Origin of the sequence: Nocardia sp. NPDC051756 (assembly GCF_040681495.1) — a bacterium.
Classification (GTDB): domain Bacteria; phylum Actinomycetota; class Actinomycetes; order Mycobacteriales; family Mycobacteriaceae; genus Nocardia.
In genome coordinates, this window is sequence record NZ_JBFAYV010000001.1 from 395296 (window position 1) to 510638 (window position 115343).

Below are 115343 nucleotides of genomic sequence, written 5' to 3' on the forward strand. Positions count from 1 at the left end.
CCGTCCGGTGCGGCGAGCGCGTCGGCGCCGCCGAGGTCGAGCAGCGACTGCGGCGCGCCCGGGTTGGCGGTGGGGATCCGGCTCACCCCCGGGTTGGCGAATGTCCTACTGACGTACAGGTATTCGTCGTCCTTGCCGAGGACCGCGCCGTTCGCGCTGGGGAACGAGGTCCAGTCGGCCTGGACCACGCCGTTCGGGTAGACGCGGCCGACCAGACTGCCGAAGTCGTTGGTGGCGTAGACGGTTCCGTCCTGCGCGACATCCATGCCGTTCGCGGCGCTGAGTCCGGCGGCGACCGGGCGGACCGCGCCGGTGTCCGGGTCGAGTTCGATAATTCCGGCGTGGCGCAGCGAGTCGCCGGCGAACGAACGGGCGTCCGCGCCGTAGCCGACCAGCAGTTTGTCGTCCGGCGTCCAGGCGAGCGCGCCGCCACCGCCGCTCGGCACGGTCGCGATCGGCACCGGCGCCGCGCCCGGCGCGTCGATCCGATACACCCGGCCGGTCGCCAGGTCCGTTGTATAGGCCCGCCCACGGGCGTCGACGGTGAGCCCTTCCAGCGCGCCCGCCAGCGTCGCGGCCACCAGCGTCGGCTGGCCCGCGCCGCCGCATACCGGTGCGGCGCTCGCCGCGGGCGCGGCAACCGCCGACAACGCGGCGAAGGTCAGTGCCGCTACCGCGACCGTTGCCTTGTCCAAGCTGGTCATTGCACACCTCGGCTGTCTGGGTGCGATTCGCGGCCACAGAGCGCGAATCGCCGAATGGGGGCTGAACCTGTGCAGTATGCGCGCGTAGCGGGGGAGAACGACGCACCATCGGTGAGGCTGGCGTGGCACCCGCTCGTCGAGACGATCAGCGCCGCACCGGGTTTGCGCCCCGGCCGGGCGATACGCTGCACCGGAGGCGACGACGCCCCGGTGCGAAGGGATGATGCGGGATGACTGACGAGCTGGAGACGCCGCCGTTCGCGGAGATCGTCAACGGGGCACTGGAATTCACCATTCCGGTCGCGCACCGGATGGGGGTGACCGCGGTCGACGTGCGACCCGGGTTCGCCGCGACGACGGTGCCGATCGAGGGCAACGGGAACCACTTCGGCGTGATGTACGCGGGCGTGCTGTTCACCGTGGCGGAGATCCTCGGCGGCGCGATCGCGATCGCCACGTTCGACAACTCCGAGTTCTATCCGCTGGTCAAGGATCTGCACGTCTACTTCCGCAAGCCGGCGAAGACCGATGTGCGCGCTGAGGCGAGTCTGTCGGCGGCGGAGATCGCCCGGATCGCCGAAGAAGCCGCGACCAACGGCAAATCGAACTTCACCGTGCACGCGGTTGTCACCGATTCCGACGGCGTAGTGGTCGCGGAGACCGAGGGGCTTTATCAACTGCGGGCGCTCGGTAAGTAGCGGATTGCCGCTTCGTTGATCACGAATGATTGACGCTTGAATCGAGCCGTGCAGGGCGAAGTTCGCATTCCTGTCCCGCTCAGTGGGACGTCGGCGTGTCCGCGTGCGACCGATGACACAATTCGAGAGTGATCTCGGGCACATAACGTAACAATTACTGTTCGCCTTGATGATTCCTTTTGCCTGCTCGAGATGCATAAACGGCATAACCCTCGACTATCGGTTCAGCAATGGATCCGTGATCGCGGCGTGATTCGTAGCGACTTCTTCGCTACCGTCGCCGGAGCCCGATCGATGACGGGCTCGAACTCGAACCGCTGAATGCCGGCGACCCTGTCCCGCGGTTGGAGGATCCCCGACACACCTGGGGGCAGGGACACGGCGAGCACGTGCCGTGCCGGTGGGCGCAGGCAGGAATCCCACATGTCGCATAACCGCAAGTTCAGCACCCGCGTCCTCGGCTTCACCGCCGCACTGGGCGCCCTCGTGGCCGTCCCGTTCGGCCTGTCCACCGCCACCGCGTCGGCCCACGACTGGGACGCCGTCGCGCAGTGCGAGAGCGGTGGCAACTGGGGCATCGAGACCGGCAACGGCTTCTCCGGCGGTCTGCAGTTCACCCAGAGCACCTGGTCCGCCAACGGCGGCACCGGCAGCCCGAGCAACGCCAGCCGCGCCGAGCAGATCCGCGTCGCGGAGAACGTGCTCGCCACCCAGGGTCCCGGCGCCTGGCCGGTCTGCGGCGCGTACCTCTAGCGTGTCGCCGGCGCCTACCGTGAATCACGGTAGGCGCCGGGCTATTTCGGGGCGATCGATCGCCGGGCGTAATCGCTTGATTTCGATATGATCAACTCCCGGTCGAAGTACTTTTCGTAATATCGAATTCGGGTGCGCCCAGCGAGCGCGCAGGAATTTCATCCCACGAATCCGAACTAGAACACGTTTCGGTCTCGTGTCGCGAAATGCCTGCGGGTGGTGAGGCCGATCACTAGCCTGTTGCCACCCGGCTCGTTCGGTCCGGCTCGCTGTTGAGCCGGACGAGATGCCGTGGCTAGAAAGGCATCTCGACCATGAGTTCGACCACGACCGCAGCACCGCCGACTATTCTCACCGGGCTGTGGCAGCGCAAGCTTCCGCACTATCCCGATACCCCCGCCCGATCCTGGTATCTGACCGTTGTCGTCATCGCCTCGATCGCGCTCTACTACCAGTTGTTCGTCACCGGCGCGGTGGGCAATGAGCTGATCGCCTATTTCCACCTGTCGTTCGCCTACTTCGTCTGGATCTTCATCATCGGCGCCGCGTTCGGCGCGGCCGCCTCGGTGCTGGCCGGGGTGCTCGACCGGTGGGGCCGGGCGAACATCGTCGCCTACGGCGTGGTGATCTGTTCGCTGCTGACCCTGTTCGCGGTGCCGGCGACCACGACGAAGGAGCAGTATCTCTTCGTCTACGTGGTGGTGAGCATCGTCGAGGGCGCGGTGCTGGTGGCCACGCCCGCGCTGATCCGCGACTTCTCCCCGCAGCTAGGCCGGGCCTCCGCGATGGGCTTTTGGACCCTCGGCCCGGTGATCGGCGCGCTGGTCACCACCGGGATCTCCACCCGGACGCTGGACACGCACCCGGACTGGCAGTACCACTACCGGCTGTGCGGGGTGATCTGCCTGGTCATCGCGGTGATCGCGGTGGTCGGCCTGCGTGAACTCAGCCCGCGGCTGCGCGACCAGATCATGGTGTCGCTGCGCGATCGCGCGTTGATCGAGGCGCGGGCCCGCGGACTGAACGTCGGCGAGCTGGAAAAAGGGCAGTGGCGGCAGATGCTGCGGCTCAACATCGTCGGCTCGGCGCTGGCGATCAGCCTGTTCCTGGCCTTCTTCTACACGATCGTGTCCTTCCTGCCCGTCTACATGGCCACGAACTTCGGCTTCAGCCCGGCCAAGGCCAACGCGCTGGGCAACTGGTACTGGACCGCCAACGCGATCGCGCTGGTGACGGCCGGGATCGCCTCGGACTACCTGAAGGTGCGCAAGCCGTTCATGATCGCCGGCGCGCTGATCAGCATCGTCGGCATGTACCTGTTCATCGGGTACACCGATGAGCCGGGGACCGACTACTACACCTTCGCCTGGGTGTTCGTCATCATCGCCGTCGGCACGGGCATCGCCTACTCGACCTGGATGGCCAGCTTCACCGAGACGGTGGAGGAGCGCAATCCGGCGGCGACCGCGGTGGGGCTCGCGGTGTGGGGCGGCACGTTGCGCAGCGTCGTGACCGTCGTGCTGTTCGGCCTGCTGGTGGTCGTGAACGCGGCCGGTCCGCTGGTCAACTTCGGGCCGCGACTGCAAGAGATCCAGGCGAAGTACGGGCCGCAGCTGGCGACGATTCAGCAGGTCGGGCCGGAAACCCTTGCGGCACTGAGCAAGAACCCCAACGATCCGGTCGCTCAGGTGACCGCGCTGAACAAGCTGACCGGCGCGTCACCCGCCGAGATCCAGACGGCGTTCGGGCTCACCACCCGCTACCGCGAGGAACTCGCGACATTGCAGGCGATCGAACCGGCCACCCAGGCCGCGCTCGCCGCGAACCCCAGCGACGGGAACGCCGGGCTGGCCGCCGTCGGGCAGGTCGCGAAGAAGTTCGGTATCCCGGTGGATCAGGCGATCGCCCGGTTGACCGCCGTGCAGCAGATCCCGCCCGCCGACCTCGCGATCCTCGGCACCGTCGGACCGAAGCTCGCGCAGGCGGGTGCGCAGCTCCAGTCGGTCGGCACCATCCCGGCCGAGGACCAGGCTTACCTGGCCGAACACGGGAAAGAGGTGCAGCAGGCCAAGGCCGATTCGCCGCAGCAGTGGGAGCGCTGGTGGTGGATCTGCCTGCTCGGTCAGGTCGCGTTCCTGCCGTTCGTCTTCCTGATGGCCGGGCACTGGAACCCGAAGAAGGCGGCCGCCGAGGCCGCGGCGCACGACCGGCTGGTGCAGCAGGAGCTGGCCGAACTGACGCCGCAGCCGGTCGAGCGGTAACCGTCCGGCTACTCGACGCCGAGGGTGACCTCGGTCGACTTGATCAGCACCTGCACCCGCACGCCGTCGGCGAGCTCGAGGTCGTCGACGGCGTCGCGGGTGATCGAGGAGGTGATCTCGTCGCCGCCCGCGAGGCGGACACGGACCACGGCCATGGCCTCGCCACGGGTGACCGAGATGACGGTGCCGTCCATTTGGTTGCGGGTGCTCAGTCGCATGTTGGCGAGCATACGCAGGGCAACCTTGGCTCGGCGGGATATGCGCGCGGTGTCTACCGGGGAATGGCGGAGGGCAGCGGGTGGTCCGGTTCGAGCGCGGGCAGGCCGTCGAGGCTGGCCGAGTTGTCGCCCGTGATGCGGCGGGCGAAGTCGTCGTCGGTGCGTCGTCGGTGCAGCGCGTCGAGCACCGGGCGTTCGTCGACGAGTTCGAGATAGGGGACCGAGTAGCCGCAGGAATCGGCGATGCGGTCGATGTCGACCACGATCGCGGCCCGGATGCCGGGGTGTTGCAGGCCGAAATGCGGTCGCAGCGGCTCGAATTCGGCGGAGTCGGGGCGGATCACGCGGCCGGTGCCGAACAGGCGCAGGATCTTCGAGGTGCGGGTGAACGAGCAGAACATGATCGTGATGCGCCCGTTTTCGCGCAGGTGGGCGATGGTTTCCGCGCCGCTGCCGTAGAGGTCGAGGTAGGCGATGGTGTGGTCGTCGATAATCGCGAAGGTGTCGCGATAACCCTTGGGGGACAGGTTGACCCGTCCGCCTTCGACGGGTGCGGTGGCTACGAAGAACATCGACTGCTCTTCGATGAACTTGCGTAGCGCGTCATCGAGGTATGGGAAAACCTTCGCCATCAGGGCCCCTTTCTCGGTCGTCCCATGACAGGACTCCCGACTGAGCGTAACTCCCTGGCGGGGTCCCGATGGGCGGCTGAGGCTCAGATCACGCGCGCCAGAGTTGGTCGCCCGCGCGGGAGATCACGATGTTCGGCACCACCGCGTTGCGGGACAGCCGGGTGATGGCGAGGACGAGTTCGGCGATGTCGCCGGTGCTCAGCATGGCCGACTGGTCGAGGACGTCGCGTTTCCAGGCGGTCATGTCGGTGTCGACGTAGCCGGGCGAGATGGCGGTCGCGCTGACGCCGTTGGCCGACTCCTCCAGCGAGACGGTTTCGCAGAGCGAGATCAAGGCGGCCTTGGTCGCGCCGTAGGCGGCTAGGCCCGCCTCGCCGGCGACACCGGTGATGGAGGCGAGGGCGACGATCTTCGCGCCGCGGCGCGGGTCGTCCTGAGCGCTCTTGCGTAGCAGGGGAAGTGCGGCCTGGATGAGGGTGATGGGGGCGCGGAAGTTGACGTCGAGCATGCGCTCATAGGTCTGCACCGGCATGTCGGCGACGGCGCCCGCGGTGCCGGTGCCCGCGCTGAGCACGAGGGCGTGCAGGCCGTCGAAGCGGTCGGCGTGGGCCTGGACGAGGGCGCGGACCTGGTCGAGGTCGTTCATCTGGGCGACAACGGGATTCACCTCGACGCCGGTCGCCGCGCGCAGGCGGGTCGCGGTTTCGGTGAGCACGTCCTGGTTACGCGCGGCGATGGTGAGCTGGAAACCCTCCTCCGCCAGGCGGCGGGCCACCTCGGCCCCGATGCCGCGGGAGCCGCCGGTGACGAGGGCGCTGCGAATCGTCATGCGAGAGTTTCCAACCCGGCATCCAGCAGCAGCGGGACCGCCGCGCCGATCGTGGCGAATCCGTCGCCCACCGTCTTCCCGGCGAGGAACCGCTGGTGGATACCCTCCGCGATGACCGCCAGCTTGAAGTAGCCGAGTGCGCGGTAGAACGGCAGGTGATCCAGGGGATAACCCGTTGCGGCGGCGTAGCGTTCGGCGATCGCATCGACGGACAGGAAGCCCGGGTTCGCGCTCGGTGCGTGCCGGACGCCGAGCACCGGCTCGCAGCGGTCGTCCCAATAGACCTGGAGCAGGCCGAGATCGGCGAGCGGGTCGCCGAGGGTGGCCATCTCCCAGTCGACCACCGCGGCGATCGTGCCGAAGTCGTGGCGGTCGACGATCGTATTGTCCAGGCGGTAGTCGCCGTGCACGATGGTCTCGGCCACCTGGTCCGGCAGCGCGGCGCGCAGTGCGTCGGTGAGCTGGTCGAGGGCGGCGAGTTCGCGGGTGGCGACGCGGTCCCACTGGCCGCGCCAGCGTTTGACCTGGCGGGCGAGATAACCGGCGGGACGGCCGAATTCGGCGAGGCCGACGGCTGTGTAGTCGACCGCGTGCAGTGCGGCCAGGGTGTCGATGAGCGCTTCCGAGCAGGCGCGGGCCTGGTCGGTGGTCAGTGCGGCGGTCTGGTCGCCGTCCTGGAGGACGTGGCCGTCGACGAAGGCGACGACGGCGAACGGAACGCCGATCACCTCGGTGTCCTCGCACAGCGCGATGGCCTGTGCGACAGGGACATTCGTGTCCTGCAACGCGGCGACGATGCGATATTCGCGGGCCATGTCGTGCGCGGTGGGGGTGAGCGGGCCGAGCGGTGGGCGGCGCAGCACCCAGTCGTTCGTGCCGTCGTTCAACCGGTAGGTGAGGTTGGATTTGCCGCCTTTGAGCAGCGCGGCGGTCAGCGGGCCCGCGGTCTGCGGGACGTGTGCCTCGAAATACCGTTGCAGCGCGGGCAGATCGAGGCCGGCCAGGGCCGCCGTCATCCGAGGCGCTCGATGATGGTCGCGTTGGCCAATCCGCCTGCCTCACACATGGTTTGCAGGCCGTAGCGGCCACCGGTCTGCTCGAGATGATTGACCATGGTGGCCAGGATACGGGTGCCGGAGGCGCCGAGGGGGTGACCGAGGGCGATTGCGCCGCCGCGCGGATTCAGCTTGGCGAGATCCGCGCCGAGCTCGTGCTGCCACACCAGCGGCACCGGGGCGAAGGCCTCGTTCACCTCGTAGGCGTCGATGTCGTCGATGCTCAGACCCGCGCGTTCGAGGACCTTGCGGGTCGCCGGGATGACCGCGGTGAGCATGAGCAGCGGATCGTCGCCGACCACCGAGAACGAGTGGAACCGGGCGCGGGGGCGCAGGCCCAGCTTGTTCGCCGCCTCCTCGCTCATGATCAAAGCGGCCGACGCGCCGTCGGTGAGCGGGGACGAGTTGCCCGGCGTGATCGACCATTCGATCTCCGGGAACCGCCGGGTGTACTGCTCGTCCACGAATGCGGGCTTCAGCCCCGCCAGTCCTTCTGCGGTCGTCGTGGGGCGGATGGTCTCGTCCGCGGTCAAGGTACCGGCCGCGACCAGTTCGTTCGAGAAACCTCCTGCCGCAGCGGTTTCCGCGGCCAGCCGATGCGAACGCGCGGCGAACTCGTCGAGCGCGACCCGGTCGAACTTCCACCGCGCGCTGATCACCTCCGCCGCGATCCCTTGCTGCACAAGCCCTTCCGGATACCGATGCGCGAGCGGCCCCTGATTCGGGTCCTTGCCCTGCGCGTTCGAGAACATCGGCGCCCGGCTCATCGACTCCACACCGCAGGCGATCGCGATGTCGTAGGCCCCCGAAATCACGCCCTGCGCCGCGAAATGCGCCGCCTGCTGACTCGACCCGCACTGCCGATCCACCGTCGTCGCCGGCACCGACTCCGGAAACCCCGCCGCCAGCGCGGCCGTCCGGCTGATGTTGAACGCCTGCTCCCCGGCCTGCGTCACACACCCGCCGACCACGTCGTCGACCAGCGCCGGATCCAGCTCGCTGCGCGCCACCAACTCCGACAACACCCCGGCCAGCAGGGTGGCCGGATGGACCCCCGACAACCCACCCCCGACCTTCCCCTTGCCCGACGGGGTACGAACGACATCGACGATGACGGCGGACCTCATAGCCCTCTCCGATCAGCTAAGTTAGTTGCGATTCTCGTCTAAGTTAACACGGATTCGCCTCCGGGCCGCACGGGAATGCGCGCTCCACCCCGAGACTATCCATTCGCGCTGAACCCGGGGCGGGAGTCAGGCCGGATAGGTATGGGTTTCCGTGGCCTTGACGGCGGCCCACAGTCGCAGACCGGGGCGCAGGCGGAGGTCGGCGACGGTGGCGGGGGTGACGTCAGCCAGGACGGGTGGGGTGCCGTCGAGGCGGAGACGGATGGTGTGGGCGTGTTGTTCGATGCCGGCGATGGTGACCGGCCAGGTGTTGCGCGGGCTGCCCGTGGGGTGGTCGGGGTGCAGGCTGACGGCCGTGGGGGAGAAGGCGATGTGCACGGGGCCCTCGCCGGGTTCGGCGGCGGTGAGGGTGCCGCCGGTGTCGAGTTCGACGGTGGTGCCGTGGGCGGTGCCGCGATAGAGGTTGAGGCCCACCAGGTTTGCCACGTAGTCCGAGCGCGGGCGGTGGGCGACCTCGCTCGGGGAACCCTCCTGGACCACGACGCCGTTTTCGAGGATGACGAGACGGTCGGCCAGCACCATGGCATCGAGTGGGTCGTGGGTGACCAGCACGGTGTGGCCGGGGTAGTCGGCGAGGTGGTGGGCGAGGTCGGAGCGCACGCGCAGGCGGGTGCTGGCGTCGAGCGCGGCCAGCGGCTCGTCCAGGAGCAGCAGGGCGGGGTCGGTGGCGAGGGCGCGGGCCAGGGCGACGCGCTGGGCCTGGCCGCCGGACAGGGCTCGCGGTTTGGCCTGTGCGTGCTCGGCGAGACCGACACGATCCAGCCATTCGCTGGCGCGTGCTCGGGCAGCGGTACGGCGCTGGCCGCGGGCGCGGAGGCCGAACGCGACGTTGTCTAGTGCGCTCAGATGACCGAACAGCAGGTAGTCCTGGAAGACGACGCCGACCTCGCGCTGTTCGGCGGGCACGAACACCTTCGGCGGTGCGTCCCAGGTCTTTTCGCCGATCCGCAAGGTGCCGCCGGTCAGTGGCGTCAGCCCGGCCAACGTCCGCAGCGCCGTGGTCTTGCCTGCGCCATTCGGTCCGAGCAAAGCGACGACTTCACCCGCCGCCACGGACAATTGGATATCGAGTTCGAATTGACCTCGGGTAACTCGCAATTCGGCTTCCAGGGTCATACCGCGCCCCGAATCCACCGCTCACGCAACGCGACCAGAACCGCGACCGACACCGTGAGCAACACCAGGCTGAGCACGATCGCATCCTCCGGATCGGCTTCGAGCGCCAGGTAGACCGCCAGCGGCATGGTGGTCGTCTTGCCGGGAAAGTTGCCCGCGAACGTGATCGTGGCGCCGAATTCGCCGAGCGCCCGCGCCCAGCACAGCACCCCGCCCGCCACCACGCCCGGCAGGACGGAGGGCAGCGTCACCCGCCGGAAGGTCAGCCAGCGCGACGCCCCCAGCGTCGCCGCCGCCTCCTCGAACCGCGGATCCGCCGCCCGCAGCGCGCCTTCCACCGAGATCACCAGGAACGGCATCGCCACAAAGGCTTCCGCGACCACCACGCCGGCCGTCGTGAAAGGCAGTGAGACGCCGAACCATTCGTACAGATACCGCCCGAACAACCCGCGCCGGCCGAGCACCAGCAACAGCGCCACGCCGCCGACCACCGGCGGCAGCACCAGCGGCACGGTGACCAGCGCGCGCAGCACCCCGCGCCCCGGCACCTCGCCGCGCGCCAGCAACCACGCCAACGGCACCCCGAATACCAGGCAGATCACCGTCGCGAGACTCGCGCACTCCAGCGAAAGCCGAAGCGCCTGACCGACTTCGGCGTTCAGCAGCCGATCCGGCAGGCCGCGCCAGGGCGCCCGCCACAGCAGTCCGATCAGCGGAACGAGCAGGAACGCCAGCGCGCACAGCGCGGGCAGCACCAGAACGAGCGGTCGCCGTCCCTGTGCTGCCCGTCGCCGCGGCACCCGGGTCACGGTGCGTCGAATCCCGCCTTGGCGAACACCGTCTTCGCCTGATCGGACTTCACGAAGTCGGCGAACGCCGCGGCCGCGGCCGCGTTCGGCGCGTGCGCCAGCGGCGCGACCGGGTAGTCGTTGATCGCCTTGGCCGCCTCGGCGAAGTCGATGCCCTCCACCTGGGCGCCCGCGGACAGCACGTCGGTCCGGTACACCAGCGCGGCGTCGACCTCGCCGAGCTTGACCTTCGTCAGCACGGCCTTCACGTCGGCCTCACGGGTATCGGGCTGCGGGTTGACGCCCGCGGCCTCGAACACTGTCTTGGCGGCGGCGCCACACGGGACCTGTTCGGCGCACAGCGCGATCTTCGGCTCGGTCTTGCCGAAGTCGGTCAGGCCGGTGATGTGGCCGGGGTTGCCCTTGGGCACCGCGATCTCCAGCCGATTGCGCACGAAGGTGAACGGCGCACCGGTCACCTCGCCTTTGTCCTGCACCTGCTGCATGTTCTTCGGCGCGGCGGAGGCGAACACGTCGGCCGGGGCGCCCTGGTTGATCTGCTCGGCCAGCGCCGAGCTGGCGTCGAAGCTGTAGACCACCTTGACGCCGGGGTGCGCGGCCTCGAACTGCTTGCCGAGCTCGGTGAAGGTCTCGGTCAGCGAGGCCGCGGCGAACACCGTGACGGTGCCGCCGACCTTGCTCGTATCCGCGGGCGCCGCTTTGTCGTCGGAGCCGCAACCGACCAGGGTCAGCGCGGCCACGCCGGCCATGGCGGCGACACTCAGCGAACGAATCATCTTCGACCTCATCAACTTTCCGGAATCTCGACTACGACATGTGTCGACTTGACCGACGCCACCGCGACGCTGCCGACCTCGAGCCCGAGCTCGTCGACCGACTCCCGGCTCAGCAGCGAGACCAGCCGGAACGGTCCGGCCTGCATCTCGACCTGCGCCATCACGGTGTCCTTGAGCACCCGCGTCACGATGCCGCGCATTCGATTGCGGGCGGACGCGGCCACGGTGACGCCCGGTTCCGGGGTCTCCGCGGTGGCTTGCAGGAATTCGGCCAGTTCCCGGCCGCGCACGCCCTTGCGCCCGTTGCCGAGCTGGATCGCGGTGAGCTTGCCCTGATCGATCCATCGACGCACGGTGTCGTCGCTGACTCCCGCCAGCACCGCCACCTCACTGATCCGCAAATCCGACACGATTGGCAGTTTATTGCCGTATCTGCGGAAAGCAAGGGGCAATCATCGCGCGGCGCGGCGGGCGGAGCGTGCGGTGGTCGCGTGGCGGCGACCCTCGGATGCGGTGAGCGCCGGAGGCCGCGACCGATTTTTCCGGTCTGTGCCTGCTGTGATTGCTGTGGCGAAATTTCCGGTGAACTCTCTCACAACGAGTGCACGCCGAACTATCGGCAAAGTTCCATCGGGAAGCACATAAAAGCCTGCTGGGCATAACATTTCGCGCCACATCGGCGAATCGGGTCGTGCCGCATATCACCGCTCGAACAGCTGAGCACGCTCCGCGATCATTACATTGGAGGGGATTTCGCAGTCCCATCTGATGGAGGAATTTCGGTGCCGATTATCGATCTGGGTTCGTCAGCGTTGAATCTCGCGAACGTCGTGACGTCCATTGCCGCCAACATCACCTACCTGTTGCAGGCCTGGCACGTTATCTAGTCGACCCCGTGACCCGGCGGCGCCGCGGCCTTCGCGTCGGCCGCCGGGCACAGGCGATGAATCGTCAATGCCGCGGCGAGCAGCCGGGAATCATGCGGCTCGGTGGGATCGATACCGGTGAGCTCCGCGATGCGGCGCAGGCGATAGCTGAATGTATTGGGGTGGACGTGGATCTCGGCGGCGGCCGCTTTCCGATCGGATCCGTGGCGTAAGTGCGCGTCGAGCGCTTCGATCAGATGGGGGCTCGGCAGGATCGGCGCGATCCGTTCGACCAGCCTTCCCCGCGCGGGTCCCGGCCTGGTGAGCTGGTGTTCCAGCAGTAAGTCATCGAGTCGGTAGCAGCCCGGCGGTTTGCCGAGCAGGCGGGCCAGTTCGGCCAGATCGGTCGCCTCGCGCGCGGTCTGTGGCACGGATTCCCTGGTGACCGAACGATATTCGGCGATGAACACCGCTACCCCGAACTGCTCGGCGAGTTCCGCGGCCAGATGTTCGTAGCCCGGCTCAGTCGGGTCCGCGTCGGAGACGTTGGGTAGCAACGCGATTCCGGTCGAGCCGTCGAAGGTGGCCAGCGCGGTGGTGCCGACGAGGCCGTCCAGGGCTCGTTGCAGGATTCGTATCCGCCGCCTGCTGATGAGCGTGGCCACGGTGCTCGGCTGCTCGTCGTGGCGAATGTGGATGGCCAGCACGGTGTATCGCTCGGCCAGCGCCGTATCGGCCCGCGCGGCAAGCTCTTCGGCGGGTAACCCGCCGAGCAGCGCGGCGCACAGCGCGCGCCGGGCCTCGCGTTCGGCGTGGTAGATCGACTGCTCGACCTCGGTGTAGGTCTCGACCACGGTGATGTTGATGTGCATCAGCAGGTCGAGCAGCCGGCCGCCGACGACCGTCAGGTCGTGCATCTCCGCCGTCGTGGCCAGCGCCACCGCCTCTTGCAGCACCGATTGCGCGGAGCCGTGGATGGCCTCGATCAACAGCGGCAACGGAATCCGGTCCTCCGCGTGCCGCTGCGCCACCGGGACGACGAAGGCCGCGACCTCCGCCCTGGTGAACTCGCGCTGCTCGCCGATGGCCTGCAAGACCGCCCGGCCGCACGCGTAGATAGCGGGCAGCACCTCGGCGGTGAAGTGACCCTCGGGCAGATCGGCGGCGGGCCGGGTGGCGCCGAGCCCCGCGGCCAGCATGCGTTCGGAGATCTGCGGCCAGCGGGTGAGCAGCCGCGTGACCAATGGTGCGTTGCCGGTCGGCGGGGAAAGTGCGAGGGACATGCGCCGATTGTTTCCAACGACAGGTTTTGCGGCAAGGTAACCGGCGCATCGGCCGGAACTTTGTCGCGGACAACAACTTCGCGCGCGCATTCTTCTCCCCGGCGTGCAGTGACAATGGCGCGGCGGCGGCCCTAGATTCGAGCAGAGTCCCGATATGGTGCGCAGCACATTCGAACGGTGGTGTGGCGCGGGAAACAAGGTGTGGCGGTTGGCAATTCCGGTCCCGGACGCGCACATCGCTCGAATGGGAAGTGAACTGAATGTTTGCAATGACGCAACACGCCAAACGGGCCGTCTGTGGTGTCGCGGTGATCGCCGGGTTGACCGTGGCGACCGTCCTGGGTTCCGGTGGGGCGAACGGTGATCCGCGCATCGAGCCGGCGGAGCAGGCGCTCGCCGATGCCATCAGCGCCGGATTGACACCGGCGGCCGATGGCAGGCAACCAAGAGCGGTAACGGATTCCGGCAGCAGCTCGGGTCTCAGCCACGCCTCCGATGTGCTCGGTGAGGGACCGGAGATGTCGGCGTATCTGGCGGCCTTCGCCTACGGCCTGGCGCACCCCGACGCGGCGCCGCCCGGCGCGAACCGCTGGGACTGCGTCCCGAGCGCCGACCATCCCCGTCCGGTGGTGCTGTTGCACGGCACCTGGCTGAACGCCTACGACAGCTTCGCCTACCTCTCGCCGCGCCTGGCGCGCGCCGGATTCTGTGTGTTCGCGGTCAATTTCGGCCGTTCCGGTCTGCTCGACGGCGGCGGTCTCGGCCCGATCCTGCCCGGTCGTTACGGCGTCGGGCGGATGGAGGAGTCCGCGCGGCAGGTGGGCGAGTTCGTCGATCGCGTGCGGGCGGCGACGGGCGCCGAGGCGGTGGACATCGTCGCGCATTCGCAGGGCGGGACGGTGGCCGATCAGTACCTGAAGTTCGACGGCGGCGCGGGCAAGGTGCGCAAGCTGATCTCCTTCGGGGCGACCTTTCACGGCACCTCGCTCATGGGCATCGCGACGCTGGGTCGCACGATCAACAATCTCGGCGTCGACATTCTCGGCTTCTATCAGCCGATCGTCGGGTACGCCAATATCCAGCAGGCGGTGGGCTCGTCGTTCTACGCGGCGCTGAATGCCCAGGGGGACACCGTTTCCGGCGTCGACTACACCTCCGTCGGGTCCCGCCTCGACCAGGTGATGAATCCCTACGACTGGTCGTTCCTGCGGGCCGGACCGGGTGCCACCGTCGACAACATCACCCTGCAAGCGGGTTGCGAGCAGGATCTGTCCGACCACCTGACGATCATGTACTCGCCGCGCGCGGCCTCTATTGCGCTGCACGCGCTCGATCCGGTGGCGTATCCGAACCTGGAGTGCGCGTTCAATCCGTGGCTGATCGGCGGTGGTGGCGGCCTCTGAGCGCGGCCGAAGAACTTTCGGCGCACGAATTGTCTTCCACGACAATTCTTTTCCTGCCGATGAGTTCGATATTTTGAAGGTGGGCATGCTGCGGCACCGACGGCGCGACGATCCCGGACATCAGTGGAGAGGATGAACAGCATGATTGCCGACCCCGCGCCGGGTGTCATCGGTCCCCTCGTCGAACCACGCTCCACCTATCCGCTGTTGCCCGAGGCGGACCCGTTCTACGCGCCACCACCCGCGCTCAGGCAGCTACCGCCCGGTGCGATCGTCCGCACCAGGGAGGTCGAGATCGCGTTGTTCGGCGCTGTGCCGCAGCGGATCTCGGCCTGGCAGCTGCTCTACCGGACCTGTGACCTCGACAACGTCCCCGAGGTCGCGGTCACCACCGTGCTGTTGCCGTCGGGGGCCGACCCGGCGGAGCCGCGCCCGCTCGTCTCGTTCCAGTGCGCGATCGACGCCGTTGCCTCGAAATGCCTTCCTTCCTATGCGCTTCGGCGCGGCGCGCGAGCGGCCGGGTCGATTCCGCAACTGGAGCTGCCCCTCATCGTCAGCGCGCTGGCTCGCGGCTGGGCGGTGTCGGTGCCCGATCACGGGGGGACCGCGGGACGGTTCGGGGTGGCGCGCGAACCCGGCTACCGTGCGCTGGATGCGATCCGGGCGAGTTCGGCGTTCGCGCCGCTCGGCCTCGACGCGGCCACACCCGTTGCGCTGTGGGGTTATTCAGGCGGCGGCCTAGCTACCGCATGGGCCGCGGAGCTGGCCGCCGAGTACGCGCCGGAGCTGAACATCGTCGGCGCGGTCGCCGCCTCGCCGGTCGGCGATCCCGCCGCCGCGTTCGTCCGCCTCAACGGCTCGCTGTTCGCCGGCTTCGCCGCGGTCTTCACCGCCGGGCTGCGCCGCGCGTATCCCGACCTCGACCTGCTCCTGCGCACCCACCTGGACGCCCGCTATCTCGGCTGGCTCGCCCACACCGAGGCGACCGCGACGCTCCCGCTGCTGTACCGCTTCGCCCGCCGCGACATCGACCGGCACTGCCGCGGCGGCCTCACCGCACTCCTGGAGTCACCGGAACTCCAACGGGTTCTGGGCGATATCCAGCCCGGCCGCCGCACCCCGGTCATGCCGATGCTCGTCCTCCAGGGCGTCTACGACGAGGTCATCGCCGTCGCCGACGTGGATGCCCACGTCGCCCGCTACGCCGCGGCGGGCGCCCACGTGCGCTACCTCCGCGACCGCCTCAGCACCCACCTGCTCCTGCAATACATCGCCCTCCCGGTGATGATCGACTGGCTCGCCGACCGCTTCGCCGACCGCGAACCGGCCCCTGCCACCACCGAAACCGTCTGGTCACTCGCCTTCTCCCGCAACGCGATTGCCGGTCATCTGGACTTCACTCGCCTCGTTGCCCGCATGCTCTTCGCCCGGCCGATTCGGCTGATGCACCGACCGAGGTCGAGTTCGACACCACCGAGCCGAGCACCCTGCCGCAGACCGCGAAACGGGTGTGCTCGTTGACTGCGTACCCGGGAACCGGACGTGGACCTGGAGGATTGGTGCTACGACGGGGTGACCACCGTCGGCACCGCGATGCGCGATGGATCCGAGACCTCTCCGGTGTGACCGAGCCCGGTGCGTCCATCCCGGACTGCCCGCGCTGAAGTTTGTGTGTCCGATCACAAATGCCCGGCTTTTGCTCTAGCGTGGGCACGGTTGGTGCCGAGAGGGGCTGTGGATGCGTAGCGGGATGTTGAGTCTGGCGCGGTTGCGGGAGCTGGTCGCGGTCGGGGAGATCGACACGGTGTTGGTCGCGATGACCGACATGCAGGGTCGATTGCAGGGAAAGCGTTGCGCGGCACAGTATTTCCTGGACGAGGTGGTGCGGCACGCGACCGAGGCGTGCAACTATCTGCTCGCCGTCGACGTGGACATGGCTACGGTCGACGGGTACGCGATCTCGTCCTGGGACACCGGTTACGGGGACTTCGTGCTGCGCCCGGACCTGGATACGCTGCGGCTGGTGCCGTGGTGGCCGGGCACCGCGCTGGTGCTGTGCGATGTGGAGAAGGTGGCGCCCGAGGGGGAGCCCGTCGGGGTGTCGCCGCGGCAGGTGCTGCGCGCGCAACTGGACCGGCTGGCCGAGCGCGGGCTGCGCGCGTTCGTCGGGACCGAACTCGAATTCCTGGTGTTCGACGACAGTTACGAGGCGGCCTGGTCCGCGGGCTATCGCGATCTGCGGCCGGCCAATCAGTACAACGTCGACTACTCGCTGCTCGGCACCGGGCGCATCGAGCCGCTGCTGCGCCGCATCCGCACCGAAATGGACGGCGCGGGAATGTATGTCGAGTCGGCCAAGGGGGAGTGCAACCCCGGTCAGCACGAGATCACCTTCCGCTTCGACGAGGCGCTGAAGACCTGCGACAACCACAGCATCTACAAGACCGGCGCGAAGGAAATCGCCGCCCAGGAGGGGCGCAGTCTGTCCTTCATGGCGAAATACAATGAGCGCGAGGGGAACTCGTGCCACATCCACATCAGCCTGCGCGGGGAATCCGGCGAGGCCGTGCTGGCCGGCGACGAGGCCAACGGATTCTCGCCGCTCATGCGGCATTTCGTCGCTGGCCAGCTGGACTGCCTGCGCGAGTTCACCTACCTGCTCGCGCCGAACATCAACTCCTACAAGCGATTCGTGCCGGGCAGCTTCGCGCCGACCGCCGTCGCCTGGGGCCGGGACAACCGGACCTGCGCCCTGCGCGTGGTCGGGCACGGGCAGTCGTTGCGGCTGGAGAACCGGGTGCCCGGCGGCGACGTGAACCCGTATCTCGCCGTGGCCGCCGCGATCGCGGCCGGGCTGCACGGCATCGAGCAGCGGCTGCCGCTGGAGCCGGAGTTCAACGGCAATGCCTATCGGTCGGAGCGGCCCCGGGTGCCGCGCACGCTGCGCGAGGCCGCGCAGCTCTTCGGGGACAGCAAGGTGGCGCGGACCGCGTTCGGTGATGATGTAGTGGAGCACTACCGCAATGCGGCGAAGGTCGAGCTGGATGCCTTCGACGCCGCCGTCACCGACTGGGAGCGTATTCGTGGATTCGAACGACTCTGAGGTTCAGCCCACCGGAGTTGTGCACACCGGGCCACGGCCCGTGATCGGCTTGCCGACCTACCTGGAGCCCGCGCGGTTCGGCTCGTGGAACGTCGACAGCGCCGTGCTGCCCGCCAGCTATGTGCAGATGGTGGTGGAGGTCGGCGGTATTCCGGTGCTGCTGCCGCCGGTCGGGGTGGCCAGGGCGGAGCTGATCGCGCGGCTGGACGGGCTGGTGCTGACCGGCGGTGCCGACGTGTCGCCGGCTCGGTACGGCGCGACGGAGCACGCGCTCACTTACACCCGGCCCGATCGGGACGAGTCCGAGTTCGAGCTGTACGCGCTGGCGCGGGCGGTGGAGCTGCCGGTGCTGGCGGTGTGCCGTGGTTTACAAGTGGTGAACGTCGCGCTGGGCGGCACGCTGAGCCAGCATCTGCCCGACCTCGTCGGGCATGCCGAGCATTCGGGCACCGTCGGCGGCTTCACCGTCACCGAGGTGGTGACCGTGTCCGGCAGCAAGGTCGCCGCGATCGCGGGGCCGCAGGTGAAGGTCAACTGCCATCACCATCAGGCGATCGACGTGCTGGCCGCGGAGCTGGTGGCCACCGCGCACGCGGCGGACGGCACCATCGAGGCGGCGGAAACGGCGGACGGCCCGTTTCTGGTCGGCGTGCAATGGCATCCGGAGGTGGATGCGGTCGACCGCCGGTTGATCAGGGCGCTGGTCGCGGCGGCCGAAGACTATCGAAGGGAGCGGAATTCGTGACGACAGCGCAGGTGCTCAACCCGGCGACCGAGCAGGTGGTGGCGCGGGTCGAGTTGCTCGGCGAGGCCGAGACGGACGCCGCGATCGAGCGGGCGCAGTGGGCCGCGGTCACCTGGCGCGAGGTGGCGCCGGGGGATCGGGCCAGGATGCTGCGCCGGTTCGGGGACGTCGTCGACGCGCATCTGGAGGAGCTGGCCCAGCTGGAGGTCGCCAACTCCGGGCATACCATCGGCAACGCGCGCTGGGAGGCAGGCAATGTCCGCGACCTGCTGCACTATGCGGCCGGCATCCCGGAACGGTTGCTGGGCAACCAGATTCCGGTCGCGGGTGGGGTGGACATCACCTTCCACGAGCCGCTCGGCGTCGTCGGGATCATCGTGCCGTGGAACTTCCCGATGCCGATCGCGGCGTGGGGGTTCGCGCCGGCGCTGGCGGCGGGGAACACGGTGGTGCTCAAGCCCGCCGAACTGACGCCGTTGACCGCGATCCGGCTGGGTGAGCTGGCGCTCGAAGCGGGCTTGCCGGAACACGTCTTTCAGGTTCTGCCGGGCAAGGGTTCGGTGGTCGGGCACCGGTTCGTGACCCATCCCGCGGTGCGCAAGGTGGTGTTCACCGGGTCGACCGAGATCGGCACGCAGATCATGGCCGGTTGCGCGCAGCAGGTGAAGCGGGTGACCCTCGAACTCGGCGGCAAGAGCGCGAATATCGTGTTCGCCGACGCCGATCTGGAGCGGGCGGCGGCCACCGCGCCGTACGGCGTGTTCGACAATGCCGGGCAGGATTGCTGCGCGCGGTCGCGAATTCTGGTGCAGCGCAGTGTGTTCGATAAGTTCATGGAGCTGCTGGAGCCCGCGGTGCAAGGGGTGAAGGTCGGAGATCCGACGCAGGAGTCCACCGAGATGGGCCCGCTGATCTCCGCCGCGCACCGCGAGCGGGTAGCGGGGTTCATCGAGGCGTCGACCAAGATCGCGTTCACCGGCGATCGGCCCAACGGGCCCGGATTCTGGTATCCGCCAACGGTGGTGCTGCCGGAATCACCCACCGACCGGATCCTCACCGAGGAGGTGTTCGGCCCGGTGGTCGCGGTGCTCCCGTTCGAGGACGAGGCCGATGCGATCCGGATCGCCAACGACACCGAGTACGGGTTGTCCGGCTCCATCTGGACCAACGACGTCGGCCGGGCGCTGCGGGTCTCCCGCGGCGTCGAGGCCGGGAACCTGTCGGTGAATTCGCATTCCTCCGTGCGGTATTGGACGCCGTTCGGCGGATTCAAGCAGTCCGGGCTCGGGCGTGAGCTCGGTCCCGATGCGGCGTTGGCGTTCACCGAAACCAAGAACGTCTTCATCGCCACTCAGTGAACAAACCCCATACCTGACAGGAGATGCCTTGCAGCGCTTACAGGATCGAGTCGCCGTCGTCACCGGCGGCGGAAGCGGCATCGGCCTCGCCACGGTCCGCCGCTTCGCCGCCGAGGGAGCGAAGGTCGTCGTCGCCGATATCGACGCCACCTCCGGTGAGGCGGCGGCCGCCGAAGTCGGCGGCTTGTACGTCAAGGTGGACGTGACCGACGAGGCACAGGTCGAAGCCCTGTTCCAGACCGCCGTCGACACCTACGGCGGGCTCGACATCGCCTTCAACAACGCGGGAATCTCGCCGCCGGAAGACGATTCGATCCTCACCACGGGGCTCGACGCGTGGCGGCGGGTGCAGGAGGTCAACCTGACCTCCGTGTATCTGTGCAGCAAGTACGCCATCGGGCACATGCTGGAACGCGGCAAGGGATCGGTCATCAACACCGCCTCGTTCGTCGCGGTGATGGGCGCGGCCACCTCGCAGATCTCCTACACCGCGTCGAAGGGCGGTGTGCTCGCGATGAGTCGTGAGCTCGGAGTTCAGTTTGCACGCAACGGCATCCGGGTCAACGCGCTGTGCCCCGGGCCGGTGAACACGCCACTGTTGCAGGAGCTGTTCGCCAAGGATCCGGAGCGGGCGGCCCGCCGCCTGGTGCATATCCCGACGGGACGCTTCGCCGAGCCCGAGGAAATCGCCGCCGCCGTAGCGTTTCTCGCCAGCGATGATGCGTCGTTCATCACCGCGTCGCAGTTCCTGGTGGACGGTGGTATCTCCGGCGCTTACGTGACGCCGCTGTAAGAAGTAGCCAAAAGCGAACTCCCGCAACACTTCCTGAGGAAGGTTGCGGGAGTTCGCGTGTGGTCGGCCTGCGATTTCGCCGTGGCGCGGGCGGACCGGACGCCGAAGATCTATGGCGTCGCTGCCGGCGGAGCGGCAGGCGCGGCCTCGGGCGGAGGCGTCGGGCCGCCCTGCGGCTTCAGCAGGTTGTTCAGTTCGGTCAGGCTTCGCGTCAGATTTTCCACGTTGGCTGCGAGGCCGGGGTCGGTCGGGCTGCCTGCGCCGCCCGATTTCAACGGGTCGCTTTGCGGGGTCTGGCCGCCTGCCCCGCCACCCGGCGCGGCTTGCGGCGTGCCACCGCCTGCTCCTGCACCGCCTTGCGGGGCCGCTCCGTCGCCTGCGCCGCCTTGGGGAGCGGCGGCTTGGGGGGCCGCGCCACCTTGCGGAGCAGCGCCTTGCGGGGCCGCGCCGCCCTGGGGAGCCGCGCCTTGGGGGGCCGCGCCACCTTGCGGAGCAGCGCCCTGGGGAGCTGCGCCACCCTGCGGCGTCGCGCCGGGCGCGGCCGGTGCCGGTGCCGGTGCGGCCTGGCCGCCTGCCGCGGGCGGGGATGGTTGGAAGGCATTGGCCTCGGCAACGCCGCCGAACAAGAGTGTCGCGGTGACGCCTGCGGCGGCCGCGGTTCCTAGCAGGATCTTCATGTGTAGCCCCTTCTCGTCTCGAAGTGGTACATGAGTGCAGGTTTATTCAAACGCTCAACCGCCGGTGGTTCGGCACAATGCGAAAAACCGCCCGCCTTGCTGGGGATATGCCGTCGACGGATTCGGGCACTGTCCCCGGGGCATTGGTTCACTATCGATCGGCAGGTCGTCGCCGAGTAACCAACTCGGCGACGACACTGACCAATTCGGCTTTGCTTCGACGCGCAATCCTCACGGCTCGACTGCCTCGCAGCTGCCGCGACGGCGGCAGCGCGGACTGTCGATGAATTCGTCGAGCGGACCGATCGCCAGTTCAGACGTCGAATTGCACCAGGGTGCGTTCCGGCGATGGGCTGGTTTGCCAGCCCGGCTGCGCTGGCTGCGTTGCCTCAATGCGTTCAGCCGCCGAAGCCGAACATGTTGCTCAGGTTCGGCAGGGCGGGCGCGCCGGCTGCTGGTGCGCTTGGTGCGGCGCCGGGATTGCCGGGAGCGGCACCAGGTGCGCTTGGCGCGGGGCCGGACCCCGGCAGGACACCCGGAGGCAGGAGGTTCGCGCCCGGCAGGCTGTTCAAGTCCGGCATGGCCGGAGCTTGCACGCCGCCTTGTGCGCCGCCGCCCTTCGGGTCGACCTGTGCGCCGCCTTGTGCGCCGCCGCCAGGGGTGTTGACGCCGCCCTGTGCACCACCGCCATTCGGGCCGGCTTGAGCGCCGCCTTGTGCGCCACCGCCGGGGGTCTCGACGCCACCCTGTGCGCCACCGCCATTCGGGCCGGCTTGAGCGCCGCCCTGTGCGTTGCCGCCGGGTGTCTGGGCGCCGCCGTTTGCGCCGCCGCCGTTCGGGCCGAGCTGCCCACCGCCCTGCGCGCCGCCCGACGGGGGTGCGGGTTGGCCGGCGGCGGCGAATCCGCCGGTCTGCGGGGTTTCCGCGCCGGCGACGCCGGCGAATACGAGAGACGCGGTCAGTGCTGCTGCGGCCGCGGTTCCTAGCATGATTTTCATGTGGAGCCCCTTCTCTAATCGAAGTGGTACATCCGTACATGCTGATCAAACGTTCAACACGTTAGTGGCTCACATCACAATGAGCAAAACTGGTCGGTATGAAATGAGCCCGGCGTGGCGGAATCTACTCGGGGCGCCGAGTGCTCACTGTGTCCACTTTTGGCGTGGCTACCAGGGGTAATGGGTGAAAATCGGAGAATCTGAAGAATTCGGCCGACTTGATGCGGCGGAGGGCGGAGCTGAAACCGGTGCGCGTCGTCGCCGAGCATGAGGCACGGCGACGACGCCGAACAGTTCCGGTTTCGCTTCGACGCCTGACCCTTTACCGCGTGGGAGGGCGGCTGCCGCCGGGGTTGCGGTGGCGCGGGTAGTTGGTGAATACGTCGGGCGGGTCGATCGGCTGTTCAGTTGCGGGACTGCACCAGGGGGAGTCTCAGTGTGTTGTGCGAGCGGTGGGGGCGGCAGGCGCTTGCCCCGCCGGGGGTTCTGTCTCCCCGCCGGCGCTCGGTGGTGCTGCCTCGGCTCCGCCGCTCGGTTCGGTTTCGGCACCCTTGCTCTTGTCGGCGCCCTTGCCTTTATCGGCGCCGTCGGTCTTGCATTCCTTCTTCTGCGGGGCCGTCTGTTCCGTTTGGTCGCCGGGCTCGCGGGTGGTCTTTCCGGTCGCGCTGCCGGTGCTCGGCAGGATGCCGGCGGCCGGCTCAGGTGCCGGTGGATTCGACTGCGGCTCCGCGCCGGACGGCTCGGATCCGGACTGGTCGCTACCGGCCGCTCCGGGGTCACTCGGGGCGGCGCCGCCGGGGGCGGGATCGGTCTTCTTCTTGCCGTCTTCTTTGCACTTCTCCGGGTCTTGCTTGCTGACCGCGGTGAATCCGCCGATCGATTGATCGGTCTGGAAGGTATTCGCTCCGGCACCGCCGGCTAGCAATAGTGTCGCGGTCAGCCCTGCGGCGGCCGCGGCTCCGATCTTGCCAATCATATGTGTAGCCCCTTCTCGTTTCGAAGTGGTACATGCTGATCAAACGCTCAACACGTTAGTGCCGATCCTTCGAAATGAGCAGGACGCCGGTAGTGCAGGCAAGTCACCCCGATCGCGGCCCGTCCGCCTACACCGCCGAATTCGAATAGATTCGATCCGGCCATTTACCGGAGCGCGCCGCTTTTCCCGATCGAACGAAAATTAAACCTTGAAATCGAAACAAGTCGAGAGTGAACGGGACATGGCCGCCGCGAACGTCGAGAAGTCGCTCAATCATGTCCCATTCGGTGCCGCTTAAGGGGCTACAGCGGCCTTGCCGGGCAGTATCGAGTCCAGGGAGAGGTCGTCGCCCGCATCGGGGACCTCGGTGCCGCGCAGCGATGTTCCGGCGGTCTCGCGCAGGAAGCACCAGGCGACCAGGCCGACGATGCTCGCGCCGACCATGTAGGCGGCCGGGAACAGCGACCAGCCGGTCCACTCGATCGCCGCCTCATTGACCAGCGGTGCGGTACCGCCGAACGCCGCGGTGGAGACGTTGTAGGCCAGCGCGAAGCCGGCGTAGCGGACCTGGGTCGGGAAGATCGCCGGGAAGGTGGAGCTGATCGTGGACAGCTGCGGGACGTACAGCAGGCCGAGCACGACGAAGCCGGTGATCGCCCACGCGGTGCCCTGGCCCATCAGCCAATACAGCGGAATCGCCAGCACGCCCAGCCCGACCAGCGAGAACAACCACATCGGCCGACGGCCGACCCGGTCGGACAGCATGCCGAAGAACGGCAGCACCACCATCATCACGGTCTGACCGATCAGCATCATCGTGGTCGCGCCGGACTCGCTCATGCCGATGGTCTTCTGCAAGTAGGTCGGCTGATAGGTGAGCAGCGTGTAGTTCACGACATTGAGGGCGACGACCAGCCCGGCCATGGTGAGTAGCTCGCGCCGGTAGGTGGTGACCAGTTCGCGCAGGCCACGCAGGCCGCCGGGCGGATGCTTCGTGTCCTCCTCGGCGACCTCGCTGAACACCGGGCTCTCGTCGAGTTTCGAGCGCAGGTACCAGCCGACCAGGCCGAGCGGGACGGCGAGCAGGAACGGGATGCGCCAGCCCCAGCTGTGCATCGCGTCCGAGCCGAACGCGAGCTGGCAGACGAGCACCGTCGCCGAACCGCCGACAAAGCCTGCCAGCGTGCCGAATTCGAGGAAGCTGCCGAGGAATCCGCGTCGCTTGTCGCTTGCGCATTCGGCCAGATAGGTTGCGGCGCCGCCATATTCACCGCCGGTGGAGAAGCCCTGGACGACCCGCAGCGCGATGAGCAGGATCGGCGCGAAAACGCCGATCTCGGTATGCGTCGGCAGCAGGCCGATGGCGCCGGTGGCCGCGGCCATCAGCAGAATCGTGGTGGCCAGCACGGCCTTTCGGCCGATCCGGTCGCCGAGCGGCCCCCACACCATGCCGCCGAGCGGGCGCAGCAGGAACGAGACGGCGAAGCCGAGCATGGTGCCGAGCGTGCCGAGGTCGCCGGGGAAAAAGGCGTCGGTCAGGTAGGTGGCCGTCGCGGCGTAGACGCCGTAGTCGAACCATTCGGTGGCGTTGCCCATCGCGGAAGCGGCGACCGATCGCCGTAGTGGAAAACTCTCGGGGTCCCCGTCAGTCACGTGCGCGTCCTCTCCAGCCCGCCGAACGGACTCGTTTCGGCCCGCCTCCGGGTTCTGACACCAGAGACCGGGCACGAATTAGACCGATACCCACGTTTCAATCCGCGCAAACAGCGACCCTCCGGTGCGTACGCACCGGACGAACATCGCTACCTGCGGTGAAGTGCGTGAATGTCAGAATGGTAACGAATTGATAACAGTGCCGCAACTGGGCGGCACTTGTTCGTCGCCGAGGTAGCGGGCCGACGGGGGCCGAACGCCGTTCGTCAGGGAGACCGCTTGCGCCACGCCGCCCCGCCGAGCGTGACGCCGAACAGTGCCACGCAGGTCCAGCCGAACCAATTCCCGAACCGCGCATACACCGTGCCGCCCGAGGTGAGTGGGATGTCGGCGACTATGGCCCGCGTCACTGTGACATCCGTTGGCGCGGAGGCGAGTACGTGCCCGCGGGAATCGCTGGCCACGAGTTCGCCGAGTTGCGGGGCGCGCGCGACACCCATTCCGGACTCGACGCCACGCTGCACGGCCATCCGGCTGTGCAGCCAGTAGTCGTCGGTGAAATCCAGTGCGGGAACCAGCAGTAATGTCGCGCCGCGCCGTTGGTTCGCCAGGACGAGATCCGGGTGGTCCAGGTCGTAGCAGACCGCCAAGGCCCATGGCCGGCCGGGAACGTTCTGCCACTGCGTTCCCGGTGTGTGCTCGTCCTCCAGTCCGCGAATCAGGTAGTGCTTCGCGTATTGCACGCCGGAGGGATAGTCGATCGCGGCGTTGTAGCTGATCTCGCCGGAGGTCAGGATCAGCCCGGCGATCACCTGAATGTTGCGTCGGGCCGCCACCTCCGTCAGTGGTCCGGACAGTACCGCGAGCGTGGAATCATCGGCACGCCAGGACTTTTCCGGCAGCACCACCGCTTGTGCGCCCTGGTCGGCCAATCGTTCGATCTCGACGACGACCCGTGCCACCATGTCCCGCCCATCGGCCGAATCGACCGGCACGTAGTCCGGCGGCTGCGCCACCGCGACCAGTCCCACCCGCGCCGAATCGTGTTCCTGCGGAACGGCCAACCGCCAGAATCCGAACGCGCCGACCGCAATCAGCACAACCGCCGTCCCGCCGACCGCTCGAAGGCGTTGTGCCGGAGTGACTTCCGGAGCGACGAACACCGAGATTGCCGACGGCACCAGCAGAATCGCAAAGGTGACACCCCACACCCCGGTAAGCGAGGTCGTCTGGATCAGGGGCAACACGTCGGCCTGGGTGTAGGCGATGCTCCACCACGCACCGAACGGACCCGCCACTGCGAGTAGGAATTCCACCGTCACCCAACCGGCGGGCAGCGCCACGACTGCCAAACCGGGCCGTCCGCGTAGCAACAGCGCTCGCGTCACCGTGACGATGCCGCCGTACAGCAACGCAGTTCCGCCGAGCAGCAGAACCGTCACCGGCACAGGCTGTTCGAGCGTTTCGGTGAAGTAGGACCACATCGTCAATTCGCCACCGAGCCAGGACAAATATCCCGCGAGGAAGGCCGTCACCGCCGACGCCCTCGGCACCAGCAACAACACCGGCAGCGGAGCAAGAAAAGCCAACCCGGGCAACGGACGCAAGCCGGTACCGAAATGCCAGAGCAGCGCGGAGGTCACGATCGCCAGCGCGGCGAACAGAAAGCGTTTCACCACCTAGATGTTCGGCACCCGAACTGTCCCGCACATCGCCGAAACGACCGAACCAGGCCTCGCTCGTGCGACGGATCAGCCGGCTACCGCCCCCGGCTTCACCAGCCCCGCCTCGTACGCGAACACCACCGCCTGCACCCGATCTCGCAGCCCGAGCTTCGCCAGCACCGAGCTGACATGCGTCTTCACCGTGTGCTCGCTGACCGTCAGCGCCGCGGCGACTTCGGCATTGGAGAGTCCACGGGCCAACTGCCGCAATGTATCCCGCTCCCGCTCGGTCAGCTCGTCGAGCCGCCGGGCAAGCTCGGGTCGCGGATGTCCGCGCCCGGTCAGCTCGGCGATCAGCCGCCGGGTCACGGTCGGTGCCAATAGAGCCTCGCCGGCGGCGACGACGCGGACCGCGTCGACCAGCTCGTCGCGGCGGACATCCTTGAGCAGGAATCCGCTTGCCCCCGCCCGCAGGGCATCGAAGACATACTCGTCGAGGTCGAACATGGTGAGCACCAACACTTTCGCTGAGGTCTCGGCACAGATCCGGTGGGTAGCGGCCACGCCGTCCAGGCGCGGCATCCTGACGTCCATGACCACCACATCGGGCGTCAGCAGGCGGGCCTTCTCGATCGCCTCCAGTCCGTCGGCGGCCTCGCCGACCACGGTGATATCCGGTTGGGCCTCCAGGATCAGGCCGAAACCTGCTCGGAACAGGTCCTGGTCGTCGACTACGAGCACCCGCATGCTCAACTCCTTTGTCCGAGAGGCAGTTCGGCGGCTACGTCGAATCCGTTGTCCGAGGGGCCATGCCGCAACGTGCCGCCGGTGCCGGTGACTCGTTCACGCATCCCGAGCAGTCCGTACCCGCCGGGCTTCGCCAGCCCCTGACCTGCGCCGTCATCGGAAACCCGCACCGTGAGAAGCTGATCCGACCACCGCAGCGACACCTGCACAGCGGTCGCACGCGCGTGCTTCATGGTGTTGGCCAACGCTTCCTGCACCACCCGGTACGCGGTGACCGCGACGTCGTCGGACACCGTGCGCCGCGCTCCGTCCTCGTCCAGCGACGCGGCCAGCCCGCCGCGCCGCGACAGCTCGACCAGATCGGCGATCGCCTCGATGCCGGGTTGGTGTCGCGGATCGGCGGATTCGCCGCGCAACGTATCCAGACTGCGCCGAAGCTGCTGCACCGCAACCCGGCCGGTGTCCGCAATGCTCGCGAACGTGGCATCCGCCTGCGCCAGATCGGTGAACAGCGGACCGGTCTCGGCCTGGACGATCATCGCGCCGACCGAGTGGGTGACGATGTCGTGCATATCCCTGGCGATCCGCAGGCGCTCCCGGTCCAAGGCCGCGAAGCGTTCCTCGTCGAGCCGCCGGGCGCGTTCCTCGAGCATCTCGATCTGCGTCCGCCGCGCCCGGACACCCGTGCCGAGCGTCCACGCGGTGAGGAAGGACATCGCCGCGTAGGCGTAGGAATCGGGGCTCTCGTCCGGGATGACCAGGGAGATCAGGATGCCTACCACCCCGGCGACGAACGCGCCGCGCCGCCGCACCGGCGGGCTGTACGCGGCGATGGTGTACGCGCATACCACGGTGCCGTAGGGCAGTTCGGGCATCGCGTGCAGGCAGGCGAGCACGGTCATCGCCGGACCGACCACCAGGAAAACCGTGAGCGGTGCGCGCCGCCGCCACAGCACCGGCACGGACGCGACCGCCGACAGCGCGAGCACCCACCAGGGCCGGCCAGCGAAGATCGCGGGCCCGACGGTGGCGAGGGTGACCACGACGGTCAATACGACATCGACCGTGCCGGGCGGGAAGTGCTCGACCCGTTCGATCAGCCGCCGTGTCGCGTCGTCCGCGGCCCGGGTCGCCGCACTGAAAAGCCTCACAAACAATCAGTCTGAACCGTTCGTCCGCCTGATCGCCTCACTCTCCGGACTGATACCAACCTCACCCCCGCGGATGAGGTTGCGGCAGCGCGCCTTCGAGCGGTCTCAGCCGACCTGCTCGGCAAGGAACTCTTCCCAGGTCCGCCGCCCGAGCTGGGTGCCGTCGAAGGTCAGGTTCGCGCCGGCCCGATACACCTTGCCCGCCTTACCCGGCATCCGCACCGGCAGCAGCGGCCGCCGCTTTCCGCTCGCGTGCAGGTAGACGCGCACCAGCTCGGCCAGCTCATACACCCGCGGCCCGGCCAGATCCGGCACCAGCCCGGCCGGTTCGTCCAGCACCAGTTCCACCAGCCGCGCCGCGACGTCGCGCGCGTCGACCGGCTGCAACCGCACCCCGCCCGGAATCGGCACCACCGGCAGCTTCGCCAGCGTGCGCACCGCGTTCAACACCAGATCGTGGAACTGCGCGGCCCGCAACGTCGTCCACGGCACCCCTGACCCGGCGATGATCTGCTCCGCTTCCGCCTTGGCCCGGAAGTAGCCCAGCGGAATCGCGTCCGCCGCGATGACCGAGATGTACACGATGTGTCCCACGGCCGCGCGTGCCGCAGCGTCGACCAGATTCGCGGTGGCCACGTCGTCGCCCTTCGGCCCGCCCGCGAGGTGCAGCACGGTCTCGACCCCGTCGACCGCGGCCGCCACGCCCTCGCCCTTCAGTAGGTCACCGGTCACGTACTCGATGCCGTCCGCAGGCTCGTGCGGGTTGCGGCTCAACAGCCGCACCTTCGCGCCCGCGGCCACCAGCAGCGGAACCACATGCTGCCCCAACGTGCCGGTCCCGCCGGTAACCAGAATCGTCCCAGTCATGATCGTTCCCTTTCGTCCCGGCCGGGAGTCGCCTCCCAGCCACCGCAGCAGCTCTTTACCGATATGACGACGCAGCCGACGCGGATGTGACAATCCGGGATCAGGCCTTCCAATTGCTTGCGTGCAGCCAGGATTCGAGCGTGTGCAGTCCCGGGTGGTCCTTGCGCAGGGTCGCGGTGTCGATGGGCTCGTCGGGGCGGTCGTTGAAGTAGGCGAACATCTTCGCCACCTGCTCGTCGAACGCGCGAACCTGTTCGATCGGGACCTGGTTGCTGCGGGCGGGCAGGCCGGCGACGCGGCCGAAGGTTTCGGCGATCTCCGGTGGGGTGAGGCGGTCGCCGGCCAGGGGGACGGCGCGGTGGAGATAGTCGTCGGGGTGGTCGAAGGCGATGGCGGCGAAGGCGCCGATGTCGTGCACCGAGACGAGCGAGACCGGGATGTCGGCGCGGACCGCGAGATTCAGCACCAGTTCGCCGTTTTCGTCGACTATAGGTCGATTGAAGGCGTTGAAATTGTCCATGAAGAAGACCGGACGCAGCACCGTGGCGGGCAACTCGAGCGACTCGATATGCGCCTCGATGGCGGTCTTCGCCGCGTAATACTCGATACCCGAGTTCTCGTTCGCGCCCTTGAGCGAGCTGTACACCAGATGCTCGATTCCGGACGCCTTCGCGAGGTCGGCCATCGCTTTGCCGCGTCGTTGCTCCGCTTCGATGCCCGCCGGGGTGATGTGGACGCCGGTCATCATGGTCAACATCATGAAGACGCCGTACGCGCCGTCCATCGCTGCCCGCACGGAATCCGGATCATCCAGGTCACCCTCGATCAGATTGGCGCCGGAGTCGCGCAGTGCGCCGGCGGCGGGCGCCGCCAGATCGCGGACGAAAGCGTGTACCTCCCAATCACGTTCGAGCAGTTGCGCAGTGGTCGCCCGGCCCTGCTGCCCGGTGGCGCCGATGACCAGAACCGGTCCTTTGTTGCTGTTCATGTCAAACTCCCTTGGTGTGGTGATCGTGTGTCGATCTCCCGTTGAGTAAGACGTTAGAGACGGGCAGCGGCTTGGTCCTGTTACCAATACTGCTACCTACAAAGGGAATTCGATGAGCGAAAATCAGCGTGCCGAACTGGCGGCATTCCTGCGTGCGCAGCGGTCCCGCGTCCAGCCCGCCGATGTCGGCTTGCCGCCCGATCTGGAACCGGGCCGGCGGCGCACGCCGGGTCTGCGTCGTGAGGAAGTCGCGGAGCTGGCCGGAGTAAGCCTCACCTGGTACACCTGGCTCGAGCAAGGACGCAAGATCGCGGCGAGCCCGCAGGTGGTCGACGCGCTCGCTCGCGCGCTGCGGCTCGACGCCGGTCAGCACCGGCATCTGCGCAGGCTGGCGGGGTTGGCCGATCCGGTGGCCGCGCCGCAGCCGGGGGAGGAGCAGGCGCGGCTACAGCGACTGGTCGATTCGATGACGCCGAGTCCGGCCGTAATCCATGACGGCCGTTTCGATTTCGTGGTCTGGAACGACGCGTACGCGCGGATCCGGATCGATCCGGTCGCGCTCGATCCGGACCGCCGCAACCTGGTGTGGATGATGTTCACCGACGAGGGCAATCGAAAAGCCATGCGCCGCTGGGAACCTGCCGCCCGCGCGGTGCTCAGTCAGTTCCGTGCGGTGGTCGGCCGTCGCCCCGACGACGAGCGGCTGGCCGCCCTCGTCGCCGCCCTGACCGAGGCGAGCCGCGAATTCCGCACCTGGTGGTCGGAATACCCGGTCCGCGACTTCCGCGCCGCCACCATCGGCATCGATCACCCGGCGGCCGGTGCGCTCGATCTCGAACTCTTCCAACTCAGGCTGGTCGAGAACCCGGACCTGCTGCTCGTCCTCCAACTGCCCGCGGGCGACGGCGACCGTCATCGCATCAGCGCCGCGTTGGCGTGATCAGCTGGTCGCAGGCCAGGTTTCCTCGATGATCAGCCGGTCCGTGCGCACCGCCGCGGCGTGGTGTTCGGCGACCAGGTCGGGCGGGTAGGTCGGCCACAGGGTGATGGCGCCGCTGGCCTTGTCGATGGTGCTCACCGTGCCGCCGATGGGCAGCGGGCTTGGCGGAGTGCGGGTTTCGGTGGGTGGCGGCGGGGTGAAGATGGCGACGACGACGAAGCAGCTGTCGAATTCGGTGATCCGATTGGTGATCCCGCGTCCGGCGTCGTCGTCGAAGGACAGGTAGCGCTCGGTGAGGCGTTCGGCTTCGGCGAGGGTCACCGGGGTGGTGCACTCGGTCGGGTAAGCATGGATGTCCATGGTGTCGACGGCGGCCACCGGTGGTGGCGCCAACTCCTTTCCGCAATCCTGGTGCCCCACTGTGCCGTACGCGCGCGCGGGTTGTTCGCGTTGTCCGGGATTTGCTGCCGGACGGCGGAGTTTGCCGGTCAGTCGAAGCGCACGGTGGCGAGCATACGGCGCGCCAGGGTTTCGGGGTCGGTGTCGCCGGCCAGGCTCGAATTGTCCAGCGCCCCTTCGCGCCACAGCGCGGCGAAACCGTGCACCAGCGACCAGGCAGCCAACTGCGTGGCCTGCTGTTGCTCGACGTCGCCGGGGCGGATGACGGACACGCCGTTGCGCAACGCGGCCGCCGAACGCAGGCGCGCCTCGTCCAGGCGCGGATCGTCGGCGCGTAACAGGCTGTGCCGGAACATCACGTCGAAATGCCCGGGATGCTCGCGCGCGAACCGGATGTAGGCGACGGCGACCTCGCGGAAGTCGCCGGCCGCCTGCGCGAGCTCGGCGGCCAGCAGTTCGAATCCCTCGATCGCGAGCGCGGTCAGCACGCCGGCCCGGTCGCCGAAGTGATGTGCGGGCGCCGCGTGCGAGACGCCCGCCCGGCGGGCCAGTTCGCGCAGGGAGACCGCGTCGACGCCGTCGCTCGCGATCTGGTCGGCCGCTGCCGCCAGGATGGTGGCCCGCAGATCGCCGTGGTGATAGCCGCTCTTCGCCATGTCTCGATGGTGCCCGAGAATCTAGTCATTGACAAGTTTGCGGCACGGTTCTAATCTTTCCAGTGTCAAGATTGATCGTTGGAACGTAGGAGACCCTGATGGCACCGCTGGTTGTACTCGCCGTCGTCACCGCACTGGCTCGGCTCATCGGCCGGCTGGCCGGGCCCGAATGGCTGGATTCCTGGCCGCACGCCGTCGCACTCGGCCTGGCGGCCATGTTCGCACTGACCGCCAGCGCGCACTTCCTGTCCCCGCGGCGGGAGGCCCTGGTCGCGATGGTGCCGCCGAAGCTGCCGAACCCGGCCGCACTGGTCGCCCTCACCGGCGTCCTCGAACTGGCGGGCGGGGCCGGGCTGCTCATCCCGGCCACCGCGAAACTCGCCGCCGGCGCGCTGATCGTGCTGCTGATCTTCCTGTTCCCGGCCAACATTCGCGCCGCGAAGGCCGATCTGGGCATCAAGACCATGCCGCTCCCGCTGCGCACCGCCGTCCAGGTCGTCTTCATCGCGGCCCTGGGTGTGGTCCTGTTCGGCTGAAACCGGGAAAGCCCGCCCCGGCAACGAGAACCGTTGCCAGGGCGGGCTTTGTCGTGTTCCGTGTAGTCCATGACGAGTCGAAGCCCACGTGCGGTAACGGGCTCCGGAGACCGGCCTTGACCGCGTGGCTGACCTCCGGAACGGTTGCCTGGTCCGTGATCGGCTACGTCTCGATCATCACCGCCGGGCGGTTGTTCCTCGTCCGGGAAACCCTGCTCGATCAGGTGATCAATCGCCTGTTTCTGTGGAGCCTCGGCACTCTGCTGCTGTACCGATGCACGCTGACCCCGTTTCTCACGGGCCTGGCGAATCAGCTTGCGCTGGGCGGCATCCTGCTGACCACAACGCATCTGGCCACGATCGCCGGCTCGGCCGAGGCGGATGCCGATCCGGCGATCGTGTGGCGCCGCCACCGCCTGGACAGCTTGATCGCCGTGCTCGCGACGGTCGTGATCATCGTCGCCGGCACCTCCGCCCGCAACGATGGACGGCTGGTCCCGATGAATCCCGACTGGGAAGGCATCCTCACCGGCATCGCCTTCGGCATTCCGTTGCTGTGGCACACGGTGGCCTTCAGCGGCATGGGCATCCGTGAACTGCGGTCCGGCGATCTGCCCGCCCGGGAGCGGATCGTGCTGTTCATCATGACCGGATCCACGGTGTACATCTGGGTCTGCGTAGGACTTTCGGTCGCGCAGACCTTCCTCGGCTGGCCCGTGCTGGGCCCGCAATTGCCACGGATCGCCGCGGCATTCACGCTCTGCATCCTGCTCAACGTCACCATTGTCGCCGTGCCGCTGGTCCGGGTCTTGATCACGAAGGCTGGCCTGGACAGTGCGGCGCGCTCGTGCCGCAGGCTGCTGCCGCTGTGGCGCGACCTGACGGCCGCGGTGCCCGAGATCGTGCTCGCCCCGGCGGTTCCGGCGCGCATCGATGCCACTGCGCGGTTGCTTCGGATGACCGTGGAGATCCGGGACGCGCTGCTGCATCTCGGGCCGTATCTGCCTGCGGCGCCTGCCGTTCCGGTGCCGGCTGCCGCTCGTCGGCGGGAATCGGACTGGGCGACAACCACCTACGCGCAGCGCTTGGCCGAGGCCACGCACGCCAGGAAGCACGGGCTCAGGCCGGCTGGGTCAGGTACCGCGGGGCAGCTACCGTTGCTCGCCAACGATTTCGACACCGAACTGCGGCAACTTCTGGACCTGGCTCGGGTGTGGTCGGCGACGCGCCCGTCTACAGCACGGCTTGGGTCTGGGTTACCTTTCCGACCAGTTTGCCCGCGTCATCGCGGATTTCGGTCTCCACCACGATGAAGGTGCGGCCGGCGTGCAGTGCGGTCGAGGAGGCGGTGGCGTAGCCGGAGCGGACCGCGCGGACGAAGTTGGTCTTCGATTCGACGGTGGTGGTGCCCGCCTTGCCCTCGGGCAGGTTCAGGTAGGCGCAGACCGCGCCGGTCGCGTCGGCCAGCGACATGAGCACCCCGCCGTGCAGGACGCCGCCGAGGGTGCACAGGGATTCGTCCCAGGCGATCCGGCTGCGCACCAGGTCGGGGCCGTGTTCGAGCACCTCGATACCGAGCCGCTCGGTGAACGGCATGGTCTGGTGGAACAGCTTGGTGCCCGGCTCATCGATCATGGTCGCGATCCTGCCCGATCCGCCGCCGCTGGTCGATTACCCGCGAGGTAAGGGCTGCGGATCAGGCCAGGTGCGATGCTGCGCGGCGTGCGTGGCCACCGCGATGATCGTCAGTGTGGCGACGAATCCGCCGAGGAACATCACGGTGGTGGGTGAGCCGCGGTCCACCACCAGTCCGCCGGCCAACGCTCCCAGCGAGAACGTGGCCTGGAACGACGCGGTGAACAGCACCGAGGCCGCTTCCGGCGCGTGCGGCACCGCCTTGGTGAACCAGGTCTGCGTGGACACCGGGATCGCGCCGTAGCCGATGCCCCAAATGATCAGCAGGACAAGCGCTCCCGCCTCCCCTCGGCTGAAGACCGGCAGCAGCAACATGGCGCCTGCCATCAGCGCCGCGGCGCAGCCGAAGGTGGCGTGCGGTCGCCGCACGATCGCGGCACCGCCGAGGAAGTTACCGAGAATGCCTGCGGTGCCGTAGATCAGCAGCAGCAACGTGATCATGCCCGGTCCGAGCTGCGGCACCTGTTCGAGGAACGGTGTCACGTAGGTATAGGCGCCGAAATGCGCCAGCACGACGAGAAACGTTGTCAGCAAGGCGAATCGAACATTGATGCCGCGCAGCGACTCGCGCAGCACGGCCGCTCGGGTGACCGTGCGGGCCGGCAGCGGCGGCAGGAACGCCATCAGCATGCCGAGCACTACCGCCGAGAGCACCCCGACGACCACGAATGTCATTCGCCACCCGGCGATCTCGCCGAGCAGCGTCCCCGCGGGCACGCCGAGCACGGAACCGAGCGGCACCGACGAGAAGATCACCGCAGTGGCCCGGCCCACCGACGGCTCGGGCACCAGCCGCTGGGCCAGCCCGGCCGCGATGGACCAGAACCCGCCGATGGTCACGCCGACCAGCACCCTCGACGCCAACACCACCCAGTACGCGGGTGCGGCGGCCACCAGCGCATTGGCCAGTACGAGCAGGAACATGAACAGGCACAACATGATTCGCCGGTCGATGCGTCCGGTGGCTACGGTGGCCACCGGCGCGGTGACCGCGGCGATCAGCCCGGGCATGGTCATCATCAGCCCGGCCATGCCGTCGGAGATGGTGAAGTCGGCGCCGATCGAGGTGAGCAGGCCGATCGGCAGGATCTCGGTGGTGACGATGGCGAAGATCGCGATCATCACCGAGACGACGGCGAGCCAGCCGGTCAGGCGGCCGCGGGTAGGGGCGGGGTCGGCGAGAAGTGTGGACACGCAGCCCAGTTCAGCAGCGGCGCGACGGGGAATCCGGCGGGTTTACGCCACCACCGTATCCAGGGCGAAAACCCGCTCAGCCGCGTCCGGCGCGCATCGGGGCGAGGAATTCGGCGTTCGTCTCGGACTTGCGCAGTCCTTCGAGCAACAGGTCGAGGGCCTGTTGATTGTCCAGTGTGGCAAGGGTTTTGCGCAGGGTGTGGGTCGCGGCCAGCTCGTCGGGGCCGAGCAGCAGCTCGTCCTTGCGGGTGCTGGACTGGCCGATGTCGACGGCCGGGAAGACCCGGCGGTTGGCGGCGACGCGGTCCAATTTGAGCTCGGCGTTGCCGGTGCCCTTGTACTCCTCGAAGATCACCGTGTCGGCCAGCGAGCCGGTCTCCACCAGCGTGGTGGCGATGATGGTGAGCGAGCCGCCGTTCTCGATATTGCGGGCGGCGCCGAGGAAGCGCTTGGGCGGGGCGAGCGCGGAGGCCTCCACGCCGCCGGACAAGACTCGGCCGGAACCAGGGCTGGCCAGGTTGTAGGCGCGGGCGAGGCGGGTGAGCGAATCGAGCAGGACGACGACGTCGCGACCCATTTCGACGAGTCGTTTGGCGTGTTCGATGGCCAGTTCGGCGACCGCGATGTGTTCGCGGGCGGGCTGGTCGAAGGTGGCCGCGGCGACGTCGGCGGGCACGGCCCTGGTGAGGTCGGTGACCTCCTCGGGGCGCTCGCCGACCAGCACGAGCATGAGTTCGCATTCGGGGTGGTTCTTCGCGATGCCGTGCGAGATGGCTTGCAGTACAGAGGTTTTGCCCGCTTTGGGCGGTGCGACGATCAATGCGCGCTGACCCTTGCCGATGGGCATGACGAGGTCGGTGACGCGGGTGGTCATGGCGTGCTGTTCGGTTTCCAGGCGCAGGCGTTCGTTGGGGTAGATGGGCACCAGGTCGGCGAAGGCGGGGCGGTTGCGGATCTTGTCCGGGTGCTGCCCGTTGATGGTGCCGACCGTGCGCAGTGGCGCGGGTTTGCCGTTGCTTCCTGCGGATTGCGTTGTGCCGGTGAGGAAGTCGCCTCGGCGCAGGCGGTGTTCGCGAATCAGTCGCTGCGGTACGGCGATATCGTCCGGGCCGGGCAGGTAGCCGTCCAGGCGTAGGGTGCCGCGGTTGTCGGTGAGGTCGAGGATGCCGGTGACGGTGCGGGTCTGCGGCGCTTCGGTCACTCTGTCCTCGGTGTCCGTGTCGTTGATTGTGTTGGTGTTCATGGGATTTCCTTCTGGGGAGTGAGTTTTCGGGTACGGCGAACGGCCGTGAATGCGACGGCATGGTGCACGTCGCGGAGTGGGGATCCTCGGGGTATTCCGGAACGGCTCTGTCGACCGGGTCGGAAGGGGGATCTCGAAAAAATCTTGTGGGAGAACTACCTACATCCACAAGGAGAAGACGTGGCCGAGAGTACAGGCTCGATCATCGGCGCGCAATGGTCTCGATCTGCTCAACGACGGTCGCCGCGGAAGTATTCCCTGGACGGCGGGCGGGGTCGGGCAACGACGACAAGGCCCGGCAGGCGACGAAGAGTCACCTGCCGGGCCTCGGCGGTTATCGGTGTTGCTTACCCGTAGACGGAGCTGAAGAACTGCACCGCGCTGGCGATGCCGACCGGTACGCCGAGCAGGATCATGCCCGCCGCGGCGCCGAGCGCGATGCCGACTCCGGCGCCCGCGATGCACAGGCCGATCGGGCCGGCGAAGAACGTCGGCACCACGAGCGGCGCGCCGATGATCGCACCCGCGACACAGCCGAGGGCGCCGCCGACGATCGTGCCGACCAGCGTGCCGATGGCGGTGGCCAGGCCGAACTGGGTGGCCGCCGTACTCAGCGCGGTGTTGAAGTCGGCGCCCGCGACATCCTTGGCCGCGACCGGCTGCAACATCGTGGCGGGATGGGCGTCCGCCGCATCTGTGCTCGGCGTGAAAGTGGCGGTGTTGCCGTCGATCTGGGCCGCAATCGGCCATTCCATGCCGTCTTTGAGATAGGTCAGCGGCATGCCAGCAACCAAGTTGCCCTGATTATCCAGAACCTGGAATTGCGTGCCCTGTGTCGTCAGCGACCCGGCGTCGGTCTTCAGTACGACCGATTTGTCGACCACATTCGCGGTGTAGTGGATGCCGGGCAGAATATCGGTCTGCACGGTCGACCCCGGTACGGGGGCCGGCGCGGCAGGCTCTGCGTAGGCGGTGCCGCTTGTGATCCCGACAGCCGCGATAACCAGCGTGGACGCGGCAGCGAACTTCTTGACCCTCATACTTTTCAAACACTTTCCTCAGCAGGAGCACCGTCGGCACTTCGGGGAGCACGAGCCGGCGCGGCCCATCAATACGAACCTGTGCAAAGGCTCGTCGCACTTTATTACGGAGATGTAACAAGCGGCGCAAGGGAAACGTCAAATAGAAGTGGAATATGTTAAAGAAACATAAATTCGGACATTTGGCTAACTTTTAGCATCCGATAATGTGGCGCGCGACACGTTATTTCGTAATTCACGAGCGGCGCGCAACCGCGACTCAGCTGATGCGCGCGACGATCGCGCCCGGCAATATCGGCAGCACCCGATCCAGCACGCGCCACGGCCACGCGGGTACGCATGCGCGCCGCTGTTCCTTCTCGATCGCGCCGACCATCGCCGCCACGCCCTTGTCCAGCGGCGCGACCAACCGCGTATCGCCGGACTTGGCGGCCATGTCGGTGGCGATGAACCCCGGCAGCAGCGTGGTGACCGCGATCGGCGACTTCGCCAGTTCGGTGCTCAGCGCCTGCCCGAGCGCGGCCAGCCCCGCCTTGCTCGCCGAGTAGGCGGCCTTCTTACCCGGCAGCCCGCGCACCGCGCTCATCGAGGACACCAGCACCAGATGCCCGGCGTTCTGCTCGCGGAAGATCTCCAGCGCCGCCTCGGCCTGTGCCAGCGCGCTGACGAAATTCGTGGTTGCCGTGGCGATATTGGCGCGCGCCCGGCCGGTGCCGAGGACCGCGCCCTTGCCCAGGCCGGCATTGACGATCACGCGGTCCAATCCGCCGAGCTCGTCGCGCAGCTCGCCGAAGACCCGCGGCACCGCCGCGTGCTCGTCCACATCGAGCGCGCGCACCGCGACGGTGATGCCGGGATGTGCCGCCACGAGTTCGTCGCGCAGCTCTTCGAGCGCGGTCAGCCGTCGCGCGCACAGCGCGAGGTCGCGGCCCTTACCCGCGAAGTCGCGGGCCATCGCGGCGCCGAGGCCCGCGCTCGCGCCGGTGATCAGAATCTTGGTCCTCGTCATGGGCCTGACCCTAGCGAGGCGGCGGCATCAGCCGCCGAACGATCCCGTGCGCGGCGGCGGGGGCAGCAGCCGCCACGCGCCGCAGTTGGTGGTCTTGAAGCCCACGTCGGTCGGCTTGATCTCCACCCGGATCGGGCCGTGCCGGGTGAAGTTGTTGCCGATGATGTATTCCATCTCGGTGTTGTCGCCCTCGACCTTCCAGAGCCTGCGCCAATCGCAGCCGTACGCCGGGTCGGGCGTGCCGGGGGCCTCCCAGACGCCGGGGAAGATGTCGACGCCTACCAGGTAGACGCCGTCCCCTGGCATGGCATTCGCGGGTTCGGCGGCCGCGGTCCCGGCTCCGAGCAGGGCGGTCGCGGACGTCAGAGCGCCGGCGATGAGCAGCGTGCTTGCGCGCATGGCGATGTTCTCCTCGAATCGTGCGGCAACCGCCGCGCAGCGGCTGACCTGGGAGATCCCCGAAATCTCCGGGCCAAGATCTACCAGAGGACCGGGCCGGATGTGCCGCATTCCACATTTCTTGTGTGGATGCATTACCAAATCGCGCACGATGTTGTCATCGGCCGAGTCGGCCGCGATATCCGAGGTATGACATGTGCTCGGTTGGAGTCCGTCCGGACGGATCGACGTTCCCCGTCGTGCGGCGCGCGGTGCGCGGGACTGTGCAGCGATTCCGGGCTAGCCGCGGTGCTGGCGACCGATCGAGCCCTATTGCATTGGCGGGCAATGCGTGCGCTGGGCGATAGCGGACTCGCCGAGCAAGCCGTGCAGGAGTCGTTGCTGCGCGCGTGGCGTTCCTGCGGGTTCTTCGACGCGACCAAGGGTAGCGTCCGGACCTGGCTGCTGGCGATCCTGCGCAACGTCATCATCGACATGGTCCGCGCGCGGGCCGCCCGGCCGGGGGACACCGGCTGGGACGAGGTCGGCGAGCTCAGTGACGCCCGCTACGCGCATCCCGATTTCGCCGACGGCCTGATCGACGGGCTGCTGGTCGCGGAGCTGCTGGCGCTGCTGCCCGGTCCGCAGCGGGAAGCCGTGACCGAGGTGATCCTGCGCGATCGCGCCTATCAGGAGGTGGCCGACGACATCGGCGTCCCGGTCGGCACGGTGAAGACGCGGGTGCACTATGCGCTGCGTTCGCTGCGCCGGCTGCCGCGCGGCGCGTAATTGCCGGTGAACACACCGCAGCAGCGGTAACGGTTGGATAACTGGGGTTGCTATGCTGGTGCTCGCGTTGCGAGAGTGAACCACTGGGTTTGGTGTTACTAATGGGAAGGGAGGGGTGCCCTGTCCCGGGGCACCGACCGAACATGAAGCAGCCAAGCATCATCAGGGCCGGAATCTGTTCCGCCGTCACGGCCGCGGTCACGGTGACGCTGTCCGGGTTCGTGCCGGTCACCGCTACGGCCGAGCCGGCCCAGCCGGACCTGGCGAACAAGCTCGCGGGCAAGATCGTCTTCCTGGACCCCGGCCATCAGGGGCCCGGCCACAGCGAGAACGTGGCCAAACAGGTCAGCGACGGTCGCGGCGGTATGAAGGACTGCCAGACCACCGGCATGGTCACGGTCAACGGCGTCCCCGAACACACCATCAACTGGAACGTGGCGCAGCTGGTGAAGACCGCGCTGGAGCAGTTCGGCGCGCAGGTGAAATTGAGTCGCCAGGACGATCAGGGCTGGGGCGGTTGCGTCGACGATCGCGCCAGGGCCGCCAACGAGTCCGGTGCTGCCGTCGCGGTGAGCATTCACGCCGACAGTGCGCCCGCCGACCAGCGCGGCTTCCACCTGATCGTGCCCGAGCTGCCGATCCCCGACGAGACGGTCAACGCGATCCAGTCGAATGCCGGATTGGCCGCGTCGACCGCGATGCGCGACGCCTACTTGCAGGCCGGGTTCGTTCCGGCGAAGTACGCGAGCGCGAACGGTCTGATGCCGCGCAAGGACATCGCCGGGCCCGCGCTGACCGCGGTGCCGGATGTGTTCGTCGAGATGGGCAACGGGGCCAACGCCGAGGACGCGGCGATGCTGGAGAGCAAGGAAGGCCAGCTCAAGCACGCGGTCACCATCACAACGGGGCTGGTGGGTTATCTGCTCGGCCCGCAATCGGTGACGCCGAACGTGACCGGCGAGCAGCCTGCCGCGGCACCGGTGCCACAGCAACATCCGGCGGCGGCGGATCCCGCCGCGACGGTCCCACAGGCGCAGGCAGCGCCGCAGGTCCAGCCGAATTCGGCGCCGTTGCCGCAGCATCCGGCCTCGACCGAGCCGCCGGTAGGCGCTGCGGCACCGCAGGCGTTGACCGAGCCGCAGGTGCCGGCCGCACCGCAGGCGCAGCCGAATTCGGCGCCGTTGCAGCCGTATCCCGCGTCGACCGAACCTCCGGTCGGCGCGTCGGCACCGCAAGCCGCGCCGCAGGTTCAGTCGAATACGCCGCAGTTCCAGCCTTACCCGGCGTCCACCGAGCCGCCGGCGGGCGCCACGGCTCCCCAGGCTCAAACCGCACCTCAGGTCCAGGCCGCGCCGCCGGGGCAGTCCTCACCCTTCACCCAGCAGGGTCAGACCGCTCCGGACACCTCGGGCTGGCCGGGCACCCAGCAATCACCCGGTGCGCAGCAGAGCCTGCCGGGCAGCAAGACGGTGCCGGGCGAGTCGAGTGACATGCAGTCCGTCCGCGAGATCATGGACATGGTCCTGACCCTGCTCATGCCGCTGGCCAAGTCGCTCGGCGTGGACAACAACATGGTCACCGCCGAGCTGATCAACCTCGCGTACGCGTTGGCGGCCAAGTTCATCGCCCCGGCCAAGTAGCACCCATCGCCCGGCCGAACGTCACCCTCGTCGAGGGTGACGTTCGGCGTTTCCGGGGCCCTTGCGCGGCCCAGTATGGTGGTCGGCGTGGCTGACCGGATTCCTGTTGTGATCGTCGCGGGGTTTCTCGGTTCCGGGAAAACAACGCTGCTCAACCACCTGTTACGCAACAGCCGAGGCACCCGGATCGGCGTGGTGGTCAACGACTTCGGCGCGATCAATATCGACTCGATGCTGGTGGCCGGCCAGGTCGACGCGATGGTCTCGCTCGGCAACGGCTGCGTCTGCTGCGCGGTGGACGTCAGCGAATTGGACGACCTGTTCACCCGGCTCGCGCAGCCGCGGGCCAAGATCGACGTGATCGTGGTGGAGGCCAGCGGCCTGGCCGAGCCGCGCAACCTGATCCGGATGGTGGTCGGCAGCGACAACCCGCGCATCCGCTACGGCGGCCTGGTCGAGGTGGTCGACGCCGAGCAGTTCCCGGCGAGCAGCGCGCGCCACCCCGAACTGACCACACACCTGCGGCTAGCCGATCTGGTCGTGGTCAACAAGGCCGATCGGGTGCCGGACGCACAGCTGAGCGCTTTGCGGCAGGACATCGCGGAGCTGATCGGGCAGGTGCCGGTGTACGCGACCACGCACGGCCGGCTCGAGCCCGGCCTGCTGTTCGACGAACCGTTGCACGAAACCCCGCGGGTCGCCGAGCAATTGAGCTTCGACGAACTGCTCGACCACCACGATCACGACCACGCCGAGCACCGCCACCTGCACGACGACTACCTCAGCGTCTCCTTCACCAGCGAACAGCCGCTGGACCCGCGCGGGCTGATCGGTTTCCTGGAGGACCCGCCGCCGGGCCTGTTCCGCGCCAAGGGTTTCGCCGCCTTCGCGGTCGCGGACGAGCGCCGCAAGTTCGTGCTGCACCTGGTCGGCCGGCACCTCGTGTTCGAGCCGGCGAACTGGGCGCGCGGCGAATCCCGCACCACCCAGCTGGTGCTCATCGGCGCGGGCATGGACGCCGAGGTGGCGACGAAACGGTTGCAGGACACCGTGCACCTCGACGAGGAGCCCTTGGACCCGCAATCCTTGCTCGGGGTGTGGCGCTACACGCCACACTGAACTCACCCACCCGTCGGCTCCACGCGTGGTCATTGCGACGAATTTGGCGCGTTCGGCCTCAAACTGGCGCGTTCGGTGCTAGCGGCGGCGACGGGCGGACATGAGACTGTCCTGGTGCCCGCCGCGTCGGCACGTGCGCAATGCTGCGAACAAGCCGCGCGCGGTGTCGGGTCGGCGCACCGATTCATGATCGAGACGATTCGTTTTGCGACCGATGGGAGTTTTCCAATGTCAGATTCGCTGGAGAGCGCCACCGAGTACGTGATCGAAGTGCTGGAGGCCAAGGGCACCGCCACGCGCGACGACTTCGACGTGCCCGGCATCGTGGCGGAGTCCCATGCCATCGCCAACGGCTGGGATTTCCGCGCGATCGAGGACGCCACGTTCTGGGGGATCGTGGCGCGTTTCCTCAAACTGTGAGGCCTCAGTCGAAGCGGGCGGCTTGCTGGCCGCGGGGCGCCACCATCCACCGCCGGGCCGCGCGGCGCATCGAGCCCGCGTCGGAGTAACCGAGCAACTCGGCCTGCCGGGACCGGCTGAGCGGACCACCCGAGCTGGCTTCGGTGAGCCGGGCCGTGCGCGCCCGATCCAATTCCCGCCGCCACGTGGTGCCCGCCTCCATCAACCGGCGTTGCAGCGTGCGCGGGCTGGTGGCCAGCCTCCGCGCCACCTGATCAAGCGAGACATCACCGGTCTTCATCGCCTCGGCCAAAGCCGCCGCTACCCGCTCCGGCCAGGCCGTGGCCAGCGGCGGCGGTGGCGGCAACGCTTCGGCGAGCGGCTGCAAGATCGCGGCCAGCACCGGATCGCTGGTGGTCAACGGCAGATCCATATCACTGGCGCGGAACACCATCGAGTCCACCGGCGCGTCGAATTCGATTGCCGTGGTGCCGAAAACCTCGACGAACGTGTCCACCTTGACCGGCGCGGACTGGCGCAGCGAGATCCGCAGCGGGATCACCGGCTCGCGCACCACCCGCCGGGCCCGGCTGAGCACGGCGGCCAAGCCCCACAGCTGGGTGAGATCGCGGCCACGGCCCTCGCCGCGGATCATGTCGAGGTACAGCGTCACCTCGCCGTCGCGCTCGGCGACCAGGTCGAAGCGATGGTTGGTGGTGACCGCGGTGACGTACGGCCCGCAGGTCGCCAGGCCCGCGCCGAGGGTGGGCGCGGTGGAGAACAGATAGTCGTAGAGCCCGAGGGTGGGGAGCTGATAGCGCCGGGCCACGTTCAGCGCTACGTCCGGATCGCCGAGCCCGTGCTCGCCGAGTTCCCACAGCCGGGAGAAGGTGTGGCTCGGCAGATGCACGTCGTCACCGGCCATCGTCCACTCGGGCAGCCCGGTCTCGCGGATCAGCCGATCGCGATCGAGACCGGCCGCGCTGAGCTGAGAGATGACGAACCGGTGCAGCAACACCTGATCGGTACCCATCGCGTCCTCCCGTGGCTCCGGCGAACTGCGTGTGCGGACACGCTAACGCCGGCGTGTTGATTCGTCATGGGGTTCTTGTCACGCTTCGGTTAACCGCAGGAATTGACCCATTCGGACAATCCGTCGGCGAACAGCTGTCTCTTCCAGATCGGCACCTCGTGCTTGATCCGGTCCACCAGCTCGGCGCAGGCGGTGAACGCCTCGGCCCGGTGCGCGGCGGCGACCGCGACGACGATCGCATCGTCGCCGATGGTCAACGCGCCGACCCGGTGCACGGCGGCGACCGGCAGGCCGGCCGATTCGGCCAGCTCGGCGCAGACCTTGTGTAGGAAGCGCTCGGCCTCGGGATGCGCCGAGTACTCCAGCGCGGTCACGGCCTGTCCGCCGTCGTGGTCACGGACCTTGCCGGTGAACACGACGACGGCACCGTAGTGCGGCCCGGTCACGGCGGCCTCGACCGCGGCGGCGTCGAGCGGCTGGTCGCTGACCCGGGCCAGCCGGACGGTGGGTTCAGTGGTGGTCATGGTTTCCGCCTCCGGCTACTTGCGCGAGCAGATGGTCGAGCAGCGGTTCGAGCACCGCGATGCCGTCCTTGACCCCGCCGGGGGAGCCGGGCAGGTTCACGATCACCGACCGGCCGGCCAACCCGGCCACGCCGCGACTCAGGGCGGCTAGCGGGAACTTTGCCGTGCCGCGCTGCCGGATCGCCTCGGCGACGCCGGGCAGCTCGCGGGTCAGCACGGCGAGGGTGGCCTCCGGGGTGGCATCGGTGGGGGAGGCGCCGGTGCCGCCGGTGCTGATCACCAGCGACGGTTCCAGGCGCAACGCGTCGGCCAGGCCGACCGTGATGTCGGCGTCCGCGTACACCAGCGGGCCGCGCACCGAAAAGCCGAGTCCGGCAAGCCATTCGGTGAGGACGGGGCCCGTGGTGTCGACTCGGGTGCCCGCGGCGGCGCCGGTCGAGGCGACCAAGACGACGGCGGTCGCGCCGGGAAGATGTTCCTGCGGTGCGTGCTTCGCCTCGACTGCGGATTCGCTTGCCGACGAGTGCGTTCCGGCGGTGGTCTCGTTGTCCGCGGCAGACTCGGGCCGCACCCAATGTCCGTGCTTCCCACCCTCTTTGGTGATCAGCCGCACCCCGTTGAGCGTCGCCGCCGGATCGACCGCCTTCACCATGTCGTGCAGCGTCAATCCCGCGATCGCCACCGCGGTCAGCGCTTCCATCTCGACCCCGGTGGGCCCCTTGGTCTTCGCGGTGGCCTCGATGGTGATGGAGTCCTCGGTGAACCCGAATTCGACCTTCACCGAAGACAGCGCGAGCTGATGGCACAGCGGAATCAGTTCCGAGGTCTTCTTCGCCCCGGCGATGCCCGCGATCCGCGCGGTGGACAGCACGTCGGCCTTCGGCATGTCGTCGGCCCGCACCAGCGCGACCACCTCGGCGGTGGTCAGCAATTCGCCCGCGGCCACCGCGATCCGGGTGGTGTCGGACTTGGCGCTGACATCGACCATGCGGGCGCGGCCCTCGCCGTCCACATGGGACAACTCACTCATCGAATACTCCTGAGACGGAACGGATCACAGCGACCACACTCGCACGACGGCCCCGGCGGGCAGCGAGGTGATCTCGGCCGGAATATCGATCAGCACGTCCGCCCAGGCCATCCCGGCGACCAGATGCGAGCCGGGCCCGGACACCACCTCGACGGCCTCCGGATGCCGGTGCAGCGCAGGCAGATCGCCGTGCGTCGCGCGAATCAGCTTGCCGCGCAGGAACTGCCGCTTGCCGTGCGGCGAGCGGGCCACCTCGTTGCGCAACGGCAGCTCGTAGCTGTCGACGTGCGGCAGCCCGGCCAGCGCGCGCAGCATCGGCCGCGCGAACACCTCGAACGACACCATCGTGCTGACCGGATTACCCGGGAAACTGAGCACCGGAACCCCGTCGACGACGGTCAGCCCCTGCGGCCCGCCCGGCTGCATGGCGACCGACCCGAACACCCCGCCGAGCGGCCCGAGCACGTCCTTGACCACCTCGAAGTCGCCCTTGGACACCCCGCCGGAGGTGAACACCACATCGGCGGATCCGGTCGCGTCGGCCAGCAACTCGCGGAACTCGGCCGGATCGTCGGTGCTGTGCGCGACCGAGACGACATCCACCCCGTTCGCGGCGAGCGCGGCGGCCAGTGCGATGCCGTTGGAGTTGTAGATCTGCCCCGGTCGCAGCGTGCTGCCCGCCGGAACGAGTTCGTCGCCCGTAGTGATAACCGCGGCCCGGACCCGGTGGAACACCGGCACACTCGGCAACCCGACCGCCGCGAGCGCCGCGATGTGCCGCGGCTCCAGCGTGGTGCCCGCGTGCGCGAGCAGGTCGCCTGCCCGCACGTCGGTGCCCGCCTCCCGCACGAATTCGCCTGCGCTGCGGCCACGTTCGATGGTGACGGTGCCGTTGTCGGCGCGCACGTCCTCCACCGGAACCACGCAGTCCGCGCCGGGCGGGATCGGCGCGCCGGTCATCACCTTGATCGCGGCGCCGGGCGGCAGCGGCGTCTGCCCGGCGTTGCCCGCCGCGACGACCCCGGCCACGCGCAGTGTCACCGGCGCGACCACCACGGACGCGGCGCGCACCGCGTAACCGTCCATCGCCGAGTTGCGGAACACCGGCAGATCGACCGGGGAGCGCAGATCCTCGGCGAGCTGCCGGCCGAGGGCCGCGGGCACCGTGACGTGTTCGACCGGGCGCGCGGCGAGCGGGCGCAACAGCTGTTCGATGCTGTCTCGGTAGTCGTCGACGGGCCGGGCCGAGACGCTGGCGGGCCGAGGGTTCATGGCAGCCAGCCTAACCTCAGCCGATCGAGGTCAATCGCCCGTCCGGCTTGTGTGAACCTCACAATCTCGCGGGGCGCGCGGGGCGCTATTCCGTACCTTCTGCGACTGACCAACGACGGACGGAGGTCATAATGGACAGGTGACTCTGGTCGAGATGGGGATACCTGCCGTGCGTTCCGGGCGTCCCTCGCTCGACGGCCGCCCCGATACGCCGTTCCTGCTGGACCGATTCGGGCGGGTGGCCCGCGATCTGCGCGTCTCCATCACCGAGAAATGCTCGCTGCGCTGCACGTATTGCATGCCCGAGGAGGGCCTGCCCGCGATTCCGCAGCACGAGCTGCTGACCGTCGAGGAGATCGTCCGCCTGGTCGGCCTGGCGGTGCGCGAGCTCGGCATCGAGGAGGTCCGGTTCACCGGCGGTGAGCCGTTGATGCGCCGCGATCTCGAGCAGATCATCGCGGGATGTCACGAACAGGTACCGAACACGCCGCTGGCGATGACCACAAACGGCGTCGGGCTGGAGCACCGCGCCCGCGGGCTCGCCGCCGCCGGGTTGCACCGGGTGAACGTCTCGCTGGACACCGTCGACCGGGCCGGTTTCGCCAAGCTGACCCGCCGCGATCGGCTCGACTCGGCGCTGGCCGGTATCCGGGCGGCCCGCGCGGCCGGGCTCGCGCCGGTCAAGGTGAACGCCGTGCTCATGCGCGAAACCCTTTCCGGCGCAGGGGATCTGCTCCAGTGGTGTCTCGACGAGGATTGCGCGCTGCGGTTCATCGAGGAGATGCCGCTCGACGCCGACCACGAATGGGCCCGCACCAATATGGTCACCGCCGCCGAACTCCTGGACGTGCTCGGCACTCGCTTCGAGCTGACCGCGGCCGGCCGCGACGATCCCGCCGCCCCGGCCGAAACCTGGCTGGTCGACGGCGGACCCGCGACCGTCGGCATCATCGCGTCGGTCACCCGCAAGTTCTGCGACACCTGCGACCGCACCCGCCTCACCGCCGACGGCATGCTGCGCTCCTGCCTGTTCAGCGACCAGGAGTACGACCTGCGCCAGGTGCTGCGCTCCGGCGCAGGCGACGCCGAGGTGGCCACCCTGTGGCGCGGCGCGATGTGGAACAAATGGGCCGGTCACGGCATCGATGTGGAGGGGTTCGTCCCGCCGGAACGCACGATGGGAGCCATCGGTGGTTGAGATCCGCTACTTCGCCGCCATCGCCGACGCCGTCGGCAAGGACCGCGAGACCCTCGACCTGCCGGCCGGTGCGACCGTCGCCGACCTGCGCTCGTCGCTGTCCGCGTCCTACGGGCCGGGCCTGGAAAAGATGCTCTCGGTCTGTGCCTACCTGGTCGGCGACGAGTTGACCCGCGACCCGCACGCCGCGCTGACCCCCCGCGTGGACGTGCTGCCACCCTTCGCCGGCGGCTGACCGCAAAACAATTCACCGAGCGCGTAGATAACCGGACGCGCTGTTCGTCGTCCAGGTAGCGAGGGGTATCGGACTCCTCGGTTTCCGGGAAGGATGACGACCATGCACTACCTGGCGACATTGGTAGGACGTGCGGACGAGCCGGACCTGCCGCCCGACTCACCGGAGTTCGCGGCCGAGGTCGAGAAGTACGCGGTATTCGAGGCGAACGCGGGCGCGGCGATCGCGGGCGGCGCGGTGCTGTATCCGGCCGAGACCGCGGTCGACATCCGGCACGCCGACGGCCGCCCACTCGTCACCGACGGGCCGTTCACCGAGCAGGCCGAGGTGGTCGGCGGCTTCCTCGTCTTCGACACCAAGGACATGGACGAGGCGATCGAACTGGCCCGCCGGATTCCCGCGGCCGAGCAGGGCGCGGTCGAGCTGCGGCCGATGGTTCAGTGGCAAGCGCACGGCACGCCGGGCGCGGACTGGTGGCTCGCGCTGCTCTGGGCGGCGCCCGAGCAGGTGATCGCGCCGGGCAGTCCCGAATGGGATACGGCCGTGGGTCTGCATCAAGAGTTCGGTGCGAAGTCGGCCGACGCGTTGCGCGGCGGGGGAGCGGTGCAGCCGCCCGCCACCGCGACCACGGTCCGGGTGCGCGACGGTCAGGTGCGGCTCACTGCCGGGCCGTTCGCCGAGTCGGCCGACGTGATCGACGGTGTGTATCTGTTCGTCGCGGGCGACCGGGCCGAGGCGACCGAGATCGCGGCCAGGATTCCGTGCGGTCCGGCCGGGCGGGTGGAACTGCGGCAGATCGTCGATCTCGGCGAGTGATCAGGTAGAGAAACCGTTGTCGTGTTCGTCGTTTGGGTAGGGAAGGGTATCGAGCTCTTCCATTCGAGGAAGGTTGGCGGCCATGCACTACTTGGCGACGATCGTGGGAAACGGGCAGACAGCCGAGCCGGGGACACCGGAGTTCAGCGAGGGAGTGGCGAAATACGCGGCCTTCCAGGAGGCGGCGGGCGCGGCGATCGCCGGTGGCGCGGCGTTGTTCCCGCCGGCCACGGCGATCAACGTCCGGCGCGGCGGTGATCAGACCCTGGTCACCGACGGGCCGTTCACCGAGCAGGCCGAGGTGGTCACCGGTTTCTACGTGTTCGACGCGCAGGATCTGGACGAGGCCATCCAGCTCGCGCGCCGGATCCCGGCGGCCGCGCGCGGCGCGATCGAGGTGCGGCCGATGGCGATGTGGTCGCCGCACGGAGTCCCGGCCGCCGATTGGTGGATCGCGCTGCTGTGGGAGCCGCAGTCGGACGTGATCGCGCCGGACACGCGGGACTGGGAGCGGATGGCCGCCGAGCACGGGCAGTTCGCGGAAAAGGTCGGCGAGGCGATCCGGGCCGGCGGGGCCTTGCAGCCGCCGGACACCGCGACCACCGTCCGGGTGCGGGACGGGAAGTTGCTGCTCACCGATGGGCCGTTCACCGAGGGCGCCGAGGTGGTGGACGGACTGTACGTGTTCACCGCGGCAGGTCCGGCCGAGGCCACCGAGATCGCGGCCCAGATCCCGCGCGGGCCACAGGGCCGCTCGGAGCTGCGCCGCATCGTCGACGTCGGTTTCTGACCGTGCCGGGCCCGGCCGTCGACGCCGTCTATCGCGCCGAATTCGGCCGGGCCCTGGCCACGGTCGCCCGGCTGGTCGGCGACATCGGGCTGGCCGAGGACGCGGTGCAGGAGGCGTTCGCCGACGCGTTGCGCACCTGGCCGGACCGCGGGGTACCGGACAATCCCGGGGCCTGGATCACCACCGCGGCCCGCAACCGCGCACTGGACCGGCTGCGGCGCGAGTCGGCCAGGACCGGCAAGGAGCAGGACGCCGTTCTGCTGACCGGGCCGAGCGAGGAGATCGACATGTCGCCGGTAGCGGACGACCAACTGCGGATGATCTTCACCTGCTGTCATCCGGCGCTGTCGCCGGAATCTCAGGTGGCGCTGACGCTGCGACTGGTGTGCGGGTTGCGGACCGCGGAGATCGCCAGGGCCTTCCTGCAACCGGAACACACAGTGGCCCAACGGCTTACCCGCGCGAAGGCGAAGATCCGCCAGGCCGGCATTCCGCTGCGGGTGCCGCCCGCGCCGCTGCTGCCGGAGCGGCTGCCTGCTGTGCTGGCGTGTATCTATTTGGTCTTCACCGAAGGCTACTTCGCCACCTCGGGCCCGACCGCGGTCCGGGATGAGCTGTGCGACGAGGCAATTCGGCTCGGCAAGCTGCTGTGCGCGCTGCTGCCCGACGAGCCGGAGGCACGATCGCTGCTGGCGCTGATGTTGCTCAACGACAGCCGGCGCGCCCAACGACGCAGCGCGGAAGGCGAATTGGTGCCGATCGAGGACCAGGATCGGTCCGCGTGGAATCGGGCGCAGATCGAATCCGGGCTGCGCTGCCTGATCTCCGCCGCCGCGGACGGCAGTGGCCCGTACCTCGCACAGGCGCGGATCGCCGGCGCCCACACCATCGCCGCCACCTGGGAGCAAACAGACTGGGCCGCAATCGTTTCCGCCTACGACGAACTACGCGCCTACGCCGACTCGCCGGTCATCCTGGTGAATCGCGCCATCGCCGTAGGGTTCCTGCGCGGCTTCGACAGCGGCCTGGCCGCCCTCGACGAAATCGCCGACCACCCCCGCCTGGCCACCTCACACCTCGTCGCCGCCACCCGCGCCGACCTACTCCGCCGCGCCGGCCGCCACCCGGAATCCGCCACGCACTACCGAATCGCCCTCGACCGCACCACCAACGACCAGGTCCGCCGCTTCCTGTCCCGCCGCCTCGCCGAGGTCACGGCCAGGTAATCGAGGTGCGTGGTTCGGCGCGGGCAGCGGGTTAGCATCGGCGCGCCATCGCGTTTCGCCGCCCCAGGAGGACGATCGACCATGCCGCAGCCGCAACTCATTCAGCATCCCGCCGTCCTGAAACAGCAGGCCATCCGGGCGTCCAGCATGCAGCTGCGCGTCGCCGACCTCATCACCAAGTTCGCGGGCTCGATGCAGTTCGTCTACATCCACGCCGTCCTCTTCGCGGTCTGGATGCTGTGGTTCGAGGAAACCCCTTGGCCCACACTGACTCTCGTTGTTTCGCTGGAGGCGATCTTCCTGTCCACCTTCGTGATGATCGGCCAGAACCGCCAGGCCCAGTTCCAGCAGATCAAGGCCGATCACGACTTCACCCAGCAGGAACTGGAACTCAAGACCAACACCGAACTCACCAGGGCGATTCACGCGATGACCACCGAACTCCTGCGTCGCGACCAAGCGCAGGGCCATCGGCACTAGCTGGGGTGTGCGGGCGGATTGCCCGGCATGGCAACGCGTTTCCCCACTACAACTGGGGTTTCATCGAGGTGACACCCCGCTTTAACCTCCGAGCCATCGGGATTCATCCGTCCCTTTGGAGGAGCTGACTATGCCCCGAATCTTCCGCAGTGCCACCGCCGGTCGCGTGATCGCCACCGCCGCCGCGCTGCCCCTCGCGTTATCCCTCGCCGTTGCGGGGTCCGCGTTTGCCGACCCCAGTCCGCCGCCAGGGCGACTGGCCGACTCGATCAAGGCGCCCGCCGTCAAGCAGCATCTGGAGAAGTTCCAGTCGATCGCGAATGCCAACGGCCGCACCCGGGCCGCGGGCACCGCGGGCTACGATGCCTCCCGCGACTACGTGGCCGGCGAACTGCGCCGCGTGGGTTACCAGGTGACGTTGCAGCCGTTCACTTTCCAGTCCTTCCGGGAACGGTCGACGGCGGTCCTGGAGCAGGTCTCGTCCGCCCGGACGGCGTACAAGCCGTCCGCGCCGGACCGCAGCCAGCTCGGTGACTTCGCCACCCTGACCTATTCCGGTTCGGGCGAGGCGAAGGCTACGGTGCAGGGCGTCGACCTCGCCCTGTCGCCGCGTGCGGAGGCGAACGGCTCGACCTCCGGCTGCGAGGCCGCGGACTTCGCCAAGTTCACCCGCGGCAACATCGCGCTGCTGCAACGCGGTACCTGCACGTCCGCCGACAAGGCCCGAAACGCCCAGGCCGCAGGCGCTTCCGGCGTGATCATCTTCAACGAGGGCCAGCCAGGCCGCACCGACACCTTCGCCGAGCCGCTCGACGAGACCGGCGTCACCGTGCCGGTGGTCGCCACCAGCTTCGCCGTCGGCAAGGATCTGGCCAAGGCGGACACGGTGGTCCGGCTCAAGACCGACACCGAGTCCCTCCCCGCCACCACGCACAACGTGATCGCGGATTCCCCGCAGGGCAACCCGGACAAGGTCGTCATGGCCGGGGCACACCTCGACTCGGTCCGCGCCGGGGCGGGCATCAACGACAACGGCTCCGGCAGCGCCGGTCTGCTCGAGGTCGCCTTGCAGATGGCCGCGACCCCGCCGAAGAACAAGGTCCGCTTCGCCTGGTGGGGCGCCGAGGAACTCGGCCTGGTCGGCTCCAAGTACTACGTGGCGAACCTGTCCGCGGCCAACCGCGACAAGCTCGAGCTCTACCTCAACTTCGACATGATCGGCTCGCCGAACTACGCCTACAAGATCTACAACGGCAGCCAGGGCCCGACCGGCTCCGCCCAGATCGAGCAGGACTTCAACCGCTACTTCGACTCGAAGGGCCTGCGGCACAACCGCGCGGCGCTCGACGGCCGTTCGGACTACGGCGCGTTCATGCGGGCCGGGATCGCGGTCGGCGGCTTGTTCACCGGCGCCGAGGGCATCAAGACCAGCCAGGAAGCGCAGTGGTTCGGCGGCCAGGCCGGCCGTCCCTACGACCCCTGCTACCACCGGTCCTGCGACACGACCACCAACATCAGTGACAAGGCGTTGACCGACAACACCGGCGCGATCGCCAATGCGATGCAGACCTACGCCGCCAGCGACGACCCGCCGGGAGTAGCGGCCGGCTAGTCGCGCCACCAAGTGTCGAGTGGGGTTACCGGAACCGCCCGCTTGTGCCGGGTGTTCAGGTAGATCGACTCGATGCGCTCGGCGACCTCGGGGGTGACATCCTTGCCCTCGAGGTAGTCGTCGATTTCGCGGTAGGTCAGCCCGAGCGCTTCCTCGTCCGGCAGCGCGGGGCGGTCGTCCTCCAGGTCGGCGGTCGGCACCTTCGACCAAATGCTTTCCGGCGCACCCAATTCCTGCAGCAGCGCCGCCCCCTGATGCTTGGTGAGACCGGTCAGCGGGGTGAGGTCGACGCCGCCGTCGCCGTACTTGGTGAAGAACCCGGTAACCGCCTCTGCCGCGTGATCGGTGCCGACGACCAGCATGTTCTCCTGACCCGCGAGCGCGTACTGGATCACCATCCGCTCACGCGCCTTGATATTGCCGCGGACGAAATCGCGGAGCTTGTCGATCTTCAGCGCGGAGGCCACCTCGCCCGCGGTCGCGTTCGCGCTCGGGCGCACGTTGACCGACACCGTCTTGTCCGGCTGGATGAAGCGCAGCGCGGCCCGCGCGTCCGCCTCGTCGGATTGCACGCCGTAGGGCAGGCGAACCGCGACGAACGTCGCGTCCACCCCGTCCGCCCGTAGTTCCTCCACCGCGAGCTGGCACAACCGCCCGGTCAGCGAGCTGTCCTGGCCGCCGCTGATGCCGAGCACGAAACCCTTTGCGGGAGTGGCGTTCAGATAGTCCTTGAGGAAATCGATCCGGCGCCGTACCTCGTCCTTCGGCTCGATGCTCGGTTGGACGCCCAACTCGGTGATGATCTGTTCGCGCAGGTTCCGCATGGCAGCCCACTTTACTGTCCATTCACGGCGTGACAACGCGTCGAACGACCGCTTCCCAGTTGTCCCCGATCTGCTCGCGGCTATATCCCTGCGCGCGCATCTGATGCATGACCAGCGCGGCGCTGAGCGCGCCGAGCAGGCTGTCCGCGATCAACGGGATATCGCCGGGCATGCCCGCCTGCCGCAGCAGCATCGACACGTGCGCCTTGAGCAACATGTACGGCGCGCCCGAATATCGATCGGCCGCCTCGCCGACCTCCGCCGCGCGATACAGCTCGCCCTCCACATCGATGTCGAGCAGCCGCGCCCGGCCGAACGCGACCAGCCGTTCCACCGGCGCCGCGCCGGGCCCCAGCGGCGGCGGCCCGAACATGAACGCCTCCTGCGCCTTGCGCTCGGAGTGATCGAGCAGCGCCATCAGCAATCCCGACCGGCTGCCGAACCGCCGGAACACCGTGCCCTTGCCGACCCCGGCCCGCTTGGCCAGCGCGTCCATGGTGAGGCCGTCCACGCCCTGCTCGCGCACCAGCTGCTGCGCGGCGTCCAGCAGCAACTGCCGGTTGCGCGCGGCGTCGGCGCGTTCGGTGGGCTCGGACGTGCCGGGCAGGGGCGCGCCGATGCCGAGCAGTGGGCGCTGCCCGGGCAGCGGGAGATCCGATGTGGGGTAGCTCACAGCAGACACACAATCTCCGCGGGAAGTAATCGGACCGCGGTCCGGTTAGTCATCAGTGAAAGTTCGGACATCACACACTCAGTACACCAGGAGTTGTCATGGGACAGACCCGCATCCTCGCTCTCGTCGGCAGCCTCCGTGCGGCTTCGATCAACCGGCAGCTTGCCGAGACCGCCGTACAGACCGCTCCGGAGGGCGTCGAGATCACCCTCTATGAAGGTCTCGCCGACATCCCGTTCTACAACGAAGACCTCGATGTCGAGGGTGCCGTGCCCGCCGCGGCGCAGGCGTTGCGCGACGCGGTCGCCGCGTCCGACGGCCTGCTCGTCGTGACCCCCGAGTACAACGGCACGCTGCCGGGCGTGTTGAAGAACGCCATCGACTGGGCCTCCCGCCCGTACGGTGCCGGCGCGATCAAGGGCAAGCCGACCGCCGTGGTCAGCGCGTCGATCAGCCCGAACGCGGCGCAGTGGGCGCATGGCGACGCGGTCAAGTCGCTCGGCGTGGCCGGCGCGCGGGTGGTCGAATCGGCCCACCTGCACTTCGCCACGATCGGCGAGCGGTTCGGCGCGACACACCCGCGCGAGGATGCCGAAGCGCTGACCGAGCTGGCGGCCACCGTGCACGAGCTGGTCCAGGCCACTCAGGGGGAATTCGCCGCCGTGTAAGCTTCCGCTCCGGTCTTCTCGAGGGTCATCTCCACGCGGTGGAGGTGGCCCTCTTCGTCTGACCGGAGGGTTTGCTGGAAATCAGCTACGGTACGAAATTGTGATCTGCACCACGGCCGTGTCGGGTTGCGAATTGAGCGGCCAGGTACTTACCGCATGCGAATTTCATCAATGTGACTCGCAACATGTCGTGTTGGATGAATCTGTCGGCCACTAGGTGTAGTGTCTTCGGTACTGGAAGACGGCAAGGCACCCCGCTCTGCGAAATTCAGCCCGAAGGGGCTGAGCAGGGGATTCGAGTCCAGATCCAGGAGTTTGCGCAGCAAGGTCGGAACGTGCATCGCTAGGTCGCTCGAACGATCGGCATACGGATCACAGGCTGTGGATCAGGCACAAGGAGAAGAGGGATACCAATGACCGTCACCGTGTACACCAAGCCCGCTTGCGTCCAGTGCAATGCCACCTACAAGGCCCTCGACAAGGTCGGGGTGGACTACGAGGTGATCGACATCTCCGAGAACGACGAGGCGCGTGACTACGTCATGGCGCTCGGTTACCTGCAGGCGCCGGTCGTGGTGGCCGGTGAGGACCACTGGTCCGGTTTCCGGCCCGACCGGATCAAGTCGCTCGCCACTGTGGCGGCCTGACCGCTTCCGCTTTCCGTTCCTCCGAGAGGAGAGGGTGACCGTGTCCGAGTCGGCCGCGCTTGTCTACTTCTCCAGTGCCTCGGAGAACACGCATCGCTTCGTCGAGAAGCTGGGTCTCCCGGCGACTCGCATTCCACTGCACACCGCCGATTCGCTGCGCGTCGACGAACCCTTCGTGCTGATCGTCCCCACCTACGGGGGCGGTCGGCACGTCCTGGGTGGGAACAGATCCGACAAGGATTTCGTGCCGCGGCAGGTCGCCAAGTTCCTCAACGATCCGCACAACCGCGCTCTGCTGCGCGGGGTGGTCGCGGCGGGAAACACGAACTTCGGCGATACCTACTGCTATGCGGGAGACGTGATCTCGCGTAAATGCGGGGTGCCGTACCTGTATCGCTTCGAACTCATGGGAACCGCCGAGGACGTCGAGCGCGTCCGAGAGGGATTGGGATTGTTTTGGCAACAACAACGACAGCACCGGCCGGAAAAACGGCTCGCTTAGAGCAGTCATCGGGCCGCAGTGCGGAGGCCGGCGAGGTCATGGATTACCACGCCCTCAACGCGATGCTGAACCTGTACGGCCCGAACGGCGAGATCCAGTTCGACAAGGACCGCGAGGCGGCGCACCAGTACTTCCTGCAGCACGTCAACCAGAACACCGTCTTCTTCCACAACCTGGACGAGAAGCTGGACTACCTGGTCGACGAGAAGTACTACGAGCCCGAGGTGCTCGACCAGTACAGCCGCCCGTTCATCAAGCAGCTGTTCCAGCAGGCCTACGCCAAGAAGTTCCGGTTCCCCACCTTCCTCGGCGCGTTCAAGTACTACACCTCGTACACGCTGAAGACCTTCGACGGCAAGCGCTACCTGGAGCGGTTCGAGGACCGGGTCTGCATGGTCGCGCTCACCCTCGCCGCCGGTGACGAGGTGCTCGCGGGCAAGCTGGTCGACGAGATCATCGACGGCCGCTTCCAGCCCGCCACCCCGACCTTCCTCAACTCGGGCAAGAAGCAGCGCGGCGAGCCGGTGTCCTGCTTCCTGCTGCGCATCGAGGACAACATGGAGTCCATCGGGCGCTCCATCAACTCCGCGCTGCAGCTGTCCAAGCGCGGCGGCGGGGTCGCCTTGCTGCTGACCAACATTCGCGAGCACGGCGCGCCGATCAAGCAGATCGAGAACCAGAGCTCGGGCGTCATCCCGATCATGAAGCTGCTGGAGGACTCGTTCTCCTACGCCAACCAGCTCGGCGCGCGCCAGGGCGCGGGCGCGGTGTACCTGCACGCGCACCACCCGGACATCTACCGGTTCCTCGACACCAAGCGGGAGAACGCGGACGAGAAGATCCGGATCAAGACCCTCTCGCTGGGCGTGGTGATCCCGGACATCACCTTCGAGCTGGCGAAGAAGAACGAGGACATGTACCTGTTCTCGCCGTACGACGTGGAACGCATCTACGGCAAGCCGTTCGCCGACATCGACGTCACCGAGAAGTACTACGAGATGGTCGACGACAAGCGGATCCGCAAGTCGAAGATCAAGGCGCGCGAGTTCTTCCAGACCATCGCCGAGCTGCAGTTCGAATCCGGTTACCCGTACATCATGTTCGAGGACACGGTGAACCGGGCCAACCCGATCGCCGGCAAGATCACCCACTCGAACCTGTGCTCGGAGATCCTGCAGGTGTCGACGCCGTCGGTGTTCAACGACGACCTGTCCTACGCCAAGGTGGGCAAGGACATCTCGTGCAACCTCGGCTCGCTCAACATCGCCAAGGCGATGGACTCACCCGACTTCGCGCAGACCATCGAGACGTCCATCCGGGCGCTCACCGCGGTCTCCGATCAGACGCACATCTACTCGGTGCCCTCGATCGAGCAGGGCAACAACGAGTCGCACGCAATCGGCCTCGGCCAGATGAACCTGCACGGATACCTGGCCCGCGAGCGGGTGCACTACGGGTCCGACGAGGGCATCGACTTCACCAACATGTACTTCTACACCGTGGTCTACCACGCGATCCGGGCGTCGAACCTGATCGCCAAGGAGCGCGGCAGCTACTTCGGCGGCTTCCCCGAATCCAAGTACGCCAGCGGTGAGTACTTCGACAAGTACACCGAGCAGGTGTGGGAGCCGAAAACCGAACGGGTGGCGCAGATCTTCGCCGACGCCGAGGTGCGGATCCCGACCCAGGACGACTGGCGCGAGCTCAAGGCCTCGGTCATGGAGCACGGCATCTACAACCAGAACCTGCAGGCGGTCCCGCCGACCGGTTCGATCTCCTACATCAACCACTCCACCAGCTCCATCCACCCGGTGGCGTCGAAGATCGAGATCCGCAAGGAAGGCAAGATCGGCCGCGTCTACTACCCGGCCCCTTACCTGGACAACGACAACCTCGAGTACTACGACGACGCTTACGAAATCGGCTACGAAAAGATCATCGACACCTACGCCGCCGCCACCCAGCACGTAGACCAGGGCCTGTCGCTGACGTTGTTCTTCAAGGACACCGCCTCCACCCGCGACCTCAACCGCGCCCAGATCTACGCCTGGCGCAAGGGCATCAAAACCCTCTACTACATCCGCCTGCGCCAAATGGCCCTGGAGGGAACCGAAGTCGAGGGCTGCGTCTCCTGCATGCTGTAGGAACCGCTTGCGCGAAAAACCTCGGTGTCCTTGTGGCACTGAGGTTTTTCGCGTCTGTGCGATGTCGAGCAGTCGGCTAGCCCTGCTCGACGATCTTGGCGTACAAGGCGTTCTTCGTGTTGTCGAGCGCGCGCAGACCGCTCTCCTGCTTACAGTTCTCCTTCGCCAACCGCTGGACCTCGTCGTTGTAGGCAGCGAGCCGGTCGATCGCGGCCTTGTCCAGTGCGCTGGCCTTCGGCTGGAAACAGGGGTTCTTGAGCGTCCCTTGTCCTTTCACGATGTAATCGCCGACGACGCCGCTGAATCGTTTCCGCTCGGCGTCGCTGCCACACATCTTCGAATGAGCGTAATCGTCCAAACCTGGTTTGCCGTAGAGCTGATCCCTGGCCATCGCCTGCGGACTGCGCTTCAACGACCACTCGTAAGGCAGCAGGTTCTCCACGCCTTCCCACGCCGTATAGAAGGCGGTGCCCGGTGACTTCTTGGCGCAGAAGGCATCCTTGGTTTTCTGGACGCCACCGCTCGGCTCGTCCGCGCTCGCCTGCCCGCCCTGCACCACGACCATGAGCGACAGCAGTGCCGCCGCGCCGAATCGCCATCGTTTCGGAATCGTCAACGTCATCCTCTCGGGGTAGTGCCGCGCGCTCTGCGCTTCCCCGGAGTATTCGATCCCGCGACCGGCTCGGATGGCCTCGATCGATAGGCGGCACCGGGCGCACTACTGCGGCACCCGCCGGTGCGTCACCAGCCGCCGTCGAAGAAGGCGGCGAATGCGGGTGCGGGATTCGCCGCGGTGCCTGTGTTCGCCACTGCGACAACGAGTATGGCGAGCAGCAGCACTGCCGCGAGCACGCCGAACGACGCGAACAGACGCCGGGTCCGTCGGTCGGCCGACCCGGTTCCGGCGAACCTTCGCCAGCACACCACGCTCAGGCCGAGGAGAGTGATCGCGACGATCGCGGCAATCACCGCCATGGCCGCGTGGTATCGAGCGAAGTCGCTGATCATCAGGTCGAGGATGGGTGAGGTACGGCCGCCCGCGTTCAGAGAGTCGGTCAGTTGCTGCCGGATCTGTTCGAGCGCGGGGGAGAGTGCGCTGTCGGCGGCACCGGAGGTAAGCATCGGCAGCAGCGAGGCGAATGGCGCTACCGCCCCCTGAATGTTTGCCATTACCAACACTATTGAGCCCAGCGCCGCCATCGTGACAAGCCCGCCCGTCACTCCGAGCGCAGCCCGCCTGCCCACTCCGAGCCGCTCGGCGCGTAGGAAGGCCTGCCACAGCCGAACACCGAGCGCGACAAGCACGATCAGCAGGACCGCCGCGATCACCGCCTTGGCCACGTGATAGCGAAACCAGTAGTCGACGACCCGCGCCAAGCTCGGCGGGAAATCCCGTGTGCCCGCACTCCAATACTCGACGAACGCCACGCGAAGCGCGTCCCGGAGAGCGCCCTCGTCGGCGAAACCTCCGCCCGGCCCGCGCGCCGCCAGCGTCCGCGGAGCAAGGACGAAGGCGGTGGCGAGCACGGCCGCGAGGACACCGAGTGCCGCGGACACGCGACCGACGCTGTCTGCGGATCGGATTGTGGACCAGCGCACTCGGTACTCCTCGGTTCACTGCCTACTTGCGTTTCAGGCCAGCGCGGGTGCGACTTCCTTCTCGAAGAGTTCGATGCCGGAGGTGTCGTAGGCCGCTTCGGGGAAGTTGAAAATGGCGTAGCCGAGGCCGAGGTCGCGGATGGGGGTGAGGCGCTCGACGATCTGCTCGGGGGTGCCGACGGCGAAGGACGGGCGGAACATGTTGTCCACGTAGGTCTTTGCCTCGTCGTCGCCGATCACCGAGGCCAGTTTCGCCTGGATCTCGGAAAGCCGTTCCTGCACTTCGCCTTCGGTGGACGCGATCACCACGTTGAAGTTCGACGAGCGCACGATGGCGTCGAAATCGGTGCCGACGTCGGCGCAGTGCGCGCGCAGGATCTCGGACTTGGCCGCGAATTCGTCCGGCGCGCCGCTGAAGTTGGTGTACTGGGCGTACTTCGCCGCGATCTTCAGCGTCTTCTTCTCGCCGCCGCCGGCGATCCACAGCGGAATCCCGCCGTCCTGCAACGGAAGTGGTCGCACGATGGCACCGTCGACCTGGTAGTGCTTGCCGTCCAGGGTGGCCTTGCCCTCGGTCCAGGCCTGCCGGAAGATCTGCACGCCCTCGTCCAGGCGGGCCAGCCGCTCGCCCGCGCCCGGGAAGCCGTAACCGTAGGCGCGCCATTCGTGTTCGTACCAGCCGCCGCCGATGCCCATCTCGACCCGGCCGCCGGAGATCAGGTCGACGGTCGCCGCGACCTTCGCCAGGTACGCCGGATTGCGGTAGCTCATCGCGGTGCACATCTGCCCGAGCCGGACCCGCGAGGTGGACGCCGCGAACGCGGACATCAGGGTCCACGCCTCGTGCGTCGCCTCCTCGGTGGGTACCGGGACGGTGTGGAAGTGGTCGTACACCCACAGGGATTCCCAGGTGTCGTTGGCATCCGCGCGTTGCGCGAGATCCCGCATCACCCGCCACTGGTCCGCCGGGTCGATGCCGACCAGGTCGAGCCGCCAGCCCTGCGGAATGAAGATGCCGAAGCGCACAGATCTCTCCTTCGTTGTTTGCCCCAAACCTAGTCAATCATCCCGTGATGGGCTGATCGAGGCGTGGCGGCAGCGCAGTACCCGGCCGAGCGCCGCCCGGCCGGGCACCTACCTGTCTACTCTCAGTTGCCGGTGAAGTGCGCTCCGGCGATGGACGTGGACGGCGCACCGTCCACCCCGACCGGGATGTCCCCCTCCAGCGTCGTGCGGTACAGCACCCGGGTGACGTCGAGATGATCGAGATCGCTCGGCGCGAGATGCGCCGTCACCCGGTTGTCCCAGAACGCGATGCTGCCCTTCGCCCAGCGGAAGCGGACGGTGTAGGCCGGGTTGGCCACCTCGTCGAACAGCAGTTTCAGCAGCGCGTCGCTCTGGTTGGGGCTCAACCCGATGATCCGGGTGGTGAAGCCCGGGTTGACGAACAGCGCCCGCTCGCCGGTCACCGGATGCACCCGGACCACCGGATGCTCGGTGACCAGCGGCGCGGCGGCCACCTTCTTGGCGTAGTCGCTGTCCTCGTTCCAGACCGGCCTGCGCCCGCCGAACCGGTGCTCGGCGCGCAACCCCTCGACGAACCGCTGCAACGACTCCGGCAGGTTCTCGTAGGCGGCGACCAGGTTCGTCCACCCGGTGTCGCCACCCTGCTCCGGCGCGATCTCGGCGCGCAGGATCGAGGCGGCGGGCGGGTTGATCAGCGGCGATACATCGGTGTGCCAGAAGTTGGTGTAGCTGAACTTCCGGACGCCGAACCGCTTTTCGTACAGCCGGCTGTCCACCGCGAGGATCTCCGGGAACTCGGTCGGCGCGTCGGTGTCGTACGGATGCGACGGGGTGACCGCGCCGAAGCGCCGGGAGAAGGCGATCTGCTCGGCGTGCCCGATGTGCTGGTCGCGGAAGAACAACACCTTGTACCGGTGCAGCGCGGCGGTGATCTGTGCGACCTGCTCGTCGGTCAGCGTCTCGCGCAGATCGACACCGGAGATGTCCGCGCCGATGTATCCGGCGACCGGAGTGACCTGGAGGGTGATCGTGGATGGTTCTTGCACCGTGGTCATGGGGACCTCGCTAGGGAAAAGTAGATGGGGGACAGGCGGGTTCGATCGCCGCGGCGACAGGCGCTGCGGCACGTGCGCATGAAGTCGACGACCCGTCGTTTCGTCAACGGCGTCATGGCAATTCGGGTCCGATCGCGTAGCGCGCGCCCAACGGGCCGCCGCCCCAGCCGAGCGACCTGCGGTAGCTACCCAGCAGGCCGTGCTCGATCAGGTAGGCCTCGTCGCGTTGCACATCGTCCGCGGCAAGGGGTTCCGTGCGCGCGGCGACGAACAGCGCGTCGACGGGGCAGTACGCCTCGCACATGAAGCACGTCTGGCAGTCGGATTGCCGTGTGAGCAAGGGGATTCCGTCCGCGCCCCGATCGAACACGTGGGTGGGGCAGACCTCGACGCATTTGTCGCATTCGATGCATCGCTCGGCCGAGACCAGTTCGATCATGCCGACACCAGCCGCGACCGATCGAGGAACGCCGGTTCCGGTGCGGTCCAGACCTCGTCGAGTCCGCCGGTGATCAGCCGGTGATGCTGCGCCGGATCGGCCTCGGGGAACTCCTGCCGACGCGCCATGCCGCGCGACTCGGTGCGCGCGAGCGCCGCCGTGTACATCCAGCGCGCGTGCGCGGTCATCGCGGCCGCCGAGCGCACCTTGGACGGATCCGACTGTGCGAGCGTGAGACTCGTCCGCGCCTGCTGCCACATCTCGTCCAGGGTCGCCAACGCGGGCCGCAGCCGGTCACCGTGCCGGAGATAGTTCTTGTCGTACGGCAGCACCTCCCGCTGGACCACCGCGACAATATCGGCGGGCAGCAGCTCGGCGTCCGGCTTGCCGGTGGGCCGCAGACCGACCCCACCGGCGCCGAACCGCTGCCGGTCATCGACCGAATCACCCTGCCGCCGTGCGTATTCGGCCGCTCCCGCGCCCGCCCAGCTGCCCGACGACATCGCCCACGCGGCATTGTGACTGCCGCCGCCGGTGAAGCCGCCGCAGATCAGCTCCCGAGTCGCGACATCGCCCGCGACGTACAACCCGGGCACGCTGGTCGAGCAATCCTGGTCGGCCACCCGGACCCCGCCGGTGCCGCGCACGGTGCCTTCGAGCAGCAGCGTGATCGGGAACCGATCGGTGAACGGATCGATGCCGAGCCGGTCGAAGGTGAGGAAGAAGTTCGGCTGCCCCAGCCGCATCGCCCGGCGTTGCGCCGCGTCGGCCCGATCCAGCGTGCAGTACACCGGCTCGGTCAGCAGCGCCCGGGCGATGGGGGAGCGGCTCTTGCCCGACGCCCCCGCCAGCACCGCACCGTTGCCCAGGTAGAAGGTGGCGAAGGAGTAATAGGCGGTCTTCGTCACCGAGGTGAACTCGGGCGCGATGGCATACGCGTTCGAGAACTCCATGCCGGACAGTTCGGCGCCCGCCTCGACCGCCATCAGCGCGCCGTCGCCGGTATTGACGTTGCAGCCCAGCGTTTTCGAGAGGAACGCGCACCCGCCGGTAGCGAGAACCACTGCGCGAGCGGTGAGGTCGATCAGTTCACCGGTAGCCAGCCGTTGCACGCGCGCACCCGCGACCGAACCCTCGGCGTCGGTGAGCAATTCGATCGCCGGCGCATGGTCGAGGATGGCCACCCCGGCCCGCTGCACCCGAAGCCGCTGGCGCCGCATGTATTCCGGCCCCTGCACCCCGGTGCGCAGCGAACGACCCTCGCGATCGGTCGGGAAGGGATAGCGCCCGACCTCGGCGAGTTCGTTGACCCTGGCGTAGGTCTCGTCGAGCACCCGAGCCATCCACCCGCGATCGGCGAGATAACCGCCGAGCGCCTCCCGGCTCGCCATCGCCTGCTCCCGCAGTTCCGGCTCCGGCCGGACGTACCAGATCCCGGTGCCGGCGGCGGCGGTAGCGCCGCTACTACCGCAGAACCCTTTGTCGGCCAAGACAACCGAAGCACCGGCGGCCGCGGCCTTCAACGCCGCCCAGGTACCGGCCGGGCCGCCGCCGAGTACGAGGACGTCCACGGTCATGCGCTCGCCTCGGCCCGTTCCCGCGTGTGCCGGCTCGGCACCGGCCCGAGCCCGTAATGCCCACGCAGCGTGTCCGCCTCGTAGTCGGTGCGAAACAGGCCGCGCTCCTGCAAGATCGGCACCACCCGATCGACGAAGTCCGCCAGCCCGCCCGGCAGGTACGGCGGCATGATGTTGAACCCGTCGGCGGCGCCGTTGTCGAACCAGCTCTGCAATTCGTCGGCGATCTGGGTCGGCGTGCCCGCGAACGTCCGATGCCCGCGCCCGCCGCCCAGCTTGCCGATCAGCTGCCGGATGGTCAGGTTCTCGTTCGCCGCCAGCTCCTTGACCAGGGTGAATCTGCTCTTGTGCGTTTCGATCTCGTTCTCCGACGGCAATGGCGGCAGCGGCGCGTCCAGTGCGTGTTCGGTGAGGTCGACGCCGAGCATGGTGGACAGCTGGCGCAGCGCGTAATCCGGCGAGATCAGATCGGTGAACTCCTGCTCGAGCGCCTGCGCCTCCTCGGTCGTGTCGGCGATGAACGGCACCAGCCCAGGCAGCACCTTGAGCTCGTCGGCCGCGCGACCGTACTTCGTCAGCCGCGACTTCAGATCGCGATAGAACGCCTGCCCCTCGGCCAGCGTCCGCTGCGCGGTGAACACCGCCTCGGCGTGCCGCGCGGCGAATTCCTTTCCGCTCTCCGATGATCCGGCCTGCACCAGCAGCGGCCTGCCCTGCGGGGTGCGCGGCGAGTTCAGCGGCCCGCGGACCCGGAAGCGCGGCCCGTCGAAGTCGACGGTGTGCACCTTGTCCGGGTCGGCGAAGATGCCCGCCTCGGCGTCGAGCAGGATCGCCTCCTCCTCCCAGCTGTCCCACAGCTGGTTGACCACGTCGACGAACTCCTGCGCCCGCTCGTAGCGCCGCGCGTGCTCGGGGACGCCGTCGTAACCGAAGTTGAATGCCTCGTCCTCGCCCGCCGAGGTGACGATGTTCCAGCCCGCGCGGCCGCCGCTGATGTGGTCGAGCGAGGCGAACTTGCGGGCCAGGTTGAAGGGCTCGTGGTAGGTGGTGGACGCGGTCGCGATGAGCCCGACATGCGTGGTGGCGGCGGCGATCGCGGCCAGCAGCGTGATCGGCTCGAACACCGCCAGGGTGTTGCGCTTGATCCGCGGGCCGACCGCCAGGCCGTCGGCGAAGAACACCGAATCCAGCTTGCCGCGCTCGGCGATCTGCCCCAGCTCCTGGAAGTGCCGGACATCGAGCACGCGGTGCGCCTCGGTGCGCGGATGCCGCCACGCGGCCTCGTGATGCCCGACGCCCATCAGGAAGGCATTGAGGTGGAACTGTTTACCAGACATGGTTCTTCCTTGCGTTACGAGTGGACGGTCAGGCGTTCGGTTCGGTGCGCCAGCGGGAGAACCGGCGTTCCAGGGTGACCAGCAGGCCGTTGAAGGCCAGACCGAGCAGTGAGATGGCGATGATGCCCGCGTACATGTTCGGGATCTGGAAGTTCTGCTGCGCCGCGGTGATCAGATAGCCGAGTCCCGCTCGGGCGCCGAACATTTCGGCGGCCAGCAGCACCAGGATGGAACTCGCCGCGGCCATCCGCAGGCCGGTGAAGATGGACGGCAACGCGGCAGGCAGGATCACCTTCTGGAACAACCGCAGCGGGGAAAGACCCAGCGATACCGCGGATTTGATCAGCAGCGGGTCGACGGTGCGGACACCGCTGATCGTGTTCAGCAGGATCGGGAAGGTACTCGCGTACACCACCAGGGCGATCTTCGAGGTCTCGCCGATGCCGAGGATCAGGATGAACACCGGCAGCAATGCCAGCGCGGCGGTGTTGCGGAACAGCTCCAGGATCGGGTTGAGGAAATCCGCCACCGGCTTGTACCAGGCGATCGAGACGCCGAGCGGGATGGCCACGACCAGCGCGATCGCGTAACCGGCCAGCGAGCGACTCAGGCTGGCCGAGATGTGCGTCCACAGTTCGCCACTCACGACCAGGTCGACGAACGCCTGCGCGACCACCGAGAACGGCGGCAGGAACACCTCGTCCACCAATCCCAGGGTGGGCGCGAGCTGCCACAGCAGCAGGAACAGCGCGATCACGATGCTCGGCTTGAACGCCCGCCAGGCGAGGCGGCCGACCAGCCGGGCCGCGCGTGATCCGGCGTCGAACGACCGTCCCGCGGCCGGTCGCTCGACGACGGTTCGCTCGGGTGGGGTCACGCTCACCGCGATCGAACGCTCGGTGAAGTCCACTGCACTAGACATGGGTCAGCCTCTCGACAGGTGCCTCGGTCGGGTTGTCCGACAGCGACTCTCGTTCCAGGGACGCCGCGCGCTGGACCTCGCTCTGCAGCTGCGTCCAGATCTCGTGCCGGTAGGCCCGGAACCGCTCGGCAGACCGGAGGTCGCCGCCCGCCTCCCGGTCGAGGTCCACCTGCACGACCGCCTTGATCCGTCCGGGCCGTGAGGTCAGCACCGCGACCCGCTGCCCGAGGTACACCGCCTCATCGATGCCGTGCGTGATGAACAGGACCGTTTTGCCGGTGGCCCGCCAGATGCGTAACAGCTCGTCCTGCAACGACTCCCGGGTCTGCGCGTCCAGCGCCGCGAACGGCTCGTCCATCAGCAGCACCTCCGGGTCGAAGGCCAGGCTGCGGGCGATGGCGACGCGCTGCTTCATCCCGCCGGACAGCTCGTGCGGGTAGCGATCGCCGAATCCGGTCAGCCCCACCAACTCCAGGTAGTGCTCGGCGATCTCGCGCCGCGCCTTGCGCCGTAATCCCTTGGCTTCCAGGCCGAATTCGATATTGCCGCGGGCCGTGCGCCACGGCAGCAGCGCGTACTGCTGGAACACGATGCCGCGGTCGAGGCCCGGTCCGGTGATCGGCTTTCCGTCCAGCAGGATCTCACCGGAGGTCGGCTTGCTCAGGCCGCCGAGCAGATCGAGCAAGGTCGACTTGCCGGATCCGCTCGGCCCGACCAGAACGAGGAACTCCCCGTCGCGCAGGTCCAGCGAAATGTCTTGAATGGCCGTGAATTTCTCGTTCGACCCGCGGATGGCGAACTGCTTGTGCACCCCGGTCAGCGAAAGTTTGGCGGTCATTTCGCGGCCACCGCCTCGCCGGTCGGGCCGCTCTGCGGGGTGAAGGTGCCGTTGGCGTAGGGGTTGTCCTTATTGGTGAACAGGTCTGTGGCCTTCAGCTGACCGTCCTTCAGTTCGCCGTTGCGGACCAGCCAGTCGATCCAGATCTGTAGTTCCTTCTCCTCGACCACCGCACCCGGCACCGGAATGCCGGAGCTCTTCCAGTACTTGATCAGCCCGGTGTTCTCGTTGCGCGCCCGCTTCTCGATGATCGAGGTGAACCGCGCGAGCACCTCGTCGCGCGGCGTGACCTGTAGCCAACGGGTGGCGCGGGCGGTGCCCTGCACGAAATCCTTGACCGCGTCCGGGTTCTTGGCGATGAAGTCGTTGCGGAAGACGTAGGTGCCGTAGTCGAAGGTGCCGAACAGCGCCTTGTCGGTGAACAGCGGGTGGATGCCGCCGCGCTCGACCGCGGTCTCGCGGAAGATGCTGCCCAGCGTGCCGACCTCGATCTGCCCCTTGCGCAGCGCGTCCTCGGTGTTCGCCGGCGGCACCACCGTCAGCTCGACCTGTTTGATCTCCTTGTCGGACAGGCCCTGCTGGTGCAGCCACTCGCGGGTGATGAACTCGTGGTGCGCGCCGAGGGTGTTGACGGCGACCTTTTTGCCGATCAGATCGCGGGCGGAATTGATGCCGGAATCGTCGCGGACGAAATACCCGGTGAACGACTGTTCGTCGGAGCCATAGGAACTGAGCACCGCGGTGACCTTCGCCCCGCCGGCGATCAGTTTCACCACCGCGCCGTTGAACGCGCTGCCGAATTCCACCTGATTCGTCGCCGCCGCTTGAATATTGGCCGGGCCGCTGGTGGTATCACCCTCCCAGCGCAGCGAGATTGTGGTGAAATAGCCGAGATCCTGGGCCAATTCATAGGCGGAGACCTGGCCGGTCGCGCCCTGATAGCGGAGCACGGTCTTGCCGTCGGCGGTGCTGCCCGGCTCGGACTTGCCGCAGCCCGCGAGCACGGAGACGCTGGTGAGCAGGGTGAGGGCCGCGGCGGCCGCGCGCAGGGCGCGCCGTGGGGGAGCGGAGGTGGGCATGCTGGAAGTCCTTCGAATAAAAGCGCGTGCGGAAACGAAAACGGCACGGCGACAACAGAAGAGAGATAATCGCGACAAAGGGAATGTCGGAGTGACGACGGCCGGGAACGGCGTCAGTGGCGACAGATCCCGTGCGGCACCCGCATCAGGTCGATCGCGCGGCGGCGGATCAGCGCGGTAGGTATCAACTCTTCGAGACTTCCGTGAACTGTGGCAGGCGCCGGATTCGGTGCCCGTGGCCTTCTATGGTGTTGCCCGGCGCTGCCGCAGACAACGGCCATTCCACATTGTGAAAACCGCGGTGAGTTTAATTACGGCGGGTATATCGCCTGGGCGGAGCCGGTGTGCACCACGCCGCCGATCCGCACCGCGATCTGACGCATCGCGGGCAGGATCTCCCGCATCAGCTCCTCGTTCAGCCGCGCCGACCGCGCCTGCACGCTCAGCGCGCCCCACACCTGCTTGTCCGCGCCGAACACCGGCACCGCGACCGAGCGGATCGGATCGTCCACGCCCTCGAACTCCTCGACCGCGAAACCCTTGCGCCGCACCAGATCCAGGTCGGTGGCCAGATACGGCGCGGCAGGCAGATGGGCGAGCAGCGCCCGCCCCGACGCGCTCGAACCCAGCGGTTGCCGCGACCGCGGCAGCTGATGGGAGCAGAACCGCACCGGCGGCCGCGCCTGCAACACCGTCACCGCGTCCCGCTCGTCCGCGACGCTGAGACTCGTCGTGATCCGGATCCCGGCCGCCAGCGCGTACATGTGCGGTGCGGCCGAATCGATGCCGAGCCTGGTCAGCGCCGGCCGCGCCAACGTCGCCAGCCCCTGCCCGACCCGATACCGATCGGTGGCCGGATCCTGCTCCAGCAGCCGTCCGCGCACCAGCGCCTGCGCCAGCCGATGCGCCGTACTCACCGGCACCCCCGCCAGATGTGCGAGCTCACTGATCGTCAGCTCCGGATCGTCGCCCTCGAAGCAGTTCAGCAAATGCACCGCCCGCTCGACGGCCTGCGACCCCGAACGTGGCTGATCGGCAGTAGCCATAGCGCCCTCCTGGCTGTCCCACTCCAACCGGCCCACTCTCGCGTGACCCGGCCAGTCCGGACAACCCTTCGACGCCGCCTGCGCCTAACCCTGGCCGGGCTTCGCCCAGATCGAGACGTGTTTGCGGCTCTCGTTGGTGAACGGGTCGCGAGTCCAGTCCGACCAGCGCTCGCGCAGGCGCAGACCGGCGATTTGGGCCATGAGGTCCAGTTCGGCAGGCCAGACATAGCGGAACGGGATCGAGCGGTATTCGCCGCGGCCGTCGACCACCTCGATGTAGTTCGAACTCAGCTGCTGGGTGGCGACGTCGTAGCGGTCGAAGGCCCAGCGGGTGGGGCTGTCCTGAAACGGGACCATGGTCTGGCCGGGCGGCAGGCTGCGCAGGTCGGGGACGCCGACCTCGATGACGAAACAGCCGCCGGGTTCGAGATGCGTTGCGGCATTGGCGAAACAGGCGACCTGCTCGGCCTGGGTCGTCAGATTCATGACGGTGTTGAAGACGAGGTAGGCGACGGAGAATTGGCCGTCCACCCGGGTGGTGGCGAAGTCGCCGATCGTCGTGCCGATCGCGGCGGCATCCGGCTTGGCGCGCAACCGGGCGACCATCGCCGTCGACAGATCGATGCCGTGCACGGCGATGCCGCGGCGAGCCAGCGGTATCGCGACGCGGCCGGTGCCGATGCCGAATTCCAAGGCGCGGCCGCCGTCGGCGAGTTCCGCGAGCAGATCGACCATCGGTCCGACGGCGTCCGGCTCGAACAGCTCCGCGTACGAGTCGTCGTACTTGGCTGCTACCCGTTCGCCGAAGTGATCGTCCATTGCCGGAACGTACCGCGCCGAACCCGAACGGCGCACCCGCGTTTCAGCGGTCGCGGCGCTGCCAGGTCGTCCAGTAGGGATCTTCAGTCGGCGGAGAGTCGTTGGGCGGCAACACAATCGGATCCGGCTCGCCCTGAGTGATCTCCGGCGCAACCTCATTGGTCGGATAGGGGTGTGAGCTGTGCACCGGCGTGACGCCGGTCTTGGCCGCGTGCCCGACCGGGTGCCCGGCGAAATGCTGTTCCAGCAGTTCCGCGCCGCGCAGCGTGCCACCGGCCGCGGCGAACCCGGCGGCCACCGCGGCCGCACCCGCCCGGCCGGCCATCGCCTTGTCGATGCCGGTGCGCAGGGTCCGGACCGAGAGCCGCTTCGCCGACACCCAGCTGCCCGCCTCGTTGCCGACCACCCGGCGCGCGACCTCGGACTGGCCCCGCCCGAACGGCACCACGCACACGGGAACGCCTGCGGCCAAAGCTTTTTGGGTGATCCCCATGCCGCCGTGCGAGACGACGACGGCGGCGCGGTCGAGCAGCAGCTGATGGGACAGGAACTGCTCGACCCGCGCGTTCGGCGGGACGGTGAAGGTCGCGGCATCGATCGCGCCCGCGGTGACCACCGTGTACAGCCCGCTGTCGGCCAGCGCGTCCATCGCGGTCTGCGCCAGTCGGCCGTCGTCCTGGAACTCGGTCGAACAGGTGACCACCGCCAGCGGCCGGTCGATCTCGTCCAGCCAGGCGGGCGGCTCCGCCTCCGGCGCCCACAGGCCGGGCCCGATCTGATGCACCGTCAGCGGCCAGTCGGTGTGCACATCGTCGAACGGCGGCGCGGTGAAGTTCAGCGTCAGCGGCGGTTGCCGCAGGTAGTCGACGGTGTTGTCCAGCCGGTCCAGCCCGTAGTACTGGCGCATGTGATTGAGCTGGGGCAGCACCTCGTTCCACCGGCGATCGAGGAACCAGTGCAGGCAGTTGTCGCGGACCCGTCCGATCAGGTCCGCCCGCGGGCGCAGCCCGGGTCCGAACGGCGGCGCGTCCCGGGACGGAATCGGCAGCAGCATCGAGGCCCACGCCGCCCACGGCAGCCCGCTCGCCGTGGCGAGGATCTGCGCGCCCGGCGCGGTGATGTCGATCAGCAGCGCGTCCGGTCGCTCGGCGATGATCGCGCTGCGCAAGGCCTGGATCTCGTCCGGGATGCGGGCGACCGACGAGCGCACGGCCGCGCGCAGGGTGGCGATGCGCGAGGTGGTCGCCCAGTCGTTGAGCCGGTCCTGGGTCAGCGCGGGCGGTAGCGCCCGCGCGGTGATGCCGAACTGCTCCAGATCCTGCTCGCTGCCGGGCAGCGTCAGCATGGTCACGTCGTGGCCGCGCGATACCAGCTCCGCCAGCACCGGCGCGACCGGATACAGGTGTCCTTTTGCCGGTGAGGTGAATGCCAGTATTTTGGTCATGACCACAGGCTAACTTGTGGCTAATGATCATGTCTCATGTCTGCCGATTCGTTATCGGCGGCTCATTACTGGCGCGGCATGTGGTTAGTCCGCTTGTTGTGCCTGATGTATGTGGATAACCCGACTAATGCCGTGATGTCCAGTCTGGCGAACAGCTAAGAATCGAACTCGAGGTTCGAAAAGGTCGCCTACGCATTGTCTGCTTCCGGCAAATGATCAGCTGACTGTGCGGCGTGGCGCAGCGCAGAAATTCGCTCGCGCCTGCCCGGTCATCCGCGTCATCCTTGGACGCACATGAATACAGAGAGACAACATCGACTCGGCGTCGACTTCGGCCGGGTCATCCAGGGGGCGGCTTTGCCGGCCGGGGACGCGGACACCGTGTTCCTCGCCGGCGGCCTCGACGAGGCCCTGCGCACTCCACCCAGCCCCGACGCGTTCGACGTCCTGCCCAGGTTGGTCCGGCTCTTCGAGGGCCGGGCGTGGGTGATCTCCAAGTGCGGGGAGCGGATCGAACAGCGCACCCGGCAGTGGCTCGACCACCACGACTTCTTCGACCGCACCGGCATCCCGCGCGAACATCTGCGCTTCTGCCGCAAGCGCGCGGACAAGGCCGGGCACTGCGCCGAACTCGGCATCACGCACATGATCGACGACCGGATCGACGTGCAGCACGCGCTGCGCGAGCTGGTGCCGCACCGCTACCTGTTCGGCGCGCAGTCCGATCCGGTGCCCGACTGGGTGGTGCACGTCCCCACTTGGCGGGACGCGGAGACCGCCGTCACAGCCACGCTCGGGCCGAGGATGGTCGACTGACCAGGAAGCTCCGCTGTGGTGAACACTTCACCGAAATGCCTGTATCCTGCACAGGGATGCATTCGCATCCGAACTACGTTTCAGTGATGGCGCGGGCTCGACCGGTCTGCGGCAGCGACGAGCAGGAGGTGGGGTTGTCATGCGCAACGAACCTCCCAGTCGAAGGCCGCGCGGCGTCGCCCCTTCGTATTCCTGAGTAATCAGCGACGGTGGGGACCGGCGCCCGCGGTGTGAATTTTCGCGCTCCCATTCACGCACGCGTATTTGCTGAGGACATCCCATGTCGCAGATCATCGAAGTACGTCCGTCGCTGTCCGAATCGCTGCAGGACATCGCCGACTGCCACCGCGTCGACGCCGCGCTCGCCTGGCTCGACAACCACCCGCCGCACGTCATCGCCGACCAGCTCGCCCGGATGGACGCCGTCCAGGCCGGGATGGCGTTCCGGCTGTTGGACAAGGACCTGGCGCTGGCGGTCTTCGAAGAACTCGAACCGGTGGACCAGCAGCAGATCCTGCAAGGCCTGCGGGACCAGAGCTTCCGCGACCTGATCGAGGGCATGGCGCCCGACGACCGGGCCCGCATGCTGCGCGAAGCGCCCGCGAAGGTCGCCAAGAAGGTGCTCGCCGGACTGAGCCCGCGCGAACGGCGGATGACCGCCGCGCTGCTCGGCTACCCGGAGGGTTCGGCGGGCCAGTTCATGACCCCCGAGGTCGTCGCGCTGCCGCAGAACCTGACCGTCGCCGAGGCGCTGACCGTGGTGCGGGCCAAGGGCGCCAACGCGGAAACCGTCTACACGCTGCCCGTCGTCGATGCGAGCCGGCGCCTGACCGGCATCGTCGAACTGCGCGAACTGGTGCTCAGCAAGCCGGACACGATGATCGCCGAACTGGTCGTCACCGAACCGGTCTGCGCCCGCGCCACCGACTCCGCCGAGAAGGCGGCCCGGCTGATGCGCGAGACCAACGACCTCAACATGCCCGTGGTGGACAGCGAGAACCGGCTCGTCGGCCTGCTCACCATCGACGACGCGGTCGAGGTGATCGAGGCCGCGGACAGCGAGGACGTGGCCAGGCAGGCGGGCTCGGCGCCGTGGGAGGGCCACTACATGGCCGCCGGCGTGTTCCAGCTGGCCCGGTATCGCGCAATGTGGTTGCTGCTGTTGCTGTTTGCCGCGACCCTGACGGTCAGCGTCACCGACATGTTCGAGGGAACGCTGCAGCAGGCCGCGCATCTCGCGCTGTTCATCCCGTTGCTCATCGGCGCGGGCGGCAACGCGGGGGCGCAGGCCGCGACCTCCTGTGTGCGGGCGCTCGCCGTGGGCGAGGTGCGGGTCACCGACCTGTTCAAGGTGATCTGGCGCGAGTGCCGGGTCGGCCTGGTGCTCGGATCCATGCTCGCCGCAGCGGGATTGGTGATCGGCGGGCTGTTCGTCGGGCCGCGCGTCGCGGTCGTCGTCGGCATCACGCTGGTGCTGATCTGCGGCTGGGCCGCCACCATCGGCGGCACCATGCCGCTGCTCGCGAAGAAGCTCCGGATCGATCCCGCGGTCGTGTCCGCCCCGATGGTCACCACCCTCGTGGACGCCACCGGGCTGATCATCTACTTCACCACCGCGAAGCTCGTCCTCGGCATCTGAGCCGACGCCACTGCCGCGGCCGCCCTCCGGGACGGCCGCGGCAGTGCTGTTTAGCGGAACTACACGACACCGCATGAATCCATTCGGCTTGCTAACGTCGGGGCAATTCGCGCGGACGACAGTGGGTTGGTGGATGGGCAGCGGTGCGGACAGACGTCGGGAACAGCTCGGCCCGGGCAGTGAAAAGGTGCCCGTGCGTTGATGTTTCAATTACCCGACTTTCCGATGACGGCCGCGTGAGGGGCGAATGAGACAGATCTTGTTCTCGGCGATGATCGCGCTGGTGGTCTCCATCACCCTGACGCCATTGCTGATCAAACTCTTCACCAGGCGAAAGGTCGGCCAGGAGATCCGGTCCGACGGACCGGCCAGCCACCAGGCCAAGCGCGGCACACCCACCATGGGTGGCATCGCGATCCTGATCGGCATGTGGGCCGGGTATCTGGGGGCACATCTGCTCGGCCTCCGGCACGACGCGGAGGGGGTGTCCGCGTCCGGGCTGCTGGTCCTCGGCTTGGCCACGGCGCTGGGCATCGTCGGCTTCCTCGACGACTTCATCAAGATCCGCAAGCGGCGCAATCTCGGCCTGACCGCGACCGGTAAGTACATCGGCCAGCTCGCCGCCGCGATCGTCTTCGGCATCCTCGCCCTGCGTTTCCCGTCCAGCACCGGGCTGACGCCGGCCAGCCGGCACATGTCCTACGTCCGGGACGTGGAGACCGTGTCGTTCGGGCTGATCGGGTTCCTGCTCGTCGTCAGCTTCCTGGTGGTGGCCTGGTCCAACGCGGTGAACATCACCGACGGGCTCGACGGATTGGCCGCCGGGTCGATGAGCTTCGCGCTCGGCGCCTACGTGATCATCACCTTCTGGCAGTACACCAACGCCTGCGCGGTCACCCCGGGCGCCGGCTGCTACGACGTCCGCGACCCGCTCGACCTGGCGGTGGTCTGCGCCTCCGGGGCGGGCGCCTGCATCGGATTCCTCTGGTGGAACGCGGCGCCGGCCAAGATCTTCATGGGCGACACCGGTTCGCTGGCCCTGGGCGGACTGCTCGCCGGCCTGTCGGTCACCACCCGCACCGAACTGCTCACCGCCGTCGTCGGCGCCCTCTTCTTCGCCGAGATCCTCTCGGTACTGCTCCAGATCGTCGTCTTCCGCACCACCCGCAACCGCCTGTTCAGAATGGCCCCCTTCCACCACCACTTCGAACTCAGCAAGTGGGCCGAAACCACCGTCATCATCCGCTTCTGGCTGCTGGCCGGCATCTCCTCCGCCGTCGGCCTGATGCTCTTCTACGGCGAATACCTCGCCGCCATCGGCTGATTCGCGGGCCTCATTCCGGAATGGCAACGCTGAGCGGGATGTTCACCCAGCTCGGCTGCGCGGGATCCAGTCGCAGGCGCTGCGGCGCGAGCTGACTGTCGACCAGAATCGGCAAGGGCGGCAACCCCTTCGGCAGATTGCTGGCGTAGACATCGATGCGGAGCCGGTGGCCGGGTTGCAGCACCGCGTCGGTCGGGTCGATGCCGATGTCGAGGGCGAGCGGTTGTCCGGGCGTGATCAGCTCGCGGCGGTCGAGGTCGAGGTAGTACTCGGGATCGATGTAGTCGCCGTTGGGCGACTTGGTGCTCTTGGTGTCATCGATCTGCCGCAGCGACGAAACGAGTTGTCCGGCACTGATTTCGCGTGACCGGCCGTCCGGGAAGACGTCGTTGACGGTGACCACCCAGTAGCCGTCCGGGTGGTCGAGGACGGTGTTGAGGTGGGCGTTGATCGGGCCGGAGATCACCGTCGGTTCGGTCACCGGGTTGCTGGTGAAGGCGAGTCCGTTGAGTTCCCAGATCCGCGAATCCTGGTCGCAGGCCATGATGATGGACGGCACGCCCGCCCAGATGCGAGAGGTGTCGCGCGAGCACAGGCTCAGCAGGCCGGGCGTGACCGTCAGATCGGTGACGGCACCGTGCGTCGGGGCGGCGGACAGGCCTCCGTCGAACTGCGCGTCGGTGGTGCCGGAATGCCGATCGTCGAGGTACATCCGTCGATGGGTGTGCTGTGCGCGGGGGAACTCGGGTGCCGAAGTCCATTGACCACCTTGTTGTTTCAGGGTGATCGGGTTGAACCGGTCGATGCCGTTGTCGATTCCCTTGAGCCACTTGTCGAACCAGGCCCGTTGCAGGACATCCAGGCGCGGCGGCAGCCCGCTGTGCCCGAATCCGGCGAGACCGCCGCCCGCGTGATAGCCCTCGCCGACGATCAGCTTCTTCCGGTCCGGCGACAGCGCGAGGTCGTTGTAGGTCTCGGTCGGGGTGCTACCGAAGACATCCCACCAGGCGCTGACCATGAATGTCGGCGCCGCGATCTCGCTCATGTTCGCCTGCAGACCTTTTCGCCGATCCGAGTCCGGATCGAGCAGGTCGCGCGTCTTCGGCGTGAGCTGGCCGGTGTCCATCGCGGTGAACGCGTTCGTCACCACATCCATGAAGGTGAGCGGGTCGGCCAGCCGGTCTTCGAACCAGCGCAACTGCTGTGCCGGGTCGAACCGGCCGGCGATGATCGCCTCGACGTCCGGCGCGAACTTGGCCAGGTTCACCACCAGCGGCCAGAACGCGGCGAAGCCGAATCCCACTGCGCCACCGGGGATCACGATGTCGTCGACCAGATCGCCGCTGGCGATGTAACTGAACACGGCCTTGATCGCCGGGTTGCCCCGATCCGCGGCGCGCAGCGCGGCGATACCGGTGGCGGACGTGCCCTTCACCGCGATGGACCCGTCGCTCCACGGCTGCCGGGTGATCCAGTCGATCACTTCGGCCGCGTCGTCGCGTTCCTTGACCCCGAAGAGCTGCCACTGCCCCTCGGAGCTGCCGGTGCCGCGAATGTCGACGTGCACCAGGTTGTAGCCGCCCTTGACCAGGTCGAAATTGTGCGCGGCGGTTTGCAGCAAGCCGGAATCGAGTTGCCTGCTGAGGTCGGTCAGGCCTTCGAGGCCGGAACCGGGTGGCGCACCGACCGAGGCCAACGCGGGCAGCAGCACGTCCTCGATGCCCGGAATCTGCAGCAGCGCGGAGGCCAAGTTGACGGCCATTTTGTTGTAGGTCTCGAATTCGATGATGGTGGGCAGCTTTTCGTCGGTTGCCCGCCCGCCGTTGCCGGGTCGCTGGACGTCGAGCTTGATCACGGTGCCGTCGCTCATGGTGACCGGCAGCGCGAGGTCGGAGAAGATCCCCGCGTACGGCTGGGGTCCGTCGACCGCGGCGGTCCAGGCCGGCGCGTACCGGCCGCCGTCGATATCGGTGAACCCCGCCTGCGGTTCGGCCGTGGCGATCGGAGTGACCAAGGGGGCGCAGGCGACGACCGCGACGATCATCGTCGCGCGGGTGCCGAACCGCTTCGTTCGTGCTCGCAAGCTCATCTCGATCCGTTCCGAGTCGACGGTGAATCCGGGTGCTCGATCGCGGTTCTGCGAGGTGGCGCGCAGTGACCCGAGCTCGAGCCGCCTGAGTATGTCCGGGTCGGCGGGGCGCGGAATTGCTCTGAGGCGACAAAGTTCTGCCTTCCGGCCGCACCGCTGCCTCGGCTACGCTCCGGCAATCGAGTCCACCGCGCCGCCGGCCGAGATGGAACGACTCGATCGGACCGAGGGGAGCCGGCCATGGTGGTGTTGACCCGGGCCGCGGTGCTGCGCGGTTACCCGGCACTCGTCGACGACCTCGGCGGCGACGGCGCGGCCTTGCTCGATCGCCTCGGCATCGGGGCCGCAGCGGTCGACAGTGACGATGCCGTGGTGTCGAGCGAGGCGGTGGGCTGGGCGCTGGAGATCGCCGCGGCCGAGCTCGGCTGCCCCGATTTCGGCCTGCGACTGGCGGGTCGTCAGGTCGGCGCGGTCTCCGGACCGCTGGCGGTCGCGGTCGCCAATGCCGCGACGGTGGGCGCGCTCATCGCCTGCGCGTCCCGCTTCCTGTTCACCCAGCACACCGGAATCTCGCTCGTGCTGGTCGCCGATGCCCAGCCGGGCATGGTCGCGATCAACTTCCGCGACCCCGGTGAGACCAACGGCTTCGCCCAAGGCGTCGATCTGGGCGCCGGGATCATCCATCGGGTGCTGCGGCAGGCCGTCGGCGGCGCCTACGGTCTGCGCTCGATCCACCTGCCGCATCCACCGCTCGCGCCCGCCGCGCGCTACGCCGAATTCTTCGGCGCCGAAGTGCGATTCGACGCCGGCACCACGCTGCTGCGGATTCCGCGGGCCCTGCTCACGCGGCCGACCACCAGCGGTAGCGCCACCATGTACTCGATGGCGGTGCACCTGCTGACCGAAAACTATTCTGCGCTCGACCGATCCACGGCAACCAAGGTCCGGGTCGTGATCGACGGGCTGATCACCCGTGCCGGACTCGATATGGACGTGGTCGCGCGCACGCTGTCGATCCATACCCGCAGCCTCCAGCGCGCGCTCGCCGCCGAGGGCACGACCTTCACCGAGGTGCTCGACGGCGCTCGCCGGGACGCCGCGCACCGGCTGGTGTGCGAGACCGATATGCCGATGTCACAGATCACCACCCTGATCGGCCTGCGCGAACAATCCGCGTTCACCCGTGCTGTCCGCCGCTGGTTCGGCGCGACACCGCAGCAGATCCGGCGCGCGGCCCGCGACCGGCGCGGTGGTGCGCCGCGAGTGACGGTGCGGTTCAGGGGCGATTCCGTCGCGCTCGCGAACAAGCCGGGAGTCCACGCGGCACCAATCGCCCGCGCTTGATTGCGCCGCCGAGAGGTGTTGCGGCCGTGCAACTCCGGGTCAGCCGCGGCTTGCCGCTGTGCGGGCGGCGAGGGCGGCCGATCCGCCGGCGATCAGGATGAGGGTGCCTTCGACGGTGTGCACGATATTGCCGAAGGTGTCGACGGCCATCAGGTGCAGGACGTGATCGCCGCCGGTGAAGCCGAGGGCGGCGACGAGTAGGTAGAACGGGCCGCACGTCCAGGTGTAGGCGGCGGCGCGGGTGCGCACGGGTGCGAGGGCGAGCCCGGCCAGGCCGGTGAGCAGGTGGAACAGCGCGTGCCAGCCGTTGACGGTGACCGGGATGAAGCCGAGGAACTGGATCGTGCACGCATGCATGCCGCCGCCGAACGCCATATCCGGATAGATGCCGAAGGCGATCACGCCGTTGGTGGTGAACCAGGCCCCGGCCAGGAAAACGAAGAACTGCAACGGGGTTTCCAGCACGGCGGTGACGTAGCGCAGGGCCAGCAGGCGGAAAGCGGCGAACGACACGGGGGTCCTCTCGGTCGAGTGTCCGGGAGTGCCGGGCACGCCCGCATTTCTAAGCCAGTCGTCCTAGAAAGTGGTTGTGAGTATGTTCTAGGACTACTGTCTTAGTCAATGACCGAGCTGGGAGGCGGCTAGTGGCACGGGACACCCGCGCGCGAATGATCCGGCACGCGACGCTGCTGTTTCGCGGGCAGGGCTACGCGGCCACCGGCTTCCGCGAGGTGGTGGCGAAGGCCGGAACGCACCGCGGCGTCATCTATCACCACTTCCCCCGCGGCAAGACCGAACTGGCCGAAGAGGTCCTGGCGTTCATCGACGGCACGGTCGGCCCGGCCATCGAGGCGGTGTGCGCGAGCCAGGCGCCCATTCCCGCGATGCACGCGATCCTCGGCGGCGCGAAGCTGGCCATGACCGGGGGCGGCTACCCGCCGGGCTGCCCGGTCGCGGCGGTCGCGCTCGGCGCCGGTCCGGACGACCCGGATCTGCTCGCCGCCGCCGGCGCGAGCTTCCGGCGATGGGCGCGACCCTTCCAAGAGTGCTTGCAGCGCAACGGAATCGACGAGACCGACGCCGCGAATCTGGCGACCCTGCTCATCGCAGGCCTCGAGGGTGCGCTCGTGCTGTGCCGGACCGAGGGCAACACCGATCCGCTGGATCGGGTCGCCGCCGGATTGGCACGGGCGCTGAAGGCCTGAGGATCGGCGACCCTATGGGGTGATTTCCGCACCCTCCGGCGGCCATCCGGCCTCCTCAGGGTGCCTATTCGGGCGGAGCTGTTTGCTCGAACATTGGTTCGGCAGGCACCTTCCACCAGAGAGATCCGACCTTGACACACTTCATCAGCCGCACCGCAGCGGGATTGTTCTTCGGAGCCCTCACCGCCGTCGCCGCCGTAGTTCCCGCCACCGCGCACGCCGCGCAGCCGGACGACATCGTCACGATCCAGCAGGTGTCGAGCGGTCGCTACCTCGACGCCTGGAACGACGGGACGCACGACTACAACGTGGTCACCCGCCCGAAGCAGGGCGACACCAGCCAGCAGTGGCGCATTCACTGGGACGACAGCGGCACCGGGACCGGGACGGTGCAGCAGGTGAGCAGCAAGCGCTACCTGGACGCCCACGAGATCGAGTCCCTCGACTACCACCTGGTCACCCGGCCGGCCCAGAACAACCCCACGCAGGTGTGGCACTTCAATTCGCTCGGCGGCGGGAAGTACACGATCCAGCAGGCATCCAACAATCGGTACGTGGACGCGCACGAGTACGCCGAGAAGGACTACGGCGTGGTGAGTCGTCCGGCGCAGAACAATCCGACGCAGCAGTTCGTGCTGGTGGTCGTCGGCCACTGAGTTCGTCCCCCGTTCCGCCGCATCTCCCCTCGGGTGCGGCGGAACAGTCGGGTCAGGACTTGGTGGGGTGCACGTGCGAACGCACGCCTTGCAGCCCGAACAGGATGAGCAGTTCGACCGCTTTGCCGTCGGCGCTGCCGAGCCAGTGCGGCAGGGAGGTGTCGAATTCGGCGGCCTCGCCCGGCGGCAGGATCAGGTCGCGCTCGCCGAGCACCAACCGCAGGCGGCCGTTGAGCACGTACAGCCATTCGAAGCCGTCGTGGGTCTGCGGCGTCGGTTCGAGCGGCTCCGGCACCGCCGGGATGATCATCTTGAACGCCTGCGTGCCGCCCGGTCGCCGGGACAGCGGGATGAAGACCATGCCGTAGCGCCGGATCGGTTTCAGGTGGATCCGCGGGTCGCCGGTGCGCGGGGCGCCGACTAGATCGTCCAGCGGGACGTCGTAGGTGCGGGCCAGCGGCAGCAGCAATTCCAGGGTCGCCCGGCGCTGACCGCTCTCCAATCGGGAGAGGGTGCTCTCCGATACGCCGGTTGTCGCGGCGAGGTCGGCGAGGGTGATGCCGCGGTCGCGCCGCAGCGCCCGCAGCCGTGGCCCGACCACATCGAGCACGTCTTCGGTTTCCCGGTCCATCCGACCATCTTGCCGGAACCGCAATTTTCCGTGCCGAATCGAGGTGCCGCTGTCGAGACTGAAACGTGTCTCGACAGTAAGGAGTCTCGATGAGCACCACCGATGCGGTCGCGTTCTGGGACGGTGTCTACGCGGGCCGTCCGGCCGCCACCGATCCGCGGCCGAATGTCCTTCTCGCGGAGATTGTTTCGGGTCTGCCGAGGGGCGACGCGCTGGATCTCGGGTGCGGTGACGGCGGCGATGCGCTGTGGTTGGCCGGGCAGGGGTGGCGGGTCACCGCCGTCGATATCTCGGCCGTTGCGGTCGAGCGGCTGGCCGGTCTGGCCGGCGCCCGCGGGCTTGGTGACCTAGTCACGGCCGAGTCGTATGACCTGCACAAGTCCTTCCCGCCGGGCGAATTCGACCTGATCTCCGCTCAATACCTGCACACCTCGTTCGACCTGGACCGGGCGACCGTTCTGCGCGCGGCCGCTCATGTATTGCGGCCGGGCGGGCGGCTGCTGGTCGTCGACCATGGTTCGACCGCGCCGTGGTCGTGGAACCAGGATCCCGGCGTGCGGTATCCGAGTCCGCGGGAGATCGCCGCGGGTATCGATCTCGATCCGTCGCAATGGCTGGTCGAACGGGCCGACGTGCCCCGCCGGATCGCCACGGGACCGGACGGGCGGACCGCCGAGGTCACCGACCATGTCCTGCTCATCCGTCGCGCGATCGGAGCCGACCATGCCGGCCACCTCGCGTCGTAAGCGTCGCGGCGACGCTCCGCCGCCGCGGACCGGGAGCAGCGAGATCGACACGCTCCGTGGGTTTCTCGACTACCTCCGGGACTCGATCGCGGCAAAGGTCGACGGCGCTCCCGAACCGCAGGTGCGCACCGCCGCAGTGCCGTCCGGCACGAATCTGCTCGGACTGCTGAACCATCTGACCTTCGTCGAGCGCTCGATGTTCCTGGGGGACAACGTGACCGACTGGCAGGCGACATTCAAGGCGGAGCCGACGGACACGGTGGCCGAGGTCATCGCCCGCTATCGGGAAGCGGTCGACCGCGCGAACGAAGTCCTCGACGGCTGCACCGATCTCACCGCCCCCATCCCGCGTCCGGGACGTCCCGCGCCCAGCGTCCGCTGGGCCCTCACCCACATGATCGAGGAGACCGGCCGGCACGCCGGCCACGCCGACATCATCCGTGAGCTGATCGACGGCGCGACCGGGCGCTGAACCCCAATCACCTGCTCCAGGAAAGATTTCTATGATCACCGCACCACAGCCGCGCCGTTTTCGCCGATCCGCGCACGCGGCGGCGACCGTCGCGCTCACCCTCCTGCTCGCGATCGGCGCCGGGGCCTGCGCCAGCACGACCGCCGCCGAGGTTCCCGCCTATGCGACCGTCACCCAGGGTGACCCGAAGTTCGAGAACACCTTCAAGCATGAGTTCGCCGACATCGACGGTGTTCGGATGCATTATGTGAAGGGCGGCACCGGCACACCGGTGGTGCTGATCCACGGTTGGCCGCAGACCTGGTTCGGCTGGTGGCCGATCATGCCCGCGCTCGCCGAGCAGCACACCGTCTACGCCGTAGATCTCCCTGGTCTCGGCGACAGCACCGGTTCGCCGACCGGCTACGACAAGGCCACACTGGCGCGCTACGTGCACACGCTGATCGCCGACCGCCTCGGCCTCCGCGACGCCCGCGTCATCGGGCACGACTTCGGCGCGGCGGTGGCCTTCCAGTACGCCGCCCAGTTCCCCGCCGACACCGCCCGCCTCGGTTATCTGGACCTGCCCCTACCCGGTCCCGCCATCGACGCGGCCACCTACCGGACCCTGAGCTGGCACATCGCCTTCCACGCCCAGCGGCGCGTCCCCGAAGCGGTGGTCGGCGACGACGTCCGCGAGTACCTGGCCCTGTTCTATCCCCAAGTCGCCTACGGCGGAACCGCTTTCGGCGGCACCTCGGACCGCTCCCCGTTCACCGACGCCGAGATAACCGAGTACGCCCGCACCTACGGCCGCCCCGAAGCGCTCACCGGCGGCTTCAACCTCTACCGCACCCTCGACAAAGACGTCACCGACACCATCGCGGCCACCCCTACCTCCGTACCGACTCTGGTCATGGCCGCCCAGGGGCAGGTCGCCGCGATCCAGGCCACCGCCGCCCCGCGGATGACCAATATCGTCCGCGCAGTGGACGTTCCGCACGCCGGCCACTGGCTGGCCGAGGAGAACCCCCAGTTCGTCACCGACGAACTACTGCGGTTCCTGAACGGATAACCGGGTTCCTGAATGGACGGCAGGTTCCAGAATGAACAGCCGGGTTCCTAAGTGGACAGCCAGTTTTCGGCATTTCGCGTGATTTCCCGAATCTGGCGCTCAGACCGCCCAACGGTGTCGGTGCGCGCGGTTACGATCGCTCCGAAAATAACGATGCGGTAACGGACGAGGGGAGAGCTCGACGATGCGTAGCAGCGGGAAGTCTTTGGAAGAGCGTGTACACGAGCTGGAGGTCTGGCGAGATCTGCAGATCACGCGCGATACTGTCACGGTGACCCGATTCGAGGATGAGTTCGGCGCCGTGCACACGAGGTTGGATGACCTCGATGCCGGTATGGCCGGGATCCGCGCGAGCATCGGCGACCTCGACGGTCGGTCGGTGGCGTCGCGGCTGATCTCCATGAGTGTCGACATCGGTAACCTGGCGACCAGCCAGGAGTTGTTGAGCTGTCGCATGTCGACGGTGGAGACCCGGTTGTCGACGGTGGAGTCGGATATCGGCACCATGAAGGTGGACATCGGTGGCATGAAGTCGGACATCGGCGGCTTGAAGGCGGACGTCGCTCAGATCCTGAGCATCTTGCGGAAGTCCTACGGCAGCAATTAGTTAGCGACGTCGATGAAGTCCCGCCGCCACGCGATTGCGGCGGCGGGATCGGCAATGCGTTGCACGCCCGCGGAACCGTCGAGTAACGGTGCGCTCGCCCGAACGGACGGGTAGATAAAAGTGAGACCCCCACTAGGCAGTGGGGGTCTCACGCATTCAATGGGTGTTATGGGCGGTCGAACTCACCATCTGCGACGCCTGCGGTGAAGGCATCCCATTCACTCGGGGTGAAGACCAGGGCCGGCCCGGTGGGGTTCTTCGAATCGCGGACGCCGACCATACCGGCGTCGAGATGTGCTACCTCGACACAGTCCTTGGTGGGCAAGCTGCGAGTGCTCTTGAACCAATGTGCATTAGTCAGATCTATGTTCATGCGGAGAACTCCTCTGCAATGTTGAGAATGAGAGCGCGACTGTCGGTCTCATTCAGTGCCAACCGTTTGAGATCCGTACACACAATACGATACGCCGAAATCTCCTCTGGGCGCTCCAGATATAGATCTCCGGTGAAACCTTGGACATAGATGACCGGTGGTTCGGTGAGGTAGGCGGTCGAGTGCGGTGGGAACTCGAGGAATACGAACGTGCCAACCAGGAGCCCCTGATAAGTGCCTTTCGATACTGGAATTATGCGAACCGAAACATTCGGGAGTTGCGCGGTGTCGGCGAGATGTGCCAATTGGTTCGTCATGACCTCCGTGCCGCCGGTCGGGCGGCGCAGCACCGCTTCGTCGATGATCACGTCCAGTGTCAGGGGATCGGCCGCCCTGGTGAGTCGGTCTCGTCGCCGAGTGGCGATCTCGATCGAGGTATCGACATCCGACGTGGATATGTTCGGGTGCTCGATCCAATGCATCGCCCGGCGGTATTCGTCGGTCTGCAACATTCCGGGTAGGAATGTCGTCTGATACGAAACCATGTGGTGAGCAGCATCTTCCAAGCTGACGAACAGTCCGAAGCTCTTCGGGATCGTACTGTCGAATGCGTGCCACCACCCCTTGGACTTCGTCTCCTCGGTGAGCGTCAGCAGCACCTGGGTCAGTTCCGCGGAGGCGTGGTAGATCTCGCACAGCCGCATGATGAACAACGGGTTCAATCTGATCGGTATCCCGTTCTCCATCCGCCAGAACGTCTGTTTGCTGACGCCGATCGCGCTGCGTGCGGCTTCCGCGCTCATACTCGCCGCTTCACGGGCTCGGCGGAGCTCGCGGGCCAGTAGCCTGCGGGGAAGGGTCGAACCAGTTGTCATGGCTGCATCTCCGAAGGTCGCTAACGAATGGTCCATTCTGGAACCTCTGTATGGCAGCAACTTTGGAACCTTCCCGAATATTTGCCTGGCTCCGCCCCGGAAGGGTTCCGTGCGTGTGGCTGCGGATGGTGCACTTGTATGTCTGGACAGCCGAACCGAATCGGCTTCCGGTGACATACAACCAGCTGACTGTAATGGAAGTTCGCCGATTGGCCGAATTGCTCGGAAATGCACTACAACAGGAACATTCCAGAATGGAGTTCCCTTTTCGGAAGGGTGTTATTGAAAATGCCTGGAAATTCGAATGGGGATACCAGTCGGCCCCGGCACGAGAGGGAATGCCGGGGCCGACGCTACATCAGTTGCCGAGCTCGAAGCGTTCGGCGAAGCGGGACATCCCGTCGAACTGGTCGTCGGGATCGAGGCCGCCGATGACGATCCGGGTGACTCCTTCGGCGGCCAGTCCGGCGACGCGCTCGGCGGGCAGGTCGATCGATCCCCAGCGGGTGTACTCGAGCGCGTCCGGATCCCGGCCTGCGGCAACAGCTTCCGATCGGGCGAGGTCTAGTTGACGGGCACGTTCGGCAGGGCCGAGCATCCCGCCGGGGAAGTAGCCGTCGCCGCGTCGGCCTGCGCGCCGGGCGGCGGCTCTGCTGGAGCCGCCGACATGGATCGGTAACTGGGGCACGCCAACGGGTTTCGGGAAGCTGACCAGCGAGTCGAAGGCGAAGAACTCGCCGTCGAAGCTGACCCCTTCGGCGTCGCCGGACCACAGCAGTCGCAGCACGTCGATCGCTTCGTCGGTGCGCCGGCCGCGGGTAGCGAAGTCGACGCCCGTCGCGGTGGCTTCACCGGGCAACGTGCCCAACCCGACGGTCAGTAACCGCATGCGCCCGCGCGACAGCACATCAATGGTCGCGAGGCGTTTGGCCAGCACCACCGGATGCCGATACGGCAGCAGCAACACACCTGTACCGAGCAGGATCCGCCGAGTGGCCGCGGCAACGAAACTCAGGCAGTCGAGCGGATCGGGATAGGGCAGTGTGGCAGGCATCTCGAAGTTGCCGACCTTCGCACCCGGATACAGCGCGATGTGATCCGGGAGATACAGCCCCTCGAATCCGCAGGCCTCCGCGTGCTGGGCGAAGGCGATGATCCGGTCCGGGTCGGCCCCGTAATACGGTGTGCTGTAACTGATCGCGAACTTCATCGGTGCTCCTCGACTGACGTGGGCAGCGACGATCGCACAACCGGTCCATCGAGACCGGCTGCCGGACAGGTGGTCAGGAGAACTGGCAGGCCGGGGGCTGTTCGGCCCCGGCGAGCCGGTCCTGCAATTGCCCCCGCAGCGCGGCCAGCCGGGTGAGCGCGTCGTCGACCTCGTCGAGCTTGCGCCGCAGCACCGCGACCGAGTCCGGGCAGACATCACCGGAGCTGTGCCCGGCTCGCAGGCAGGTGATGAAGGGCCGGATGTCGTCGAGGGCGAAGCCGTCCTCGAGCAACGTCCGAATCTTGCGCACCACGGGCAGTTCCGTCGCGTCGTAGACGCGGTACCCGTTGGTGGAGCGGCTCGCCCGCACCAGCCCGTGCTGCTCGTAGTACCGCAGGGTGCGGGTACTCGTGCCGGCCTGTTGCGCCAGCTCACCGATCAGCATCCGACCTCCTCCGAGCGACCGTCACGGCCACGCTAAACGTTGTCGCCGGTGTCAACGCAAGTGTCGCCGCGCCCCATCCCGGAGACGCGAAACGGCGGCGGAAGAATCCGCCGCCGTCTCAGCTGGTGGTTCGCTCAGAACTCCCAGTCTTCGTCTTCGGTGTTCACGGCCTTGCCGATCACGTAGCTCGAACCCGACCCGGAGAAGAAGTCGTGGTTCTCGTCCGCGTTCGGCGAAAGCGCCGACAGGATGGCCGGATTCACCTCGGTCTCGTCCTTCGGGAACAGGCCCTCGTAGCCGAGGTTCATCAGCGCCTTGTTCGCGTTGTAGCGCAGGAACTTCTTGACGTCCTCGGTCAGCCCGACCTCGTCGTAGAGGTCCTGGGTGTACTCGACCTCGTTGTCGTACAGCTCGAACAGCAGCTCGAAGGTGTAGTTCTTCAGCTCGTCGCGCTCGGCCTCGCTGACCAGCTCGAGGCCCTTCTGGTACTTGTAGCCGATGTAGTAGCCGTGCACGGCCTCGTCGCGGATGATCAGCCGGATCAGGTCCGCGGTGTTGGTGAGCTTGGCCCGCGAGGACCAGTACATCGGCAGGTAGAAGCCGGAGTAGAAGAGGAAGCTCTCCAGCAGCGTCGAGGCCACCTTGCGCTTGAGCGGATCGTCGCCGTTGTAGTAATCCAGCACGATCTCGGCCTTGCGCTGCAGGTTGCGGTTCTCCTCCGACCAGCGGAACGCGTCGTCGATCTCCCTGGTGGAGCACAGCGTGGAGAAGATCGAGCTGTAGCTCTTCGCGTGCACCGACTCCATGAACGCGATGTTGGTGTACACCGCCTCCTCGTGCGGGGTCAGCGCGTCCGGGATCAGGCTCACCGCGCCGACCGTGCCCTGGATGGTGTCCAGCAGCGTGAGGCCGGTGAAGACCCGCATGGTCAGCTGCTTCTCATCGGCGGTCAACGTGCCCCACGAGGGGATGTCGTTGGACACCGGAACCTTCTCGGGCAGCCAGAAGTTGCCGGTCAGCCGGTCCCAGACCTCGGCATCCTTCTCGTCGGGCACCCGATTCCAGTTGATGGCCGATACCCGATCGATCAGTTTCATCCTGCCTCCACACCTTTCCCGAGCCCGCTGCCGTGACGGATCTTCTCTCCCCGGGACACTACTCCTTGGGGGTGACAAGTCCGTGCAGCACAACACCTTGTGTCGCAGCGATGCGTGTCACCGAGGCGAGAAACGCCGGGAGCCATCGCGTGCGGCCCCCATTCTGCGCCACGATCGCCCGAACGGCCACATCGGTGCTGGCGCGCCGCGCGAGATCGCCGAATGTTTGCCTGATCAGCCGCTACGTTGGGCCGAAAGGTGTACCACGCGTTTCGAAAGGAGTGTGTGTCATGACCAGTCCCGGACCCGTCCGGACCGGCCCGGTGCTCAACGACATGACGATTTTCGCCGGCGTCCTGATCCTCATCACCGGCCTGCTGCATCTGCTGTCCGCGATCGCCGCCATCGCGGGCCGCGACATCTTCGTCGTCACCAAGGACCAGGTCTTCCTGGTCGACGTCACCGCGTGGGGCTGGATCCACCTGGTGATCGCCGCCCTGGTCCTGATCGCCGGCTTCGGCATAGTCACCGGCAAGACCTGGGGCTATCTGGCCGGCATCGTCATGGCTGCGATCAGCATCCTCGACAACTTCCTCTTCGCCCCCATCTACCCCTTCTGGGCCCTGGTCATCATCGCCATCGACATCCTCGTCATCTGGGCCCTGGCCCGCCAGTTCGCTGTCCAATAGCCCGAATCCCTCGGCCCCGGCACCCTTTGGACCGCCGGGGCCGAGTCATGTCCCTATCTCCGGCTGGCGCGGCGGTAGCCGATGGTGGCGGGGATGGCGAAGAAGACGATGGCGCCGACGGACCAGAGGAGGGTGAGGGTGAGGGGGCGGGCGAGGGGGCCTTCCAGGGCGAGGGCTTTCATGGCGTCTACGGCTACCGACATGGGTTGGTTGCGCACTACCGGCTGGATCCATTGGGGGTAGGCGGCCAGGGGGACGAAGCCGGTGCTGAAGAACATCATCAGGGAGGTGAGGATGGTGATGCCTTCTACCAGGGCGGCTTTGGCGGTGAAGACGGCGACCGAGGTGACCACGGTGGCGAAGGCCAGGCCGAAAAGCACCGGGATGGACAGGAATAGGAGGGTGGCGAGCAGGCCCTGGTGGAAGCGGAAGCCGAGCAGGTAGCCGACCAGGATGATGGCCAGGGTGCCGGCGAAGATGCGGCAGCCCTCGGCGAGGATGCGGGAGGCCAGGCCGGAGGCGCGGTGCACGGGCAGCACCCAGAAGCGGGCGAGCAGGCCGGCCTCGCGTTCGCGGCCGAGCAGCACCCCGCAGGAGATGGCGCCGGAGACGGCGCCGGTGATGGTGACCATCGGCACCGAACCGTAGAGCGCGCTCTCGCCGGTGAACTTCCGGATCTGGCCGCCGACAACGGTTTCCAGCATGATCAGCAGCAGGCACGGGATGATCAGGGCTTCCAGCAGGGTGATCGGGTTGCGCACCCAGCGCAGCAACAGGCGTTGCGTTTGAATCAGCGTGTGCCGCACCAGCGATGCGGACGACACCTCCGAGACGGTACGAACATCGTCGGTGCGATCGGCCAGCAGTGCCATTACGCCCTCCCCGAACTCAGACGAATGGTCAGCGGCACACAGACGACGAGGATGGCGGCGGCCCAGGCGAGCGACGGCCCCATCAACGACCACGTCACTTGACCCGCGTTGCCGAGTGTGTCGCCCGCCAATGCCCGCAGCGCGAGCACGAACTGCGACACCGGCTGATTGCGTACGAACGGCTGAACCCAGGCCGGAAACTGATGTGCCGGAGCCAGACCCGCGGACAGCATGCCGAAGATCAAGGGCGGCAACACAAGTGCCTGCGTGACCGCCTCCGGACTCCGCGACACCGTGCCGATCACGTCCGCGCCGAGTGTCAGCGCGGTGCCGATGAACATCGACAACAGCAGGAACCCGATGGTGTGCGCGGTATCCAGATAGAACCGGAACCCGATGACATAACCACAGGCGATAGCCGAACACAGCGATAGCGCGAGCCGGAAGATATTGCCGGACATGCGCGCCGACGCCGGCACGAGCCGACCGACGGGCATCGATCCGAATCGCCGATTGAGCCCGGCCACCGAGTCGGTGGCCGCACGGAACGCCGCCGAGATCGCGGTGAACGCGGCGGCCTGCAACACGACGAGCGGCATCATGAACTGCGCGTAGCTGCTGAATCCGGTGCCCGCGAACGTCATCACGGTCTTGAGCGGAATGTAGAAGCCCGCCGTGAAGGTCGCGGGAGCCAGCAGCGAGGTGAGTACCTCACCGGTCTTGATCGAGGGCACGATCAGCCGCGCGGTGAGGACCCACCACTGGCGCGCCTGGTCCGGTGTGGCTCTGACGTCGGCCAGCCAGGAACCCGTGGTCATGAGACCACCTCCACATCAACGGCTTTCGCGTCGACACCGTCGGTGGAGGCGAGATGCCCGGTCAGCTGGAGGAACACATCGTCGAGCGACGGCCGCCGCAACGCGATGTCGACCAGCTCGACGTCTGCCCCGTCCAAGCGCCGCAACGCCTCCGCGAGGGTCTTCGCCCCGTCCGGCGCGGGAATGGTGATGCGGTCCGAGTCCGGTGTCAACGCGGCGCGATTCTCGTCCGGCAGCAGCGATCCGAGCGCGGCGGCGATGACATCCAGGTCCTTCAGATCCAGCGGCACCACTTCGCAGTAGCTGCCGCCGGTCCGCGACTTGAGTTCGTCCGCGGTGCCCTGTGCGATCACCACTCCGTGGTCGATGACGATGATCCGATCGCTCAACGCGTCCGCTTCTTCGAGGTACTGAGTGGTGAGCAGGGTGGTGATGCCCGCCTTCTTGAAGCTGCGCACCAGATCCCAAACCCCCTGCCTGCTGCGCGGATCCAGCCCGGTGGTCGGCTCGTCGAGGAACACCACGTCCGGCCGGACGACGAGCCCGCACGCGATGTCGATGCGCCGCCGCATGCCGCCCGAGTAGGTGCCGACCCGGCGTCCCGCCGCACCGACGAGATCGAACTCGGCGATCAGCTCGTCGGCACGCGCGCGAGCCGCCCGCTTGCGCAACCCCATCAGCCTGCCGAACATCACGAGATTCTCGTAGCCGCTGAGCATGTCGTCGAGCGCGGCGTACTGCCCGGTCAGCATGATGGATTTGCGCACCGCCGCCGGATCGGTGACGACATCGTGCCCGGCGACCAGCGCCCGCCCCTTGTCCGGCGCGATGAGCGTCGACAGGACGTTCACCATGGTGGTCTTGCCCGCGCCGTTCGGGCCGAGGATGCCGAGGATCTCACCCGGCGCGGCGACGAAATCGACTCCACGCAAAGCTTTTACGGCGCCGAACGATTTCTCGACCCCCTCGACGACAACGCCCTGTTCGGAATTCATGCCTGTCCCTTCAAATGTTCATCGAGTACGCGCGCGATGATCGGCAGCACGTGCGGTGCGGTCAGCTCGTTGTGCGTGACCTCGACGTCGTGGTTGACGACGGCGCCGGTCGCGTACGGCCGCCAGCCGTCCGGGCCGACGACATCGGAAGTGTCCACGGTGGCACTGAAATACAGCAGGTCACCGTCGAATACCGGCCGCTGGTAGCCCACTCGGGAGCGCGCCGCCGCGTTGTACGACTCGGCCAGGCGCTCGATCATGTCCGCGTCGACGACCGTCAGGCCGCCGAGCCGGTCGCGGATGAGGTCGGCCGCCTCGCTCGCGGTGGCGTCGGCGGGCACATCGTGGATCCCGAAGATCGCGCCGAAGCTGTTCACGAACGCGCCCGCCGTGAGCTGCTCGACGTCAGCGCTGTCGACGTCGGCGGTGTCGGAATCCAGCAGTGCGACAAGGCCGACGGAATCGCCCGACGCCTGCAACCTCGCCGCGATCGCGTGCGCGATCAGCCCGCCGAACGACCACCCGAGCAGGTGGTACGGCCCGGACGGTTGGATGGCGCGGATCTCGCGCACATACCGGTCGGCGAACTCCTCGATCGAGCGCAGGGACGGTTCGCGGCCGCTGAGATCCGGTGCCTGCAAGGCGTAGATCGGCCGGCCCGGACGCAGCGTCTGCGCGAATCCCAAGTAGCTCCAGGAGATTCCGGAGGACGGGTGGATACAGAACAGCGCGGGCTCGGCGCCCTCGGACCGGATGGGCAACACCACGTCCAGTCCGAGGGTGGCCTCCAGCCCCGGCTGGCCGGCCGCGACCGCCGCGGCTTCCTCGGCCGCTGCGGCGGCTGCCGCCGGTGTGCCCGCGAAATCCGCTGCCGCGCGGAGCACATCGACCCACAGACCGGCCAGTTCGGCGACATCGCCGCGGTCGAGCAGGGTCTTCGGGAAGGTGAAGTCGGCCCGCAATCGACCACCGACGACCGCCGTGTTCACCTCGAGCGCCGAAAGTGCTGGAGTCTTGGGTTCTTCCATTACCGACAGATCGCCGAACTCGTCGGTCAGCGTCCAACCCAGGCCGTGGAGTCCGGCTGGGACGTCACCCGCGGTGTTCCGGGCGCGGTAGGTGAAGCTGACCTGACCGGGAAGACCCGCGCTCAGTTCTGCCGCCGTATCGGGATTGAGGTAGCGCAGCAGCCCGAACCCGATCCCGTTGTCCGGCACCGACCGCAGTTGATGCTTCACCGCGCGGATCGCCGCACCCATCGCCGGACCGCCGGAAAACGCCGCATCGAGGTCGACGCCGTCCAGGTCGAGTCGCATCGGATAGACAGCGCCGAACGAGCCGATCGTGCGATCCAGTGCGGTGCCGGGAATCGCCTGCCTGCCATCACTTTCGAGGCGGATCATGACGTCTGTACCGTGATCGCCGGATCGGCGTGCACGCCAGCGCAACAGTGCCAGGGTGAGGGCAGCGAGCAGGACGTCGTCGGCATTGCCCGCGAACTCGGTGGGCAAGGTGGTCAGCACCGCGGCGGTGACTTCCGTCGACACCTCGCACCGCACAATGCGCAACGCGCGTGCCTGATCGACCGCGGGGTCCAGTGCACGAGAACCGACGAGCGGATCCGCACCGGCGAGCACACCCTGCCAATGCCCGAGTTCGAAAACCCGCTCTGCCGTGCGTGATTCGTCGACCAGCGCGTGCGCCCACCGGCGCATCGATGTGCCGGTCTCGGCGAGCACCGGAGTATTGCCGACCGACACCTGCGCCCAAGCGGCCACCAGGTCCGGCAGCAGAATGCCCCAGGACGCGTCATCGATCAGCAGGCGATGCAGCAGCACGATGAGCCGCCCCGCCTTGGTCCGCGTGCCCGCGTCACCCATCGGATCCAGCCAGATGAACCGCAGCACAACACCGTTCGCCGGATCGAGCCGGTTCGACGCGGAGTTCAGTTCCGCGACCACGTATTCGCGCAGATCGACCGGATCGGCGGCGGCATCGAACTCGATGCGGTGCACCAAGGCGTCGACATCGACGGACCCCGGCTCGCGCACCAGCAGTCGCGCATCGTTCGTCAGCTGTGCGCGCAGCATGTCGTGCCGGTCGACGGCGGCCGCGAGCGTGGCCACGAGCTGTGCCCGTTCGATCCCGACCGGAAGCTCGAGCACCGCTGTCCGCGCCGGACGCAGCTGTCCGCCGTGCTCGATCAGGTACCGCAGGTACGGCGTGAGCGGCAGCTCGCCGACCCCGCCACCGGGCAGCTCGGGCAGTGCCGCCACCGCACCGTCGGCGTCCACCGCGGCGGCAAGGGCGGCCACCGTGCGATGCTCGAAGACCTGTAGCGGCGTGCAGCCGATGCCCCGCTGCTTGGCCTTGGTCACCAGCTGGATCGCGAGAATGCTGTCGCCGCCCAGCTCGAAGAACGAATCGTCGACCCCGACCTGCTCCCGACCGAGCAGCTCGGCAACGATCTGCGCCAAGGCTTCTTCCGTCGCGGTGCGAGGAGCCCGATACTCGGTCTCTTCGGCGCTGAACTGCGGCGCGGGCAACGCTTTCCGATCGAGCTTTCCGACTGCGGTCAGCGGGATCTCGTCGAGGACGACAAAGGCGGACGGGACCATATAGCCGGGCAGGCTGTCAGCGGCGACGGCGCGCACCCGCGCGATATCGAGTTCCACGTCCGGCTTCCGCACCAGGTAGGCCGCCAACGCGGTCGATCCGGAGGGACCGGTGACGCCGAGGGTGAGCGCGAAATCGACACCGTCCACCCGGCCGAGCACGGCATCGATCTCACCCAGCTCGATCCGTTGACCGCGCACCTTGACCTGGAAGTCGGTGCGGCCCAGGTATTCCAGCGTCAACGCACCAGCAGAACCTTGCACCCACCGCACCAGGTCGCCCGTGCGGTACATGCGTTCGCCCGGTGCCCCATAGGGATTCGTGATGAAGCGCCCAGCGGTCAGTCCCGGCCTGGCGTGGTAACCACGGGCCAGCGCATGCCCCGCGAGATACAGCTCGCCGGCCACGCCGACCGGAACCGGCTGCAACCGCCCGTCGAGCACCATGGCGGCCGCGCCGCGAATCGGCGGACCGAGCGTAACCGGCGTGTCCGGGCGCAGCGCGGAACCCGTTGCCACGACGGTGAACTCGGTCGGCCCGTACAGGTTGACCATCCGTCGTCCCCGCGCACCGCGACGACGCACCATGGTGCCGTGCTGATCGGTCTCGGCGGTGCCGCACCAACGCTCGATCAGCTCGGCACCCACCGCCTCGCCGCCGACCGCCAGCACCTGCACCCCCGAGACCTCCGCGGGATCGATGGTGGCCAGCGCGGACGGCGTGATCATCACGTGCGTGACCCGCTCCGCGTCGATCAACTCGGCGAGCGCGCTGCCACCGAAGACCTCGGCCGGCGCGACGACCGAAGCGCCGCCCCACCCGAACGCCATCAACGCCTCCAGGATCGACGCGTCGAAACTCGGTGAGGCAACGTGCAAGACCCGGGAGAACTCGTCGAGCTCGAGCAGATCACTCTGCGCCGCAACGAAGTCGGCGATGCCCCGATGTGAGACGGAAACGCCCTTGGGCGTGCCGGTCGACCCGGAGGTGTAGATCAGCCAGGCGGGGTTGTCCAACCGGACCGGTCGCGGCAACTCCTTGTCCCGCAGTGGACGTGGGCTCGCGGCCGACCAGCGTTCCACGAACCTCAGGTCGTCGAGCGCGAGCCACTGCGTGCTGTCCGGCAGCGTCGGCCGGTAGGCGACCGTCGTGAGGCCCACCCGCGCACCGGAATCGGTGAGCATGTGATCGATCCGCTCGATCGGATGCTTGGGATCGACCGGCAAGAACGCCGCGCCGATCTTCGCCACCGCCCAGATGGCGGTGAGCAGATCGGCCGAACGCGGAAGACCCAGGGCGACTACCGTTTCCGGCCCCGCCCCCGCCGCGAGCAGGAGCCGAGCCAGTCGATTGGCGTACGCGTCGAGCTCGCGATAGGTCGTCGTGTCACCGGCGGCCACCACGGCCGGATGATTCGGATACCGGGCGACCGTCGCGGCGAGCAACTCGGGAAGCGTTGTCGTGCCCACGCTGTCGAACCCACGCACCGGAACCAGCGCCGACCGCTCACGCTCATCGAGGATGTCGATATCGGCGAGACGCGCGTCGGGCTCGGCCAGCACGGCCGCGAGCACCCGCCGCCAGCGCGCGGCGAACGAGGCCACTGTGGCCGCGTCGAACAGATCCGTCGCGTAGGTCAGCACGCCGGCCAGCCCGGCCGGGCCCGACTCGTCGAAACGTTCACGCAGGTCCAGCGTCAGATCGAATTGCGAAGCGCGCCGGTCGAAGTCCTCCACCTCGAACCGCAGCCCGGGCAGCTCCAGGACCGGCTCGATGAAGTTCTGTAGCGACAGCGACACCTGGAACAGCGGATGATGCGCGGTGGACCGGGTCGGATTCAGCGCCTGCACCAGCCGTTCGAAGGCCACGTCGGTATTGGCGAACGCGTCGAGATCGGCCGAACGGACCCCGGTGAGGAAGTCGAGAAATCCGGCGTCCGGGTCGACCCGTGTGCGCAGGGCGAGGGTGTTGACGAACATGCCGACCAGCTCATCGAGCACCTGCTCGCCGCGGCCGGCCACCGGAGTACCGATCACCACGTCGTCGGTGCCGCCGAGCCGGGCCAGCAGCACCGCGAGTGCCGCGTGCACGACCATGAACACGCTGACGTTGTGTGCCGCCGCGAATGCCACCAGGCCGCTGTGCAATTCGGCATCGATGGCGAACTCGACATCGTCGCTGCGCATCGACTGCACCGCCGGGCGCGGCCGGTCCGCGGGCAGCTCCAGCACATCCGGCGCGTCGGCGAGCGTGTCGGTCCAGAACCGAACCTGCTGTGCCGCCAGTGATTCCGGATCGGACTCGCTGCCGAGCACCTCGCGATGCCACAGCGCGAAATCGGCGTACTGGACGGTGAGCGGAACCCTGGTCGTCTCGGCACCGGCAGCCCGTTCCGAGTACGCGGCGACCAAGTCGGCGGCCAGGGGCGCCATCGACGCGCCGTCCGCGCTGATGTGATGCACGACCAGCACGACAACGTGCACAGCGGGGGAGTCGCTTACCGTCGCGATGCGGAACAACCCGACACCCAGCGGCGGCTCCTTGGCGATGTCGAATCCGTTGCCCGCCAACGCATTGATCCGATCCCGCAGGGCAGCACCGTCTTCGGTGTCGACCACGGGCAGTGCGGGCGCGGCCGTGTCGGTGCCCATGATCACCTGGCGCGGCCCCTCCGCGTCGGCCGGGTAGATGGTGCGCAGGCTTTCGTGTCGCTCGACCACATCGGTCAACGCCAGGCGCATCGCCTCGACGTCGAGTTCACCGGTCAACCGCAGCGCGACCGCGATGTTGTACGCGGGCGAGGCCGGGTCGAGCCGGTTCATCACCCACATGCGCTGCTGCGCAGGCGACAACGGAATGCGATCCGGCCGGATCCGCGGCGCCAGCGCGAAGCGGCCGGGCCGGCCGTCGGTCGCCGGGACTACCCGCGCGGACAGCTGCGCCACGGTGGGCGCGTCGAACAGATCCCGCAGCGCGATGGTCGAGCCGAGGGCCGAATTGACCCGGGCGACCACTTTGGTCGCGCTGAGCGAATTGCCGCCGAGTTCGAAGAACGACTGGTCGACGCTCACCCGCTCGCTGCCGAGCACCTCGCCGAACACCGCGGCCACCGACCGCTCCACCGGGGTCCGGGGCGCGAGGTAGGGCCGGTTGGTGTCCGAGAAGTCCGGCACCGGAAGGGCTTTGCGGTCCAGCTTGCCGACGGGGGTCAGTGGAATCGATTCCAGCACAACGAGATACCCCGGCACCATGTACCCGGGCAGCTCGCCCGCGATCTGCACGCGCAGCCGCTCGGTATCCAGCTCGACCCCCTCGACGGGCAGCACATAGGACACCAGCACGGTCGCCCCGGCCGGTCCGGTCCGGCCGATCGTCACCGCGTACTCGACCTGCTCGTCGCGCGACAGCACCGCATCGATCTCGCCGAGTTCGATGCGCAGGCCGCGAATCTTGACCTGGAAGTCGCTGCGGCCCAGGTACTCCAGCTCGTAGCCGGCGTCGCCGAGCACCCAGCGCACCATGTCGCCGGTGCGGTACATCCGCTCGCCGGGTTCGCCGAACGGGTCGGCGACGAATCGGCTCGCCGTCATCTCGAACCGGTTGAAGTAGCCACGGGCCAACGCCGGACCCGCCAGATACAGCTCACCGGCGACGCCGACCGGCACCGGACGCAACCAGGTGTCGAGCACCATGTTCGCCGCGCCGCGGATCGGCCCGCCGATCGTGATCGGCTCGCCCGCAACGAGCTCCGCCGGTCCGGTGGCCCAGATACTGAACTCGGTGGGGCCGTACAGATTCACCATCCGCCGGCCGGCCGACCACCGCTCGATCAGCTCGGGCGTCGCCGCCTCACCGGCGACCGAGAGCACCCGCAGATGGTCGAGATCGTTCGGCTCCATGGTGGCCAGCGCGGACGGCGTGATCACCGCGTGGGTCACCCGTTCGGTGCGCAGCAGTCGTTCCAATTCGCTGCCGCCGTAGACATCCGGCGGCGAGACCACCAACCGGCCGCCGGATCCGTGCGCGGTCAGCAACTCGAAGACCGAGGCGTCGAAGCTCGGCGACGCCACCTGCAACGCACTGGCCGTCGGATCCAGATCGAGCGAATCCCGCTGGGTGGAAACCAGATTCGCGATGCCCCGATGACTGAGCAGCACCGCCTTCGGTTTACCGGTCGAGCCCGAGGTGTAGATCAGGTACGCCGTCTGGTCGATGTCGATCGGACCGCCGCGTTCCTCGTCGGTGATCGGGTCGGCGGACACCGTCATCACCCGGCGGATGGTGTTGAGGTCGTCGAGCAGCAGCCAGTCGATGCTGCTGGGCAGCGTCTCGCCGGTCGCGGTGACCGTCACCCCGATGGGCGCCTTCGAGTCGGTGAGCATGTGCTCGATCCGCTCGACCGGATAGTTGGGGTCCAGCGGCGCGAACGCCGCGCCGGACTTGGCCAGCGCCCACACCGCCACCACCGATTCCAGCGACCGGGTCAGCGCGAGCACCACGAACACCTCACGCCCGACCCCACGGCTCAGCAGCAGCCGCGCGAAACGATTCGACCAGGCATCGAGTTCGCCGTAGGAGATGGTCAGTTCACCGGCGCTGACCGCGATGGCGTCGCTGTCGATCGCCGCACCGGCGGCCAGGATCTCCGGCAGGGTCTGCACGGGCAGCGACTCCGGTCCCCGCACCGGCAGCAGCGCAGCACGTTCAGCGTCGTCGCAGTACTGCAACTGGGAGACGAGGGCTCGCGGATTGTCCGCGAGCTGGGTGAGCAGCCGGACGAAGCGATCCAGCAGCGGTTGCGCCGCAGCGGGATCGAGCTGATCGGCCATGAATTTCAAGCTGACGCGCAGTGTGTCGTGCCCGTCGGTGCCGCGCAGCGGAATGACCATGAGGTTCAACGGATACGGCGTCGCATCGGTGCCTTCGACGTCGAGCACCCGCATGCCCGCGATATCCAGGGCCTGGGAGAGTGCCTCGCGATCGATCGGATAGGACTCGAAAACGGTGAGGGTGTCGAACAATTCGGCGAGTCCGACTGTCTGGTGGATCGCGGCCAGCCCGACGTGCTGGTGATCCATCAGCCGCGCCTGCTCGGCCTGCACCCGGGCGAGCAGGTCGACCACCTTCTCCGCCGGGTCGAGCCGCACCCGCACCGGCAGGGTGTTGATGAACAGCCCGACCATCTCTTCGACCCCGGCCAGCTCCGGCGGCCGGCCGGAGACCGTGCCGCCGAACACCACATCGGTGCGCCCGGTGAGCATGGCCAGCAGCATCGCCCAGCTCGCCTGCACGAGCGTGTTGACCGTGGCGCCGGCTTCCCGGGCGGTCGATTCCAACCGGCCTACGGTGTCGGCGGACAGATCGAGGGACAGCATCCCGGTCTCGGTCGACTCGATGCCGGCCAGGGTGGGCACGGCGCGGGTAGGCGTATCGATCCCGGCCAGCGATTGCGCCCACGCGGCAATGGATTCGGCGTCGTCGCGGTCGTCCAGCCAGGACAGGAACTCGCGATAGGAGTGCGCGGGCGGCAGCGCGGACGCGTCGCCCGCGGTGACGTAGAGCGCGAGTAGTTCGCGCACCAGCAGCGGCGTCGACCAGCCGTCCAGCACCAGATGGTGATTGGTGAGGACGAACCGGTAGGCGTCGGCGGCGGTGCGGATCAGGGTGAAGCGCACCAGCGGCGGCCGGGTGAGTTCGAACCGGGTGCGGGCGTCCAGCGCGATCACCCGGTCCAGTTCCCGTTGCCGCGCTTCGGGATCGGCGATGCCGGTCAGATCCACGTCCTGCCAATGGATTTCGGCGTCGGCGAGCACCAGCTGGCGCGGGCCGTCGTCGGTCTCGACGAAGGCGACCCGCAGGTTCTCGTGCCGGGCCACCAAGGCCTGTGCGGCGGTGCGCAACCGGTCCGCGTCGACGGTGCCCGCCAGGGTGAGCAGCGACTGCACGGTGTACCCGTCGGCCGTGTCGGAGTCGTACAGCGCGTGGAAGAGCAGGCCGTACTGCAGCGGCGAAAGCGGCCACACATCGGCGAGATTCGGGTAGCCGCGTTCCCAGGTGTCGATTTGCTGCTGAGTCACCGGGACGAGATCGAAGTCGGACGGTGTGCGCCCGCCCGCGCCCGCGGATGCCGCGTGACCGGCGAGGGCGCGCAGCGCCTCGGTCCAGAGTTCGGCGAGCTGGGCGACGTCGTCCGCGTCGAGCAGCCGCCCCGCGTAGGCCCAGGTGACTTCCAGGCCCGCATCGGTGAGCACGGCATTGATGTCGACGACCGCCGCCAGCGGCGCCTGATCGTGCTGCGTCGCCGCAAAGCGTTGCGGCAGCCAGGGGCCCGTCTCCGCGCCGGTGTTCGCGCGTCCCAGGTAGTTGAAGCTGATCTGGGGAATCGGGCTATCGGCCAGTGCCGCAGCGGATTCGGCGTCGAGATACCGCAGCATGCCGAAGCCGATGCCCTTGTCCGGCACCGTCCGCAGCTGTTCCTTCGTGGCCTTGATGGCGGTGCCCGCCGCGGGGCCACCGGCGAACGCGTCGCCGAGATCGATCTCGGCCAGGTCGACCGCCACCGGATACACGCTGGTGAACCAGCCCACGGTCCGCGCGACATCGGCACCGGGCAGGATCTCTTCCGCGCGTCCGTGACCTTCGAGGGTGAACAGCGTCGCGGTCCGTCCGCGCCACCGGCCGACCGCCAGCGCGAGCGCCGCGAGCAGCACGTCGTCTGCGCCGCAATGGAATCGGTCGGGCGCAGTACTGAGCACGGTCTCCGCGATCGCCGGATCGATGACCGTCTGGTGCTGGGCCATGGTCGCGATGACATCGACGGCCGGATCGGGCAGCTCGGTGCCGAGCGCCGGATCGGGCGTCGCCAGGATCCCTTGCCAGAGCGGTAGTTCGGCAGTGCGGAGACTCGCCTGCTCAGCCTGTCCGTGCGCCCAGCGCCGGAACGAAGTCCCGACCGGAGCGAGCGTGCCACCCATCGCCGCGGTGGCCAGGTCCGGCAGCAGGATGCGCCACGAAACACCGTCGGTCACCAGGTGATGCAGCACCAGCCACAGGACGGGCTCGGCTTCCTCGATGAGCACGAACCGCGCGACCACCCCGGCCGCCGGGTCGAGCAGGTCTGCGGCACGCTGCAATTCGCGCTCCCGCGTCTGTTCGCTGTCCGTGCCCGCAGCGACGGCCTCCACCAACGATTCGGCGTCGATGGCGCCGCGCTCGGCGACCGTCCATTCCCAGCCGTCGGCACCGCGCCGCAGCGCCGAACGCAGCAGATCATGATGGTCGAGCAACGCCTGCACCGCCGCGACGAGCTGCCCTCGCCCGAAGCCGACGGGCAGGCCGACCAGCACCGCCTGACTGAACCGCGGCCAGCTGTCACCCTGATCCAGCATGGCGTGCACGATCGGCGTGAGCTCGACCGCGCCGACCCCACCGCCGGGCAATTCGTGCACCACCTGTGCCCGCACCTCGGTGGCGACGGCGGCCAGCGCGGCCACGGTCTTGCGCTCGAACACATCCCGCGCGCTGAGCCCGATGCCGGCGGCCTTCGCCCGCGACACCAGCTGAATGGACACGATGCTGTCCCCGCCGAGCGCGAAGAAGCTCTCGTCGACCCCGACCGTCTCCAGCCCGAGCACCTCGGCGAAGAGCGCCGCAAGGGCTTCCTCGCGCGGCGTGGACGGCGCTCGGCTGACGATCGTCCGTGCGCCGAAATCCGGTGCGGGCAACGCCTTACGGTCCACCTTGCCGAGCGGGGTGAGCGGGATATGGTCCAGCACCATGACGACGGACGGCACCATGTACGCCGGAAGCGTCTCCCCGGCAGCGGCTTTCAGCGCTTCGGGGTGAACCTCGGCGCCAGGCTTCGGTAGTACGTACGACACCAATGCGGTGGCGCCCGCAGCGGTCTCCGCACCAAGGGTGATCGCGAAGTCGATGTCCGGCTGCCGTTGCAGCGCGGCATCGATCTCGCCCAGCTCGATCCGGAAGCCACGAACCTTCACCTGGAAGTCGCTGCGCCCCTGGTACTCCAGCTCGAGCCGGCCACCGGGCGTACTCCAGCGCACCAGATCGCCGGTGCGGTACATCCGCGCGCCGGCCTCGAACGGGTTGGCGACGAAACGACCCGCGGTGAGCCCGTTGCGCTGGTGGTAACCGCGCGCGAGCCCGGCGCCCGCGAGATACAACTCACCGATCGTGCCGGGCGGCACGGGACGCAACCACGGGTCGAGCACGACCGCGGAGACACCACGGACAAGGCTGCCGATGGTGACCGGCGCGGCAGGCACGAGCGCCTGGCTCAACGTCACGGTCACCGTGGTTTCGGTGGGCCCGTAGCCGTTCAACAGGGTGCGGCCGGACCACTTGGCCACCAACTCGGGCGGGCACGCGTCGCCGCCGACGATCACCGTGCGCAGGTCCGGCAACGTCGCCGGATCGAGCGAACTCACCACGGTCGGAGTGACATTGAGATGGGTGACGCGATGGGCGCGCAGCACCTCCGCCATCTCCTCGCCCGCATAGGCCGAGGGAGGCACGACGGCGAGTGTGGCGCCACTGGCCAGGGTCACCAGGATCTCCTCGACGGAGATGTCGAAGCTCGGCGATACCGCATGCGCGACAACGGAATCGGCGGTCACGCCGAATCCGGCGGCAGAGCCGGTCGCCAGGTTCGCCAGCCCGCGATGCGAAACCAGCACGCCCTTCGGCAGTCCGGTCGAACCCGACGTGTAGATGATGTACGCGACCTGATCGAGGTGCGTCGCGGCAACGGTGACCGCCGCCGCGTCCTGCTCGTGCACGCTGCGCGCGGTCTCCTCGTCATCGAGGATCAGCCAGTTCACCCGATCCGGCAACGACTTCCGCGCCGCCGCGTCGGTCACGCCCGCGACCACACCGCTGTCCCCGACCATGTGCTCGATCCGGTCGGCGGGATAGGTCGGATCGATCGGCACGAACGCCGCACCGGTCTTGGCCACCGCGATCATCGCGAGCACCGACTCGGCCGAGCGCGGAATCGAAATGGCCACGGTGCGTTCAGGTCCGGCGCCGGCCGCGATCAGCACCCTTGCCAGGCGGTTCGTTTGCTCGTCGACCTGCTGGTAGGTGAACGAGGCCGCTCCGGCCCGGATCGCCACCGCGCCGGAATCGAGTGCCGCACCGGCGGCGAGGATTTCGGGCAGGGTACGGGGCGTGACCCCCGCAGGCCCACGGGCGGGCACCAGCTCGGCCTGCTCGGCCTCGGACACCACCGGCACCGTCGACAGCGCCGCCTCCGTCCCGGCCGCGAGGAACGCATGCAGGAACGACAGGAACCGGCGGTGCTGCGCCGCCAATTCGGCGTCGCTGTACAGGTTTCCGTTGCCCTGGAAGTCGATGTGGGTGCTCTCGCCACCGACCCCTGGATACACATTGACGAACAGATCATCGATCAACCCGGAGGTGAGCACATGCAGCCGCCCGGTCACCGCACCGAGCTGAATCCTGGTGTCCACCATCATCAGATTCACCGAGGGCCCGAACGACGCCGCCTCGTCCATCGGCCAGCCGAGATCGCGGAAGATGTCCTCCTGGCGATACCGCTGCCGCCGCAACGCACCGGTCAGCTCGCCCTGCGCCGCCCGGATCACGTCGCCGACCGTCGTGCTCGGCGTCAACCGCAGCCGCAGCGGCACGACATTGGCGATCATCCCACCGGAACGACGCAGGATCGCCGTGGTCCGCGCCGAAACAGGCAGGCTCAGCACAACTTCCGGCGCACCCGTCATCGCGGCGAGATACGCCCCGAACGCCGCGACCACCGTCGGCGCGACGCCCGAGGACGCCGCCTTCGCGACCGAGTCGAGCAGCTCCGTGGTCTCCGGCGGCAACGCACCCGCGACCCGGCTCGGATGCGCGTCGACCTCGGCGGTGCGACCGGCCAGACTGACCGGGTCCGCCATCCCGTCGAGATGCTCGAGCCAGTGTTCCCGATCGGCCCCGAAACGATCCGAATTGCGATACGCGAGATCCGCCTCGACGATCTTGCGCAGATCCTCCGCCTTGGCGGCGGGCGGCTGCTTGCCCTCGACCGCCGCGTTGTACAGCTCTCCGGTGCGCTGCACCACGGTCAGCGCGCCCATGCCGTCGAGCACGATGTGGTGAATCCGCGAATACCAGTACCAGCGGTCGTCGGCGAGTTGCAGCATCGCGACGCGCACCAGCCGATCCCTGGTCAGTTCGAGCGGCGCGTCGTATTCCGCGCGCATCCACGCGCGCGCGGCGGCCTCCGGGTCGCGTTCGCCGCGCAGGTCCAGGGTGAGCAGGCTGTCGTCGAGGGTGGTGTCGACGAACTGATACGGCTGGCCGTCGACCTCGAGCAGGCGCAGATATCCGGTGCCGAACTCGCGGCCCGCCTGCCGCGCGGCGTCGGCGAGCAGGTCGAGGTCGATCGGACCGCTCAACTCGACGTACTGGGCGATGGAGATCGGGGTGTCGCCGGCGATGTGCTGGGCGAACCAGATGCCGCGCTGGGCCGCCGACAGCGCGAAGGCGCCTTCGGGCAGAGCTCCGCCGGTCTCGAGGGGCGAGGGGAGAGGCTGTTGCATGAATAGTCCTACGTTCTTACCGCCCGCAGCTGCCGCGGAGTGACCGCCGCCAGCCACCGCGGTAGTGGTAGTACCCTGCCGCACAGCTCGCGACAAGATTCATTCTGAACCGATGACGTGTGCACCGATGGCGTTTGCCGAGATGTTGGGCAAACATGCCGCCGGGCGCGCCCGAACCTTGTCGGACGCGCCTCGGGTCAGGCCGTCTGGCGCAGCTGATCGGCGGCGGTGAGCGGTGCGTCGGAGCCGGCGAGGTAGCGCTGCAGGGTCGAGCGGTCGTCGAGCACCAGCCAGGAAATGGCGTCGGTGAGCTCGCCGCGCAGTGCCTTGGTGGTCACGCCGAGGGTGGTGCCCAGCATGAACGTGCCGTCCGCGGCGGCCGGGACAGGCATGCCGCCGAGCTTGACGATGGCTCGCTCGGCGACGACGGACTCGATCTCGTCGTCGATGGCGATCGCGACCCGGGTGCTGCCGTTCGCGCCGAGACCGAGGAGCAGCCGGGCCATCCGGTTCGACCAGCGATCCAGCTCGGCGTAGGTGAGGGCACAGTCGGCGGTGGAAACCACGACCGCGTTCGGATCGACCTCGGCGACGGGCCGCGCGAGCGGCAGGTGGCGGATGTTGTCGGCGAGCGTATCGGTCAGCGTGTGCATGGTGGTTGTCCCTCGAAGTCTCGGTGAAGAGGTTCTCTTGCGTACCTCTAAATCTCGTCTACGAGGGGGAACTTCGACAGCAACCCAAGCGCTGGTGGTGGTACCTCCCAGGGTGGGGAAATTTCACCCCAGGGGGTACCCCGGAGCTAGTTAATCGGTGACGAACCCGTTGAGCGTGCCGTTGAGATCGGTGAGCAGCGCGCGGGCGGCGACGAGGCCGTTGCCGTGCCAGACGGTGTCCTCGACGGCGAAGACGCGTTTGTCGGTCGCGGCGCCGAGGTCCTTGAAGTCATCGGTGCGCATGACCTTCTCGCCGTGTTCCTTGCCCGCTTCGCCGGCCAGGATCACGTAGATCAGATCGCCCTCCACCTTGGTGGCGAACTGATCCGGTTCGACCGTGAACGACGGGCCGCGCTGCGCGGTCGGCCGCTGTACACCCACGTCGCCGACGACCTGCCCCGCGAAGCTGTTGTTGCCTTGAACCTCGTTGGTATCGGCGGTGAATCGCAGCAGCGAGGCCTGGGTCTGGTTGGCCGAGATCGCGTTGCCGATGTCGGTCGCCTCGGTGCGGTAGTTCTCCAGCGCGGTGTCCGCCGCCGTCTTGCGGCCCAATCCCGCTGCGAGCGCGGTGAATTCGGCCTGCCAGCTGTTGTTCGCGCCGACCAGCACGGTGGGCGCGATCGCCCGCAGTGCGTCGTAACTCGTTGTGGCGGTGGGGATATCGCCGAGGATGAGATCGGGGTGCAGGTCGGCGATCAGCGCCGGATTCGGCTGGGCGGCGGTGCCGACGCCGGGGATCTTCAGCACGCCGGTGCCGAGGTAGGCGGGCTGCTGGTCCGGTCCGTCGAGGGTGACCGCACCGACGACGCGTTCCCACAGGCCGACCGCGCACACCGCGTCCAGCGCGGAGGTGGTGAGCACGACGATGCGCTGCGGGTCGGCGGGCACCTCGGAGACGCCGGCCGCGTGGGTGACCGTGCGGGTGCTCCCGCTGGACGGATCGGGCGCGCTCGGCAGGGCGCAGGCCTTGGTGGTGTCGCGCTCGAGCCCGATGACGCCCGCGCCGGCGATGTTCGTGGTGGTGCGCACGATGCTGCTCGCGTCGTCGGGCTTGCTGGAGCAGCCCGCCGCGACGACGGTCGCGCACAACGCGGCGACGGCGACCGTCCGGCGCGCCACGCGGGCGGTGCCGGATCGGGGTGAAGCTGTGCGGTTTCGGGTGCGAACGAAGGCGCTCAGCGGCATGCGGGTGAGGGTACATGCGTGCGCGGCGGCGGAGCGGGACAGGTCAGTGCCGCCGCGTGCCGTATCCCACGTCGCACCCGGGCCGGCGATCCCGGCCGCGCGGAATGCCACTGCCGGACAGCGAATTCCGCGCGGCCGCGGGATCAGGCCTTGTCCCCGCCGATCCGGAACTCGGCACCGGTGACATCGGTGACGGTCGCCAGCCTGCCGAATTCGCTGTCCTCGGCCGGCCGGACGACCGAGCCGCCCAGCTCGACGACCTTGGCGACCGTCTTGTCCACATCGTTCGCGCCGAAGTACACGGTCCAGGCGCCCGGCACGCCCGCGGGCAGGAACGTCGACGCATCGATGACGCCACCCAGCATCGGGCTGTCGGAATGAATAGTGGTGTAGCGGAACTCGTCGGCGTCGGAGATGGTGAACGGGTCCTGCCAGCCGAAGACGTCGCGGTAGAAGCCCAGCGCGGTGTCGTAGGCGCGGGTGTGCAGCTCGAACCAGGACGGCACACCCTCGTGATCGCCCCATTTCCCGCCGGTGACCAGCGCGTTGGTCTCGATGCCGCGGAACGTGCCCGCCTGCCAGACGCCGACGCCCACCCCGCCCGCGTCGCCGAGTACGGCCATGCTGCCCAGCTCGCCGACCGGCATCGGCGGCACCACCACGTTGCCGCCCTTGGCGACCGCCTGGTCCGTGGTCGCCTGGATATCCGTGCTGGCGAGGTAGATGGTCCACTGCTCGCGCGCGTCGGCGTCACCTTCGGTGTGCCCCATGGCTCCAGCGACCGCGAGACCGTCCTGACGGAAGGTGACGTAGCCGCCGAACTCCTCGGCGCGCTCGGCGGTCCAGCCGAACAGCTCGCCGTAGAAGGCGATGCTGCGGTCGACGTCGGAGGTGTAGAGGTCGATCCAACAGGGATCGCCGGGCTTGGGCTGGTTCTGGTCGGTCATCGCTGGTCTCCTGGACAGGGGTGGAACACTGGTCACCGATATAGACGCCTGCCGCGAACGAAACTCATCGCTGCCGTCGGTCCGTCGTCACCAACGAAATACGACACAGAGTAGGACCCGTGCGGATTGCTGCGGCAGCACGGTTTACGATTCCAGAAGCGCAAGCGAACTGTCGTCTGTTCCGACACGGGGATGGATGCAAGCAGCGGAGCCTGCGGAGCGAACCTAAAGGCACCTTCAGGAGGATCAGTGACTGCGGTAGAGCCCCAGCCAGTCCAGCAGTTGGAAGCGACTCGGCCGTATCCGGCACGGACCGGGCCGAAGGGTTCGTATCTCTACAAGATGGTCACCACCACCGACCCCAAGGTGCTCGGGGTCATGTACTTGGTGACCGCGATGAGCTTCTTCCTCGTCGGCGGTCTGATGGCGCTGATGATGCGCGCCGAGCTGGCCCGTCCCGGCCTGCAGTTCCTCTCGCCCGAGCAGTTCAACCAGCTGTTCACCATGCACGGCACGATCATGCTGCTGTTCTACGCGACCGCGATCGTGTTCGGGTTCGCGAACATCGTGCTGCCGTTGCAGATCGGCGCCCCCGACGTCGCCTTCCCGCGCCTGAACGCGTTCAGCTACTGGCTGTACCTGTTCGGCGGCACGATGGCGACCGCGGGCTTCATCACCCCGGGTGGCGCCGCCGACTTCGGCTGGACCGCCTACACCCCGCTGACCGACATCCTGCACTCGCCGGGCGTCGGCGCCGACCTCTGGATCCTGGGTCTGGCCGTGTCCGGTCTCGGCACCATCCTCGGTGGCGTCAACATGCTGACCACCGTGGTGTGCCTGCGTGCCCCCGGCATGACCATGTTCCGGTTGCCGATCTTCACCTGGAACATCGCCGTCACCAGCGTGCTTGTCCTGCTTGCCTTCCCGCTGCTGACCGCCGCGCTGTTCGGCCTGGCCTACGACCGTCATCTCGGCGGCCACATCTACGACCCGGCCACCGGCGGCGTCCTGCTCTACCAGCACCTGTTCTGGTTCTTCGGCCACCCCGAGGTGTACATCATCGCGCTGCCGTTCTTCGGCATCGTGTCCGAGATCTTCCCGGTGTTCTCGCGTAAGCCGATCTTCGGTTACACCACGCTGGTCTACGCGACGCTCGGCATCGCCGCGCTGTCCATCGCGGTGTGGGCGCACCACATGTACGCCACCGGCGCCGTGCTGCTGCCGTACTTCTCGTTCATGACGTTCCTGATCGCCGTGCCGACGGGTGTGAAGTTCTTCAACTGGATCGGCACCATGTGGCGCGGGCAGTTGACCTTCGAGACGCCGATGCTGTGGTCGATCGGCTTCCTGGTGACCTTCCTCTTCGGTGGTCTGTCGGGTGTCATCCTGGCCAGCCCGCCGCTGGACTTCCACGTCACCGACTCGTACTTCGTCGTCGCGCACTTCCACTACGTGCTCTTCGGCACCATCGTGTTCGCCACCTTCGCCGGCATCTACTTCTGGTTCCCGAAGATCACCGGCCGGATGATGGACGAGCGCCTGGGCAAGTGGCACTTCTGGACCACGTTCGTCGGCTTCCACACCACGTTCCTGGTGCAGCACTGGCTGGGCGCCGAGGGCATGCCGCGGCGCTACGCCGACTACCTGCCCAGCGACGGCTTCACCACGCTGAACACGATCTCCACCATCGGCGCGTTCATCCTCGGCGCCTCGATGCTGCCGTTCATCTGGAACGTCTTCAAGAGCTTCCGCTACGGCGAGGTCGTCACCGTGGACGACCCGTGGGGCTACGGCAACTCGCTCGAATGGGCCACCACCTGCCCGCCGCCGCGGCACAACTTCTACGAGCTGCCGCGGATCCGGTCCGAGCGGCCGGCGTTCGAGCTGCACTACCCGCACATGGTCGAGCGGATGCGCGCCGAGGCGCACGTCGGCTGGGGCTCGGGTAAGCACGCCACGGACGTTCACGAGAACGCCGTAGCCACCAAGTAGGACTTAGTAACGACGACGAGTGTGCACCTGCTGGTCAACGGCGGGTGCACACTCGTTTGTGCAGTACCGGAGCGACGTGACAACGAGGTCAAGCGCAACTTCTAACCTGGAGTGGATCAGTTGGCCGACACCACCGTTCTCGTCACCGTCACCGGACCCGACCGTCCCGGTGTGACGTCCGTGCTGCTCGCGGCGATGTCGCGGCACCACGTGAGCCTGCTGGATGTCGAGCAGGTCGTCATCCGGGGGCGGCTGACCCTGGGCGTGCTGGTCACCTGCCCAGGTGACCCGGAGTCGTTGCAGGACGAGCTCGAAGAGGCGATGAACACCGTCGGCGTGCACGTCGACGTGGAGGTCGGCGCGGCCATCGGCCGCGAGCCCATGTCCACCCACGCGGTGGTCATTCTCGGCGCCCCGGTGACCGCGCACGCGTTCAGCGCGGTGTCGCGGCAGCTGGCCACGCTCGGCGCCAACATCGACACCATTCGCGGCATCGCGGACTACCCGGTCACCGGGATGGAGCTGCTGGTCTCCGCGACCGACACCGGGGCCGACACCGACTCGCGGCTGCGCACGGCGCTGGCCGAGGTCGCGGTCGCCGAGCAGGTGGACATCGCGGTGGAACGGGCCGGGCTGGCCCGCCGCGCCAAGCGGCTCATCGTGTTCGACGTCGACTCGACGCTCATCCAGGGTGAGGTGATCGAGATGCTCGCCGCGCACGCGGGCGTGGAGGAGGAGGTCCGCAAGGTCACCGAATCCGCCATGCGGGGCGAGATCGACTTCGGCGAATCGCTGCGCCAGCGGGTCGCGACGCTCGAGGGCCTGGACGAGTCGGTGATCGAGGAGGTGGCCGACCAGATCGAGCTGACCCCCGGCGCGCGCACCACGATTCGCACGCTGCGCAGGCTCGGCTTCCGCTGCGGTGTGGTCTCGGGTGGCTTCCGTCAGGTGATCGAGCCGCTGGCGCACGAACTCGAGCTGGACTTCGTGCAGGCGAACACCTTGGAGATCAAGGGCGGCAAGCTGACCGGGCGGGTGGTCGGCGAGATCGTCGACCGCGCGGCCAAGGCCACTGCGCTGCGTAAGTTCGCGGCCGAGGCGGGCGTGCCGATGGAGCAGACCGTCGCGGTCGGCGACGGCGCCAACGACATCGACATGCTCAACGCGGCCGGGCTCGGCGTGGCGTTCAATGCCAAGCCCGCGCTGCGCGAGATCGCCGACACCGCACTGTCGCATCCCTACCTGGATGCCGTGCTGTACATCCTCGGCGTCACCCGGCACGAGGTGGAGGCCGCGGACGCGCGCGACGGACTGATCCGGCGCGTGCCGCTCGAGCAGTGACGGCAGCGCCGCCGGTCAGTGCGCCGGTGTCGATGGCCGAGTTCGTCGGTCGCCGTCGGTAGGCTGGCGCGGACCAGGATCGTCGGGGCGAAATCGGAGGGTGCGTTGCGGAAATCTCTGCTTGTGCTGCTGCTCGGATTGGCTGTTGTCGGGTGTGGCAAGAACGATTCGACCGATTCGGGGGCGAGTTCCTCGGCCGCGCCGACGTCGGCTCCCGGGCCTGCCGCGGTGACGGCGACCGAGGCCGACAACGGGCAGGAGCGAAAGCTCGCCGTCGGGCAGTCGCTGGTGGTGACGCTGCCCGCGAATCCGTCCACCGGGTATCTGTGGCAGATCACCGAGCTGGACGCGAATCTGCTTCAGGCGCAGGGGGATCCGGGGTTCAAGCCGGATCCGAACGTGCCGGTCGCCCCTGGTTCCGGCGGTGGTTCGGTGTGGACCTTCGTCGGGAAGGCGGCGGGCATCACCAAGCTCTCGATGGACTATCTGCGGCCGTGGGAGCAGGGAATCGAACCCGCGCAAAAGTTTTCGATGACGATCAAGGTGGAGTGATGTCGAGCATCCCGGAATGTGGTGCCGGAGTCCGGGACGCCCTGGAAAACCCTGAGCAGCCGGTGGAATTCGATGTGGAAGGGTTCCGTGTCCGGCACGCGGAACTCGCGCAGGGCTACGGCGGCGCGGGCGACCCCGACGATCCGGCCATGGTGCAGGCGATGCAGATCGTGCTGCATCTGCCCAAGCAGGATCCGCCGCCGCGCAGCGCGTTGCTCGCCGCGGCGGCGACCGCGTCGGTGGCGCTGTGCCTGGACCCGCGGGTCGGTCCGGGTGGCGAGTGGGCCGAGCGCTACCTGGCCTGGAAGCGCTCACGCATCCGCAAGGTGAGCCGGCGGGCCAGGGGCGCGCAGTGGCTCGCGGCGAACGAGGTGGACGGCGTCACCGTCGAGGTCGACGGTGCGCAGGCGCGCGCGTTCGTGCCCGGACCGGTGGGCGAGGTCGATCCGCGGATCCGGCGGTTGCAGATCGGCGGCACCGACCTCGAGCCCGACGATCCGGGGCCCGCCGACCCGGAATTGCCGGTGCTGTGGGTCGATTCGCGGCTCGGCATGACCTTGGGCAAGGCGGCCGCGCAGGTGGGTCATGCCAGCATGTTGCTGGCGGGCGCGCTCACCGCCGAACAGGCGTTGCGCTGGGCCGAACAGGAATTCCGTTGCTCCGTACGGGAAGCTGATGCGCGACAATGGAAGGCGTTGGCCGATGAGGTCGCGCGCGGCAGGGCGGTGGCGGTGCGCGACGCCGGGTTCACCGAGGTGGCGCCCGGCTCGATGACGGTGATCGCGGTGCCGGCCCGATCCTCGTAGCCGCCGGAAATCGCCCGCGCCGGTTGCGCGTTGCGCGGGTCCGATCGGGGTATGTCTTTGAGCAACTTCACCGAGGACGTTGTGCCCTACCCGTGCCGAGCTACCAGGCGGACGCTCGATGCATCGGCACAGGCATCGCGGCCTTGCCGACCGAAGGAAGGACCAGCTATGACGACGCTGCTGGTGATTCTCGCCCTGTGGGTGCTCCTGTCGGTTCCCTTGGCACTCATCGTGGCCCGGCTGCTACACAAGTCGGACGATGACGACCATCGACATCCGGATCAACCCGACGACCAGCGGCTTCGCGATCTCTTCGCGCTCGGCCGCCGCCGCTGACCCGAGCGACACGCTTTTCACACCCGCCCGCGTTGGCGAGTAGCCGGGCGGGTGGGCCAAGATGGACCGCGTGCCGCAACCGGATCCCGATCTGCTCATCGATTTCACCGACGTCACCGTTCGCCGCTCGGGCCACACGCTCGTGGGGCCGGTCACCTGGCAGGTCGAGCTCGACGAACGCTGGGTCGTGCTCGGCCCCAACGGCGCGGGCAAGACCTCACTGCTCCGCATGGCCGCCGCCGAGATGCACCCGACCTCGGGCATCGCCCATCTGCTCGGCGAGGTGCTCGGCAAGGTAGACGTCAGCGAGCTGCGGCCGCGGATCGGCCTGTCCTCGGCCGCGGTGGCCGGCCGGGTGCCGCGCGACGAGAAGGTCAGCGACCTGGTGGTGTCGGCCGGCTACGCGGTGCTCGGCCGCTGGCGCGAACGCTACGACGACGTCGACACCGACCGCGCCATCAACATGCTGGAAAGCCTAGGCGCCGAACACCTTTCGGACCGCACCTATGGCACGCTGTCGGAGGGCGAGCGCAAGCGGGTGATGATCGCCCGCGCGCTGATGACCGACCCGGAGCTGCTGCTGCTCGACGAACCCGCCGCGGGCCTGGACCTCGGCGGCCGCGAGGAACTGGTGGAACGGCTCGGCGATCTCGCCGCCGACCCGGACTCGCCCGCCATCGTGCTGGTCACCCACCACGTCGAGGAGATCCCGCCCGGCTTCACCCACGGACTGTTGCTCAACGAAGGCGAAGTGGTCGCGCAAGGTTTGCTCACTGACGTGCTGACCTCGGAAAACCTCAGCGACGCCTTCCGTCAGGCGATCGCACTCGACCGGGTGGACGGCCGCTACTTCGCCCGGCGCGCGCGTCGCGCCGGCAAGCACCGCCACCGCTGACCCGCTGCCCGTGACGGCGCTCACCGAGCGCGCGTTATGGTGCAGGAGTGAGTGAGACAAATGCGCCTGGTGACTCTCAGGCTCCGTCGCCCAAGGACGCGTCGACGGTGATGCTGGTGCGCGACGGCGCATCCGGTCCGGAGATCTTCCTACAGCGCAGGGTCGGCGCGATGGCTTTCGCCGCGGGCATGACCGTGTTCCCCGGCGGGGGTGTCGACCCCGCCGACGGCACCGCCGACATCGACTGGGCCGGACCCGAACCTGGCTGGTGGGCAGCGCGTTTCGCCACCACCGAGCCGCGGGCCAAGGCGCTGGTCTGTGCCGCCGTGCGCGAGACGTTCGAGGAATGCGGAGTGCTGCTGGCCGGCCCGACCGCCGGCACCGTCGTCTCCGACACCACCGGCTACCGCGACGCCCGCGGCAAGCTGGAACGCCGCGAGCTGTCCCTGGCCGGTTTCCTGGCCGCGGAGCAGTTGGTGCTGCGCGCGGATCTGCTTCGGCCGTGGGCGAATTGGATCACCCCGGTGGTCGAGCCGCGCCGCTACGACACCAGGTTCTTCGTCGCGGTGCTGCCGCAGGGCCAGCTGGCCGACGGCGCCACCTCCGAGGCGGCCGAGGTGCAGTGGCGCACCCCGGCCGAGGCACTCGAGCGCTGGCGGGCCGGCACCGACATCCTGCTGCCGCCCACCTGGTCGCAATTGGACGCGCTCGGTGAATTCGGTTCCACCGCCGAGATTTTCGCCGCCGAGCCGGTCATCGAGCCGATCATGCCGGTGCTGTCCGCCGACACCGGCGAGCGGATGCTGAGTTTCCCGGACGGCGAGCGCTACTTCGCCGGTCTCCCGGATGCGAGCAGGCTCAAGGGATCCGTGCGCAAGTAAGGCACCGCAGGGCCGGTAGCGTGCGTCCCATGGCCGAATTCGTGACCCTGGATCTGCTCGAGGGTGCTCCCGCGCGGCGCGTCGCCGTCCTCCGGATCGCCCGCCCGCCGATGAACCTGGTGAACGCGCAGCTGGTGCGGGAGCTGGCGCACGCGGCCGACACGGTGGCCGCGGACCCGACGGTGGCCGCGGTCCTGCTCTACGGCGACGAGCGCGTTTTCTCGGCGGGCGACGATCTGACCGAGCTGGCCGGGCTCAGCGAAGATCAGGCCCGCGCGATGGCCGGCGATCTGCAACGCGACCTCGGCTGCCTGGCCCGGCTGCCGCAGCCGACCGT

The 115343-nt window shown here is 68.0% G+C and carries 107 protein-coding genes and 1 pseudogene (2 of these 108 only partly in view); 46 read left to right on the forward strand and 62 right to left on the reverse strand.

Features of this window, described 5'->3' with window-relative positions; all coding sequences use genetic code 11:
- Positions 1-704, reverse strand: partial view of a hypothetical protein gene (locus tag AB0M22_RS01915; protein ID WP_364719805.1) — the 5' portion only. Its footprint begins 244 nt before the window's first position; only the first 704 of its 948 coding nucleotides appear in the window; its start codon is at positions 702-704; its stop codon lies beyond the left edge, outside the window.
- Positions 705-934: 230 nt separating this feature from the next.
- On the opposite strand from AB0M22_RS01915, the gene AB0M22_RS01920 reads away from it, so the two are divergent.
- From AB0M22_RS01920 to AB0M22_RS01930, 3 genes and pseudogenes are all read left to right on the forward strand, one after another.
- Positions 935-1402 carry a YiiD C-terminal domain-containing protein gene (locus tag AB0M22_RS01920; protein ID WP_364719807.1) on the forward strand — a complete coding sequence of 156 codons (468 nt, stop codon included), beginning with the start codon at positions 935-937 and terminating at the stop codon, positions 1400-1402.
- 423 nt (positions 1403-1825) lie between these two features.
- Positions 1826-2152, forward strand: a pseudogene (locus tag AB0M22_RS01925) (transglycosylase family protein); the annotation flags it as partial.
- A 317-nt stretch (positions 2153-2469) separates the two neighbouring features.
- Entirely contained in the window at positions 2470-4416 is a 1947-nt protein-coding gene (locus AB0M22_RS01930; protein WP_364719809.1) for an MFS transporter, read from the forward strand.
- Between the two features lie 8 nt (positions 4417-4424).
- Here the strand turns inward: AB0M22_RS01930 and AB0M22_RS01935 are convergent, their stop codons facing one another.
- The 10 genes from AB0M22_RS01935 to AB0M22_RS01980 all read right to left on the reverse strand — a co-directional run bounded on the left by AB0M22_RS01935 (position 4425) and on the right by AB0M22_RS01980 (position 13187).
- Positions 4425-4634 carry a TOBE domain-containing protein gene (locus AB0M22_RS01935; protein ID WP_364719811.1) on the reverse strand — a complete coding sequence of 70 codons (210 nt, stop codon included), beginning with the start codon at positions 4632-4634 and terminating at the stop codon, positions 4425-4427.
- Between the two features lie 53 nt (positions 4635-4687).
- Positions 4688-5266, reverse strand: a complete 579-nt coding sequence (locus AB0M22_RS01940; RefSeq protein ID WP_364719814.1) for a pyridoxamine 5'-phosphate oxidase family protein — start codon at positions 5264-5266, stop codon at positions 4688-4690.
- Positions 5267-5354: 88 nt separating this feature from the next.
- Positions 5355-6095 (reverse strand): SDR family oxidoreductase, encoded by a 741-nt coding sequence (locus AB0M22_RS01945; RefSeq protein WP_364719816.1) that lies wholly within the window; start codon positions 6093-6095, stop codon positions 5355-5357.
- Positions 6092-7111, reverse strand: coding sequence for a phosphotransferase family protein (locus tag AB0M22_RS01950; RefSeq protein WP_364719819.1), 1020 nt, complete (start codon positions 7109-7111; stop codon positions 6092-6094). Before AB0M22_RS01950 ends, AB0M22_RS01945 begins: the two co-directional genes overlap by 4 nt.
- Positions 7108-8277, reverse strand: coding sequence for a thiolase family protein (locus tag AB0M22_RS01955; RefSeq protein WP_364719821.1), 1170 nt, complete (start codon positions 8275-8277; stop codon positions 7108-7110). The genes AB0M22_RS01950 and AB0M22_RS01955 overlap by 4 nt, the downstream gene beginning before the upstream one ends.
- Positions 8278-8403: 126 nt before the next feature.
- Positions 8404-9453 (reverse strand): ABC transporter ATP-binding protein, encoded by a 1050-nt coding sequence (locus tag AB0M22_RS01960; protein WP_364719824.1) that lies wholly within the window; start codon positions 9451-9453, stop codon positions 8404-8406.
- The gene (gene modB, locus AB0M22_RS01965) at positions 9450-10262 is read right to left on the reverse strand and encodes a molybdate ABC transporter permease subunit (RefSeq protein ID WP_364719828.1); all 813 of its coding nucleotides are present in this window, start codon (positions 10260-10262) and stop codon (positions 9450-9452) included. Before modB ends, AB0M22_RS01960 begins: the two co-directional genes overlap by 4 nt.
- Positions 10259-11038, reverse strand: coding sequence for a molybdate ABC transporter substrate-binding protein (modA, locus tag AB0M22_RS01970; protein WP_364719831.1), 780 nt, complete (start codon positions 11036-11038; stop codon positions 10259-10261). Before modA ends, modB begins: the two co-directional genes overlap by 4 nt.
- A gap of 11 nt (positions 11039-11049) precedes the next feature.
- On the reverse strand, positions 11050-11448 hold the full coding sequence (locus tag AB0M22_RS01975) for a TOBE domain-containing protein (protein WP_364719834.1): 399 nt from the start codon (positions 11446-11448) through the stop codon (positions 11050-11052).
- Between the two features lie 473 nt (positions 11449-11921).
- Positions 11922-13187, reverse strand: coding sequence for a helix-turn-helix domain-containing protein (locus tag AB0M22_RS01980; protein ID WP_364719836.1), 1266 nt, complete (start codon positions 13185-13187; stop codon positions 11922-11924).
- Positions 13188-13456: 269 nt separating this feature from the next.
- Here AB0M22_RS01980 and AB0M22_RS01985 point away from each other — a divergent pair, with 269 nt between their 5' ends.
- The 6 genes from AB0M22_RS01985 to AB0M22_RS02010 all read left to right on the forward strand — a co-directional run bounded on the left by AB0M22_RS01985 (position 13457) and on the right by AB0M22_RS02010 (position 20589).
- Positions 13457-14590 (forward strand): alpha/beta fold hydrolase, encoded by a 1134-nt coding sequence (locus tag AB0M22_RS01985; protein ID WP_364719839.1) that lies wholly within the window; start codon positions 13457-13459, stop codon positions 14588-14590.
- A 141-nt stretch (positions 14591-14731) separates the two neighbouring features.
- Positions 14732-16111 (forward strand): lipase family protein, encoded by a 1380-nt coding sequence (locus AB0M22_RS01990; RefSeq protein ID WP_364719842.1) that lies wholly within the window; start codon positions 14732-14734, stop codon positions 16109-16111.
- A 217-nt stretch (positions 16112-16328) separates the two neighbouring features.
- Positions 16329-17693: a glutamine synthetase family protein gene (locus tag AB0M22_RS01995; protein ID WP_364719845.1), complete on the forward strand. Its 1365-nt coding sequence runs from the start codon at positions 16329-16331 to the stop codon at positions 17691-17693.
- Positions 17674-18438, forward strand: a complete 765-nt coding sequence (locus AB0M22_RS02000) for a gamma-glutamyl-gamma-aminobutyrate hydrolase family protein (protein WP_364719848.1) — start codon at positions 17674-17676, stop codon at positions 18436-18438. Before AB0M22_RS01995 ends, AB0M22_RS02000 begins: the two co-directional genes overlap by 20 nt.
- The gene (locus AB0M22_RS02005) at positions 18435-19796 is read left to right on the forward strand and encodes an aldehyde dehydrogenase family protein (RefSeq protein ID WP_364719851.1); all 1362 of its coding nucleotides are present in this window, start codon (positions 18435-18437) and stop codon (positions 19794-19796) included. Before AB0M22_RS02000 ends, AB0M22_RS02005 begins: the two co-directional genes overlap by 4 nt.
- Positions 19797-19824: 28 nt before the next feature.
- Positions 19825-20589 (forward strand): 3-oxoacyl-ACP reductase, encoded by a 765-nt coding sequence (locus tag AB0M22_RS02010; RefSeq protein WP_364719854.1) that lies wholly within the window; start codon positions 19825-19827, stop codon positions 20587-20589.
- A gap of 110 nt (positions 20590-20699) precedes the next feature.
- On the opposite strand, the gene AB0M22_RS02015 is transcribed toward AB0M22_RS02010, so the two are convergent.
- The 9 genes from AB0M22_RS02015 to AB0M22_RS02055 form a co-directional block, all read right to left on the reverse strand.
- Entirely contained in the window at positions 20700-21266 is a 567-nt protein-coding gene (locus tag AB0M22_RS02015) for a hypothetical protein (RefSeq protein WP_364719857.1), read from the reverse strand.
- A gap of 398 nt (positions 21267-21664) precedes the next feature.
- Positions 21665-22264, reverse strand: coding sequence for a hypothetical protein (locus AB0M22_RS02020; protein WP_364719860.1), 600 nt, complete (start codon positions 22262-22264; stop codon positions 21665-21667).
- A 433-nt stretch (positions 22265-22697) separates the two neighbouring features.
- Complete coding sequence (locus AB0M22_RS02025; RefSeq protein WP_364719863.1) at positions 22698-23240, reverse strand: hypothetical protein; 543 nt, start codon at positions 23238-23240, stop codon at positions 22698-22700.
- 294 nt (positions 23241-23534) lie between these two features.
- Positions 23535-24836 (reverse strand): MFS transporter, encoded by a 1302-nt coding sequence (locus AB0M22_RS02030; protein WP_364721600.1) that lies wholly within the window; start codon positions 24834-24836, stop codon positions 23535-23537.
- A gap of 323 nt (positions 24837-25159) precedes the next feature.
- Positions 25160-26569, reverse strand: a complete 1410-nt coding sequence (locus tag AB0M22_RS02035; protein WP_364719866.1) for a nitrilase-related carbon-nitrogen hydrolase — start codon at positions 26567-26569, stop codon at positions 25160-25162.
- 75 nt (positions 26570-26644) lie between these two features.
- Positions 26645-27310, reverse strand: coding sequence for a response regulator transcription factor (locus AB0M22_RS02040; RefSeq protein WP_364719869.1), 666 nt, complete (start codon positions 27308-27310; stop codon positions 26645-26647).
- The gene (locus tag AB0M22_RS02045; RefSeq protein WP_364719872.1) at positions 27307-28455 is read right to left on the reverse strand and encodes a histidine kinase; all 1149 of its coding nucleotides are present in this window, start codon (positions 28453-28455) and stop codon (positions 27307-27309) included. The genes AB0M22_RS02040 and AB0M22_RS02045 overlap by 4 nt, the downstream gene beginning before the upstream one ends.
- Before the next feature lie 105 nt (positions 28456-28560).
- Complete coding sequence (locus AB0M22_RS02050; RefSeq protein ID WP_364719875.1) at positions 28561-29322, reverse strand: NAD(P)H-binding protein; 762 nt, start codon at positions 29320-29322, stop codon at positions 28561-28563.
- Between the two features lie 100 nt (positions 29323-29422).
- Positions 29423-30310 (reverse strand): NmrA/HSCARG family protein, encoded by an 888-nt coding sequence (locus AB0M22_RS02055; protein ID WP_364719878.1) that lies wholly within the window; start codon positions 30308-30310, stop codon positions 29423-29425.
- Positions 30311-30422: 112 nt separating this feature from the next.
- Here AB0M22_RS02055 and AB0M22_RS02060 point away from each other — a divergent pair, with 112 nt between their 5' ends.
- A complete protein-coding gene (locus AB0M22_RS02060) occupies positions 30423-31250 on the forward strand; it encodes a helix-turn-helix transcriptional regulator (protein ID WP_364719881.1) in 828 nt (275 codons plus the stop codon).
- Here AB0M22_RS02060 and AB0M22_RS02065 read toward each other — a convergent pair whose 3' ends face one another.
- Positions 31251-31643, reverse strand: coding sequence for a hypothetical protein (locus AB0M22_RS02065; protein WP_364719883.1), 393 nt, complete (start codon positions 31641-31643; stop codon positions 31251-31253).
- Positions 31644-31738: 95 nt separating this feature from the next.
- Positions 31739-32305, reverse strand: a complete 567-nt coding sequence (locus AB0M22_RS02070) for a TetR/AcrR family transcriptional regulator (protein ID WP_364719884.1) — start codon at positions 32303-32305, stop codon at positions 31739-31741.
- A 98-nt stretch (positions 32306-32403) separates the two neighbouring features.
- On the opposite strand from AB0M22_RS02070, the gene AB0M22_RS02075 reads away from it, so the two are divergent.
- Positions 32404-32841, forward strand: coding sequence for a hypothetical protein (locus AB0M22_RS02075; protein WP_364719886.1), 438 nt, complete (start codon positions 32404-32406; stop codon positions 32839-32841).
- A gap of 116 nt (positions 32842-32957) precedes the next feature.
- On the forward strand, positions 32958-34154 hold the full coding sequence (locus AB0M22_RS02080) for an MAB_1171c family putative transporter (RefSeq protein WP_364719889.1): 1197 nt from the start codon (positions 32958-32960) through the stop codon (positions 34152-34154).
- Here AB0M22_RS02080 and AB0M22_RS02085 read toward each other — a convergent pair.
- The 6 genes from AB0M22_RS02085 to AB0M22_RS02110 all read right to left on the reverse strand — a co-directional run bounded on the left by AB0M22_RS02085 (position 34075) and on the right by AB0M22_RS02110 (position 39421).
- A complete protein-coding gene (locus tag AB0M22_RS02085) occupies positions 34075-34476 on the reverse strand; it encodes a PaaI family thioesterase (protein ID WP_364719892.1) in 402 nt (133 codons plus the stop codon). The genes AB0M22_RS02080 and AB0M22_RS02085 overlap by 80 nt on opposite strands.
- 36 nt (positions 34477-34512) lie before the next feature.
- Entirely contained in the window at positions 34513-35730 is a 1218-nt protein-coding gene (locus tag AB0M22_RS02090; protein ID WP_364719895.1) for an MFS transporter, read from the reverse strand.
- A gap of 76 nt (positions 35731-35806) precedes the next feature.
- Positions 35807-36973 carry a transcription termination factor Rho, short form gene (locus AB0M22_RS02095; protein WP_364719898.1) on the reverse strand — a complete coding sequence of 389 codons (1167 nt, stop codon included), beginning with the start codon at positions 36971-36973 and terminating at the stop codon, positions 35807-35809.
- Between the two features lie 347 nt (positions 36974-37320).
- Positions 37321-38013, reverse strand: coding sequence for a hypothetical protein (locus AB0M22_RS02100; protein ID WP_364719900.1), 693 nt, complete (start codon positions 38011-38013; stop codon positions 37321-37323).
- Between the two features lie 259 nt (positions 38014-38272).
- A complete protein-coding gene (locus tag AB0M22_RS02105; RefSeq protein ID WP_364719903.1) occupies positions 38273-39022 on the reverse strand; it encodes an SDR family oxidoreductase in 750 nt (249 codons plus the stop codon).
- Positions 39023-39049: 27 nt separating this feature from the next.
- The gene (locus AB0M22_RS02110) at positions 39050-39421 is read right to left on the reverse strand and encodes a hypothetical protein (RefSeq protein ID WP_364719906.1); all 372 of its coding nucleotides are present in this window, start codon (positions 39419-39421) and stop codon (positions 39050-39052) included.
- Between the two features lie 189 nt (positions 39422-39610).
- Between AB0M22_RS02110 and AB0M22_RS02115 the strand changes: the two genes are divergently transcribed.
- From AB0M22_RS02115 to AB0M22_RS02130, 4 genes are all read left to right on the forward strand, one after another.
- Positions 39611-40189, forward strand: a complete 579-nt coding sequence (locus AB0M22_RS02115) for a sigma-70 family RNA polymerase sigma factor (protein ID WP_364721602.1) — start codon at positions 39611-39613, stop codon at positions 40187-40189.
- 143 nt (positions 40190-40332) lie between these two features.
- Positions 40333-41829: an N-acetylmuramoyl-L-alanine amidase gene (locus AB0M22_RS02120; RefSeq protein ID WP_364719909.1), complete on the forward strand. Its 1497-nt coding sequence runs from the start codon at positions 40333-40335 to the stop codon at positions 41827-41829.
- Positions 41830-41904: 75 nt separating this feature from the next.
- Complete coding sequence (locus tag AB0M22_RS02125; RefSeq protein WP_364721604.1) at positions 41905-42948, forward strand: CobW family GTP-binding protein; 1044 nt, start codon at positions 41905-41907, stop codon at positions 42946-42948.
- 114 nt (positions 42949-43062) lie between these two features.
- Positions 43063-43368, forward strand: a complete 306-nt coding sequence (locus tag AB0M22_RS02130) for a hypothetical protein (protein ID WP_364719911.1) — start codon at positions 43063-43065, stop codon at positions 43366-43368.
- Positions 43369-43372: 4 nt separating this feature from the next.
- On the opposite strand, the gene AB0M22_RS02135 is transcribed toward AB0M22_RS02130, so the two are convergent.
- From AB0M22_RS02135 to glp, 4 genes are all read right to left on the reverse strand, one after another.
- The gene (locus tag AB0M22_RS02135) at positions 43373-44380 is read right to left on the reverse strand and encodes an AraC family transcriptional regulator ligand-binding domain-containing protein (RefSeq protein ID WP_364719913.1); all 1008 of its coding nucleotides are present in this window, start codon (positions 44378-44380) and stop codon (positions 43373-43375) included.
- An 89-nt stretch (positions 44381-44469) separates the two neighbouring features.
- The gene (locus AB0M22_RS02140; RefSeq protein WP_364719916.1) at positions 44470-44904 is read right to left on the reverse strand and encodes a molybdenum cofactor biosynthesis protein MoaE; all 435 of its coding nucleotides are present in this window, start codon (positions 44902-44904) and stop codon (positions 44470-44472) included.
- A complete protein-coding gene (gene moaCB / locus AB0M22_RS02145; RefSeq protein ID WP_364719919.1) occupies positions 44891-45934 on the reverse strand; it encodes a bifunctional molybdenum cofactor biosynthesis protein MoaC/MoaB in 1044 nt (347 codons plus the stop codon). The genes AB0M22_RS02140 and moaCB overlap by 14 nt, the downstream gene beginning before the upstream one ends.
- A gap of 24 nt (positions 45935-45958) precedes the next feature.
- Positions 45959-47206 (reverse strand): gephyrin-like molybdotransferase Glp, encoded by a 1248-nt coding sequence (gene glp / locus AB0M22_RS02150; protein WP_364719921.1) that lies wholly within the window; start codon positions 47204-47206, stop codon positions 45959-45961.
- 139 nt (positions 47207-47345) lie between these two features.
- Between glp and moaA the strand changes: the two genes are divergently transcribed.
- The 7 genes from moaA to AB0M22_RS02185 all read left to right on the forward strand — a co-directional run bounded on the left by moaA (position 47346) and on the right by AB0M22_RS02185 (position 53563).
- The gene (gene moaA, locus AB0M22_RS02155; protein ID WP_364719923.1) at positions 47346-48404 is read left to right on the forward strand and encodes a GTP 3',8-cyclase MoaA; all 1059 of its coding nucleotides are present in this window, start codon (positions 47346-47348) and stop codon (positions 48402-48404) included.
- A complete protein-coding gene (locus AB0M22_RS02160; RefSeq protein ID WP_364719926.1) occupies positions 48397-48639 on the forward strand; it encodes a MoaD/ThiS family protein in 243 nt (80 codons plus the stop codon). Before moaA ends, AB0M22_RS02160 begins: the two co-directional genes overlap by 8 nt.
- A 102-nt stretch (positions 48640-48741) precedes the next feature.
- The gene (locus tag AB0M22_RS02165) at positions 48742-49455 is read left to right on the forward strand and encodes a YciI family protein (RefSeq protein ID WP_364719928.1); all 714 of its coding nucleotides are present in this window, start codon (positions 48742-48744) and stop codon (positions 49453-49455) included.
- Positions 49456-49537: 82 nt separating this feature from the next.
- Positions 49538-50245, forward strand: coding sequence for a YciI family protein (locus tag AB0M22_RS02170; protein WP_364719931.1), 708 nt, complete (start codon positions 49538-49540; stop codon positions 50243-50245).
- A 2-nt stretch (positions 50246-50247) separates the two neighbouring features.
- Complete coding sequence (locus AB0M22_RS02175) at positions 50248-51471, forward strand: sigma-70 family RNA polymerase sigma factor (RefSeq protein ID WP_364719934.1); 1224 nt, start codon at positions 50248-50250, stop codon at positions 51469-51471.
- An 81-nt stretch (positions 51472-51552) separates the two neighbouring features.
- Entirely contained in the window at positions 51553-51951 is a 399-nt protein-coding gene (locus tag AB0M22_RS02180; protein ID WP_364719937.1) for a DUF1003 domain-containing protein, read from the forward strand.
- 130 nt (positions 51952-52081) lie between these two features.
- Positions 52082-53563, forward strand: a complete 1482-nt coding sequence (locus AB0M22_RS02185; protein WP_364719940.1) for a M28 family metallopeptidase — start codon at positions 52082-52084, stop codon at positions 53561-53563.
- On the opposite strand, the gene nadE is transcribed toward AB0M22_RS02185, so the two are convergent.
- The gene (gene nadE / locus AB0M22_RS02190) at positions 53560-54387 is read right to left on the reverse strand and encodes an ammonia-dependent NAD(+) synthetase (protein ID WP_364719943.1); all 828 of its coding nucleotides are present in this window, start codon (positions 54385-54387) and stop codon (positions 53560-53562) included. The genes AB0M22_RS02185 and nadE overlap by 4 nt on opposite strands.
- Before the next feature lie 22 nt (positions 54388-54409).
- Entirely contained in the window at positions 54410-55033 is a 624-nt protein-coding gene (locus AB0M22_RS02195; protein WP_364721606.1) for a TetR/AcrR family transcriptional regulator, read from the reverse strand.
- A 125-nt stretch (positions 55034-55158) separates the two neighbouring features.
- Between AB0M22_RS02195 and AB0M22_RS02200 the strand changes: the two genes are divergently transcribed.
- The 4 genes from AB0M22_RS02200 (at position 55159) to nrdE (ending at position 59021) form a co-directional block, all read left to right on the forward strand.
- Complete coding sequence (locus AB0M22_RS02200; protein ID WP_364719946.1) at positions 55159-55728, forward strand: NAD(P)H-dependent oxidoreductase; 570 nt, start codon at positions 55159-55161, stop codon at positions 55726-55728.
- 413 nt (positions 55729-56141) lie between these two features.
- Positions 56142-56375 carry a glutaredoxin-like protein NrdH gene (gene nrdH / locus AB0M22_RS02205; protein ID WP_150407919.1) on the forward strand — a complete coding sequence of 78 codons (234 nt, stop codon included), beginning with the start codon at positions 56142-56144 and terminating at the stop codon, positions 56373-56375.
- Positions 56376-56415: 40 nt separating this feature from the next.
- Positions 56416-56877 (forward strand): class Ib ribonucleoside-diphosphate reductase assembly flavoprotein NrdI, encoded by a 462-nt coding sequence (gene nrdI / locus AB0M22_RS02210; RefSeq protein WP_150407925.1) that lies wholly within the window; start codon positions 56416-56418, stop codon positions 56875-56877.
- A 38-nt stretch (positions 56878-56915) separates the two neighbouring features.
- Positions 56916-59021 carry a class 1b ribonucleoside-diphosphate reductase subunit alpha gene (gene nrdE, locus AB0M22_RS02215; RefSeq protein ID WP_364719951.1) on the forward strand — a complete coding sequence of 702 codons (2106 nt, stop codon included), beginning with the start codon at positions 56916-56918 and terminating at the stop codon, positions 59019-59021.
- Between the two features lie 76 nt (positions 59022-59097).
- Here the strand turns inward: nrdE and AB0M22_RS02220 are convergent, their stop codons facing one another.
- The 13 genes from AB0M22_RS02220 to AB0M22_RS02280 all read right to left on the reverse strand — a co-directional run bounded on the left by AB0M22_RS02220 (position 59098) and on the right by AB0M22_RS02280 (position 72202).
- Entirely contained in the window at positions 59098-59643 is a 546-nt protein-coding gene (locus AB0M22_RS02220; protein WP_364719954.1) for a hypothetical protein, read from the reverse strand.
- A gap of 119 nt (positions 59644-59762) precedes the next feature.
- Positions 59763-60578 (reverse strand): hypothetical protein, encoded by an 816-nt coding sequence (locus AB0M22_RS02225; RefSeq protein WP_364719957.1) that lies wholly within the window; start codon positions 60576-60578, stop codon positions 59763-59765.
- 75 nt (positions 60579-60653) lie between these two features.
- A complete protein-coding gene (locus tag AB0M22_RS02230; protein ID WP_364719960.1) occupies positions 60654-61646 on the reverse strand; it encodes an LLM class F420-dependent oxidoreductase in 993 nt (330 codons plus the stop codon).
- 122 nt (positions 61647-61768) lie between these two features.
- Positions 61769-62701, reverse strand: coding sequence for a TauD/TfdA family dioxygenase (locus tag AB0M22_RS02235; protein WP_364719963.1), 933 nt, complete (start codon positions 62699-62701; stop codon positions 61769-61771).
- A 112-nt stretch (positions 62702-62813) separates the two neighbouring features.
- Positions 62814-63140 carry a ferredoxin family protein gene (locus tag AB0M22_RS02240; protein ID WP_364719966.1) on the reverse strand — a complete coding sequence of 109 codons (327 nt, stop codon included), beginning with the start codon at positions 63138-63140 and terminating at the stop codon, positions 62814-62816.
- Complete coding sequence (locus AB0M22_RS02245; RefSeq protein ID WP_364719969.1) at positions 63137-64717, reverse strand: FAD-binding protein; 1581 nt, start codon at positions 64715-64717, stop codon at positions 63137-63139. Before AB0M22_RS02245 ends, AB0M22_RS02240 begins: the two co-directional genes overlap by 4 nt.
- On the reverse strand, positions 64714-66054 hold the full coding sequence (locus tag AB0M22_RS02250) for an LLM class flavin-dependent oxidoreductase (protein ID WP_364719971.1): 1341 nt from the start codon (positions 66052-66054) through the stop codon (positions 64714-64716). The genes AB0M22_RS02245 and AB0M22_RS02250 overlap by 4 nt, the downstream gene beginning before the upstream one ends.
- 28 nt (positions 66055-66082) lie before the next feature.
- Complete coding sequence (locus AB0M22_RS02255; protein WP_364719973.1) at positions 66083-66976, reverse strand: ABC transporter permease; 894 nt, start codon at positions 66974-66976, stop codon at positions 66083-66085.
- Complete coding sequence (locus tag AB0M22_RS02260; RefSeq protein ID WP_364719974.1) at positions 66969-67814, reverse strand: ABC transporter ATP-binding protein; 846 nt, start codon at positions 67812-67814, stop codon at positions 66969-66971. The genes AB0M22_RS02255 and AB0M22_RS02260 overlap by 8 nt, the downstream gene beginning before the upstream one ends.
- On the reverse strand, positions 67811-68893 hold the full coding sequence (locus AB0M22_RS02265; protein ID WP_364719977.1) for an ABC transporter substrate-binding protein: 1083 nt from the start codon (positions 68891-68893) through the stop codon (positions 67811-67813). The genes AB0M22_RS02260 and AB0M22_RS02265 overlap by 4 nt, the downstream gene beginning before the upstream one ends.
- Before the next feature lie 311 nt (positions 68894-69204).
- Entirely contained in the window at positions 69205-69939 is a 735-nt protein-coding gene (locus AB0M22_RS02270) for an IclR family transcriptional regulator (protein WP_364719980.1), read from the reverse strand.
- Between the two features lie 84 nt (positions 69940-70023).
- Entirely contained in the window at positions 70024-70758 is a 735-nt protein-coding gene (locus AB0M22_RS02275) for a class I SAM-dependent methyltransferase (RefSeq protein ID WP_364719982.1), read from the reverse strand.
- Between the two features lie 43 nt (positions 70759-70801).
- On the reverse strand, positions 70802-72202 hold the full coding sequence (locus tag AB0M22_RS02280; RefSeq protein WP_364719985.1) for a nucleotide disphospho-sugar-binding domain-containing protein: 1401 nt from the start codon (positions 72200-72202) through the stop codon (positions 70802-70804).
- 294 nt (positions 72203-72496) lie between these two features.
- On the opposite strand from AB0M22_RS02280, the gene AB0M22_RS02285 reads away from it, so the two are divergent.
- The 3 genes from AB0M22_RS02285 to mraY all read left to right on the forward strand — a co-directional run bounded on the left by AB0M22_RS02285 (position 72497) and on the right by mraY (position 75981).
- Positions 72497-73018, forward strand: coding sequence for a hypothetical protein (locus tag AB0M22_RS02285; protein ID WP_364719987.1), 522 nt, complete (start codon positions 72497-72499; stop codon positions 73016-73018).
- A gap of 280 nt (positions 73019-73298) precedes the next feature.
- Positions 73299-74657, forward strand: a complete 1359-nt coding sequence (mgtE, locus tag AB0M22_RS02290; protein ID WP_364719990.1) for a magnesium transporter — start codon at positions 73299-73301, stop codon at positions 74655-74657.
- A gap of 247 nt (positions 74658-74904) precedes the next feature.
- Complete coding sequence (gene mraY / locus AB0M22_RS02295) at positions 74905-75981, forward strand: phospho-N-acetylmuramoyl-pentapeptide-transferase (RefSeq protein WP_364719992.1); 1077 nt, start codon at positions 74905-74907, stop codon at positions 75979-75981.
- 10 nt (positions 75982-75991) lie between these two features.
- Here the strand turns inward: mraY and AB0M22_RS02300 are convergent, their stop codons facing one another.
- The gene (locus AB0M22_RS02300; RefSeq protein WP_364719994.1) at positions 75992-78070 is read right to left on the reverse strand and encodes a CocE/NonD family hydrolase; all 2079 of its coding nucleotides are present in this window, start codon (positions 78068-78070) and stop codon (positions 75992-75994) included.
- A gap of 240 nt (positions 78071-78310) precedes the next feature.
- Here AB0M22_RS02300 and AB0M22_RS02305 point away from each other — a divergent pair, with 240 nt between their 5' ends.
- Positions 78311-79414, forward strand: a complete 1104-nt coding sequence (locus AB0M22_RS02305; RefSeq protein WP_364719997.1) for an AraC family transcriptional regulator ligand-binding domain-containing protein — start codon at positions 78311-78313, stop codon at positions 79412-79414.
- Positions 79415-79453: 39 nt separating this feature from the next.
- On the opposite strand, the gene AB0M22_RS02310 is transcribed toward AB0M22_RS02305, so the two are convergent.
- Positions 79454-79927: a DUF4383 domain-containing protein gene (locus AB0M22_RS02310; protein WP_364720000.1), complete on the reverse strand. Its 474-nt coding sequence runs from the start codon at positions 79925-79927 to the stop codon at positions 79454-79456.
- Positions 79928-80058: 131 nt separating this feature from the next.
- On the opposite strand from AB0M22_RS02310, the gene AB0M22_RS02315 reads away from it, so the two are divergent.
- Together AB0M22_RS02315 and AB0M22_RS02320 are read left to right on the forward strand one after the other, a co-directional pair.
- On the forward strand, positions 80059-80619 hold the full coding sequence (locus AB0M22_RS02315) for a TetR/AcrR family transcriptional regulator (RefSeq protein WP_364720003.1): 561 nt from the start codon (positions 80059-80061) through the stop codon (positions 80617-80619).
- A 131-nt stretch (positions 80620-80750) separates the two neighbouring features.
- Positions 80751-81275, forward strand: coding sequence for an RICIN domain-containing protein (locus tag AB0M22_RS02320; RefSeq protein ID WP_364720006.1), 525 nt, complete (start codon positions 80751-80753; stop codon positions 81273-81275).
- 52 nt (positions 81276-81327) lie between these two features.
- Here the strand turns inward: AB0M22_RS02320 and AB0M22_RS02325 are convergent, their stop codons facing one another.
- The gene (locus tag AB0M22_RS02325; protein ID WP_364720008.1) at positions 81328-81906 is read right to left on the reverse strand and encodes an XRE family transcriptional regulator; all 579 of its coding nucleotides are present in this window, start codon (positions 81904-81906) and stop codon (positions 81328-81330) included.
- An 89-nt stretch (positions 81907-81995) separates the two neighbouring features.
- Here AB0M22_RS02325 and AB0M22_RS02330 point away from each other — a divergent pair, with 89 nt between their 5' ends.
- From AB0M22_RS02330 to AB0M22_RS02345, 4 genes are all read left to right on the forward strand, one after another.
- Positions 81996-82652 carry a class I SAM-dependent methyltransferase gene (locus AB0M22_RS02330; protein WP_364720010.1) on the forward strand — a complete coding sequence of 219 codons (657 nt, stop codon included), beginning with the start codon at positions 81996-81998 and terminating at the stop codon, positions 82650-82652.
- On the forward strand, positions 82630-83124 hold the full coding sequence (locus AB0M22_RS02335; RefSeq protein ID WP_364720012.1) for a DinB family protein: 495 nt from the start codon (positions 82630-82632) through the stop codon (positions 83122-83124). The genes AB0M22_RS02330 and AB0M22_RS02335 overlap by 23 nt, the downstream gene beginning before the upstream one ends.
- A gap of 31 nt (positions 83125-83155) precedes the next feature.
- Complete coding sequence (locus AB0M22_RS02340) at positions 83156-84178, forward strand: alpha/beta hydrolase (RefSeq protein ID WP_364720015.1); 1023 nt, start codon at positions 83156-83158, stop codon at positions 84176-84178.
- A gap of 271 nt (positions 84179-84449) precedes the next feature.
- A complete protein-coding gene (locus AB0M22_RS02345; protein WP_364720017.1) occupies positions 84450-84785 on the forward strand; it encodes a hypothetical protein in 336 nt (111 codons plus the stop codon).
- A gap of 166 nt (positions 84786-84951) precedes the next feature.
- Here AB0M22_RS02345 and AB0M22_RS02350 read toward each other — a convergent pair whose 3' ends face one another.
- From AB0M22_RS02350 to nrdF, 5 genes are all read right to left on the reverse strand, one after another.
- On the reverse strand, positions 84952-85158 hold the full coding sequence (locus AB0M22_RS02350; RefSeq protein ID WP_364720019.1) for a DUF397 domain-containing protein: 207 nt from the start codon (positions 85156-85158) through the stop codon (positions 84952-84954).
- A complete protein-coding gene (locus AB0M22_RS02355; RefSeq protein WP_364720022.1) occupies positions 85155-86033 on the reverse strand; it encodes a DUF5753 domain-containing protein in 879 nt (292 codons plus the stop codon). Before AB0M22_RS02355 ends, AB0M22_RS02350 begins: the two co-directional genes overlap by 4 nt.
- A 358-nt stretch (positions 86034-86391) precedes the next feature.
- Positions 86392-87243, reverse strand: coding sequence for a TIGR03619 family F420-dependent LLM class oxidoreductase (locus AB0M22_RS02360; RefSeq protein WP_364720024.1), 852 nt, complete (start codon positions 87241-87243; stop codon positions 86392-86394).
- A gap of 73 nt (positions 87244-87316) precedes the next feature.
- Positions 87317-87688, reverse strand: a complete 372-nt coding sequence (locus AB0M22_RS02365) for a MerR family transcriptional regulator (RefSeq protein ID WP_364720026.1) — start codon at positions 87686-87688, stop codon at positions 87317-87319.
- Between the two features lie 134 nt (positions 87689-87822).
- On the reverse strand, positions 87823-88785 hold the full coding sequence (gene nrdF, locus AB0M22_RS02370; protein ID WP_364720028.1) for a class 1b ribonucleoside-diphosphate reductase subunit beta: 963 nt from the start codon (positions 88783-88785) through the stop codon (positions 87823-87825).
- A gap of 290 nt (positions 88786-89075) precedes the next feature.
- Here nrdF and AB0M22_RS02375 point away from each other — a divergent pair, with 290 nt between their 5' ends.
- Complete coding sequence (locus AB0M22_RS02375; RefSeq protein ID WP_364720030.1) at positions 89076-89474, forward strand: hypothetical protein; 399 nt, start codon at positions 89076-89078, stop codon at positions 89472-89474.
- Between the two features lie 53 nt (positions 89475-89527).
- Here the strand turns inward: AB0M22_RS02375 and AB0M22_RS02380 are convergent, their stop codons facing one another.
- The 7 genes from AB0M22_RS02380 to AB0M22_RS02410 all read right to left on the reverse strand — a co-directional run bounded on the left by AB0M22_RS02380 (position 89528) and on the right by AB0M22_RS02410 (position 108203).
- Complete coding sequence (locus AB0M22_RS02380; protein WP_364720033.1) at positions 89528-90346, reverse strand: ABC transporter permease; 819 nt, start codon at positions 90344-90346, stop codon at positions 89528-89530.
- On the reverse strand, positions 90346-91164 hold the full coding sequence (locus AB0M22_RS02385; protein ID WP_364720035.1) for an antibiotic transporter: 819 nt from the start codon (positions 91162-91164) through the stop codon (positions 90346-90348). The genes AB0M22_RS02380 and AB0M22_RS02385 overlap by 1 nt, the downstream gene beginning before the upstream one ends.
- Entirely contained in the window at positions 91161-92159 is a 999-nt protein-coding gene (locus tag AB0M22_RS02390) for an ATP-binding cassette domain-containing protein (protein ID WP_364720038.1), read from the reverse strand. The genes AB0M22_RS02385 and AB0M22_RS02390 overlap by 4 nt, the downstream gene beginning before the upstream one ends.
- On the reverse strand, positions 92156-105358 hold the full coding sequence (locus tag AB0M22_RS02395; protein ID WP_364720041.1) for an amino acid adenylation domain-containing protein: 13203 nt from the start codon (positions 105356-105358) through the stop codon (positions 92156-92158). The genes AB0M22_RS02390 and AB0M22_RS02395 overlap by 4 nt, the downstream gene beginning before the upstream one ends.
- 197 nt (positions 105359-105555) lie before the next feature.
- On the reverse strand, positions 105556-106011 hold the full coding sequence (locus AB0M22_RS02400; RefSeq protein ID WP_364720044.1) for an AMP-binding protein: 456 nt from the start codon (positions 106009-106011) through the stop codon (positions 105556-105558).
- A gap of 150 nt (positions 106012-106161) precedes the next feature.
- Entirely contained in the window at positions 106162-107256 is a 1095-nt protein-coding gene (locus tag AB0M22_RS02405) for an ABC transporter substrate-binding protein (RefSeq protein ID WP_364720047.1), read from the reverse strand.
- A 143-nt stretch (positions 107257-107399) separates the two neighbouring features.
- Complete coding sequence (locus tag AB0M22_RS02410) at positions 107400-108203, reverse strand: VOC family protein (protein ID WP_364720050.1); 804 nt, start codon at positions 108201-108203, stop codon at positions 107400-107402.
- Between the two features lie 249 nt (positions 108204-108452).
- Here AB0M22_RS02410 and ctaD point away from each other — a divergent pair, with 249 nt between their 5' ends.
- From ctaD to AB0M22_RS02450, 8 genes are all read left to right on the forward strand, one after another.
- Positions 108453-110195: a cytochrome c oxidase subunit I gene (gene ctaD / locus AB0M22_RS02415; RefSeq protein WP_364720053.1), complete on the forward strand. Its 1743-nt coding sequence runs from the start codon at positions 108453-108455 to the stop codon at positions 110193-110195.
- Positions 110196-110315: 120 nt separating this feature from the next.
- Positions 110316-111536, forward strand: a complete 1221-nt coding sequence (gene serB / locus AB0M22_RS02420) for a phosphoserine phosphatase SerB (protein WP_364720056.1) — start codon at positions 110316-110318, stop codon at positions 111534-111536.
- A 105-nt stretch (positions 111537-111641) separates the two neighbouring features.
- Positions 111642-112088, forward strand: a complete 447-nt coding sequence (locus tag AB0M22_RS02425; RefSeq protein WP_364720058.1) for a protease inhibitor I42 family protein — start codon at positions 111642-111644, stop codon at positions 112086-112088.
- A complete protein-coding gene (locus AB0M22_RS02430; RefSeq protein WP_364720061.1) occupies positions 112088-112894 on the forward strand; it encodes an aminoacyl-tRNA hydrolase in 807 nt (268 codons plus the stop codon). The genes AB0M22_RS02425 and AB0M22_RS02430 overlap by 1 nt, the downstream gene beginning before the upstream one ends.
- A gap of 168 nt (positions 112895-113062) precedes the next feature.
- Positions 113063-113230, forward strand: coding sequence for a hypothetical protein (locus AB0M22_RS02435; RefSeq protein ID WP_364720064.1), 168 nt, complete (start codon positions 113063-113065; stop codon positions 113228-113230).
- A gap of 61 nt (positions 113231-113291) precedes the next feature.
- Positions 113292-114125: an ABC transporter ATP-binding protein gene (locus AB0M22_RS02440; RefSeq protein ID WP_364720067.1), complete on the forward strand. Its 834-nt coding sequence runs from the start codon at positions 113292-113294 to the stop codon at positions 114123-114125.
- Positions 114126-114235: 110 nt separating this feature from the next.
- Entirely contained in the window at positions 114236-115006 is a 771-nt protein-coding gene (locus AB0M22_RS02445) for an NUDIX hydrolase (protein WP_364721608.1), read from the forward strand.
- Between the two features lie 29 nt (positions 115007-115035).
- Positions 115036-115343, forward strand: partial view of an enoyl-CoA hydratase-related protein gene (locus AB0M22_RS02450; RefSeq protein WP_364720069.1) — the beginning only. It continues 469 nt past the right edge of the window; only the first 308 of its 777 coding nucleotides appear in the window; it begins with the start codon at positions 115036-115038; its stop codon lies off the right edge, out of view.

Coding starts and splice junctions, on each gene's coding strand:
- AB0M22_RS02260 (WP_364719974.1), bottom strand. CDS start 67,814: ATGACCGCCAAACTTTCGCTGACCGGGGTGCACAAGCAGTTCGCCATC.
- AB0M22_RS02395 (WP_364720041.1), bottom strand. CDS start 105,358: ATGCAACAGCCTCTCCCCTCGCCCCTCGAGACCGGCGGAGCTCTGCCC.
- AB0M22_RS02060 (WP_364719881.1), top strand. CDS start 30,423: ATGAGCGAAAATCAGCGTGCCGAACTGGCGGCATTCCTGCGTGCGCAG.
- AB0M22_RS02050 (WP_364719875.1), bottom strand. CDS start 29,322: ATGACTGGGACGATTCTGGTTACCGGCGGGACCGGCACGTTGGGGCAG.
- AB0M22_RS02305 (WP_364719997.1), top strand. CDS start 78,311: ATGGTGGTGTTGACCCGGGCCGCGGTGCTGCGCGGTTACCCGGCACTC.
- AB0M22_RS02340 (WP_364720015.1), top strand. CDS start 83,156: ATGATCACCGCACCACAGCCGCGCCGTTTTCGCCGATCCGCGCACGCG.
- AB0M22_RS02445 (WP_364721608.1), top strand. CDS start 114,236: ATGCTGGTGCGCGACGGCGCATCCGGTCCGGAGATCTTCCTACAGCGC.
- AB0M22_RS01935 (WP_364719811.1), bottom strand. CDS start 4,634: ATGCGACTGAGCACCCGCAACCAAATGGACGGCACCGTCATCTCGGTC.
- AB0M22_RS01985 (WP_364719839.1), top strand. CDS start 13,457: ATGACGCAACACGCCAAACGGGCCGTCTGTGGTGTCGCGGTGATCGCC.
- AB0M22_RS02020 (WP_364719860.1), bottom strand. CDS start 22,264: ATGAAAATCATGCTAGGAACCGCGGCCGCAGCAGCACTGACCGCGTCT.
- AB0M22_RS02220 (WP_364719954.1), bottom strand. CDS start 59,643: ATGACGTTGACGATTCCGAAACGATGGCGATTCGGCGCGGCGGCACTG.
- AB0M22_RS02255 (WP_364719973.1), bottom strand. CDS start 66,976: ATGTCTAGTGCAGTGGACTTCACCGAGCGTTCGATCGCGGTGAGCGTG.
- AB0M22_RS02335 (WP_364720012.1), top strand. CDS start 82,630: ATGCCGGCCACCTCGCGTCGTAAGCGTCGCGGCGACGCTCCGCCGCCG.
- moaCB (WP_364719919.1), bottom strand. CDS start 45,934: ATGAGTGAGTTGTCCCATGTGGACGGCGAGGGCCGCGCCCGCATGGTC.
- AB0M22_RS02105 (WP_364719903.1), bottom strand. CDS start 39,022: ATGACGAGGACCAAGATTCTGATCACCGGCGCGAGCGCGGGCCTCGGC.
- AB0M22_RS02070 (WP_364719884.1), bottom strand. CDS start 32,305: ATGGCGAAGAGCGGCTATCACCACGGCGATCTGCGGGCCACCATCCTG.
- AB0M22_RS02085 (WP_364719892.1), bottom strand. CDS start 34,476: ATGATCGATGAGCCGGGCACCAAGCTGTTCCACCAGACCATGCCGTTC.
- AB0M22_RS02435 (WP_364720064.1), top strand. CDS start 113,063: ATGACGACGCTGCTGGTGATTCTCGCCCTGTGGGTGCTCCTGTCGGTT.
- AB0M22_RS02410 (WP_364720050.1), bottom strand. CDS start 108,203: ATGACCGACCAGAACCAGCCCAAGCCCGGCGATCCCTGTTGGATCGAC.
- AB0M22_RS02400 (WP_364720044.1), bottom strand. CDS start 106,011: ATGCACACGCTGACCGATACGCTCGCCGACAACATCCGCCACCTGCCG.
- mgtE (WP_364719990.1), top strand. CDS start 73,299: ATGTCGCAGATCATCGAAGTACGTCCGTCGCTGTCCGAATCGCTGCAG.
- AB0M22_RS02390 (WP_364720038.1), bottom strand. CDS start 92,159: ATGAATTCCGAACAGGGCGTTGTCGTCGAGGGGGTCGAGAAATCGTTC.
- AB0M22_RS02275 (WP_364719982.1), bottom strand. CDS start 70,758: ATGGACGATCACTTCGGCGAACGGGTAGCAGCCAAGTACGACGACTCG.
- AB0M22_RS02380 (WP_364720033.1), bottom strand. CDS start 90,346: ATGGCACTGCTGGCCGATCGCACCGACGATGTTCGTACCGTCTCGGAG.
- AB0M22_RS02170 (WP_364719931.1), top strand. CDS start 49,538: ATGCACTACTTGGCGACGATCGTGGGAAACGGGCAGACAGCCGAGCCG.
- nrdF (WP_364720028.1), bottom strand. CDS start 88,785: ATGAAACTGATCGATCGGGTATCGGCCATCAACTGGAATCGGGTGCCC.
- AB0M22_RS02355 (WP_364720022.1), bottom strand. CDS start 86,033: ATGACAACTGGTTCGACCCTTCCCCGCAGGCTACTGGCCCGCGAGCTC.
- AB0M22_RS02440 (WP_364720067.1), top strand. CDS start 113,292: ATGGACCGCGTGCCGCAACCGGATCCCGATCTGCTCATCGATTTCACC.
- AB0M22_RS02245 (WP_364719969.1), bottom strand. CDS start 64,717: ATGACCGTGGACGTCCTCGTACTCGGCGGCGGCCCGGCCGGTACCTGG.
- AB0M22_RS02165 (WP_364719928.1), top strand. CDS start 48,742: ATGCACTACCTGGCGACATTGGTAGGACGTGCGGACGAGCCGGACCTG.
- AB0M22_RS02240 (WP_364719966.1), bottom strand. CDS start 63,140: ATGATCGAACTGGTCTCGGCCGAGCGATGCATCGAATGCGACAAATGC.
- AB0M22_RS01930 (WP_364719809.1), top strand. CDS start 2,470: ATGAGTTCGACCACGACCGCAGCACCGCCGACTATTCTCACCGGGCTG.
- AB0M22_RS02375 (WP_364720030.1), top strand. CDS start 89,076: ATGACCAGTCCCGGACCCGTCCGGACCGGCCCGGTGCTCAACGACATG.
- AB0M22_RS02095 (WP_364719898.1), bottom strand. CDS start 36,973: ATGAACACCAACACAATCAACGACACGGACACCGAGGACAGAGTGACC.
- AB0M22_RS02405 (WP_364720047.1), bottom strand. CDS start 107,256: ATGCCGCTGAGCGCCTTCGTTCGCACCCGAAACCGCACAGCTTCACCC.
- AB0M22_RS01950 (WP_364719819.1), bottom strand. CDS start 7,111: ATGACGGCGGCCCTGGCCGGCCTCGATCTGCCCGCGCTGCAACGGTAT.
- AB0M22_RS02135 (WP_364719913.1), bottom strand. CDS start 44,380: ATGGGTACCGATCAGGTGTTGCTGCACCGGTTCGTCATCTCTCAGCTC.
- AB0M22_RS02200 (WP_364719946.1), top strand. CDS start 55,159: ATGGGACAGACCCGCATCCTCGCTCTCGTCGGCAGCCTCCGTGCGGCT.
- AB0M22_RS02360 (WP_364720024.1), bottom strand. CDS start 87,243: ATGAAGTTCGCGATCAGTTACAGCACACCGTATTACGGGGCCGACCCG.
- glp (WP_364719921.1), bottom strand. CDS start 47,206: ATGAACCCTCGGCCCGCCAGCGTCTCGGCCCGGCCCGTCGACGACTAC.
- AB0M22_RS02185 (WP_364719940.1), top strand. CDS start 52,082: ATGCCCCGAATCTTCCGCAGTGCCACCGCCGGTCGCGTGATCGCCACC.
- AB0M22_RS02120 (WP_364719909.1), top strand. CDS start 40,333: ATGAAGCAGCCAAGCATCATCAGGGCCGGAATCTGTTCCGCCGTCACG.
- AB0M22_RS01940 (WP_364719814.1), bottom strand. CDS start 5,266: ATGGCGAAGGTTTTCCCATACCTCGATGACGCGCTACGCAAGTTCATC.
- nrdE (WP_364719951.1), top strand. CDS start 56,916: ATGGATTACCACGCCCTCAACGCGATGCTGAACCTGTACGGCCCGAAC.
- AB0M22_RS02385 (WP_364720035.1), bottom strand. CDS start 91,164: ATGACCACGGGTTCCTGGCTGGCCGACGTCAGAGCCACACCGGACCAG.
- AB0M22_RS02125 (WP_364721604.1), top strand. CDS start 41,905: ATGGTGGTCGGCGTGGCTGACCGGATTCCTGTTGTGATCGTCGCGGGG.
- AB0M22_RS02115 (WP_364721602.1), top strand. CDS start 39,611: ATGACATGTGCTCGGTTGGAGTCCGTCCGGACGGATCGACGTTCCCCG.
- AB0M22_RS01945 (WP_364719816.1), bottom strand. CDS start 6,095: ATGACGATTCGCAGCGCCCTCGTCACCGGCGGCTCCCGCGGCATCGGG.
- AB0M22_RS02330 (WP_364720010.1), top strand. CDS start 81,996: ATGAGCACCACCGATGCGGTCGCGTTCTGGGACGGTGTCTACGCGGGC.
- AB0M22_RS02350 (WP_364720019.1), bottom strand. CDS start 85,158: ATGAACATAGATCTGACTAATGCACATTGGTTCAAGAGCACTCGCAGC.
- AB0M22_RS01990 (WP_364719842.1), top strand. CDS start 14,732: ATGATTGCCGACCCCGCGCCGGGTGTCATCGGTCCCCTCGTCGAACCA.
- AB0M22_RS01955 (WP_364719821.1), bottom strand. CDS start 8,277: ATGAGGTCCGCCGTCATCGTCGATGTCGTTCGTACCCCGTCGGGCAAG.
- AB0M22_RS02075 (WP_364719886.1), top strand. CDS start 32,404: ATGGCACCGCTGGTTGTACTCGCCGTCGTCACCGCACTGGCTCGGCTC.
- modA (WP_364719831.1), bottom strand. CDS start 11,038: ATGATTCGTTCGCTGAGTGTCGCCGCCATGGCCGGCGTGGCCGCGCTG.
- AB0M22_RS02430 (WP_364720061.1), top strand. CDS start 112,088: ATGTCGAGCATCCCGGAATGTGGTGCCGGAGTCCGGGACGCCCTGGAA.
- AB0M22_RS01920 (WP_364719807.1), top strand. CDS start 935: ATGACTGACGAGCTGGAGACGCCGCCGTTCGCGGAGATCGTCAACGGG.
- AB0M22_RS02025 (WP_364719863.1), bottom strand. CDS start 23,240: ATGATTGGCAAGATCGGAGCCGCGGCCGCCGCAGGGCTGACCGCGACA.
- nrdH (WP_150407919.1), top strand. CDS start 56,142: ATGACCGTCACCGTGTACACCAAGCCCGCTTGCGTCCAGTGCAATGCC.
- AB0M22_RS02180 (WP_364719937.1), top strand. CDS start 51,553: ATGCCGCAGCCGCAACTCATTCAGCATCCCGCCGTCCTGAAACAGCAG.
- AB0M22_RS01980 (WP_364719836.1), bottom strand. CDS start 13,187: ATGTCCCTCGCACTTTCCCCGCCGACCGGCAACGCACCATTGGTCACG.
- AB0M22_RS02285 (WP_364719987.1), top strand. CDS start 72,497: ATGAATACAGAGAGACAACATCGACTCGGCGTCGACTTCGGCCGGGTC.
- AB0M22_RS02110 (WP_364719906.1), bottom strand. CDS start 39,421: ATGCGCGCAAGCACGCTGCTCATCGCCGGCGCTCTGACGTCCGCGACC.
- AB0M22_RS01960 (WP_364719824.1), bottom strand. CDS start 9,453: ATGACCCTGGAAGCCGAATTGCGAGTTACCCGAGGTCAATTCGAACTC.
- AB0M22_RS02030 (WP_364721600.1), bottom strand. CDS start 24,836: ATGGGCAACGCCACCGAATGGTTCGACTACGGCGTCTACGCCGCGACG.
- AB0M22_RS02365 (WP_364720026.1), bottom strand. CDS start 87,688: ATGCTGATCGGTGAGCTGGCGCAACAGGCCGGCACGAGTACCCGCACC.
- AB0M22_RS02015 (WP_364719857.1), bottom strand. CDS start 21,266: ATGAAGATCCTGCTAGGAACCGCGGCCGCCGCAGGCGTCACCGCGACA.
- AB0M22_RS02140 (WP_364719916.1), bottom strand. CDS start 44,904: ATGACCACCACTGAACCCACCGTCCGGCTGGCCCGGGTCAGCGACCAG.
- AB0M22_RS02100 (WP_364719900.1), bottom strand. CDS start 38,013: ATGAGGGTCAAGAAGTTCGCTGCCGCGTCCACGCTGGTTATCGCGGCT.
- AB0M22_RS02325 (WP_364720008.1), bottom strand. CDS start 81,906: ATGGACCGGGAAACCGAAGACGTGCTCGATGTGGTCGGGCCACGGCTG.
- AB0M22_RS02280 (WP_364719985.1), bottom strand. CDS start 72,202: ATGACCAAAATACTGGCATTCACCTCACCGGCAAAAGGACACCTGTAT.
- AB0M22_RS02265 (WP_364719977.1), bottom strand. CDS start 68,893: ATGCCCACCTCCGCTCCCCCACGGCGCGCCCTGCGCGCGGCCGCCGCG.
- nadE (WP_364719943.1), bottom strand. CDS start 54,387: ATGCGGAACCTGCGCGAACAGATCATCACCGAGTTGGGCGTCCAACCG.
- AB0M22_RS02270 (WP_364719980.1), bottom strand. CDS start 69,939: ATGGCTACTGCCGATCAGCCACGTTCGGGGTCGCAGGCCGTCGAGCGG.
- AB0M22_RS01995 (WP_364719845.1), top strand. CDS start 16,329: ATGCGTAGCGGGATGTTGAGTCTGGCGCGGTTGCGGGAGCTGGTCGCG.
- AB0M22_RS02300 (WP_364719994.1), bottom strand. CDS start 78,070: ATGAGCTTGCGAGCACGAACGAAGCGGTTCGGCACCCGCGCGACGATG.
- AB0M22_RS02235 (WP_364719963.1), bottom strand. CDS start 62,701: ATGACCACGGTGCAAGAACCATCCACGATCACCCTCCAGGTCACTCCG.
- AB0M22_RS02055 (WP_364719878.1), bottom strand. CDS start 30,310: ATGAACAGCAACAAAGGACCGGTTCTGGTCATCGGCGCCACCGGGCAG.
- mraY (WP_364719992.1), top strand. CDS start 74,905: ATGAGACAGATCTTGTTCTCGGCGATGATCGCGCTGGTGGTCTCCATC.
- AB0M22_RS02250 (WP_364719971.1), bottom strand. CDS start 66,054: ATGTCTGGTAAACAGTTCCACCTCAATGCCTTCCTGATGGGCGTCGGG.